Source organism: Ralstonia sp. Ralssp135, assembly GCF_047304345.1.
Taxonomy (GTDB): domain Bacteria; phylum Pseudomonadota; class Gammaproteobacteria; order Burkholderiales; family Burkholderiaceae; genus Ralstonia; species Ralstonia chuxiongensis.
Genome location: NZ_JBGLYZ010000011.1, coordinates 1 through 112,429, shown reverse-complemented (window position 1 = coordinate 112,429; position 112,429 = coordinate 1). Strand labels below are relative to the sequence as shown.

The following is a 112,429-nucleotide window of genomic DNA, read 5'->3' as shown; positions in this document are numbered from 1 at the left end:
GGGGGCCATTTCGACATCCTGTTGAAATTTTTGTGGGGAACATGGCAGGCGGCGCCAGCCTGACGCCCTTGACTAGCCAATATAGGCGGCGCGGGACAGATCGCCAGCACCCCGCCCCAAGCGCAAACCGTGCCAGCCCTTGCGCGCGAGCAAAGGACGACGGGCCGCGTTTGTCTATACTCGGCCCGTTCGCATGCTGCTTCCACCACGCTCATGACCTCCATTGCCGATATCCGCACCGATTACGCCCGCGCTTCGCTCGACATCGCCGACGTCGACACCAACCCCCTGCGCCAGTTCCGCCGCTGGTTCGACGAGGCCCTGAAGTCCGAGGTGGCTGAAGTCAACGCCATGACGCTCGCCACGGTGGACCCGCAGGGCCAGCCCTCCGCCCGCATCGTGCTGCTCAAGAACCTGGACGAACGCGGCTTCACCTTCTTCACCAACTACGCCAGCCACAAGGGCGAAGAACTGGCCGCCAACCCGCGCGCCGCGCTGCTGTTCCATTGGATTGGGCTGGAGCGGCAAGTGCGTGTCCAGGGCATCGTCGAAAAAGTGAGCGACGCCGAGAGCGACGCCTATTACCATTCGCGCCCGCTGGGCTCGCGGTTGGGGGCGTGGGCGTCGGAGCAGAGCAGCGAAGTGCCCGACCGCACCACGCTGGAGGCCCGCGAAGCCGAATATCGCGCACGCTTTGGCGACGCTCCGCCGCGCCCGCCGCACTGGGGCGGCTACCGTCTGCTGCCGGAGCAGCTGGAATTCTGGCAGGGCCGCCCATCACGCTTGCACGACCGGCTGGAGTACCGGAAACAGGCGGACGGCAGCTGGACGATCGTCCGCCTCGCCCCGTAGCCGGGCGAGCAGATGCGCAACACGTTATTGCGCATCGCGTCATACCGGCACGGCGCTTGCTGCGGATGATTGGCTCGGCACGCGCCCGCTAAGACCCGCACAGCACAATGGGAAAGTTTGTCGTAAGCTAATGTGATCCGTTCGGGCTGCAATCCGATGGCCGCCTCGAACACCTGCACATCAGGGAGGCGTCGACATGTTTTTCCAACAGGCGATTGACCGCAAACTCGAACAGTGGATCCGGGACATCCGCGAGTCTGCCGACCTTCCTTTACGCCTGCGGTTATGGAACGGTGACCAATACGAACTGGGCCGCTTCGAGCAGCCCCGCGTCACGCTCACCGTGCGCGAAGCGAGCGCTCTGCCGCTGCTGCTGTCCCCCACGCTCAACAACCTTGGCGAGGCGTACGTTCAGGAGAAGATCGATCTGGACGGCAAGCTGGCCGACATCATCAACGTGAGCTACAGCCTGGCTTCTGCGGCTGCGGTCAGCAGTGGAAACGCGCTGGCCCGCGTGGTGCGCCACTTCGCCCACACGAAGGAAGGCGACAAGGAAGCGATCCAGTATCACTACGACGTTTCCAACGATTTCTACAAGCTGTGGCTGGACCAGAACATGGTCTACTCCTGCGCCTACTTCGAAAATGGCGATGAAACGCTCGACGAGGCGCAGCTCAAGAAGATCGACCACATCCTCACCAAGATCCGCTTGCAGCCCGGGCAAACGCTGCTCGATATCGGCTGCGGCTGGGGCGCGCTGGTGCTGCGTGCCGCGCAGAAGTACGGCGCGCGCTGCCTGGGCGTGACGCTGTCGCAAAACCAGTACGAGCTTGCCACCGAACGCGTGCGGGCGGCCGGCTTGCAAGACCAGATCGAAATCCGCATCCAGGACTACCGCGACCTCACCGGCCAGTTTGATCGCATCACGAGCGTCGGCATGTTCGAGCACGTCGGCCGAAAGAACCTGCCCGGGTATTTCCGCCGCATACACGATCTGCTGGCCGACGGCGGCGTCGCCATGAACCACGGCATCACGTCTTCTGACACGGCCGGCGGCGAAAGCTCGTTGGGCGGCGGCGATTTCATCGATCGCTACGTCTTTCCGCAAGGTGAACTACCGCACATCTCGCTGGCGTTGAGCGCCGCGCAGGATGGCGGCCTGGAGGCGCTTGACGTTGAAAGCCTGCGCCGCCACTATGCGCGCACGCTCGAGCACTGGGCCGAGCGTTTCGAGACCAACGGCGAGACCATCCGCGCGATGGTGGGCGAGAAAAAATACCGTATCTGGCGCGTTTACCTGGCCGGCTGCGCGCACGCTTTCGACGCAGACGAAATCTCGATCTTCCAGACCGTGCTGCAGAAGGCCGGCAAGTCGGCGACGTCGATCCCGTGGTCGCGCCGCTATATTTACGCGTAACCATTTGACCGCCAGTTCCCCCATCGACGATCTGTTCGGCGCGCCGCCCGTACCCAGCGACAGCGCGGCCGCCGAACCAGACAAGTCCGCTCCGAAAACCAAACGTTCCCCCACCCGCCAGGGCGTTCTGCCAGCCGCGGTCGCACCCGAAGTGGCCGAACTCGCGCAACGCTTGCCGCGCGGCCTGCGCATTGGCACTTCGTCGTGGTCGTATCCGGGGTGGGACGGGCTGGTGTATGCGGGCGAATATTCCGAATCCATACTCGCGCGCAAGGGCCTGGCGGCTTACGCCCAGCACCCGCTGCTGCGCACGGTCAGCATCGATCGCGGTTTCTATTCGCCGATTCCGCTGGCGGACTACGTCGCCTATGCGGCCAGCGTGCCGGAAGATTTCCGCTTTGCAGTCAAGGCAACTTCCGCCGTATGCGATGCGTGGATTCGGGAATCGGACGGGCGCGGGCGCATGGCCAATCCCGCCTTCCTGAATGCTGAATTTGCGATTCGCGATTTTGTTGAGCCTGCCACCCGCGGGCTCGGGACGCGATGCGGGCCGCTGGTGTTTCAGCTTTCGCCGCTGGGCGCGCTGGCCGAAGATGCCACTGGCTTTGTAGAGCGGCTCGAGGCTTTCCTGACCGCCCTGCCGCCGCTCGATCCGCAACTCAATCCCGATGCCGTCTACGCGGTGGAATTGCGCGACGCCACGCTGCTCACGCCACGCTTGATCAAGATGCTGCGCGCCGCTGGCGTGCGTTATTGCGTCGGCCTGCATGAGCGGATGCCAGCGGTGGACCGGCAAGCCGCCGCCGTCGCGTTGCTGGATGAGGGCGCGGGCGGCCCGCTGGTGGTGCGCTGGAACCTGAATAGCCGCTATCGCTACGCGCAAGCCGAAGCGGCGTACAAACCGTTCAACAAGCTCGTCGATGAAGACCCGTTCTCGCGCGAGACGTTGGCCGACATGGCGGTTGCCGCGCTGGCGGCCGGGCGCAAGGTGACGATCCTGGTCAGCAACAAGGCGGAAGGATCGTCCCCGTTGTCGTGTATCAAACTGGCCGAGGCCATTGCCGCGCGCCTACCGGTGGACGCAGCTTAGCCTCGGCGCCATCTCCTAACCCTGCAAGCGGTGCGCAAACTGCTTGCGGAATTTCGCCACCTTGGGCGAGATCACGAACGCGCAGTAGCCTTGCGCCGGGTGGTCGCGGAAGTAGTTCTGGTGCTCGTCTTCCGCGCGCCAGAAGGTCACCTTGCCGTCAGCGGCATCCACCAGTTCCGTCACGATGGGCGCTTCAAAAATATCGCTGGCGCCGAGTTCGGCAATGACCGTGCGCGCCGTCGCCAATTGCTCGGGCGTTTGCGCAAAGATGGCTGAACGGTATTGCGGGCCGACATCGTTGCCCTGGCGATCCACGGTGGTTGGGTCATGAATGGCGAAGAAAATGTCGAGAATCTCGCGATACGGAATCACAGCCGGGTCGAACTTTACGGCTACCACTTCCGCATGGCCGGTGTTGCCGTTGCATACGGCACGGTAACTCGGGCGATCGACATGGCCGCCGGCGTAGCCGGACACCACGCTGTGCACGCCTTGCACTTGCTGGAACACGGCCTCCAGGCACCAAAAGCAGCCGCCGCCCAGAACGGCGGTCTCAAGGGCGCGTTGTTCAGTCATTCGAATTCTCCTGCGGTTGATTAGGCTGCCATTAGTCGGCCGAAGCCCCTCATCCTGACACAGGCACCGTCATGTGATCGCAGGACCACGCAAAGCCCTACCCTGACGCGGCCTATCGGGCGTCCGTTACAATTGAGTATTACTTTCGGTAGTTTTCATGGACCAACACGGAGCCATTCCCATGGATGCGCGCGCCCCGGAATCTTCCGCGCGCGAGGCGTCGTCACATCGACGCCCACATGGCCGCGCCACCCCGCCCGATTTTGACGCCGCGCACTTCCGGCGAGCGCTCTCTCAGTTTGCTACTGGGGTGACGGTGGTTACCACGCGCTCGGAAGGCCGACCGGGCACGCCGGCGTTCGTAGGCGTAACGGCCAGCTCGTTCAATTCGGTGTCGCTGGATCCACCGCTGGTGCTGTGGAGCCTGGGCACGCAGGCCAATTCGTTTCCGCTATTCCACGCCGGCTCGCACTACGTCATCAATATCCTGGCGGCCGAGCAGTTGGACCTGTGCAAGCGCTTCGCCACGCTCAAAGGCGACCGCTTTGCCAACATCGACTATCGCCTGAGCCCAACTGGCCTGCCGATCCTCGCGCAATCGCTGGCGTGGTTCGAGTGCCATAACCGCAGCCGATATGACGAGGGCGACCACGTCATCTTCGTGGGTGAAGTCGAGCGCTGCGGCGTGATCGACGCGGATGGCGCACCGCTGGTGTTCCATCGCGGCGCGTTCTCGTCGCTCACGCGCATCGGCGACTGACAAGCCGGTAACGTCACGTGGAAGTGGCTGCCTTCTGCGGCGCTTCCGCCTCGATGCCCCAATCCCCGAATTCATACCAATCGTCGCCGAGCAACTCGGCCGGGTGCTGCGTGCGGCCCGAGCCGTTGCCGCAGCCCAGGGCGTCGGTGGAGCAATACTTGTCGCAGCCCCAGCAGATGCGCTCAGGGTGCACAGGATGCAGCGGAAACTTCTTGGCCATGGCCCGCTCCGGTCGACAACACAGGGGCCACTATCTGCGCATGCTTGCAGTAGGGGATTGATTCTCGTCAGAAACTCCTGCGCTAGCGTCTACTTTGCCTTCCCTCGCTTGCTCGCCGCCCCGCCCTCCAGCGGGCGCACGCCACGCGCTTCCATCAGCAGCGCAAGGCCGCCATCGCGGTCCTTGATGGTACGCAGGACGATATTGGAGCGGATGTCCATCACGCCGGGCGTCTTGTACAGCCGCTCGATGATGAACTCCGAGTAGTGCTGCAGGTTTGGCGCCTGCACGCGCAGGATGTAGTTGCAATCCCCGGTGATGATGTAAGCGGCCACGATCTCGGGCCAACTCTGCACCGCAGCCATGAACGTCTCGTGCCAGCCCGTCACGTCCTGACGCATCGACACCTGCACGATGGCTTCGAGTTCCAGCCCGAGTGCCGCGCGCCCCAGCTGCGCCCGATAGCCGGTGATGGCACCACCCTCTTCCAGCATCCGCACACGCCGCAGGCAAGCGGACGGCGACAGCGCCACGCGCTCGGCCAAGTCTTGGTTACTGATGCGGCCGTCTTCCTGCAATACCTGCAGAATGCGCAGATCGGTGGTATCGAGTTGCATCTGTCGTCGTTCTTTGCGTGATTTCTTGTATATGTTGAATTTTATGCGAATTCAACGAGATAGCACGCACAATTATGCACACCCATTGCGCGTGGTTTTCCCTATCATTTCGGCACGGATTCAACGAATTTTCCGCCCTGGAGCCGCCTTGGAACGCACTTTGTGGGACATCAGCCCCGCCCTATCGCCCGCCACGCCCACTTGGCCCGGCGACACGCCGTTTTCGCAGGAAATTGCGTGGAAGTTGGAAGGCGACTGCCCAGTCAACGTCGGGCGCATCACGCTCTCGCCGCACACGGGCGCGCATGCCGACGCGCCGCTGCACTACCGCGCCGACGGTGCTGCCATCGGGCACGTGCCGCTGGACGCTTACCTTGGGCCGTGCCGCGTCATTCACTGCGTGGGCATGGCGCGCGTCGAGCCGGAACACATACGTGAAGCGCTGACCGACACGCCGCCGCGCGTGCTGCTGCGCACGTATGCACACATGCCGCAGAACGCGTGGGACGACAACTTTGCCGCCGTTGCGCCCGAAACCATCGCGCTTCTCGCTGCTCACGGTGTCAAGCTCATCGGCGTCGACACCGCCTCGCTCGACCCGCAAACCTCCAAGACCATGGACGCGCACCACGCCGTCGGCAAACACGGCCTCGCCATCCTCGAAGGACTGGTGCTCGACGACGTGCCTGCCGGCGATTACGAACTGATCGCCCTGCCCCTTAAGTTCGCCACCCTCGATGCAAGCCCGGTGCGCGCTGTGCTGCGCAGCCTGCCCTGATCGATACGACGACAGAACCCCAACCGATTTTTCGCCCCCGCACTCACATGACAATCACCCGCAACTCCTGCCTCGAACGCGACGCGGCCGATCCGATCGGCTCGCTGCGCGACGCCTTTGCGCTGCCCGACGGCGTGATTTATCTGGACGGCAACTCGCTCGGCGCACGCCCGAAAGCTGCCCTCGCCCGCGCGCAGGAAGTCGTCGCCAGCGAATGGGGCGACGGCCTGATCCGCAGCTGGAACCAAGCCGGCTGGTTTGAACTGCCGCGCCGCCTCGGCAACAAACTGGCGCCGCTGATCGGTGCGCGCGAAGACGAAGTCGTCGTCACAGACACCACGTCGATCAACCTGTTCAAGGTGCTTGCCGCAGCGATTCGCGTGCAGCGCGAAGACGCGCCAGACCGCAAGATCATCGTTTCGGAAACGCACAACTTCCCGACAGACCTGTACATCGCGGAAGGACTGGCCGATATGCTGCGCGACGGCTACAAGCTGCGACTGATCGATTCGCCGGAGGAACTTGAAGGCGCGCTGGGTGATGACGTCGCCGTCACCATGCTCACGCACGTCAACTACAAGAGCGGGCACATGTATGACATGGCGGCCGTCTCTGCGCTGGCGCACAAGCACGGCGCCCTGGCCATCTGGGATCTCGCGCATTCGGCCGGCGCTGTGCCCGTGGACCTGCACGCAGGCGGCGCCGATTACGCCATCGGCTGCACCTACAAATACCTGAACGGTGGCCCCGGCTCGCCCGCCTTCGTGTGGGTGGCACCGGCACTGCGCGAGCGCTTCTGGCAGCCGCTGTCGGGCTGGTGGGGCCATGCACGGCCCTTCGCGATGGAGTCGCGCTACACAGCCGACGCCGGCATCGGCCGATTCCTGTGTGGCACGCAGCCGATCACGTCGATGGCGATGGTGGAATGCGGGCTCGACATCTTCGCGCAGACGTCGATGACCACGCTGCGGGCCAAATCGCTCGCGCTCACCGACCTTTTCATCACGCTGGTGGAAACGCGCTGCGCAGGCTTCCCGCTCACGCTCGTCACGCCGCGTGAGCACGCCATCCGCGGCAGTCACGTCAGCTACGAACACCCCAACGGCTATGCCGTGGTGCAGGCACTGATCGAGCGAGGCGTGATCGGCGACTACCGCGAGCCGCGCATCATGCGTTTCGGTTTCACGCCGCTGTACACGAGCTTTGCCGATGTGTGGGATGCCGTGGAGGTGCTGCGCGATGTGCTGGAGACCGGCGCATGGCAATCGGCCCAATTCAACGAACGTACGCTGGTGACCTGAGATGTCGAACCCGAATCAACCCGCAGCATCTGGCTGCCCCATGCATGCCGCCCAGAACGAAGGCTGGCACGACGCACAGCTCGATTTCTCGAAATCGATGAGCTATGGCGACTACCTCGCGCTCGACCAGATCCTGAACGCACAACACCCGCGCTCGCCCGATCACAACGAGATGCTCTTCATCGTCCAGCATCAGACCACCGAGCTGTGGATGAAGCTGATGCTGCACGAGCTGCGTGCCGCACGGGATTGCGTGCGCAATGACAACCTGCCGCCCGCATTCAAGATGCTGGCGCGCGTCTCGCGCATCATGGATCAGCTGGTGCAGGCGTGGAACGTGCTCGCCACGATGACGCCACCGGAGTACTCGGCCATGCGCCCGCACCTGGGGCAATCGTCGGGCTTCCAGTCGTATCAGTACCGCGAGATCGAGTTCATTCTCGGCAACAAGAACGCGGCGATGCTCAAGCCACACGCGCACCGCACCGAGCATTACGAACAGGTCAAAGCTGCATTGGAAACGCCGTCGCTGTATGACGAGGCCGTGCGTTACATGGCGCGCCACGGCTTTGCATTCGACGCGGATTGCGTCGAGCGCGATTGGTCGCGCCCGGTCACTTACAACGCTTCGGTGGAAGCAGCGTGGCTGGAGGTCTATCGAGACCCGACGCACCATTGGGAGCTGTACGAACTGGCCGAGAAGTTCGTCGATCTGGAAGACGCGTTCCGGCAATGGCGCTTCCGGCACGTGACGACGGTGGAGCGCGTGATTGGCTTCAAGCGCGGCACGGGCGGCACCGAGGGTGTCGGCTACCTGCGGAAGATGCTGGATGTCGTGTTGTTTCCGGAGCTTTGGAAGCTGCGCACCGACCTTTGATCGACGCGGCTCAGGCTGGCTCGACCACTTGGCCGAGCCTTGCCGCGAACTCTTTCAGCGCAGGGGCTAGCTCATCGCGAATGCGCTCTGCGTCGGCGGCCGTGTAAGGCGCGCTGCAGCTCACCACGTAGGGCTCACGCTGGCTCGGCGCGAAGAACGCCACCGCACACGCGTGGATGGCTGGATGCCAGTCGCGCAAGGATACGGCGTAACCATTGCGTATGCCGGCTTTCACTGCGTCATCTGCGGCGGCACCTTCTGCCGCCCACTGCGCCGGCTGCTGCGTGCGCAGTGCTTCGTACAAGCGCTCACGCCGCGCTGCAGGCAACGAAGCCAGATACGCCCGTCCCATCGAACTCGACAGCAGCGACAGCCGCGAACCCACGCCCAGCCCGGACGACCCGCTCATCGAGGGGCTGTCGTGACGGATCGTTTCCAGATACACCATGTCCAGCCGATCGCGCTTGCCTAGCGAGATCGATACGCCAAAGCGCTGCGCAAATGCGCTCATGTGCGGCCGCGCGAGCTGGATCACGTCGCTCGAGGCCAGATAGGCGAACCCGAGCGCGAGCACACCGGCGTCGAGTCCGTATTTGCCGAGGGCCTCGTCGTAACGCAGGTAGCCGAGCGAGACCAACGTGCCGGCCAGTCGGCTGACCGTGGCTTTGGGAAAGCCCGTGCGCCGCACGAATTCCTGGTTGCCGAGCAGCGTGTCGCCCGGGCGAAATGCGCGCAGCAGCTCCAGCCCGCGCGCCAGTGCCGTGACGAAATTCGGGTCGCTCGACTCGGCGGGCGCCGTATCGAATTCGGGGTCAGGGAGACGGGTTGTGCTCATGGCAAAAAAGCCCTGGAAATTGTCGATGCTTGCGCTATGATAGCTCTAAATTTCGAAACTGTGTTCCGCATATCGGAACAACAAAGACTCGGAGACTACCGCTGTGACTGCTCGCAATGCCTTCAATTGGGCCGACCCGCTGCTGCTCGACCAACAACTGACTGACGACGAGCGCATGGTGCGCGACGCCGCCGCGTCGTACTGCCAAGACAAGCTGATGCCGCGCGTGCTGGAGTCGTTCCGGCATGAGAAAACCGACGCATCGATCTTTCGTGAGATGGGCGAGCTGGGCCTGCTGGGCCCCACGATTCCCGAGCAGTACGGCGGCCCCGGCCTGAACTACGTCAGCTACGGCCTGATCGCGCGGGAAGTTGAACGTGTGGATTCGGGCTATCGCTCGATGATGAGCGTGCAGTCGTCGCTGGTGATGGTGCCGATCTATGAATTCGGCAGCGAAGCGCAAAAGCAGAAGTACCTGCCCAAGCTGGCAACCGGCGAGTGGATCGGCTGCTTTGGCCTGACCGAGCCGAACCACGGTTCCGACCCGGCCTCGATGATCACGCGCGCCAAGAAGGTCGACGGCGGCTACTCGCTGTCGGGCGCCAAGATGTGGATCACCAATTCGCCCATCGCCGATGTCTTTGTCGTGTGGGGCAAGCTGCCGAATGACAACGGCGAGGACGAAATCCGCGGCTTCATCCTCGAGAAAGGATGGAAGGGTCTGACGGCACCTGCCATCCATGGCAAGGTCGGCTTGCGTACGTCGATCACCGGTGAAATCGTGCTGGACGAAGTGTTCGTGCCGGAAGAAAACCTGATGCCGGGCGTGCGCGGCCTCAAGGGCCCGTTCACGTGCCTGAACTCGGCGCGCTACGGCATCGCGTGGGGCGCCCTGGGCGCTGCAGAAGCTTGCTGGCACATCGCGCGCCAGTACGTGCTGGATCGCAAGCAGTTCGGCCGCCCTCTCGCCGCCAACCAGCTTGTGCAGAAAAAGCTGGCCGACATGCAGACCGAAATCACGCTCGGCCTGCAAGGCTGCCTGCGTCTGGGCCGCATGAAGGACGAAGGCACGGCGGCGGTGGAAATCACGTCGATCATGAAGCGTAACTCGTGCGGCAAGTCGCTCGATATCGCCCGCGTGGCGCGCGACATGCTGGGCGGCAACGGTATCTCCGATGAGTTTGGCGTAATCCGCCACGTGGTGAATCTGGAAGTGGTGAATACGTACGAAGGCACGCACGATATCCACGCGCTGATCCTGGGCCGCGCACAGACCGGCATCCAGGCCTTCTTCTGATTGCGCTTTGTTTTTCCGGCGAGTTGGGGCACACTCGTGCACCACTCGCCACACCCGCTGCCGCACCTCTCGCCCGTCCTGGGCACTGTTGTTCTCCTTCCCTCGCGATATACCAATTTGCAAATGACCGGGATACGCCACGCCGCATGAATCGGCGGTAGCGCGCGTCTATGCTTCGGTCCAAGTGTCGGCGGATTGTTGGGCCGCACGCCCCTCACACCGATAGAACGAGCGCGCGATCCACACGCAGATTGCAGCGCCACGCGACAAAACCAATCGCGAGACAACGGTCTGGAGAATGCCGGCGCGCGTACGCAGGCACCCGTACCGATATCAAAACCAGAACAGGGCACCTTACGCGGACGACCAAGATCGGCCGGCGCGGAGTCCTGCCAGGAGACAAACCCACCATGGCTGAACAGTCCATTCCGTCGTCGACGGAACTTGGCGCCGCTGGCATCGCCGATGCGCGTGCCATTGATCGCTACTTCCAGATTTCTGCACGCGGCAGCACGCAAAAGCGCGAGGTCGTGGCTGGCATCACCACCTTCATGGCAATGGTCTACGCCGTGTTTGTCGTGCCCGGCATGCTGGGCAAGGCCGGCTTTGATACCAGCGCAGTCTTCGTCGCAGTGTGTCTGACCACCGCCTTCGGTTCGCTGCTGATGGGTCTATGGGCCAAGTTGCCGATCGCCATCGGCTGCGCAATTTCGCTGACCGCGTTCATGGCCTTTGGCCTGGTGCTTGGGCAAAAGCTGACGCCAGAAGTCGCGCTGGGCGCCGTGTTCCTCATGGGTGTGGCCTTCACCGCCATCTCGGCTACGGGCGTGCGCTCCTGGATCCTGCGCAATCTGCCTTCGGGCGTGGCGCATGGCACAGGCATCGGCATCGGCCTGTTCCTGCTGCTGATCGCCTCCAACGACGTCGGTCTGGTGGTCAAAAACGCGGGCGAGGGCCTGCCTGTTGCGCTGGGCCACGTGACCGCCTTCCCGGTCATGATGTCGGTGCTGGGTCTGGCCGCCATCTTCGGCATGGAGCGTCGTCGCGTGCCGGGTGGCATCCTGATCGTGATCGTCGCCATCTCGATCCTGGGCCTGATCTTTGACCCCGCCGTGAAGTTTACCGGCGTGTTCGCCGTGCCTTCACTCGCCGCCGCAGGTCATGCCTCGCTGATCGGTGCAATGGATATCCGCGGTGCGCTCACCGCCGCCGTGCTGCCGAGCGTGCTGGCGCTGGTGATGACCGCCGTGTTCGATGCCACCGGCACGATCCGCGCCGTGGCAGGCCAAGCCGGTCTGCTCAACGACAAGGGCCACATCATCAACGGTGGCCGCGCGCTGACGGCCGATTCGATCAGCTCGATCTTCTCGGCATTCTTCGGTGGTGCTCCGGCAGCGGCTTACATCGAGTCGACGGTTGGCGTGGCGGCAGGCGGCAAGACGGGCCTGACGGCTGTCGTGGTCGGCGTGATGTTCCTGGCGGTGATGTTCTTTTCGCCGCTGGCTGGCCTGGTGCCGTCGTACGCTACGGCCCCGGCGCTGATGTATGTCGGCCTGCTGATGCTCTCCAGCGTGAGCAAGCTGCACATGGACGACATGGTTGACGCGCTGTCTGGCCTGGTCTGTGCCGTGTTCATCGTGCTGACCTGCAACATCGTCACCGGCATCATGCTCGGCTTCAGCACGCTGGTGATCGGCCGCCTGGTGGCCGGCGAATGGCGCAAGCTGAACATCGGCACCGTGGCGATTGCCGGCGCGCTGGTGGCCTTCTACGCAGGCGGCTGGGCGATCTGATCGCACACTGAACCGTCTTCACAAAAGACAAACCGGCCAGACCCGAAAGGGCTGGCCGGTTTTGTTTTGCCTAGGAACCGGTTCAGGATCCAACGCAAAAAACGCCCGGCACAGGGCCGGGCGGCAATCACACTACCAAGGAGACGGTCACTTGTTGGGCTGCGGCGTCAGGCGCAGATACGGCCGCACCGCCTTGTAGCCCTTCGGGAATTTCTGCTTGAGGACTTCCTCGTCCTTCAACGACGGCACGATGACCACGTCGTCGCCGTCTTGCCAGTTGCCCGGCGTGGCCACGCTGTGGCTGTCGGTCAACTGCAGCGAGTCGATCACGCGCAGCACTTCATTGAAATTGCGCCCCGTCGAGGCCGGATACGTAATCGTCAGGCGGATCTTCTTGTTCGGATCGATCACGAACAGCGAACGCACGGTAAAGGTCTCGCTCGCATTCGGATGGATCATGTCGTACAGCTGCGAGACCTTGCGATCGGGGTCAGCAATGATCGGAAAGTTGACGCTGGTGTTCTGTGTCTCGTTGATGTCGTTGATCCAGCCCTTATGCGACTCGACCGAATCGACCGACAGCGCAATGGCCTTGACATTGCGCTTGGCAAATTCATCCTTCAGCTTGGCGGTCAGGCCCAGTTCGGTGGTGCAGACCGGCGTGTAATCGGCCGGGTGCGAAAAAAGCACGCCCCAGCTATTGCCCAGCCACTCATGAAACTTGATGCGGCCTTCACTGGAATCCTGCTCGAAATCAGGGGCGATATCGCCCAAACGTAGAGACATCGTGTCCTCCATACACAGATTGGGAACCACTATAGCCAGATTGCCATCCAACCAAAACGACTATAAATTCACAACAACATCACTTTTCGTCATTAGGCGCGGCATTTGCTGACAACAGGGTGGAAGGCGTGCGCACATTGCCGGACAATGACCGAAGCCTTGATCCATCGCAGTGCGCGCGACGCGAGCGCTTGAAGTTTCGCAGCGCTCACACATATGCTAGCGAATAAGCGCGCCAAGATATTGACGATTGAACTACCCCCGACACCGAGGACCCGACCATGACGAACACTTCCCCCAACCTGGCCGATTCCGTCAATAAGGAGAAACTGATGACCGACGTGAAGACTGTACTGTCCGACGCTGAAACCCTGCTCAAACAAGCTGCCTCCAGCAGCGGCGAAAAAGCCGCCGAACTGCGCGAACGCGGCATGGGCATGCTCCGCCAAGCCAAGGAAAAGGCGCAGGACCTGCAAGACGCGGTCGTCCACAAGAGCAAGGCTGCCGCACGCGCTACCGATGACTACGTCCACGATCATCCGTGGCAAGCCGTGGGCGTGGCGGCCGGCGTGGGCCTGCTGATCGGCCTGCTGCTCAACCGCAAGTAACCCGCAGCAGCCTTTCTGGCCGATGGCGCGCGCCCTGTGGATCGCGCCATCGGCCAGTTGCATTTTGGCGGCCCCATTCCGGGCATGGCGCGTGCTGCGTCCGCAGTGGCGCCATTGGCCTAGCACCCTCTCAACACCTCATGACCGACGACACCAGCCCAAAGCTGTTCGCTTCCTTAAAGAAACTGGCCGGCACGGTCGTCTCGATGCTGCAGACGCGGCTTGAGCTGGCCAGCGTTGAACTGGCTGAAGAAAAAGAACGGCTGCTCGGCACCGCTTTCCTAGGCATGCTGGCCGTGAGCCTGATCGGCCTGTCCATCATGACGCTGACGGCGCTGGTGGTCATCTTGTGCTGGGATACGTATCGCTGGCAGTCTCTTGCCGTGATGGCCGCGCTGTATGCGCTGGGCGCGGCGGCGTGCCTGTGGAAGGTACGCTCGCTCCTGCGTAACGCACCGCCACTGTTCGAGGCCACGCTGGCCGAACTCGACAAAGACCGGGAGATCCTGCGCCGATGACCGATCCGACCGAACACACGCCATCGCCCGGCCCGTCAATGAACGAACCCGCATCGAGTGCACGACATCATGTGCGGCCATCACGCCGCGGTGCCGAAACGCGCCTGCCGCTAAGCGTCCGCAAGGAATTGCTACTGACACGCGCTGCGCTGGAGCGCTACGACTACGCCCAGGCCCGCAACGATGTACATCGCGCCACCAGCCGTACCTTCAGCCTGGGCGGCCTTGGCGCGTTGCTACCCAACATCATCCGCCCGCTGGCGCGCCCCAATGGCCTGATGCGGGCGCTGGGCATTGCGCGTGAATATCCGCTGGTGGGCACCGCCCTGTCGCTCGCGTATGCAGGATTGCGCCGCACCTTCATCGGTCGGATCACGCGCAAGCTCGGCAAGGTGGGGATCGTGGCGGGAGCGGCTTGGTGGGGCTACAAGAAATGGCAGGATGCACAAGGCGAGCCGGTCAGTGCGCCAACGCCCGCGTCTAATGCCGATGCTAACGAGATCATCCCGGGCAGCACCTCCTGAAAGGGCTACCCGCCCGCCAAAAAAGGCCGGAGCAATCCGGCCTTTCTCGTTTGTGGCAGCGCAATATCAGTGCAGCGGAATCGGATGGCGCATGCGCTCCCAGCGCCGGGCCATGTTCTGGCGCAAACCAGCGAGCCCGTGCGGCTGCTCCGTTGCACCCACCGCGGCGGGAGCTGGTTGCACTGTCACGTCCGCGTCACGCCCGATGCGCCGCCGGCCGTGCCACATCAGCGCGCCGCTGGCGGTCCAGCCGATCACGAACAGCGTGTCACCAACATGTCGAAGGGAATCGGGCGACGTGCCCGCATGGAAGATGGCGCCCAGCATATCGGGAGGCAACTCCGCGCAGACCCACAGAAAAATGGCCGGCGCAGATGCAAAGACTCCCGGCTGCCACCATGGGTGGGCAACTTGCACTTTGTCGGTCTCCATGGCGCCCTCCGTCGCTTCTTCTAGTGATGCTTCGATCCTATGCCTCGCATGCCCAAATGGCGACCCGCTCGTCGCTGAATGGCATGTCGGATTCGTCCGACATCGGCCACCGGTCAGCGCATTCAGGCTGCTCCGTTTGGGCTAGGGGCCACTCCGCATGGCACGCGGATGGCGTAACCACGCGGCGACGGCACAGCGCCTGCGCAGGCGAGTTCAGGATTACGGCGGAGGAGCCCAGCCCCCGCTCATATGCATAATGCATAAAAGCGGCGCATTGATGCCGTACCGTACGCAACACACTCGCCCCACCATGCTGGCCGCCTCCCATCTCCAACGCCGCGATGCACGCACCGGTGTCACGCTGCTGCAACCTGCCACGCTTGCCGTGCAGGCCGGCGATCGCATTGCGCTGACCGGGCCCTCAGGTGCGGGCAAAAGCGTGCTGCTGCGCGCGCTGGCATTGCTCGATCCGCTCGATGGCGGGCAGGTGACATGGCATGGCCAAGTGATCGGACCGCGCGCGGTTCCGGCCTATCGTTGCCAGGTGGCGTACGTGCGTCAGCGCCCCGCGTTGCTCTCTGGCACAGTGGAAGACAACCTGCACATGCCATACGGCCTACATGCGCGGCGACATAGCACCGGATTCGATCGCGACGCCGCCATCGCCCTGCTTGCGGGCGCCGAGCGCGACGCCATCTTTCTAGACAAGAACGCCATCGATCTTTCCGGCGGTGAAGCGCAGATCGCAGCGCTGGTCCGCACGCTGCAGACAGGGCCGACCGTCCTGCTGCTTGACGAACCTACAGCCGCCCTTGACCCCGCCTCCGCACGCGCCGTTGAGGCGCTTTTGCAGCATTGGTTCGCTCAGGCGCCCGAGCGGCATGCGTGGATGTGGGTGACGCACGATCCGGCGCAGGCGGAACGCATCGGCGATCGGCATTGGCGCATGGTTGCCGGACAGCTCGACACGGAGCCCACGCGATGAACGAGCAGGACCTCTCGCTCTCCGCTTGGCAGGTCGGCATTGCGGCTGCGCTGATCCTCGTGAACGGCGCGCTATCCGTCGGGCTGGGGCTTGGGCTCGAGCGCCGCCTGGCTTGGGCGGCCTTGCGGACCGTCGCGCAGTTGCTGGCGGTGGGCCTCGTTCTCGAATGGGTATTCGCCCACGCGCATTGGCCGGTGGTGCTGGGCATCGTGGCCGCCATGACGCTGATTGCCGGGCATGCAACCGGCAGCCGGGGCGCACGCAGCTATGTGGGCCTGCGGCTGGACGGCACGTTGTCGGTCTTCGGCAGCACATGGCTGATCGGAGCGATCGGGCTGGTGGCCGTACTGCATGCGCGGCCGTGGTATGAGCCGCAATACGCCATCCCGATCATGGGGATGATCCTGGGGAACACGCTCACCGGCGTGGGCCTTGCGCTGGAGCGAATGACCGGCGAACTCACTGCCACGCGCGACCAAGTGGAGACAATTCTTGCGCTGGGTGGCACACGCTGGGAGGCCGCTCGCAATGCCGCACGCACGGCCGTGCGCGCCGGCATGACGCCGATCATCAATCAGATGACCGTCGTGGGCGTGGTGAGCCTGCCCGGCATGATGACGGGCCAGGTGCTGGCGGGGCAGTCGCCGCTGGAGGCCGTGCGCTACCAGATCGTCATCATGTTCCTGCTGGCGGCGTCTTCGGGGCTGGGGACCGTCGCGGCCGTCCTGCTGGCCTACCGCCGGCTATTCAGCCGCGAGCACCAATTGCTGACTGCACGCATCACGCAACGCGTCGGAGCGAAATAACATGCCGATCGCCCTATCCTGCGGCATCGTCCTGCTCAACGAAGACGGCGACGTTCTCCTCGCCCACGCCACAGAAACGCGCCACTGGGACATCCCCAAAGGCGCCCCCGACCCGGGCGAAAACGACCGCGACGCCGCCCTGCGCGAGACACGCGAGGAAACCGGCCTCGTGCTCGACAGCCACGCACTGATCGAACTGGGCCGCTTTCCCTATCGCCGTGACAAGGAGCTCCACTTGTTCGCCACGCGCCTGCGCCGCGCAGAAGTTGCACTCGACACACTGACGTGCACGTCGATGTTTAACAGCTATCACACCGGCCGGCTCATCCCCGAGATGGATGCATACCGCTGGACCACGGCGGACGAAGTACCGCAGTACGCGAGCCAATCGCTCACGCGGCTGTTTACGCAGACGTTGACGCTGGCGAGTATTGATGCCCGTCTGGCCGAGGCCGGGCTGTAGACGAACGGCGCCTAAACCGACACATCCCCTTCAATGGTCGTGCGATGCCGCGTGGGCCGATATTTGTCGGGGCTGCCTGGTGCGAAGTAGACGGCCTCGACTGTTCCGAAGGAAGCAATCCGCAACCGCATATCCAGCGCACGGACTATGCGTAGTGCGCGCGCATGCGCTCCAGGCACACGCGCACATCGCCCACGACGAGGCGGCAGCTGCAAGCAATCATGAGGTTGCGCGGCAGGCCGAAATCTTCCACGGCCCAGCCATCTGCATCGTTGCCGTTGGTGTTCGGCACCTGCCCCAAGAGTGGCTCGGCGGGCACGCTGTAGCACCACACGTCTTTGCCACGGGCAATGGCGTAGCCGATTTCAAAGCACGTGCCGGAATCGGGTTCGTAGCCGCGAAAATCCGCGACGTTGGCGAGCACGGCGTCGGCTGAATCGATCAGCGCGATGTTCTGGCGGTAGATTTCCGCGGCGGTCGCAGGGCCATTGGCCTGGGGTGCGATGGAGTTGTCGAGCGGATACAGGCCGATATAGCCGAACTCCTCACACAACGCCTTGAGTGTGTCGCCGTGTGCGACGGGCTCCGGTCGGAAAACGTCCGGCCCGGCAAGATACAGGCGCAACGTCATGACGCCTCCTCCACCGAATGCGCTGTCGACGCACGTTCGACCAGCGTACCCGGCAGCAACACGACTCGCGCATCCCCGCTCACGCCTTCGATGCGCTCATGCACGAATTCGACTGCCTTGTAACCGATGTCGTATGTCGGTTGCCGAATCGTGGTGATGCCGATCAACTCCGCCCACTCCGGATCATCGATCGACAGCAGCGCCGCCCGCTCCTGCCAAGCCGCGCCAAATTGCGTGCGCAGATGCCGCGCAACGACCAGCGCAACCGGCGCGTTGGCAACAAACAGCGCCAGTCGCTTTCCGCCCTGCCGGTGCGCCGCATCGATGCGTGCATCGATCTGTGCCAGCGCACGCTCGACTGACGCCGGATCGGTTGGGTCCAGCACCACGGTCGGCTCCGCTGGACGCCCTTGCGCTGCCATCGTCTCTCGGAAGGCGAGTTCGCGCTCACGCCGCGAACTGACCTGCTCAAACGGCTGCACGATGAACTGGATGGAATCGAAACCTTGATCCAGCAAATGCTGCACACCCAACCTGACGGCGTCGCGGTTATCGAGGCCCACCAAGTCGGCGTCGAACCCTTCGACCGTGCGATCCACCAGCACGGCAGGAATTCCGCCGCCCCGCAGCGGGCGCAACACGGCCTCTTCTGCACCGAGCGCATTGACGATCAATCCCTCGACCCGGTACGTCGTCAGCAACTGGACGAACCGGCGCTCCATCTCGACCTCGTTTGCGGCGTGGCAGATGAGCGGCATGTAGCCGAGCGCGTGGCAGGCCGCCTCCACGCCTTGCAGCACTTCGATCGTATAAGGATTGGTCAGATCAGCAACCAGCATGCCGAGCAGGCGGTTGCGGCCGCGCTTGAGACCGCGCGCCATCTGGTTGGGCCGGTAGTTCAACCGCTGGATGGCGGCTTCGATGCGCTGTCGCAAGTCTTCGGAAAGGACTTGTGTCTCGCCATTCAGATAGCGGGACACGCTGGTCTTGCCGGTTCCCGCTTCGCGGGCCACGTCGGTGATGGTCGCAGGGCGCGAGGAAGAGGATGGGAGATCAGTCACGGTGCGCTTCAGAACAGTCCGTCGGCGCGAGGGGCCGGAGCCAGGGTGCGAGGATCATAGCGCAATCCCGGCATTCGACTCATGAAGCGCGGGCGGGCTCCAGCACCTGCGGATTGACCAGGTTCTCACGCAACGTGGCGGCCAGCGCCTTGACCAGGTTGTCGGCGGCGCAGCGGGCCATGGCGTGTCGCGTCTCGTGCGTTGCGGAGCCGATATGGGGCAACGCAACCACGTTTTTCATCACCGGCAGTGGCGAGTCGGCGGGCAGCGGCTCGTGCTCGAACACGTCCAACCCCGCGCTTCGGATGGTGCCGTTGCGCAATGCATGGATGAGCGCTGCCTCGTCAACGACGGGCCCACGCGACGCATTGATCAGGATCGCGCTGCGCTTCATCTTCGCCAACTCCTCCGCGCCGATCAGGTGCTGCGTTTCAGGCGTCAGCGGCACCTGCAGGCAAATAAAATCGGCTTCGGCCAGCAACGTGTCGAGCGTCACGCGGCGCGCGCCGTACTGCGCTTCGGCCTCGGGATGTGGATGCCGGTTCGTGTACAGCACACGCATCCGGAAACCCAGCGCTGCGCGGCGAGCCACTGCCGCACCAATGCGGCCCAGTCCGACGATGCCGATCGTCTTGCTGTGAACGTCCGTGCCATAGAGCTCGGGGCCGATGCTGCGCTGCCAGTTGCCTGCCCGGACCCACTCAGCAAGCTCCACGACGCGACGCGCCGACGCGAGAATCAGCGAGAACACGGTATCGGCGGTCGACTCGGTCAACACATCCGGTGTGTGCGCCAGCGCAATGCCACGACGCGTGAGATCAGGCACGTCGAAATTGTCATAGCCCACAGAGATCGTGGACCACGCCTTGAGCCGGGGCGCGCGGTCGAGCATCTGCGGCGTGATCTTCAGGCTTGCACCGATCGCGCCCTCGGCGTGGGCAAGCGCCTCGGTCAACGCCGCAGCGCCGTCGACCTGCACGAGTTCGACATGCTCGCGCAACTGGGCCGCGACATCGTCAGGCAACGGCTTGTAGGCAACGACAAGAGGTTTCATCAGTTCATTTTCCAGGCACGGGGTGGGCAAGCGCGGAAACATCACGCGGTTGCGGCTTGACGCGGAGCGTGAAGATCACGGCTGCCAAAAGCGCGGCGCTCATGAATGCGTACGACGCAAGCGGCGAGCCGGTGGCACCGTTCAGGTAGCCCACGAAGTACGAGCCAACAAACGAACCGAGGGCACCCATGCTGTTGATCAGCGCCATCGCGCCACCCGCGACGTTCTTCGGCAGCAGCTCCGGCACGATGGCGAAAAACGGGCCATACGGCGCATACATCGCCGCACCGGCAATGACGAGCAACGCGTACGACATCCAGAAATGCGTTGACCCAAGTCCATACGATGCGGCAAACGCCGCAGCGCCCACTAGCAGGAACGGCCAAACGAAACCGCGCCGCGAACCGACCTTGTCAGACGCCCACGACGCCACGAGCATCGCGATGGTGGCAGCCAGATACGGCAGCGCCGACAGCCAGCCCGTTTCGACCATGCTGAGCGACGAGCCGTTCTTCACGATGGATGGCAGCCACAGCACGAAGCCGTAGACGCCGATGCTCCAGCAGAAATACTGCGCGCACAGCTTGATGACGACAGGCGAGCGGAAAGCCTCGCCATAGTTGCGCATCGGCTTGATGGCCGCCTGCTCCGCCGCCAATGCCTGTTCCAGGTCGCGCTTTTCCTGTGCGCTCAGCCACGATGCCTGCGCGGGCTTGTCCTGCACCAGGCACCACCAGCACACGGCCCAGATGATGGCGGGCACGCCCTCGGCGATGAACATATGGCGCCAGCCGAACTCGCGCACGAGGTAGCCCGACACCACCGACATCCAGAGCACGGTCACGGGATTGCCGAGAATCAGGAACGTGTTCGCGCGCGATCGTTCCTGCTTGGTAAACCAGTTGCTGATGTAGATGAGCATCGCGGGCATGACGGCCGCCTCAACCACGCCCAGCACGAACCGGATCGCCAGCAGCGAGGGAATGTCACTCACGACGCCCGTGAGCGCCGCGCACATCCCCCACAACACCAGGCTGATGAAGACGAGCTTCTTCACGCTGCGGCGTTCTGCGTAGATCGCGCCCGGAATCTGGAAGAAGAAATAGCCGAGGAAGAACAGCGCGCCAATCAACGACGACAGCCCCTGGCTGATCCCCAGATCGTGATTGATGCCGGCCGCCGCCGCGAAGCCATAGTTCGCGCGATCGAGGTAGGCCAGGCTGTAGGTGATAAAGACGATCGGCATGATCATCCACCAGCGCCGCGCAGCGAGTTGCGTTGCCATGGTCGTGTCTCCTTTGATGGTTTGCGTCGCCCGCGAGGTGCGGCAGTCGAAGCGCTGCGTTACACGCTGGAAATGGGTTCCGGCTCGCACACAATGCGGGCCGCTTGTTCAAGCACATCAAGCTCGGCGCGGGTCGGAAGGCCTTCGGAATCCCCGATCACCTGGATCGCCAGCGCGCCGATACGGTTGCCGCGCGCAACGGCCAATTCGGGTGACTGCCCTTCGAGCAGAGCGCTGACAACGCCCACCGCAAAGCCGTCGCCCGCGCCCACCGTGTCGACCACGCGCTCCACGCGCACGCCGTCGGCGATGCCTTCTGCACCGTCGGCGGTCTGGTAGTACGCGCCGGCAGCACCCAGCTTGATGGCAACGCCACGGGCACCTTGATCGAGATAGAAGCGGGCGATATCGGCCGGGCTGTCATAGCCGGTCAGTTTCTGCCCCTCGGCCAAGCCAGGCAGCACCCAATCGGAAAGCGCCGCCAGCGCGTTCAGCGTGCGCGCCATCTCGGCAGCGGACGGCCACAGCGTGGGTCGCAGATTCGGATCGAACGAGATCGAGCCACCCGCCGCGCGCATTTCCCTCGCGAAGTGAAACGCAAGTTCACACGACGATGCAGAAATCGCGGGGGCCACACCCGTGAGATGCAGATGGCGAGCGCCGAGCACATAGTCGGCCACATAGTCGGCGCAGGAGAGCCGGCTGGCGGCCGACCCCTTGCGGAAGTACTCAACACGCGGGTCGCTGCCGTCGTCAGCCCGCGACTTCAGCTGGAAGCCGGTCGGATATTGTCGATCTACCGTCACGCACGAGGCATCGATCCGTTCGCGCGCCAGCGTCTCCAACACATATTCGCCAAACGAATCCTGCCCTACCCGGCTCACATAGCCGACGCGAAAACCGAGGCGGCTCAAGCCAACGGCCACGTTCAGATCGGCACCCGCAATCCGCTTGGTGAACTGCGTGGCCTGCGCGAGCGGCCCAGGCGCCGTCGCCACGAACATCGCCATGGCTTCGCCGTAGGTGATGACATCCAACATCTGTGACATGCGTAAGCTCCTTTGATGTTGAGTCACAGTCAGGCGGCCTTGAGCCACGTGACATGCCGATGCGCATCGACAGCGAGATCGACCGCGTCGAACGGAAATTCGATGCCGCGCGGAACATCGCCCGGCAATGCCGCCAGCACAGCGGCGAACCGCGCATCGTTGCCCGCGGGTGCCACCGCAAAACGACGTGCACCCTCGCCCGCGACGCTTTTGCAATGGATGTATTCAACGTACGGAGCCAAGGCCCGTGCGCACGCCAGCGGCGCTTCGCCCGACCATTCCCAGTTGCCGACGTCGAACGTCATGCCCAGCATGTCGGCCACACCCGCGCTTTCCAATGCGTCGAACAAACCTCGGAACTGCGCGAGCGAGCCACCCACCGTCTGCTGACCGTTCTCAACCAGCACCCGTGGGCGCCAGCCTTGCAGCAATTGGGCCAGCGCCTCTGCCGACGCATCATCGGCAAACCCGCCAAGCTGGAACTTCACGATGCGCGCGCCCAAGGCTTGCGCTTCGACCAGCGCGCCGCGGATAGCGACAGCGTCCAGAGCACCGTCGTCCGTGTACAGCGTGGCCGGCGTCGAATAGACCGCCCAGAGATCATGCGCGGCAATCAGCCGGCCCAAGGCAGCGAGAAGCGTTGTCGATACCGCGCCATCGAGCCCCGCCGGCAACAGTTCACGCCGCACCTCGAAGCCGGCGGCACCGACCGACGCGGCCACGGGAACATAGGCGTGATGTCCCTGATCCAGCACCTGGGCGGCGCCGAACGCGCTCGCCACGATCACGATATCTGCCATTTGTGCGCTTTTCTCCGTATGGAACCGGTTCCATTAGAGGATATGGTGGTTGTTGGTAGCTATCAGCGCTATAGAGGAAATCCCTAGCGGCGCCGGCAGAATGCGACGCGCCGGGCATGTGACCGGCGACGATCTGGGGATGACGCTATGGGAAAGGCGCAGCGTGCTATCGATGTCGAAGCTGCAGCCACGCAGAGCGCGAGGAGATGAAGTTGTCCGGAAGGACAGCCAAACAAAAAGGGCCGACAGTTGCCTGTCAGCCCTTCGAATTTTGGTGGGTCCTGCGGGATTCGAACCCGCGACCAATAGATTAAAAGTCTACTGCTCTACCGACTGAGCTAAAGACCCCAAAGACCGCGATTATAGGAAGGTATCGGCGATTCTGTCAACGCCCGTCAGATCAAGCCAGACGCTCCATCCGCCACATCTGGTAGCGGAACGCCAGCACCGCGCCGATCACAATACCGGCCAGCGCGATGAACGAGCCGATTGCCAGTGTCGACACGCCCGACAGCCCCTGCCCGATCGTGCAACCCAGCGCCGTGACGCCACCAATGCCCATCAGGATGCCGCCAATGATGTGGTTGCCCGTGTCCTCGGCATTGGCAAAACCTTCCCAGCGGAACGAACGCGTGGCCAGTGCCACCGCCGCCGAGCCCGCAATCACGCCCAGCACGCTCACGATGCCGACCGTCAGCACCTTCGACGTATCGCTGAAGAACATCAGCCACTCCAGCGTGTACGACACCGGCGCCACGAAGCTCAGCGCTTCCATGCGGCCGCTGTTGGTCGCCACAAACGCTTCCTGCAGCGTGTTCGGATCTTCCTGCACGTAGCCCAGATGCCCCGAGACGTACCACATGCCGACGATGATGAGCCCGACGCCGATGCCTCCGAGCAGGTTGTCACCCGTGCGGAAATCGCGCGCGAGCAGCGTCCACAGCGACAGCGCCCCGCCAATCACCAGCGCCAGCACCAGGCGCAGCATGCGCGCATCGGCGGAGAACGCGTGGCTCAGCACGCTCGGCAGATCCTGCGATGTCGGCAACGTAATGGCCACGCTGTCCACCGTCGCCACACGCACCACGCCAAACACGCCCTTGAGCGTCATGTACGCCGCCAGCCCCAGAAACACAAACACGACGACCGACTTCAGATTGCCGCCGCCAATGCGCACCAGCGTCTTGCTGCCGCAGCCCGAGCCCAGCACCATGCCGAAACCGAAAAGCAGACCGCCCACTAGCGACGACAGCCACAGCAGCTTGCTCGCCGTGTAGATCGTCTTGCTTGTATCGATCAGGCCAAGCCAACTCAGGCAGCCCGTGCCGATCATGGCCACGCCGATGGCCAGCGCCCACATGCGCAACCGGTTCCAGTCGCCGATGTTGACGACGTCGGACACCGCACCCATCGTGCAGAAGTGCGTGCGCTGGAGGATCGCGCCAAACACGAACGTAAGCGCAAACGTGGCCCACAGCACCGTGTGAGACAACGCGTTGAGGTCGATATCGGGCATGGCGCGTCAGATGTAGCGGGTGGGGTCGGGCACGCCGGCGGCTTCAAACCCGGCCTTGCGGATCCGGCACGAATCGCACACGCCGCACGCGCGGCCGTCGTCGTCGGCCTGGTAGCACGACACAGTCAGGCCGTAGTCCACGCCCAGCCGCACGCCGGCCTGGATGATCTCTGCCTTGGTCATGTTGATGATGGGTGCGTTCACGCGGATGCGCTCGCCTTCCACGCCGGCCTTCGTCGCCAGGTTGGCCAGCGTTTCATAGGCGGCAACGTATTCGGGACGGCAATCCGGATAGCCGGAGTAGTCCACCGCATTCGCGCCAAAGAATAGATCACGTGCGCCAACCGCCTCGGCCCAGCCAAGCGCCAGCGACAGCATGATCGTGTTGCGCGCCGGCACGTACGTGATTGGGATGCCCGATTGCGCACCGTCGGTCGGCACGTCAAGCGCATCGTCCGTCAATGCGGAACCACCGAACTTGCGCAAGTCCAGATCGACGATTTCATGGCGCACTGCGCCCAGCGTCGCCGCCACTTTCTTGGCTGCTTCCAGCTCAGACGAATGGCGCTGGCCATAGCGCATCGACAGCGCGTAAGTCTCAAAGCCATCGGCATTGGCCATGGCGAGCACGGTGGCAGAGTCCAGCCCGCCGGAGAGCAGGACGATGGCGCGTTTTTTCATGGGCGAAGCCTTGCAAAGCAAATCGGGAAGGCCCGCATTTTAGCGTGCCGCCGCCCTGCCCGCGCCCGGCCCGACATATTCCCGCCATTCGGTGCCCCCCATGAAAAACGCCCGCCGGTGCAGCCACGGGCGGGCGTTTGTTCAGATGCTGGGCGGCTTGCCGATCAGCGCATCGTCTTCAGACGGCTTTGCGCGGTCTTGGCCTGCTCGGTACCGGGATACTGCGAGACCACCGATTCCAGCGTCTTGCGTGCAGCGGCCTTCTGGCCCGACTCGCCCTGGTTGGTCGCCACCTGCAGCAGCGCATCGGGCGCCTTCGGATGCTGCGGGTTGCTGCGCGCCATGTTCTCCAGCACGTAGCTCGAGCCCTTGTAGTCGCGCTGCGCATAGAGCGCATTGCCCAGCCAGAACTGCGCCAGCGGCAGATACGGGCTTTGTGGATACTTCTTCACGAACGCCGAGAACTGGTTGCCCGCGCCCTTGAAGTCGCCGCCCTGGAACGCCTTGAGCGCAGCGTCGTATTCCGGCTTCTCGTTCGGCTGGACCATGCCTTCGCGGCCGTCCACCGTCGCTTGCTGCGGCTCGAACTTCTTCAGGCGCGCGTCCAGATCAGAGTAGTAATCCTTCTGCTGCTTGGTCAGCGTATCGACGCTGTTCTGCAGCACTTCGTTCTGCCCGCGCAAGCGCGCCACTTCCGATTTAAGCGTTTCAATCTGATTTTGCGCGTCGATCAGGTTCTTACTGTTCTGATCGATGCGCTGGGCCGCCGTCGACTGGAAGTTGTTGAACTTGTCGCGCATGTCGATGATGGCGCGGCGCGCCTCATCGTCGTCAAACACCCCCGCTGCCGCCGGGCCGGCCATGGTGAGGGCGCCACCCGCGACGAGCGTCGCCATCAGGATGGCCCGACGCACGGCCCCATAAGCGCGCTGTTTCATCATCGTATTCATGTGATTGCCAACGTAAGAACGCCGGCCGCAACCTCGCAGCCGGCGCGTTCCACTTCAAACCGTACCGATTAATAGACGATATCGGCGCGGCGGTTCTGTGCCCACGAATCTTCATCGTGGCCGGTCGCTTGCGGCTTTTCCTTACCCAGGCTAACGGCTTCCATCTGGCTGTCAGGCACGCCCATCGACGACAGGGCGCGACGCACGGCCTCGGCACGCTTCTGACCCAGTGCGAGGTTGTATTCGCTGGTGCCGCGCTCGTCGGTGTTGCCCTGGATCAGGACCTTACGCTGGTTGTGCGACTGGAGGTAACGCGAGTGCTGACCCAGCAGGCCTTGGTACTCCGGCTTGACCGAGTAGCTGTCGAAATCGAAGTAGATGCTGCGCTTGGCCAGCGGGCTGTTCGGGTCGGTCAGTTCGTCACGGCCCACGTCCACCGGGGTCACCGTGCGGGCATCAGCGCCAGTGCCGGCAGCACCGCCCGTACCGTTCTTGGCGGTGTCATCGAGCTTCACGCCCGAGCTGCAAGCGCCCAGGGCCAGCAGCGCGGCAATGGCTGCGAGTTTGATCATGGTTTGGGACTTCGACATGTCCGATTTCTCCTAGTGGAACAGCTTCGTTATTGCATGAAAGGACCCCACGCCGGCTCACGAACTTCGCCGGCCTGGAGGGAAAGAACCTGACGCGTACGGCCATCGGTCGACACGGCGGCCAACACCGATTTGCCGCCAACGCGCGTGGAATACAGGATGAACTTGCCGTTGGCCGCAAAGCTCGGCGATTCATCGTGCGATGTATCCGTCAGCGCATTCACATCGCCGTTGGACAAGTCCTGCGTGTACAGGCGGAACGCGCCGCCCACGCGTGAGATGTACGCCAGCAGCTTGCCGTCCGGCGACACACGCGGGCTCGTGTTGTAATTGCCCTTGAACGTCACGCGTTGCGCACCGCCCGACTCTTCGCCATCAACCGACATGCGATAGATCTGCGGCGCACCGCCACGGTCGCTGGTGAAATAGATATAGCGGCCATCCGGCGAGAACGACGGCTCCGTATCGATCGCGCTGCTGCGGCTCAGGCGGCGCAGGCCCGAGCCATCGGCGTTGACCATGTAGACCTGCGTATTGCCATCGCGCGAGAGCGACACCGCCACGTGGCGGCCGTCCGGCGACCAGGCCGGCGCCGAGTTGTTGCCCTTTTGGTTCGAGATGACCGTGCGGCGGCCCGCCACCAGGTCATGCACGTACACCACCGGCTTCTTGCTCTCGAACGACACATACGCGACCTTGGTGCCGTCCGGCGACCACGACGGCGAGATGATCGGCTCATTGCTCGTCAATGCGATCTGCGGGTTGGCACCGTCCGAGTCGGAAATCTGCAGCTGGAAGCGGCGGCCAACCTTGGACACGTACGACAGACGCGTCGCAAAAATGCCGCGCTCGCCAATCAACTTCTGATAGATGTAATCGGCAATTTCGTGTGCGGCCAAGCGCAGTTGGCCAGGGCCGCGCGTAAGCGACAGACCGCCCAGGCTTTCGCCCTTGGCGGTGTCGTACAGGCGGAAGCGGATTTCGTAGCGATCGCCGTTGCGGGTCACGGTGCCGCCCACAAATGCTGCTGCGCCCTTGGTTTTCCAGGCACCAAGGTCAGGTGCCGGGCTTTCCGGCACCACCGCACCGGCAACATCGACGTTCGAGAATCGGCCGCTGCGCACCAGGTCTGCCCGGACGATGGCCGAGAGGTTTTGCGGGGCTTGTGCCTCACCCTGGAAGTTGGCGATCGCGATCGGGTACTGGCTGGCGCCCACGCCCGAGATCTCCACGTTGAGCTGGGCATGGGCCACGCCGGCGCTTGCCGCAGTCAGCAGCAGTGCCTGCGCTGCGCGTCGGAACATCGGGATCCACATCGTTCGCATCATGTTCATCTTCCCTACTATCAAATCCGGAATCTGAGTACCGTCGGCCGGCGCCGCCTGCGCGCGCACCGACCCGTTATTCCTTCGGCCGGAACGTCAGGATGACGCTCGACGGCGCTTTGCCATTGGTATCGCGTGGCAACGGGTCAGAGCGCTCAACCGCGCGCATGACAGCCTCGTCATAGGCGCCGTTGCCGCTCGATTTCGTCAGCCGCTTGGACAAGATCGAACCATCCGGCGCCATCTGCACCGACACGACCGCCGACGGGTTGCCATTGACCGCCGAAGGATCGAACAGGATGTTTGGCTTAACCTTGGCTCGCACACGCTCGGCATACCCTGCCGATGCTGTACCGCCCGTGCCCTGAGCATTGCCGACACCACCACCGGAGCCCGCCACCGTGCCCGTCGCACCCGCACCCGCCATTGCGCGCAGCCGATCCAGCTGCGCCTGGCGTTGCGCATTGGCGCGCGATTCATTCGCCTTACGCTCGGCATCGGCCTTGGCCTTGGCTTCTGCGGCAGCCTTGGCTTTCAATTCCTTCTGCTTCGCTTCGGCTTCCGCCTTGGCTTTTGCTTCCGCCTGGGCTTGCAGTTGCGCATTCTTGCGAGCCTGCGCCGCGTCCGCGGCAGCCTTCTCGGCCGCCTTTTCCTTGGCCTGCTGTTCGGCCAGAGCCTTGCGCTGGAGTTCCGCCTGACGGGCTTGTTGCTCTTCCTTCAGACGGGCCTGACGCTGCGCTTCGGCACGGTCTTCCGCGGCGCGGCGGGCGAGCTCGGCCTCACGGGCGGCTGCAGCCTCCTGCTCGCGCTTGCGCTTCTGCTGCTCCAGCGCGATATCGGCTTCCTCTTCCACCTTGGCCGGCGGCGCCTTGATCACCGGTTCCGGCTTGACTTCTGGCACGGGCGCGGCCTGCTGTACGGCTTGCTGAACCGCCGCCTCGTCCCACAGCTCCGCCTCTTCGCCGCGCGGGGTGCTGCTCTGCCACTGCACACCAAAGTACAGAAAGATGATCAGCAGAACGTGTGTCAGGACCGCCAGCCCGAACGCGCGCAGCGTACCGCGCTCGCGCACAGGCTCATAACGATGCAACGACGTCGTAGTCATGACGTTCAGGTTGCCCCGCCTTGGTTCGTCAACGCTGGGTTCATCAAGGTGCTCATGACGATTTCACCATCAGGCCGACGCGCTTCACGCCATCGGCCTTGAGCACGCTCATCACGGTCAGCACGCGGTCGTATTGGACGGACTTGTCGGCGGCAATCACGACGGGCTGGTCGGGGTTTTCGTCAGTGCGCTGCTTCACAAATGCGCGCAGCTCGTTGTTGTTGGCGAGCTTCTGCTCGATTGCTCCCGAACCTGTTTTGACGCGAGCAAAGATCGTGCCGTCACCCTTGATGGTCACGACGATGGGCGGCTGGGTCTGTTGCGGCGTGGCGTTGGCCACGGAGGGCAAATTGACCACCCCCGGGTTCACCACGGGCGCCGCCACCATGAAGATGACCAGCAGCACCAACATCACGTCGATGTACGGAACGACGTTGATGTCGGCCTTGGCCCGTCGGGCGCGGCGCGTTCGCTGGATGGTAGCCATGAGCGCGGCTCCTTAGCGCGTCTGGCGCTGGAGGATGTTCGAGAACTCTTCCATGAAGCTCTCGAAGCGGTTGGCCAGGCGGTCCATCTCGGTGGCGTAGCGGTTGTAGGCAATCACCGCCGGAATGGCCGCAAACAGGCCGATGGCCGTGGCGACCAGCGCTTCGGCAATACCGGGCGCCACCGCCGACAGCGTCGCCTGCTGCACGTTGGACAGGCCGCGGAAGGCGTTCATGATCCCCCAGACGGTACCGAACAGGCCGATGTACGGGCTGACAGAGCCGACGGATGCCAGGAACGGCAGGTGCGATTCGAGCGAGTCCATCTCACGCTGGTAGGCCGCGCGCATGGCACGGCGGGAAGCATCGAGAATGGCGCTCGGATCGCCGCCGCCGCGCTGCAACTCGCGCGCCTTGAGGTATTCGCGCATGCCGGCTTCAAAGATGCGCTCCAGCGCCCCGGTGGTGTGGCGGTTGTTGGCGGCGCTCTGATACAGCGCCTGCAGGTCGCCGCCGGCCCAGAAATCGCGCTCGAACGATTCGGTCTGGCTGCGCGCGGCGCGCAGGGCAAAGGCTTTGCGGAAGATGTACGTCCAGGAGAACAGCGACATCACCAGCAGCAGGCCCATGACGAATTGGACCAGGAGGCTGGCGTGCAGCACCAGCGAGACGATCGACAGATCTTGTGTGACCTCGACGGGATTCATGCGGCGGCTTTGATGGTTGCGAGTACGGGAGCGGGAATCGGGGTCGGCCGGAAAGTGAGCCGGTCGACACATCCAACACGAATCGTGCCTGATGCGAGCAAAATGTCGCCGCGCCAGCCTTCCTGGGCGAATTGGACCGACGCGGGGCCGACCCGTTCCATACGCGAACGGATCTGCAGCAGGTCATCCAGGCGTGCTGGCGCGCGGTAGTCCACGGCGGTGCTACGCACCACGAAAATGGCCCCGGTCGTGTCGGCCAGCGCCTGCTGGTCGACCCCAAGCGCGCGCAGCCACTCAGTGCGGGCGCGCTCGAAAAATTTCAAATAGTTGGCGTAAAACACCACGCCACCTGCGTCGGTATCTTCCCAATACACGCGCAGGTTCCAGTCAAAAGAAGCCATCGGGTAATTTTACCAAGACGCAAGTGACGGCCAGCCATCCACCGACCGGCCGAGGGCTTGCGCTGGGATTCAGGCCATGCCTCGCGTCACGCTGGTGGCCAAGAATGACTGGCAAACGGGCATCAGCTCCATCGCGTTGACATTGAAGTGCGCGGGAAGCGCCGCCATCCAGTAGACGGCCTCGGCGATGTCATCGGCCGTCAGGGCTTCCGTGCCTTCGTAGACCTTCTCCACGCGGGCATCGTCGCCCTTGAAACGCACGTTGGAAAACTCTGTGCCGGAGCAAAGACCTGGCTCGACGTTCGAGACGCGTACGCGTGTGCCGGTCAGGTCCGCGCGCAAGTTCAGCGAAAACTGGCGCACGAACGCCTTGGTCGCGCCATACACGTTGCCGCCCGGATACGGGTACGTCCCGGCGATGGAGCCGATATTGATGATATGACCGCGGTTGCGCTCGACCATGGCCGGAAGCAACGCACGCGTCATATGAACCAGCCCGGAGCAGTTGGTGCCGATCATACGGTCCCAATCAGACAGATCAGCGCGCTGGGCGGGTTCGAGGCCCAGGGCCAGGCCAGCGTTGTTGACCAGCACGTCGACTTCGCGCCAGCCCTCAGGCAGCGTGCCCGGCAACGCCGCAACGGCATCGGCGTCCAGCACGTCCAGCACGAATGGCAGCACGGCGTCGCCCAATTCAGCCTTGAGCACGTCGAGGCGGTCCTGGCGACGGCCTGCCGCGATTACACGATGGCCTTCTCGCACGAAACGCCGCGCGATGGCCGCGCCGAACCCGGCGGTTGCGCCGGTCACGAATACGATCATGGAAGTGTCTCCGGACCTTAAGAAAGCGAAAGATCAGAGTTTACCTGAAGCCTTGATCCGCATTGCACTGCAATGTGCGTGTCTGCACGCTCGCTTCTTGCGGCGGCCATGGGGCTGTCGTACACTCGCGGGCAACCATTCCACCTTGCGCGACTGGCGAATCCTGAAGCTGCTTCAGCAGCTTCGACATGTGGGCAGCGACCACGAGGAAGCGCAAGGTTTCTGGCGTCATGCACAACGGCGCCTGCCGCTCGCCTGGGCAGCGAATGGGAAGCACAGGGTGACTTGGACACCCGCTGCAATCGGCCAACACCGGGCGCAGTTGTTCAAGCCGCGCGCATGTTTCCCCACGCCTCGCCCGATCTCCGCCATTTCCGTTTTGTTTCAGACCAGACACTCGCCATGTTCGAACGCAGCCGCTATACGATCGACCAGATCGATCCCGAAATCTTTGCCGCCATCCAGAAGGAAAATCAGCGTCAGGAAGACCACATCGAGCTGATTGCCTCCGAGAACTACACCTCGCCGGCCGTGATGGCAGCGCAGGGGTCGCAACTGACCAACAAGTACGCTGAAGGCTACCCCGGCAAGCGTTACTACGGCGGTTGCGAATATGTGGACGTGGTGGAACAGCTCGCCATCGACCGCGTGAAGCAGCTGTTTGGTGCCGAAGCCGCCAACGTGCAGCCGAACTCGGGCTCGCAGGCCAACCAGGGCGTGTTCTTCGCCGTGCTCAAGCCGGGCGACACGATCATGGGCATGAGCCTGGCCGAAGGCGGCCATCTGACGCACGGCATGGCGCTCAACATGAGCGGCAAGTGGTTCAACGTTGTGAGCTACGGCCTCAACGCGCAGGAAGACATCGACTACGAAGCGCTCGAGGCCCTGGCGCAAGAGAAAAAGCCGAAGCTGATCATTGCCGGCGCGTCCGCATTTGCGCTGCGCATCGATTTCGAGCGCATCGGCAAGATCGCCAAGTCGATCGGCGCGTACTTCATGGTGGACATGGCGCACTACGCCGGCTTGATCGCCGCAGGCGTGTACCCCAACCCCGTGCCGCACGCTGATTTTGTGACGACGACCACGCACAAGAGCCTGCGCGGCCCGCGCGGCGGCGTGATCCTGATGAAGGCTGAACACGAAAAGGCCATCAACTCGGCGATCTTCCCAGGTATCCAGGGCGGCCCGCTGATGCACGTGATCGCCGGCAAGGCCGTGGCGTTCAAGGAAGCCCTGTCGCCGGAGTTCAAGGCTTATCAGCAACAGGTCGTGAAAAACGCTGCCGCCATGGCCGAAACGCTGATGGCCCGTGGCCTGCGCATCGTGTCGGGCCGCACCGAAAGCCATGTGATGCTGGTCGATCTGCGCGCCAAGAAGATCACCGGCAAGGAAGCCGAAAAGGTGCTGGGTGATGCACACATCACCGTCAACAAGAACGCGATTCCGAACGACCCGGAGAAGCCGTTTGTGACGTCGGGTGTGCGCCTGGGTTCGCCGGCAATGACCACGCGTGGCTTCAAGGAAGCCGAGGCCGTGACGGTCGCGCACCTGATCGCCGATGTGCTGGACAACCCGCACGACGAAGCAAACATCGCCGCCGTGCGCGCCAAGGTGGCTGAGCTGACCAAGCGGTTCCCGGTCTACGCCTAAGGCATCCGCCGATGGCCGGATCTTCCGGCCACGTAGTACCCTGCCGCGATGCGCCCGCCCGGGCCATCGCGGCGTTGTTCTTTTAGCGCAGTGCGTTCTTTGAGGTTGCCGAGGAGACCACCGGCATGAAATGCCCCTTTTGCGGCCACGCGGCCACCCAGGTGATTGATACCCGCATGTCGGAGGAAGGCGATACCGTGCGCCGCCGCCGTCGCTGCGAATCCTGCGACCGCCGCTTCACGACCTACGAACGCATCGAGCTGTTCTTCCCCGCCGTCGTCAAAAAGAACGGCAGCCGCGTCGACTACGACCGCAACAAGGTCAAAGACTCCATGCGCTTGGCGCTGCGCAAGCGCCCCGTTTCCGCTGAAGCCATCGACGAAGCCATCGCCCGCATCGAAGAAAAACTGCTCAGCCACGGCGAGAAGGAAATCGGCAGCGACCGCGTGGGCGAGCTCGTGATGCGCGAACTCAAGCGGCTGGACAAGATCGGGTACATCCGGTTTGCGTCGGTGTATCGGAGTTTTGAGGATGTGTCGGAATTTCGCGACATGCTCGACGAATTCCGCCAATAGACGCTGTTTTCCCCCGCTGCTCCGGCTAGCGTTCCGACCAAAATTTCGGTTAAATCCGCTGTCAAAGCAAAGAAGTAGCACTTTGTCACAATCTTGGCGTACCATGCCCGGATAAGTGACGAAAGAAGCATTAAAAAAATAGTTGGTCGGAACAATTCGCGGGAGTCACCATGCGCCACGCTTTGCCGGGGAAAGCGCTTGGCTTCACCATGCTCGAAGCATTGATCGCCGTGCTGATTTTGGCCGTCGGCGTGCTGAGTGTCGCCAATCTTTTAATCAAGTCGTATCGGTTCACGCAGCAGGGGGCGTATGACACGCTGGCCCTGCAATTGGCGTCGAATATGGCCGATCGGATGCGGGCCAATTCGGGCACGTTGAGCACAGCCAGTTCGCCGTACTTCATCGATACCCAAAGCGCCAGTGGAACGCCGGCCATCAACTTTTATGCACAGAGTTGCGCTACCGGTGCGGCCAACTGTGGATGCACTTCTGGCAGCGCCGTATGCGCCGCCGCTGCCGCACAATTCGACATCATCGAATGGGCCAGCGCCGTTAAGAGCGCTTTGCCGGGCGGACGCGCAGTCGTTTGCCGTGACACGGTGACCTACTCCACCACCGGCGGCTTCAGCGGATGGAACTGCGACAAGGCAGCCACATCGCCGGTTGTCATTAAGATGGGCTGGGTCTCTCGCTTCACCAACAAGGACCTGTCAGCCAGCGCCGCGGCAGCCAACGCAGCAGATGCGGCCAGCTCAGTGGCACCCAATCCGCAGATGGTCGTCGTTGTGGATACGGGAGGCCAGTGATGCGTCGTTCCCCTTATCGCTCAGCCGTTCGCGCACGCGGCTTCTCGCTGATCGAGTTGATGGTCGCGCTGGTGATCTCGTTGCTGGTGCTGGTTGCGACCGTGTCGTTCTATCTGATGACGCGCTCGACCTACACGACCATCGACGACAGCTCGAACCTGGAAGAACGTGGACAGTTCGCCCTCGGCGTCATCACGCGAGCCCTGCGGCAAACAGCGTTTTCGCCGCCGAACACCTCGGGCGGCGGCATGATCCAGCTTGCTCAAAGCGACCCGCCCATGATCAGCGGTGTGGATGGTTGCAACAGCCCCGGTGACGTTGAATCGCTTTCGCAGACGGTGAGCGCCTCATGCACCACCACAATGGTCGACACCGCCAACGACGCCCTGGAAGTCCGATTCTTCGGTTCAGGCACCGCCGCGGCCCCGACCGTGCCAGATAACTCGATGGTTGACTGCTCCGGCCAAGGGGTCGCATCCCCTACAAGCATCGATCTGGCGGCCAGCCAGCGGGGGCTGTCCATATTCTTCATCCAGACGGACAACACCGGTTCGTACCTTGCCTGCAAGTTCCGGCAACGCGACAGCACAGGCGCCGCAACGGCCACGTTCGCCACCCAGCAACTGGTGCCAGGTGTGGAATCGCTGCAGTTCCTGTATGGCGTGTCGGTAGATGGTGATGCCGTGCCCGATGTGTTCAAACGCGCCACCGACATGTCGACCACCGACTGGCAGAACGTCTACGCCGTCAAGGTAGCGTTGGTAGTGCGTGCCGACAACGCCAGTGCAGATGTTGGCTCCGGCGCGCAGAAGTTCACCTTGTTCGGCAACCAGTACACATATGGCGACGGCACGTACCAAGCCACCGCAAACACGCAAATGGCACGTCGGCTCTTCACGGCCACGGTGCAAACGCGCAACTACATGACCTGCTTCTCGGGGGATCCATCATGCTGATGATCTCCGCGCCCGTCCGAAAGCGCGCGACCGGCTTTGCGTTGATCACCGCATTGGTGATGTTGCTCGTCATCACTCTCTTGGCGATCGGTGGCGCTCGACTGGCCATCGACTCCAAGCGAATGAGCCGAAACCAGCGCGACACCGATATCGCCTTCCAAGCGGCCGAGGCGGCCTTGCGTGACGCCGAATACGACATCCAGAACGCATCGGCCAGCAACGGTACTGCCACCAACACGCGATCGGCGATCTTCGATCCGACCAAAACGACTGGCTTTCCTGGCAGTGGCTGCAATACCGGTGGCCCTGGCACAACCACGCCCTATCAAGGTCTGTGCCAACCGGCTCCGGACGGCACCGCTGGCATCTGGAACACGGTGAGCTGGAGCACCTCCGGCACGCCTCAGACAGTGGGATTTGGTGACTTCACCGGCCGAACCTTCCCCACGGGTACGGGTCTGCTGCCGGCGCAAAAGCCTCGGTACATCATCGAGATCCTGCCCGACAGAACAATCGGCGGGAATGTGCAAGGACCGGCCTCTTTCCTCTACCGCATCACAGCGGTCGGCTGGGGCCCCAATCTTGGGGCACAGGTCATGCTGCAGTCGATCTATCGCAAGACCGACACACCAGGCTGACCAGCACTGGACGACACGACAAACATGGCAAAAAAACAAAGCCTTTTCGGGGGGCTGAACACCATGAAAATCATCCGGGGCCTGCTGGCCGTTTTTGCAATGGGCTGGGTTTCGGTCATGGGCGCGGCCAACAGCGTGCCGACCGTGGCGATCTCCACTGTCCCGCTGTATGGGCGCAGCCAGAACGTTCATCCGAACCTGATGCTCTCGCTGTCGGTGGAATTTCCGACCACGGGCGCAGCGTATCGCGGCTCCTACGACAAGACTCAGACCTATCTAGGTTATTTCAACGCCACGAAGTGCTACAACTACGATACGGCCAACGGCTACTTCGTGATCTCCGGTGCGGCCAACTCGTCGTTCGAGTGTTCGGGCAATTTCTCGGGCAACTTCATGAACTGGGCCGCCTCATCGGCCATCGACGAGTTCCGCATGGCGTTGACAGGCGGTGATCGCGTCATCGATACGCCGACGCAGACCGTGCTACAACGTGCCGTGCTGCGCTCGGACTTCTTCCGCAGCGGCTCGTACTTTCCGGTCAAAAGTATCAAGGGCTCGGGCAACGTGAGCGCGCCGAACAAGGTCACGCCGTTCGGCTATTCGACGCTGTACATCGTCTCGTGTGGCAACCACATTTTCTTTGCGGATCAGGACTACAGCAGCACGAGTTGCAGCAACCCAGGAGGCTACGGTGACCAGTATGACCGCAAGGGTAACCTCACAGAGCGCCGCTCATTCCGCGCTCAAGTACAAGTCTGCGATAGCAACGAAGGCTCAACACGTACCGATCTCTGCCTGAATTACAACGGCAACTACAAGCCCGTCGGCCAGATGCAACTCAATGCCGATCGCATGCGTTTTGCTGCCTTCGGCTATCTGAACGACAGCACCAACGATACAACGCTGGATCAGAACGAACGCTACGGCGGCGTGTTGCGCGCGCCAATGAAGTACGTCGGATCAACCGCTGTCGACACCAGTCTGAATGCGATTACCAATCCGGCTCCAGAGTTCGACCCCGTAACAGGTATCTTCGCGGCCAACCCACTCAATGCTGCCGAAGGCACCAGTGGCGTCATCAATTACCTGAACAAGTTCGGCCGCACCAGCGCTCAGCTCTCTGGTCAGCCGATGGGCTATCTGGGCGGCCCAACCGACAACCCGACTGGCAACTACAAGACGTATGACCCCGTGAGCGAAATGTTCTACGAGAGCATCCGCTATTTACAGTTCAAGCAAGGCCCCACGCCAGAAGCCGTCGCTGGTCTGCCCAACTCGACGTATTCGGATAACTTTCCGGTCTACCGCACGTGGGACACCGACCCTATGCTGAGCGGTTGCCAACGCAACTACGCATTCCTGATCGGAGATATCAACACCCACGAGGATCACTACATCCCCGGCAACCAAGTTTCCAACCAGGGAGACCCCGTCCGTGCGGTTAGTTCCTACGACAACTTTGACGTTCGTGCCTGGACTAACAAAGTTGGCGCACTGGAAACCAATACGCCGGCCGCAGGCAATAGCAACCCACTCAGTTCGTCGTATACCAGCCTCGGTGACATCAATCATGCGACGTCGCATTGGGCCTCGTATTACCTCGCAGGCGTCGCCTATTGGGCGCATACCTACGGCTTCCGCCCCGATATGCCGACGGCCCGTGTGACGACGTTCGTGATCGACGTAAACGAGAACGGTAACGGCACGGTGGGAGCAACGCAACGCCAGAGCCAGTTCTTTCTCGCAGCCAAGTACGGCGGCTTCCAGGACAACAACAACGACGGCAATCCGTTCAAGACTTTTGGGCCAGACGGCATCACCGTCGTCAACAACAACACCGAATGGGAAGCGGCTCCGACTGGCTCGAACATTCCGTACAACTGGTTCCTGGGCGGCCAGCCCGCCACGATGATCGCGGCAATCAAGAACATCTTCGCACAGATCGTCTCGTACGCCGGCACGCTGTCGGGCGTGGCCCTGTCGAGTGCGCGCATCACCGGCGGTTCCGCAAACAACACCTATGTGTACGCCCCTGGCTTCGACCAAAAGTGGAACGGCCGCCTTGCGGCATATCAACTCACGCTGAACGGCACCAACGTGCAGGTCAACTCGCAAGCGACGTGGGAAGCCGGTGCTTTGCTAACGACAGCGTACGGCGGCGCATCGGGTACCAAATACACCGGCCGCTCGGTATTCACCACGAACTCGGACACAGGAAAGGGTGTGGCCTTCGCGTGGGCGAATATCTCGCCAAGCCAGCAAACGTTGCTCAATACGAGTCCTAGCAACGGTTCCAACGATGGCAATGGGCAAAATCGGCTGAACTACCTGCTGGGGGACCAAAGCAAGGAAAACAGTTCGATCAACTCCGGCGGCATCTTCCGCGCGCGCAACAGCATCCTCGGCGACATCATTGGTTCTGCGCCGACCTATGTGAGCGACCCGTCAGGCGCCATTACGGATACGGGGTACACGACGTTCACCGGCACGTACAACGGACGTACTCCCATGATCTACGTGGGTGCCAACGATGGCATGGTGCACGGATTCAACGCGAACACCGGAGCGGAAGTCTTTGGCTACGTGCCGAACGCAGTCTTCTCGGGTCTGAATCAGTTGACGTCCACCGCTTACGCCCACCGCCTGTTCGTAGATGCCACACCGGTCGCAGCCGAAGCGCAAGTCAACGGCAACTGGCGGACAGTTCTGACTGGCGGTTTCGGTGGCGGAGCTCAAGGCGTGTACGCCCTCGACGTGACCGATCCCACTGGGTCCAAAGGTGGCTTGTTCACCGGTTCCAACGTGCTGTGGGAGTTCACCGACAAGGACGACGCCGACATGGGCAACGTGATGGGCACCCCGCTCATCGTCAAGCTACAGACTGGCACAGACAGCAGTAAGGCACCGATCTACAAATGGTTCGTGATGGTAGGCAACGGCCTAAATTCCAACGCCGTCGATGGCAACTACAACGCCAACGCGCCTGCGGCACTGTTCCTGCTGTCGCTGGACAAGCCTGCCGGCACCCCGTGGCAGCGCAACACGAACTACTTCAAGATCGTCACGCCGATCCCGGGTGGCACGCCACCCTACACGACGGCGAATGGCCTCTCGACACCAGCCATCGTGCCGGCCGTCAATGGCCGCGCCATGGCCGCCTACGCAGGCGATCTGCAAGGCAACCTGTGGAAGTTCGTGCTGTCCGGCGACAGCACTACGTGGAACGAAACTTCTCTCGCGCTACCCAGCTACGGCAGCGGCTCGACAAAGAAACCCCTGTTTGCCGCAACCGACAACTACAGTACGCCCGGCCGGAACCAGCCAATCACCATGGCACCGCAGATCGTCTATGCGCCGGGCGGCTACATGATCCTGTTCGGCACTGGCAAGTACTACGAAACGTCCGATACCGGAACGCCGACGCAGTACAACAGTTTCTACGGCATCTATGACGACGGTGGTAGCACCAACTACATCACAGACCGCAGCAAACTCAACAAGCTGACGGCGACCGCATCGTCGGATGGCAAGTCATACAGCATTGCCTACGCAACAGGTGCCGCCGGGGTGGGATACGCCAGCCCCCGCAAGCCTGGCTGGGTGCTCGATTTCCCTGACAGCACGGAAAAACAGGTCACAGCGGCGGTAGCTTCCGACGGGGTCGTCTACTTCAACTCGCTCACCGGCGGCGATGCGTGCGGTAACAATGGCAGCAGCCGCAGCTATGCACTGAACGTGTTGACCGGCATGCCGCTGGGCGGTACGACCACGGGCTATCAGTCGTCCACTGGCCTGCTCGGTGCGCCGTCGCTGATCGTCATCTCCATCGCCAACGCTTCGCGCGACTCGGTGGGTGGCACGGTCGAAACCAAGACGAAGATCGTGCTCTCACCGGGCACGCAGGGTCTGACCGTGGGCAACTCGAATGGCTCTGGTGGATCGGGCGGTTCGGTCACCCAGATTACGCAGCGACGAGGCCGTGCCGGCTGGCGCGAAGTCCGCAACTTCACGCTGAACTAATGGAAGGCGCCAACATGCAGCTCCAACGCTCCGCCCTTTCTCGCCAGCGAGGCTTCACGCTCGTCGAACTGATGATCGTGGTAGCGATCGTCGGCATCCTGGCCATCATTGGATACCCCAGCTATAACCAGTTCGTTCAGAAGGGGCGCCGAGCGGAGGCGAAGGCGGCGCTCCTGTCCACCATGCAATTGTTTGAGCGCCATTTCGCGCAGGTCAACAGCTATGCGCCAGCAGCGGGCGGTGGGACTGCGTGGACCGGATTCAATACATACTCCGGTGATTCGCCCAGCAGCAGCAACTACACGATTGGAGCAGCCCTGTGCACCGGTAACCCAGTCGGCGGGCAAGCGGATCAGTGCGTTGAGTTGACGGCCATTCCTGTGGCGGGCAAGGCCGACACAACGTGCGGCTCGCTGGTCTATCGGAGCACTGGCGAAAAGGGCAATCTGCTTCCCGGCGCCTCGTCTCCCACCATTCCCCCCACAACCGGGTGCTGGTGAAACTATGCGTGGCGTTCTCATATATCGTTCGAACGGCCTGGGCTCTCGTGGCTTCACGCTGCTGGAACTCTTGGCCACCATCACGGTGGCTGCCGTCATCCTCATGCTGGCAGCGCCCAGCCTGAATGACTTCATGCGCAAACAGCGCGTCATCACCTCTGTCGACTCAATCACTTCGGCAATCGGTCAGGCGCGCTCCATCGCTATCGCTACCAACAGCTACGTCACCATCGCGCCTGTTGACCCCACCACCGGGTGGCAGACCGGCGTACGTATCTTTTCTGAAGGCCAGAATCCGAATGGCACGTACAACCCCAACGCCGACAAGCTGCTTGGTCAGTACGATGCAATGCCGGCAAGCATGAAGGTGGTTTTCAAGAGCACCGCCAACATTTCGGGTTCAAGCGCCAGCCAGACCTCGTTGACTTACTCACCTGTCGGCTATACCGTCACTACCGGCAAAGTGGCCCAAGTCAACGCATCCTTTGTCGTCTCATTTTGGGATGGCAAACCGCCTTCTCGTGCTGTCATCATCAATGCACTCGGCCGCGCCCGAACCTGCGATCCCGCGGTTGATAGCACCTGCATTCCCACGGCAACACAGTAGCGATCGCCACCAAACGTAACAGTCAAACACCCGCATATCTCCTAAGGTAGGTCGGTTCTTGTGGCGCCCAACGCGCCTTTGCCGACTCATGCCTAAGTACCGTCGTCACCTCCCCCGCACCCCGCTGCGCCAGCACGGCGCCATCCTGATCGAATCGCTCATCGCCCTGGCTATTCTGTCGCTGGGCGCGGCAGCCATGTTCCGCGCATTTGATAACCTGCGCGCCCTCAGTCACGCTGCGAATCAACTTGGCGTAGACACACGCGCTCAACTCGAGCAAACGGAAATTCGCTGAGATGGCCCGACCGCTAGCCCCGCCTGCGCGCGGGGTATCGCTCGTCGAACTGTTGGTTGGCATGACCATCGCATTGATGGTGTTGGGCATCGCGCTGCAATTGACCCTCATCGCGCGAGCCCGCTACCAGCGGATAGCCGACGAAGCCCTGATCCAGGATCGTGGCATGGAGGCTCTTGAATTCATCGGCAAGGTGATACGTCAGGCAGGTTGGATCACCGATACGCCGATCGCGTCGTCGGTACGGCGCTGGCCAAGCTCGAATGCCGTTTCATCGCTGCTCGGCAAAGACAACTGCGGACGGCCACATATGATTCCAGCTTTCAACTGTGACCGCCGTGGTGAGGGTGCAAGCGATGCACTATTGGTGCGCTTTTCCGGCCGAGGTATAGCTGGTGACGGCGCCATGCGCGACTGCCTCGGCTACAGCGTACCGGAGCGCCAAGCAACACCAGGCGACCCGCGTTTGGGCGGTCTCATGCTCTACGTCAACTACAGCGATGCCGCAAAGGCGCCGCAACTCGTGTGTCGTGCTTTCCAACGAAACACCGACACCCCCACCGATGGCTCGGCTGACGCCGTCGTCCGCGGTGTCGAGACCCTCCAGTTGCTCTACACAGTTGCCCCGACCGAAACGTCGACCGCCACCATTAAGTCTGCGCGTTTCATGCACGATGACGATTGGTATCGCGTGCGGCTCGTCCATGTCGCAGTCGTTGTGCAGGGAGATCGCTATGCTGCCAAGCCACCCAGCACGGACACGATCTCCCTGTTCCCCGGACTAGCCGCAGAGCCAGATGCTCTCGCCGAAGACCTCCACTTCCGACCGGCAGACCTGCGTCGCAACCGCGCCCATTTCGGGGCCACGTTTGCGGTGCGTAACCCACTGCGCTGCGAGGTCGACGCGTGCTGAACCCGCGCGTCAACAGAAGCGGCTTCTCAATGATTGCCGTCACTGGCGCAGTGATCATCATGGGGCTACTTATGATGGGCGCCCTGCATCTGGTCCTGGACCACAACCGTCGCGCCGCGCTGTCTGCCGACCACGCGCTCGCGATGCACGAAGCGGAAAGGGCATTGACGGCAGCTGAATGTGAGATCGCGATCGCCACAGACACACCCCACCGTGAAGGCTGCCATACCGAACCGGCCGCCGCACGCATTGCTGCACTCAATCCCGTCTCCTTGGCCGGCTTTGTTCCACAACAATGCGGAAAGGAGACGGCGAATCGCGGCCTCTGCTGGCCACAAGAGGGACAGTCCGCTGAGACTCTTTCGGGACTACTGTTCGACGAACGCAATGCGATACCGCTTCCTCCCCCTAGAGACAGTTGGCGTCAACCGGCACATCGTGCCCGCTATGTCATAGAACCGATCAGCGACGCCGTGCCGGGTCAATGGATCCACGCCAATGCGTCCCGCGCACCTGTGCTCTTCCGCATTACAGCAGTAGGTTTCGGAGCCGACGAAGCCGTCAATGTGAGGCTGCAAACCATCTTTCGCCCCCAGGGGACAGAGCTTTGATGCGCAGGCCCATCACCGTCGTGCTGATGGCTATTCTGGGAGTTTCAATGCCTGCAGCACCTAAGGATCACCCAGCGTGGCATTTGCCGACACACATCATCGTCGCGCGGGGCGCCGACGCATGGAGCGGTCGTCTGAGGGCCCTCCACTTTCTACCTACGCTGGGTACGGTCGATGCCCCTGCTCCAACAGACCTTTGGGAGGCAGGCGAACTGCTCAATGCAATGTCTGTGGATGCGCGCCAGCTCTGGACGTTCCGCAATCGTGACTCTGTACAACACACGCCGGTAAGCTTGCAATGGGAAGCCCTATCTGACACGCAGCAAGCCTTGATCAACACAGAAGACGAATTGGGACCGGCGCGGATCGATTACCTCCGTGGCATCCGACGATACGAACAGGGCGAGTCAGCCATGCGGCCGCGAACAGGACTGCTTGGTGCCATGCGAGACGCACGCGTGCAACTGCTTGGGCCGCCCGACTTTGTGCTCGACGCGCGCCACCTCAGTTTCCGACAGCAACATGCGCGACGGCCGTGGATGGTCTACATCGGTGCCAACGACGGCATGCTGCACGGATTTGATGCCCTCACCGGTGTGGAGCGCTTCGCCGTTATATCGGACGCCGTGCTGGCGCTCGCTGCAAGGAACGCTTCGCCGGGACGGCCGGTGCCACAACCGGTCTGCGCACACCCATTCGCGGCCGATGCATGGACTGGCACGCAATGGCATTCGATACTCGCATGCACCAACGGTGCGATGGCGCCGGGCCTGTTCCTCGTCGACGTCACCGATCCGACCTCTTACGCCCCGCCACCCATGCTGGCGTACGACGGTAGCGACGGCGAGGGTATTGGCGAAATGGAAGGGCCTGTCCCCGTGGTCGCCGTACCTAACGGAGACGATTCCGGACCACGCTGGTTTGCCATCAGCGGCAACGGCAAGGGAAAAAGCAACGCCAACGCAGCAAGCAAGCTGCTGTTGCTGGCGCTCGATCAGCAACGTACAGCCGCCTGGCAGCCGAACCGCACAGCCTATGCGATCAAGGTACCGGCGGACGCCAGTCGTGGCGGCCTGGGCGCGCCCGCGGTAGCCATTGGGGCGCAGGGCACAGCCAGTGTGGCTTATGCCGCCGACGCTCAGGGCCAAATCTGGCGCTTCGATCTAACTGGCTCTCCGCCATGGCTGAACGCGCTCGGCAACAACCAGACAGACCGCAGCCTCCCGCTTTTCACGGCCACGTCGCGCTCCGGTTCGATACAGCGCATCCTCGCGCCGATTTTGCTTGCCGCGACGGCCGGTGGTCCGCGACTTGTCTTCACCGCCGTTGATAACGAGGGCAATGCCACCCTATATGGGGTGGCAGACAGCGGTTCACGTCGCCTTTCGCGCGACAGTTTGGCGGGCCTTGGCGTGACGGACCTGGCTGCCGGCGCCATCATCGAACCCAATGTCCAAGGTTCGCCGAATGGTTGGCGCATCGACCTGCCCGGCGGTCAGGTCCCTGACGACCTCATCACCGCTGGCTCGCATAGCCTGCTGCTTACCACGCGCGATACCAAGGGACGTGACCGCGCTTATCTGCTCGATGCACTGACGGGACTGCCGCCTCGCGAGGACGGTCGTACCGGCCACGTACTCGCTAGCGCGCCGCTCGTCACCGTACAAACCCAAGCGCCGAGCACTGCCCCCAGTGGCAAGCCCACCCAAACAACGAATACAACGCTGTGGCACCTTGAAGGCGGCCGCATTCGACAAATTGAAACACGTAGCTATACGCGTCAGCTCGGCCGGTTAAATTGGCGGGAAATGACTGAGACGGGCGCGCGCTAATGCGGCGGCCACATGGATTCACGCTACTCGAGCTCATGGTCGTGCTTCTAATTGCCGGTGTGCTCGCGCTCGCAGCGTTGTCGGCTTGGACTACGTACTGGGAGCGCACGCGTCGTGCAGCAGCCGTTACCGAGTTGGTCGCCGCCCTATCGGAACTGGAGGTGCGCCATGCGCGCGCTGGAAAGTATGACGGTTTGCCGATCTCCGGCCCGATACCGCATGTCGATGGGTACCGCATCCGCAGCCAGCCGTGCTCCGGCCTCGGCATGGAATTGCCGCCAACCCAATGCGTCGAGGTCATCGCAATCCCTGAGCGCGAGGACATTGGCTGCGGCATGCTTGTCTTGCGGAGCACCGGACAGCGTTGGCCTGCAGAATCGGCATGTTGGCCATAAACGGCTCGAAACGACGAGTGGAACAAGCCGGCGTCACGCTCGCCGAATTGACCATCGTGATCGCAATCGTGGGGATACTTGTCACAGCAGCGGTGCCCCCCATCGTTGATCATTGGCAGCGCGAGACGGTCATCCTGCTAGCCGATCGCTTGGCCAGTGCGCTGTCCTTGGCCCAGAAGACGGCGCAGCATCGGCGGGCTCGAACACTGCTTGCCCCGCGCGACGCCTCTCGTGGTTGGGCCAGCGGCTGGCGGCTGCTCGAGTTTCCCCAAGGGGCCCGCGCTGATTCTCTATCGGATGGAAGAACATTGTTGTCCGAGCCCTTGCCGACGGCGCCCATCGTGCAACTCAATTCCAACCGGCCGGCCGACGCGCTTTCCTACGAGCCTATGGGATACTCACGGATATTCGGCGCCACGGTAACAATTTCCAGCGGCCGGCATAGACGTAACGTGGTCATCAGTGCCGCTGGCCGCGCCCGCGTCTGCACGCCAAATTCGAACGGCGACTGTTAGTTAGACCAACCATCCCCATAATCCATTTTTCATTCTGGCTTCAAACCCATGTTCTCCGACTTCGACCACGCCATGATGCAGCGCGCCCTGGCGCTGGCCGAGAAGGGCTTGTTCACCACGACGCCCAACCCGCGCGTCGGATGCGTGATCGTGCGTGACGACACCGTCATCGGCGAAGGCCATACGCAACCCGCCGGCCAGGACCACGCTGAAATCCAGGCGATCAAGGATGCCCAGTCGCGCGGCCAGGACGTGCGCGGGGCCACCGCATATGTGACGCTGGAGCCCTGCAGCCACTTTGGCCGCACCCCACCCTGCGCAGATCGACTGGTCGAAGCCGGCATCGCGCGCGTGGTCGCAGCCATGGAAGACCCCAACCCCGCCGTCTCCGGACGTGGCTTGCAGAAGCTGCGCGATGCCGGCGTGGACGTGCGTTGTGGACTGCTGGAGGGGGAGGCGCGTGAGCTGAACATAGGCTTCGTTTCACGCATGACGCGCGGCACGCCGTGGGTACGCGTGAAGGTCGGCGCATCGTTGGACGGCCGCACCGCGCTGGACAATGGCATCAGCCAGTGGATTACCGAAACCGAAGCGCGCAACGATGGCCACCGCTGGCGCGCACGCGCCTGCGCCATCCTCACCGGCATCGGCACGGTGCGCGAAGACAATCCCCGGCTGACCGTGCGCGCCGTCAATACGCCACGCCAGCCGCGCCGCGTGCTGATCGACTCGGCGCTGGACGTGCCGCTCGACGCCCACATCCTCACCACGGATGGCCACCACGAGCCAACGCTCATTTTTGCCGCCCAACCCGAAGCCGGCCGCATGCGTGCATTGAGCGAGCGCGGCGCGGAGGTCATCCTCCTGCCCAACGCTGATGGAAAGGTCGACCTGGCCGCAGTCCTGCGCGAACTGGGCCGCCGCGAAATCAACGAGCTGCACGTCGAGGCCGGCTTCAAGCTCAACGGCTCGCTGCTGCGCGAAGGGCTGGTTGACGAGATCCTCGTCTACCTGGCGCCCAAGGTGCTTGGCTCGGGCCAGGGCATGTTCAATATGGGACCGCTGCAAACGCTGGAAGGCGCGGCCGAATTCTTCTTTCACGACATCTCGCGCATCGGGGGCGACCTCCGCATCCTCGCGCGCCGCAACCCCACGGATTGATTGCTTATGTTCACCGGAATCGTCGCCGCAGTTGGCCGCATTGAAACCGTCTCGCCGCTTGGCGACAACGCCGATGCAGGCGTGCGCCTGTCCATCGACTCGGGCGGCCTGCCCCTCGCGGACGTCGCGTTGGGCGATTCGATCGCTATCCAGGGTGCGTGCATGACGGTTGTCGCTAAAACTGACAGCCGCTTCGACGTGGATGTGTCGCGCGAATCGCTGTCCAAGACGGTCGGGCTGGAACGCCCGGGCGAGGTGAATCTGGAGAAGGCCCTGCGCCTGGCCGACCACATCGGCGGGCACCTCGTATCCGGCCACGTGGACGGCCTGGGCACAGTCACGCATTTCGCGCCGGTCAACGAATCGCACGAGCTGCGTGTGCGGGCGCCGGCGGAGCTGGGCAAATATCTCGCCTACAAGGGCTCCGTGGTGGTCAACGGCGTGTCGCTCACGGTCAATACCGTCCGGGACGACGCCGACGGCTGCGAGTTCTCGATCAATCTGATCCCGCACACCGTGGCGGTCACCACGCTCAAGTACTTGAAGGCCGGCAGCCAGGTCAACCTGGAGATCGACCTGATCGCCCGCTACGTGGAACGCATGTTGACCCACGCCGCCATCGGCCTGCCCGTGGGCACCCAACCTCTGGCCGCTGTTTGAACCGCTGGCCCCACTGGCTTGGGGCCACCTTGACGTACAATAGCGGGCTTCCCATTTACGCAGTCGCACGGCCCCCGAAATTACGAGTTTGCGGGAGTTGGTCAGCGGCGCGCACCCCTGCTACGCCATGTCGATCGCCACAGTCGAAGAAATCATTGCCGAAATCCGCGCCGGCCGGATGGTCATCCTGGTCGACGAGGAAGACCGTGAGAACGAAGGCGACCTGATCCTGGCGAGCGATTTTGTCACGCCGGAAGCCATCAACTTCATGGTCACGCACGCGCGCGGCCTGGTGTGCCTGACGCTCACCGAAGAGCATTGCGACCAGCTCGACCTGCCGATGATGGCCAGCCGCAACGGTACGCAGTTCGGCACCAATTTCACCGTATCGATCGAAGCGGCTGAAGGCGTAACCACCGGTATTTCCGCTGCCGACCGCGCACGAACCATTCAGGTAGCCGCCGCCAAGAACGCCAAACCGTCTGACTTGGTGAATCCGGGCCACATCTTCCCGCTGCGAGCCCAAAAGGGCGGCGTGCTGATGCGCGCCGGCCACACCGAAGCCGGTTGCGACCTGACCGCGATGGCTGGCCTGACACCCGCCGCCGTAATCTGCGAGATCCTGAAGGACGACGGCACCATGGCGCGCTTGCCGGACCTCGTGGAATTCGCCAAGAAACACGGCCTGAAGATCGGCACGATTGCCGACATGATCCAATACCGCAGCCGCACCGAGAGCATCGTCGAGCGCGTCGGCGAGCGCACGATGGAGACGCAGTTCGGCACGTTCCACGCCGTCGCCTTCCGCGATCGGGCGGCCGGCCGCGCCCATCTGGCGCTGGTCAAGGGCACGCCGACGCCGGACACCGAAACGCTGGTGCGCGTGCATGAGCCTCTCTCGGTGCTCGACCTGCTCGAGTGCCAGCGCACGACGCACTCGTGGAGCGTGCCCGCCGCCCTGCGTGCCGTCCAGGCTGCCCCGACCGGCGTGGTCGTGCTGCTCAATTGCGGCGATTCGGCGGACCGGCTGTTCACCCAGTTCTCCGCGTTGGACGCGCCGCATGAGCGCCCGCGCACCAAACCCGATCCGCGCATTTACGGTATCGGCGCGCAAATCCTGAAGGAAGTGGGCGTCGGCAAGATGCGCGTGCTGGCCTCGCCGCTCAAGCTGCCGAGCATGGTCGGCTACGATCTGGAAGTGACGGCTTACCAGTCGATGGCGGATGCGCCTGACGTCACTTCCGCTTCGTCCGCCGCCACGCATTGATTTTTCCGCCGGCAGCCTGGACTGCCGCGCCGGCTTTCTTTTTTGACGTTGCCTGACTGGCAACCCCAACCGGAATACACCATGGACCACGGCTTCTACCCGACTAATCTCAACGGCGAAGGCCTGCGCATCGGCATCGTCCAGGCGCGTTTCAACGAGCCCGTGTGCGAAGCGCTGCGCGAAGCTTGCGTCGCCGAACTCGAACAACTCGGCGTGGCCGGCGAAGACGTGCTGCTGGTGACCGTGCCGGGCGCGCTGGAAGCGCCGCTGGCGCTGCAGAAGATGGCCGAATCGGGCCAGTTCGACGCGCTGATCGCGCTAGGCGCCGTCATCCGCGGCGAGACGTACCACTTCGAGCTGGTGTCCAATGAATCGGGCGCCGGCATCACGCGCGTGGGCCTCGACTTCAACATCGCCATCGCCAACGGCATCCTGACCACCGACACCGATGCACAGGCCCACGCCCGCACCCGTGAAAAGGGTCGCGACTGCGCCCGTACCGCCGTCGAAATGGCCAACCTGACCAACGACCTCGACGGTCTGCAGGATCACGGCCAGGACGACGACGGCGAGAATGAATAAGCGCTTCCTCGCGCAAAGGCTTTTCCCATGACGCAAGACAATTCCCAAGCCAAGACCAAGGCGCCCGCCAAGAGCGCGCGCCGCCGTGCGCGCGAACTGGCGCTGCAAGGTCTGTATCAATGGCTGCTCAATCGCAACGACCCCGGCGTGGTCGAGGCGCATCTGCAGGACGCGCAAGGCTTCAACAAGGCCGACCGCGCGCACTTCGACGCGCTGCTGCACGGTGCGATCCGCGAAGAAACCACGCTGACCGAGGCGTTCACACCGTACCTGGATCGCCCGGTTGCCGAGCTGTCGCCGGTCGAACGTGCCGCCCTGCTGGTTGGCGCGTACGAGCTGGTGCACTGCGTGGACATTCCGTACAAGGTCGTGATCAACGAGGCGGTTGAACTGACCAAGACCTTCGGTGGCGTGGAAGGCTACAAGTACGTCAACGGCGTGCTGGACAAGCTGGCCGCCCAGGTGCGCGCTGTCGAGGTCGCTGCCCGCCGGTAATTCGGCGTCTGCTCTTCGCTTTACTTTTTTGCTTCGCTTCACGATGGACGCCCACCGCCTGCAGACAGCCGCCCGGCTGGCCAATATCCGCGCCTTTCACGTGATGGAGCTGGCCAAGCAGGCCCGCGAGCTGGAACTGGCCGGACGCAGCATCATTCACATGGGCATCGGCGAGCCGGACTTCACCGCCGCCGAGCCCGTCGTGCAAGCCGCCGCCGACGCCATGCGGCGTGGCGTCACGCAGTACACCGGCGCCTTGGGCATTCGCCCACTGCGCCAAGCCATCGCCCGCTACTACCAGACCACTTACGGCCTCGACATTGCCCCCGAACGCATCATCGTCACGGCGGGTGCGTCTGCAGCGCTGCTGCTGGCGTGTGCAGTGTTGGTGGAGGTTGGCGGCGAAGTCCTGATGCCCGATCCAAGCTATCCGTGCAACCGTCACTTCGTGGCTGCCTTCAATGGCGAGGCGAAGCTGGTGCCGTCGGGGCCGGAAGAACGCTTCCAATTGACGGCCGCGCAGGTCGAAACTCACTGGGGGGAACGCACGCAGGGCGTGTTGCTGGCCTCTCCGTCCAACCCGACCGGCACGTCGATCCTGCCGGAGGAGCTGCAGCGCATCGTGCAGACGGTACGCGCCCGCGGCGGGTTTTCGATCGTCGACGAGATCTACCAAGGCCTGTCGTACGACCAGGCGCCGGTTTCGGCACTGTCGTTCGGCGACGATGTCGTCACGATCAACAGCTTTTCCAAGTATTTCAACATGACCGGCTGGCGACTCGGCTGGCTGGTGGCGCCCGCCGAACTGGTGCCCGAGTTCGAGAAAGTCGCGCAAAATCTGTTCATCTGCGCGTCAGCGGTGGCGCAGTACGCGGCGCTCGCGTGCTTTGAGCCGGAAGCGCTGGCGATCTACGAACAGCGCAAGACTGAATTCCGTCGCCGCCGGGATTTCATCGTGCCGGCGCTGGAGTCGCTTGGCTTCAAGGTACCGGTCAAGCCGGACGGAGCGTTCTATGTCTACGCCGACTGCCGCGACGTGAACCACCCGCATGCCGCCGATGCCGATGCACTCACCCAATCGATGCTGCATGACGCCGGCGTGGTGCTGGTGCCGGGTCTGGATTTTGGTCCGCACACGGCCCAGCACTACATCAGACTGTCGTACGCAACATCGATGGCACATCTGGAAGAAGCCGTCGCGAGGTTGGGCAGGCTTTTCAGCCGGTAAAGCGCTCTCCGCGCCTCGCTCAAGCAAAAAAAGGCCGTCCAGAAGGACGGCCTTTCTTATATAGAGCAGCGAAACAAGTTGATCAGGCCTGGCCTTGGGACTTGTCGTCCAGCCGTGCCTCTTCCTGCTGACCCGCTGCCGGTTGCTTGTCAGCCGGCTTGGCGGCTTGCGTCTTGGCATCGGCCTGCGTCACGGGCGTTGCCGTCGCGACCGGCTTTGCCGATTCGCGCTCCGACGCCGCCGTCATCGGCGAACGGTGGCCAGTTGCCACCATGCGCAGGCGCGAACGCTCTTGCAGCACCTTGCCGCCGTAGCCGCCGTCGCCTTGTGTGACCGCACCGACATACAGTTTCAGGCCACCTTCGATCGAACCCGCGCGCGCGATGCAATCCTTCAGCACGAGCGCACCGACCTTTATGTTGGCGTACGGGTTGAGCGCGGCACCGACGCCGCCCATCACCTCGTACTTGTCCTGGTGGACCTTGGTCATGACCTGCATCAGGCCCTGCGCACCCATACCGCTTTCGGCGAACGGGTTAAAGCTGGACTCGATGGCCATCACGCCCAGGATGAGCAGCGGATCCAGGCCGACTTCCTTGCCGGTCTGATAGGCCGCCTTCACCAACTGGCCGGTGGCTGTGGCCGCCACGCGGTACTTGCGGGCAATGTATTCCGCCACGGCAGCCTGCTCTCGCGGGGTGCCGGCGGTTGCCGACTCACGTGCGTCGCGGACGACTTGCGTGTTCGGAATCTGCGCAGCCAACTCGGCCACAGACGGCACCTTCGAGAGCGCGTCCCAACCGGCAGCCGCGACCGTGCCGCCCTGGGCCGTAGCAGGCGCGACAGCCTGAACGGCCCCGGTACCGGCGGACGGCGCAGTCGGCGCAAAGGCAACCGGCTGCACGCCAGCCGCAACCGCGGGTGACGGATTGGCCGAGGCGACACTTGTGTCGACACCCGGTGTGAAATGCAGCACGCGTTGAGCGACCGCGGCACGCCACTCGCTATTAAGCGAGAGTGCGACTGCAGCAACCACAGCCAGCACGCCGATGCTATTGAGCACGACATGCCCGCTGCGGAACACCAGCAGCACGCCAGGATGCAACTCATTGCGGGACGCGGCGGCGCCCCCTGCGTTCAACTCCATGCGCAGCTTACGAGGCAGCGCAACTTGACCTGCACGCGCGAGGCGGCGGCCAACCGGGGCTACGAGCCGGCGTTGCAGCGCCGATCCGATCCCGGAAGAATGAAGGGTTTTCCAACCGTTCATACTTACCTCCGTCCGCTGCGCAGATCCGGTAGACGCCTTTCTTTTGCATGGCGCCGTGCGTTTCGGGTCGCAACGGTTTTTAGTAAGGATGCCGCGCTGTTGCAGTCAGCCGGCATCTGTTGGGGGCACTCCCCTAGTGCCCAGAGAAATGCGGGCCGTGTCCTTGGGGAGGCCACGTCCCGCAGCGATGCTGATGTGTTCTGGTGTCGCCCCTCATACGTCGAAGAGTTGGGCGAAGGCATTAGCCGAAAACATGTTGCGTTGCAACAATTACCAGATCGGATTGGATTGTAGGAAGCGCGTTATTCCAAGTCAATCATAAAGAAGTAAGTTTTCATATCCAAAAGTTATGAAACAACCCGCGTTGTTGGGACTGGCTGACCTGCGATGCGTTCTGTCATCAAGGGGTCGTGCGGTTTTGGCCGTACAATCGCGGCCACCCCGCCTACACCAAAAAAATGTCGCCTGGACGACCGTTCGGGGGCCAGCCCCTCCGCGCGATAGGCGATCCACCTTACCTTTGGTTACAAAATCTCCATGCAATACAGGGACTTACGTGACTTTCTCGCCCAGCTCGAACGCCTGGGCGAACTGCGCCGCGTGCGCCAGCCGGTGTCGCCACGCCTGGAAATGACCGAAGTCTGTGACCGCCTGCTGCGTGCCGAAGGCCCGGCGGTGGTCTTCGAGCAGCCGGTGGACGGCGCACAGAAGTACGACATGCCGGTGCTCGCAAACCTGTTCGGCACCACGCGCCGTGTGGCGCTGGGCATGGGTGCAGAGTCACTCGATGAACTGCGTGACGTGGGGCGCTTGCTCTCGGCGTTGAAAGAACCCGAACCGCCGCGCGGTCTGCGTGAAGCCGGCAAGCTGTGGACAATGGCCAAGGCCGTGTGGGACATCGCGCCCCGCAAGGTGTCGTCGCCAGCATGCCAGGAGATTGTGTGGGAAGGGAATGACGTCGACCTCGCGCGCATTCCTGTACAGACATGCTGGCCAAGCGATGCGGCGCCGCTCGTCACGTGGGGGTTGGTGATTACGCGCGGGCCGCACAAGAAGCGGCAGAACCTTGGCATCTACCGGCAGCAGGTCATCAGTCGCAACCAAGTCATCATGCGTTGGCTGGCGCACCGGGGCGGCGCGCTGGACTTCCGCGAACACGCCATCGCCAATCCGGGCCAGCCGTTTCCGATTGCGGTGGCACTGGGCGCGGACCCGGCCACTATTCTTGGCGCGGTGACGCCGGTGCCGGATACGTTATCTGAATACCAGTTTGCCGGCCTGCTGCGTGGCAGCCGGACCGAGCTTGCGACGTGCCTGACACCTTCGCTCGCGCAAGCACAATTGCAAGTGCCTGCCGGCGCCGAAATCATCCTCGAAGGCCACATCCAGCCCGACCCGACTCACCCGAGCGGCTATCAGCACGCACTCGAAGGCCCCTTCGGCGATCACACCGGCTATTACAACGAGCAGGACTGGTTTCCGGTGTTCACGGTCGAGCGCATTACGATGCGCCGCGACCCGATCTATCACTCTACGTATACAGGCAAGCCGCCCGATGAGCCGGCCGTGCTTGGCGTGGCGCTCAATGAAGTGTTCGTGCCGCTGCTGCAAAAGCAGTTTCCGGAGATTGCCGATTTCTATCTGCCGCCCGAGGGCTGCAGCTACCGCATGGCGCTGGTTAGCATGAAGAAGCAATACGCCGGCCACGCCAAACGCGTGATGTTTGGCGTGTGGAGCTTCCTGCGGCAGTTCATGTACACGAAGTTCATCGTGGTGGTAGACGACGATGTGAATCTGCGCGACTGGAAGGAAGTGATCTGGGCAATCACCACCCGCGTGGATCCGGCGCGCGATACGGTCATGGTCGAAAACACGCCGATTGACTACCTCGACTTCGCATCCCCTGTGTCGGGCCTGGGCTCCAAGATGGGCATCGATGCCACCAACAAATGGCCGGGCGAAACCACTCGCGAATGGGGCCAGCCCATCGTCATGGATGCCGCCGTCAAGACCAAGGTCGACACCATGTGGGACACGCTCTTCCAATAACCACAAGGCCTGGCGGCTCAGTCTGCGAGCGAACGATCGTTCGGTTATTCTTAGCGAGTTAAGCGACTGCTGCATCTAAAAGGCGGGCCCTTTTTGTCGACTGGGTCCGCCTTCCTTATGGAGAACGCCATGGCCGAAGCACTCGACTCATCCCGCACCGCCGCCAATGCGCTGGATCGCATCAAAGACCGCACCCTCGTCAAAACGCAGTCCTATGTGGACGGCGCCTGGGTTGGCGCCACCGACGGCGCGACCTTCCCCGTCCACGACCCTGCCACCAACGCACACCTGACCGACGTCGCCAACCTCGGGCATGCAGAAACGCTGCGCGCGATCGACGCGGCCAATGCGGCGTGGCCTGCGTGGCGCGAGCTGACCGGCAAGGAGCGCGCAGCGCTGATGCGCCGCTGGTTCGACCTGCTGATCGCCAATGCCGACGACCTCGCCGCGCTCATGACGGCGGAACAAGGCAAGCCGCTGGCTGAAGCCAAGGGCGAGATCGTCTATGGCGCATCGTTCATCGAGTGGTTTGCCGAAGAGGCCAAGCGCGTCTCCGGCGACGTGATGGCCAGCACCTGGCGCGACAAGCGCATGGTCGTGCTCAAGCAACCGGTGGGCGTGTGCGCGTCCATCACGCCGTGGAACTTCCCGCTGGCGATGATCACCCGCAAAGTCGCACCAGCCATGGCGGCAGGTTGCACCATCGTCATCAAGCCGGCCGAACAGACGCCGCTTTCCGCGCTGGCGATGGCCGAACTGGCACACCGCGCGGGCATTCCCAAGGGTGTGGTCAACGTGGTGACGGGCGATGCGGACCGGTCGATCGCCATCGGTAAGGCCCTGTGCGAATCGCCGATCGTGCGGCATCTGTCGTTCACGGGCTCGACGCCGGTGGGCCGCATCCTGATGCAGCAGTGCTCGCCGACGGTGAAGAAGGTCGCGCTGGAGCTGGGCGGCCATGCGCCGTTTATCGTGTTCGACGACGCCGACATCGATGCTGCCGTGGAAGGCGCTGTGCAGTCGAAATACCGCAACGCGGGCCAGACCTGCGTGTGTACGAACCGCTTCTACGTGCATGCCTCGGTGTACGACGCATTTGTCGAAAAGCTCTCGGCCAAGGTGCGCGGCATCAAGGTCGGCAACGGCTTCGAGTCGGGCGTGGTGCAAGGCCCGCTGATCGACGACCAAGCCGTGGAGAAAGTGCAGCGCCACATTGACGACGCGACGCAGAAAGGCGCGCGCCTGACCGCCGGCGGCAAGTTGATGCAGGGCTTCGGCTCGCAGCGTTTTGTCGAGCCCACGGTGCTGGCCGACGCCACGCCCGATATGCTCATCGCGCGCGAAGAAACTTTCGGCCCGGTCTCCGCCATCTTCAAGTTCCAGGACGAAGCGGAAGTCGTGCGCCTGGCCAACGACACCGAATTCGGCTTGGCCTCGTACTTCTTCAGCCGCGACATCGGCCGCATCTGGCGCGTGGCCGAGCAGCTTGAGTACGGCATGGTCGGCATCAACACGGGGCTCATCTCGAATGAGGTGGCGCCGTTTGGCGGCATCAAGCAATCGGGCCTGGGCCGTGAAGGTTCGGTCTACGGCATCGACGAATATCTCGAACTCAAGTATCTGTGCATGGGCGGCATCTGAACCGTCATTCCCTATCGGCCGACCTGCCACATCGATAGAGCGGGCGGCCTTTACCCTTGCCTGGCCGGCGGAGGAGACACATGAGCACCATCCAGGAGGGCGCCCTGCTATGGACGCCGTCTGCTGATTTCATCGCGCGTTCGCGCCTGACCCACTACCTCGATTGGCTCGCACGCGAACGCGGCCTGCGCTTCTCAGCCACCACGCCAGAGGGCTACGCCCAACTCTGGGAGTGGTCTACCACCGAACTGGAAGCATTCTGGACGTCCGTCTGGGATTACCTCGACCTGCGCGCCTCGACACCGTTCACGCGGATGCTCGGCGAGCGCACCATGCCTGGCGCGCAGTGGCTGGTTGGCGCAAAGCTCAATTACGTCGATCAGGTCATGCGCCATGCGGAAGAAGGCGGCAGCCCTGACCGCACGGCCATCCGCTATGCCAGCGAGACCAAACCGCTGGCCGACCTGTCATGGCGCGAACTGCGCCAACGTGTTGCCTCGCTGGCGGATGCGCTGCGCAAGATGGGCGTGGTGCCGGGCGACCGCGTCGCCGCGTATCTGTCGAACACGCCGGACGCGATCGTGGCGTTTCTCGCCACAGCCAGCGTCGGGGCAATCTGGTCCGTCTGCGCGCCCGACATGGGGCAAGTGGCCGTAACCGACCGTTTCCGCCAGATCGAGCCGAAGGTGCTGATCGCGGTGGACGGCTACCACTATGGCGGCCGCGCGTTCGACCGCACCGACGTGGTCGCAGAGATGGTCGCCGCGTTGCCAACCGTCGAACACCTCGTCCTCGTGCCGCAACTGCTCGGCGATATCAACCGCGCGCGCTTCCCGGCGGCCCGCGACTGGCGCGACCTGACGGCCAACGACGTGCCGCTGGTCATCACACCGGTCGCTGCCGATCACCCGCTGTGGATTCTGTATTCGTCCGGCACCACCGGCATGCCCAAGCCTATCGTGCATGGCCACGGCGGCTTGCTGCTGGTGCAGACGATGATGGGCGCGTTGCATCTCGACCTTGGCCCCGACGACGTTTATCACTGGTACAGCAGCACCGGCTGGGTCATGTGGAATTCGCAGGCGAGCGGCCTGCTCGGCGGCGTCACGCTCGCCATTTACGACGGCAATCCCGGCACGCCCGATCTCAATACGCTGTGGCGCTTCGCGCAGGATGCGGGCGTGACGTTCTTCGGCGCCGGGGCGGCATTCTTCGCCAATTGCCTGAAGGCCGGCATCGAGCCCGGGCGCGATTTCGACTTGTCGAAACTGCGTGCGGTCGGCTCAACAGGCTCGCCGCTCTCGGCCGAGGCGTATGACTGGATCTACCGCCACGTGAAGGCCGACGTCTGGCTCAATCCGATTTCCGGCGGCACCGACTTCGCCGGCTGCTTCGTGGGCGGCGTCGCCACGCTGCCCGTCTATGCGGGCGAGATGCAATGCCGCAACCTCGGCTCGCGTGTGGAAGCTCTGGACGAAGCTGGTCAACCGCTGATCGACGCGGTGGGCGAACTGGTCTGCACGGCACCCATCCCGTCGATGCCGCTATTCTTCTGGGGCGACACCGACGGCAGCCGCTACCGCGACAGCTACTTCGATATGTACCCGGGCCAGTGGCGCCACGGCGACTGGATCAGGATCACCCCGCGCGGCGGCGCCGTCATTTACGGCCGGTCCGACGCCACCATCAACCGCCACGGCATCCGCATGGGCACGGCGGAGCTGTACCGCGTGGTGGAAGACCTGCCCGAAGTGCTCGACAGCCTTGTCGTCGACCTGGAATTTCTCGGCCGGGAATCGTTCATGCCGCTGTTCGTCGTGCTGCGCGAGGGCGCGACGCTCGACGACACGCTGCGCAGCACGATCAATGCGCGCATCAAGGCAGGGCTATCGGCCCGGCATGTGCCCAACGTGGTCGTACAGGCGCCCGGCGTGCCGCGCACGCTCTCGGGCAAGAAAATGGAAGTGCCGATCAAAAAGCTGCTGCTGGGTGCAACGCTCGAGCGCGTTGCCAACCCTGATGCGATGGCGAATCCAGACGTTCTGGCGTGGTATGCGAGCTACGCCCAGTCGTTGGCTCAGCACAGCGGCACCTCCGGCGAACCCGCACCAGCACTCGAATCGTGGCGGAGCTAGACCAATCGTTGGCCCCTCATTTCACGATCTCCGCCAATCGAACGATGGCACGGCCCGGATGTGATGACTAACGTACAGCTTGCACCGGCACATCAAGATGCCGGGCGAGCCGCTTAACGGGGAGTCACCATGCTTGCAACGACGAACGTCCTGGTCAAAACGGAGGACGGCCGTGAAGCCTTGGCCGAGCGCCGCCACGATATGCAGATGCGCCAGCGCCATCTGCTCATCCTCATCGACGGTGCCCGCACGGTCGGGCAACTGCATCAACTGCTGAGCGACTGGCCGGACCTAGACGAACTGCTGGTGGGGCTGCAACGAGCCGGCATGGTCGACGTGCTGCCCGGGATCTCGCCTGGAAACGCGCCGGCTGCTGAATCGTTCGACCCCATCGTCCACTTCAACCGGCCGCTGCTCGACGATGAAACCGACGGTGCACCTGCCGCCCTGTCGCTCATCTACGACGAACTGCCGCCGTTGACGGGCATGACGCTCGGCCTACAAGCGGTGGCAGCCCCCCTCGACGAGCCCGCCGCCAATGACGCCAGCAAGCCGCCTGCGGCGACAGTCCAGGCTTTTTCTGCGCCACAGGCTGCCGTTCCGCCGGAGTTGGCCGACGTGTTGCCCAATGTGGTCAAGGTCGAGTTGATGCGTTTGGCTGTGCAGCACTTCGGTTCGGCTGCGGGAGCCGCCATGCCGCTTCTGCGTACTTGCAAGGAAGATCCGCAATCGCTGTGCGACGTGGTTGCTGCGTGCGCCAAGGCTGCGGCCCCAATGGCGGGCGAACACGCCGCTGCGAAGTTCGTGGATGCGGCCATGCAGGCGATGGCGCTGCGGCGCTAGGCAACGGCACGGATAACACAGCGTGCGGCATTCCCACGCGTCCGTGCCTGACAGCAGGAAGAAGCGGGGCGACGGCCTTTATAGCTCGTTCGCCGGCTGCCGTCGGCCCAGCAAATCGGCGAGCGGGTTGCCTGAGTTCAAGGCAAAGTCATCGGGGTCGTTCAGACCAGCGTACAGGCCATATCCGACGCCACCGCAACGAGCGCGCCCGCAACCCGGTCGATCTGTTCCGGTGCGAGTCCCGCAATATTGATCCGACCGCCCTGGGTGCCATAGATGGCGTGATCTGCGCGCAAACGCTCCATGGCATCGGCATCCAACGGCAGCATGGAAAACATGCCTTTGTGCCGCGACAGATTCTGTAGCGAAACGGGAGCACCCAGACTGGCCAGTGCGTCATCCAGACGGCGCCGGTTGCCCACGATGCGCTGACGCATGTGCTCCAACTCATTACGCCAGGACGCCGTCAATGCGACATCGCCAAGGATGGCGGCCACGATGGCCGCGCCGTGGTCCGGCGGCATCGAGTAGTTGCTGCGTGTGATGCGCTCCAGCACGCCGCCAACCGGCTGCAGAGCCGCCCTGTTCTTGCCAATCACCATCGCCGCGCCGGTGCGCTCGCAGTACAGACCCATGCTCTTCGAGCAGCTTGCCGCCACCAGCACCGTATCAAGCGCATCGACGAGCAACCGCAGGCCCGCGGTGTCCTGCTCCAGACCATCGGCGAGACCCAGATAGGCCATGTCGACCAGCGGGATCAAGCCCTGCTTCGCGCAGCGCTCCGCCACGGTTTGCCAGACCCCGACGCCCATGTCGATGCCGGTCGGGTTGTGGCAGCAACCATGCAGCAAAACGATATCGCCAGCACGCGCAGCCCACAGGTCCGCGAACATGGCATCCGCGTCGAGCACCCCGCCTTCGGCACGCCAGCGGTAGCGGTCTACTGCAAGCCCGGCCGCTCGCATGATGGGCACGTGGTTGACGTAGCCGGGGTCAGACACCCAGACGCGCGCACCCGGCGAAGCCACGGCGATCAAGTCAGCGAGCAATCTGAGCGCGCCGGTCCCACCCACGGTCTGCATCGTGTGCTGGCGGGCCGGGCGACCCGCGTCGTTGCCGAGCAGCAACGTCGCCAACCCGGCATTGAAGTCAGTGTTGCCGGCCAGCCCACGGTAAGCCTTGGAGGCACCAGCGGCGGCCAAGCGCTGCTCGGCGGCTTTCACTGCGGCCATGACCGGCGTCTGCCCGGCGTCATCGCGGTAGACACCCACCACAAGATCAACCTTGTCGGGCCGAGGGTCCGCGCGAAAAGCAGCGGTCAGCCCCCACAGCGGGTCCGGGGCAACGGTGGCGAGAGTTGCGAGCATGATGTGGTCTCCGGAAGAGCGATGCGATGGTCTACGCGCGGTTTGCGAGGATCACGCCAGCGGTGATCACGGCAATGCCGCATGCAACGGTCAGGGTCAACGATTCGCCGAGCAAAGGCACCGCCCCGAGACAGGCCAGCGCGGGCGCCAGCGAGCCAATGGCGGAACAGCGCGGCGTATCCAGATGACGAATCGCCAGCGCATAGGACAGGCTTGAAATCACGCCGACCCCCAAGCCCTGGGCAAGCAGGAAAGGCATAGCGTTGGCCACAGTGAAGTGCCCGATATGGCTGTCGACCATGCCCAGGCCCACCAGCAGCGCGGTCAGCAAGAAGGACGGCACGCTCAACAGCAATGCGCAACCGATGGCATCAAGCCCCGCCCGGCGCAGCCCCAACGTGTAGCTGCCCCAGAGCAGACTCGCCAGCAACAGCAATGCGGCGCCCGCGACAAACGTGCCGTGCGACACGTGCGATTGCGATACCAGCAAAAGCAGCACCCCTGCGAGGATGATCGCGATCGCCCGCCCACGTGCCGCAGCGATACGCTGGCGGTCGACCACATACGCGATCAGCGCCACCGACAACGGCGTCGTGCCCGCGATCAACGCAGCCACGTGCGCGGCCGATGTCACCTTGCCGCCAGCCGAAGCCATGAAGAAGAACGGCACGCCGCCGCCCATCAGGACCATCAGCGCGCTGAGCGGTTTCACCCGCCGCAGCATCGGCCAGCGGGCGGGCAGGAACGGCAACAGCAACAAGGTCGGCAGGCCGAATCGGATGAGCGCCACGTCGGCAGGCGCCAGCGGCGAAGCGCCAATCGCTCGGATCGACAGCGCGAACCCGGCCCAGATCAGCACCGTCAGCACCATCGCCGCATACCCGATCAGCGGGCTGGCCTGGAAGGTATTTCGCCCGGTCTGCGCGCCCACGCCCACCGTCAATGTCGAACCACGCATGCCGCCACCCTCGATTTCAGAATGGAGACAGAATGCCCCAGCACGAAAAGTAGTATCTTGCTATTTCCACTAATCCTGTGCGTTGCATTAGCAGAACCTGCCACTCTGGAAAAATCACATGGATAAGAAAGACAGGCAGATCATTGCCGCCCTTCAGAAAGAAGGCCGCTTGACCAACCAGGAGTTGTCGGAGCGGGTCAACCTGTCGCCCTCGCCCTGCCTTCGCCGGCTGCGGTTGCTGGAAGACGCGGGCATCATCCGCGGCTACACGGCCATCGTTGATGAAGAGGCGTACGGGCTACCGGTCACGGCATTCGTGCATATTCGTCTGCAGCAGCACTCGCGGGAGGTGGTCACAACGTTCGAGAACCGCATCCGCGCCATCGACGCGATCCTCGATTGCTATGTACTGACCGGCGAGGCGGATTACCTTCTGCGCGTGCTGGTGGAAAGCCTGCAGGACTACGAGCAGTTCGTGCGCGGGCAATTGCATGCCATTCCGGGCATTGCCGCCATCGACACGAGCTTTGCGTATGGCGTGGTCAAGCGCTCGACGGTGTTCCCGGCGTGGGATGAGAACAAGAGGAGTACGGCTCGGCGGCGTGAAAAACCATCGGGACGGTAATGCCACCGACAAAGAATCGGACGCTGGCCGTTGATTTCATCGGCGCAGCGCACGTCGTTGTTGCCTCCGACTTCAGGTGACCCACCTCGGGAAAGGCGTGTACGTCACTTCAAATTCGCCGACCCCGTTGCTCTCACTTGCCCAACCCCTGTAACCCCGCATAAAATGACGGGCTACGCGGGCGTCGTATAATGGTAATACCCTAGCTTCCCAAGCTAGAGCCGTGGGTTCGATTCCCATCGCCCGCTCCACCGAATAGTCTGAAGCCGCCCTCGGCGGCTTTTTTGTTGCCTGCTCGCCCCTCATTCCACCGACGGGCAACCGGCACGGGATCTCCATGCAGCCCAACGAACAACCGGGCACCGGCCCCGACGACATCACGCCGGAATCGCAAGACACCAATACCGCAGAAGGCGCCGAAACCGGCGCGGAAACTGGCCATCCACGCCGCATCCGCTCCTTCGTGCGCCGCGCCGGCCGCACCTCGACCGGCCAGCAGCGCGCCATCGATGAACTCGGCCCACGCTTCCAGTTGCCCTACACCGCCGAGCCGCTCGACTGGGAAGCCGCCTTCGGCCGCACCGGCGCCAAGCGCATCTTCGAGATCGGCTTCGGCATGGGCGAGACCACCGCGCACATCGCGCAATTGCGCCCGGACGACGATTTCCTCGGTGTGGAAGTGCATGAGCCGGGCGTTGGCGCTCTGCTCAAGCTGATCGGCGAACGCGAAATCGGCAACATCCGCATCGTTTCGCACGATGCGGTGGAGGTGCTGGCGCAGATGATTCCGGAAGGCACGCTCGATGGCATCCACGTGTTCTTCCCGGACCCGTGGCACAAGAAGCGCCACAACAAGCGACGCCTGATCCAAAGCCCCTTCGTGGCGCGTCTGGCGGCCCACCTGAAGCCCGGCGGGTATCTGCATTGCGCGACTGACTGGGAGGAATACGCCCACCAGATGCTAGAGGTGTTGTCCGCCGAACCGACGCTGGAAAACACCGCCGACGGCTTTGCGCCGCGCCCCGACTACCGCCCTGTCACCAAGTTCGAAAAGCGCGGCCTGCGCCTCGGGCACGGCGTGTGGGATGTGGTCTTCCGCAAGCGGGCCTAACTACGTCCGCGCACGCTGGCACCCGTCAGCGTGCGCCGAAATGCGTATCGCCGAAGAGGTTTTTGGCGTGGCGCGGGAAAGCGCGCCAGTACTGCGGCGGGGCCTTGACCGTCGCGCCCAGTTCAGCGGCAGCAGCCCAGGCCCAGTGCGGGTTGTAGAGGAAGGCCCGGCCGACGGCAACCAAGTCCGCACGCCCTTGCGCAACGATGGCCTCCGCCTCGTGTGCTTCGTTGATGAGCCCCACGGCGATGGTGGGGATGCCCGCATCGTGGCGGATCTTCTCGGCAAACGGCACCTGATAGCCTGTCGAGAGCGGAATCTGCTGCAGCGGCGACACACCGCCTGACGACGCATCGATCCAATCGCAGCCACGAGCACGCAGCGCCTGCGCAAATACCACCGAATCTTCCGGCGTCCAACCGCCCTCCACCCAATCGGTGGCAGACACGCGCACGCCCACCGGGATGTTGTCCGGCACCACGGCGCGCACCGCATCAAAAATCTCCAGCGGATAACGCATGCGGTTTTCACGCGAACCGCCATAGGCATCGGTGCGCTGATTGGCAATCGGCGACAGGAATTCGTGCAGCAGGTAGCCGTGTGCGGCGTGCAGTTCGATGGCCGATAGGCCAAGCCGCACAGCGCGGCGTGCAGTCTCGACGAACTGATCGCGCACGCGGGCGAGGTCTGCATCGGTCATTTCGCGCGGCGCGCGCTCTTCGGGGCGCTGCGGCAACGCGGACGGACCCATCGTTTCCCAGCCGCCGGCATCGAGCGCCAACAATGCACCGCCTTCCCAGGGGCGAGCGCTTGAAGCCTTGCGGCCCGCGTGCGCGATCTGCATGCCGATCGGCACCAGGGCGTTCTGGCGAATGGCAGCCAGCGTGCGCTCAAGCGCAGCTTCGGTCGCGTCGTCCCACAAACCCAGGCAGCCATTGGTGATGCGCCCTTCCGGCGACACCGCAGTCGCTTCGATCATCAGCAACCCGGCACCCGAAAGCGACAGGCTGCCCAGATGTGTGTGATGCCACGCCGTGGCTTGGCCGTTGTCGGCCGAGTACTGGCACATCGGCGAAATGACGATGCGGTTCTCAAGCGTGAGACCGCGCAAGGAGAAAGGCTGGAAGAGAGCACTCATGATCGGGAGATTCGGCAGTCAGCGGCTGACGGAAGAAACCGCCAGTGTGTCCGAATCCGCCCGATCGTGCAGACGGTGCGAAAGCCTCGCACCGAGGAAGGGAAATGCTCGCCGGTGGCTTAGGCTTGCCAGGCGATGAGGTGCGTATAAGCCGTCACCAGAACGATGACCCCGAAGATGATCCGGTACCAAGCAAAGCCGCGGAAATCATGTGTGGCAATGAACTTCAGCAGCCAGCGCACACAGAAGAACGCCGAGATGAATGCGGCCACAAAACCGACCGCGAAGATGGACAGATCATCGGCCGACAGCAGCGCGCGCGATTTGTACAGCTCGTACACCGTCGCGCCAAAAATCACGGGAATCGCCAGGAAGAACGAGAACTCCGTCGCCACCTTGCGCGACAGCCCGAACAGCAGACCGCCGATGATGGTCGAGCCCGAACGCGACGTGCCCGGAATCAGCGCGAAGCACTGCGCGAAGCCCACCTTGATGGCATCGGAGATGCGCAGGTCATCCAGCGTTTCAATGCGTGGCGCGCCAGCCTTGGCGGCTTCGAGCAGTGCATTGGCGCGCGGGTCGTGCGTCTCGCCGCGATGACGTTCGCGCCATTCGGCCCACAGAATCACGAAGCCCCCGAGGATGAACGCCGACGCCACCACGATCGGGTTGAACAGATGCGCCTTGATCGCCTTGCCGAAGATCAGCGCAAGCGTGATCGCAGGAATCGTCGCCACGATCACGTTGATCGCAAACCGCTGCTGGCGCGGGTCATTCGGCAGCCCCTTGATCACGTCGATGATCTTGTGACGGAACTCCCAGCACACCGCCAGGATGGCGCCGAACTGGATCACGATCTCAAAGATCTTGCCCTTCTCGTCATTGAAGTCGAGCAGTTGGCCAGCGAGGATCAGATGGCCGGTGCTGGAAATGGGGAGGAACTCGGTCAGGCCTTCGACGATGCCGAGAATCAGCGCTTTGATGGCGAGTGCGATATCCATGCAGTAAGCAAAGAGGGAAAAGAAAATGAAGCGCTGGGCGCGCAGCAGGACTCAGGGCCGCTTGGCCTGAACGTGCACGCCTTCGGGCAAAACCGTGATTGTACCGGGCTCTACGGCAATGCCAGCCACTTTCAGCTGTTCGGGCTTGAACGTGTAGACGGCGTAGTCGCTGAGCAGTTGGCCGGCAATCAACGAACCGATCGAACTGATCTGCGGGCCGATGCCGCCGGGCACGTTCTGCAAATCGAAGCGATCGACGCTGGGCTGATCCAGGCGAATCGAATGCGTGGGCGAGTCGTAATGCATGCCGCTGGAGACGGCCAGCGGCCCCGTCAGCGGCTGGCGGAACAGACCGCTCTGCACCACAGCGTCCGCCTGGATGGCGATGCGATTGCGCGCGGGGTCAAGCGACACCTGCGGGTTGGACAACGTCACGTCAAAGAAGCCGAGAAAGCGCCGCTGGAACGGAAACTTGCGCGCCAGGGCATCTTGCATCTGGCCGCGGGAAAAGGTGTAGCCGTCGCCGGTCCAGCCAGTCGGCATGCAAGCCACAAGCGTGACGGCAATGGCGGCTGCAACAGCGGCCGCACCCGCCCACCAGCGGACGCGGTTGGAGCGGGCAGCAGGTTTCGTGGAATCGGTCATGACAAATCAGTGCGCTGCGGTAGCGATTTCAAGTCGGGTCAAAAAGTGCATGGCGTGCGTGGCCGAGCCGCCGCACATGTCGGGCTCTGGCTGCAGGCTGCCGCACACCGCCGGACGTTCCGGCTGGCCGAAGATACGACAACCGTTGGCCTCATCCAGTTGCGCGCAGCGCACGCCGGCCGGCTTGCCGTTCGGCATGCCAGGAATGGGGCTGGAGATGGAAGGCGCGATGCAGCACGCGCCGCAGTGAGGTCGACAGTCCATGCTGTCCGAGTCAACGAAATCGGGGCGGAAACCGCTATTGTGCACCAGCACAATCGAGGCCCAGTCTGATTGACAATGCCGATGCCGCTTGACCCACCCTTGCGGCATGCGTACATTAATGACCGGAAAGTAAGTTATCTATGAGTCAGTGACCGTGCGCACTGACTGACGCCCTATGGCCGTGACTGATCAAGATTCCGAGTCTTCCTCCAAACGCTGGACCCGCCGCAAAGAGGCCCGCCCCCAAGAACTGGTCGCCGCCGCGCTGAACCTGTTCGTGGCGCGCGGCTATGCGGCCACGCGCCTGGAAGACGTGGCGTCTGCCGCCGGCGTATCCAAGGGCACGGTCTACCTGTATTTCGCCAACAAGGAAGAGCTGTTCAAGGCAGTCGTGCAGGAAAACCTGGTGCCCGCGCTGGCTGAAGGCGAAGCCCTGATCGACAGCTTTGACGGCACCAGCGAAGCGCTGCTGCACGAGATTCTGATGGGCTGGTGGGAACTGATCGGCGAATCGCCGGCGTCGGGCCTAACCAAGCTGCTGATGGCTGAATCGGGCAACTTTCCCGACTTGGCGCAGTACTACCACGAAGAAGTCATCGAGCGCTGCGACCGCCTGTTCGCGCGCATCCTCGAACGCGGCATGGCCCGCGGTGAATTCCGCGACGTCAACATCGACCTCACCACGCTGACCATGGTCGCGCCGATGATCTTCCTCATGATGTGGAAGCACTCATTCGGCCCGTGCTCGCACCGGGAGCTGGAACCCAAGGCGTTCATCGCCCATGTGGTGTCGCTGCTGCTGCACGGTGTGCTGCGCAATCCAGTGACAGGCGCAGTGATTCCGCCGCCGCCCGCCCTCACCGCGCAACCGTGGCGCACATTGCCGGAGGGTCCTGGCACCCCCGATGAAGGCGCCGCGTCATGACAATGTCTGCCGGATTGTCCTCCGGACTTGCTAAAATGCCGGGTTTGTCGTCAAACCCTCATTTGCATCACTCGCTCCGCGTGGAAGGCATGCCCATGGACATCGAAAAATCCCGGTTCAACATGATCGAGCAGCAAATCCGTCCTTGGGACGTGCTCGATACCGACGTTCTCGACCTGCTCAGCGTCGTCAAGCGCGAACACTACGTGCCGGAGGCCTACCGCGCGTTGGCCTTCGTCGACATGGAAATCCCGCTGGCCGGCGGCCAGAACATGCTGGCTCCGCGCGTGGAAGCCCGCGTCCTGCAAGAACTGGCTGTGCGCAAGCATGAAGACGTGCTGGAAGTGGGTGCAGGCTCCGGCTACATGGCCGCCCTGCTGGCCCATCGCGGCCGCCAGGTCACCACGCTCGACATCGTGCCGGAGCTCGTCTCCTTTGCCCGCGACAATCTCTCGCGCAATAGCGTAACCAACGTCGACGTAATCGAAGCCAGCGGCGCACAAGGCTGGGGCGATGGCCTCTATGACGTCATCTGCGTATCGGGCTCGGTGCCTGCCGTGCCGGAAGCGCTGCTCAAGCAGCTCAAGGTGGGTGGTCGCCTGTCGATCTTCGTGGGCGGCGCGCCGGTCATGGAAGCACAGCTGATCACGCGCATCTCCAACACCGAATATCAGACGCGCAACCTGTTCGAGACCTACGTGACGCCGCTGGTGGGCGTTCCCGCACCGTCGCTCTTCCGCTTCTGATCCACCTCGGCTCCCCAATCATCATGCAACAGCTCGCTCCCACCGCCCTCGCTCAATGGCTCGCCGACGCATCGCGCGCGAAGCCCGTCCTGCTCGACGTGCGCTGGATGGAGGAGTTGGAAATCTGTGCCATTCCCGGCATTACGCACATTCCGATGGACCAGATCCCGGCGCGTGCCAGCGAGCTGAATGCTGACCAAGACATCGTCTGCATCTGCCACCACGGCGGACGCAGCGCGCAGGTTGCGCAGTATCTGATCACGCAGGGTGGCTTTGATGCCGCGCGTGTCTACAACCTGCAAGGCGGCGTCCATGCCTGGGCTAACCAGGTGGACCCGCAGATGGCGACGTACTGATTGGGGAAGCCGCCGCCGGGCAAAAACCTGTTCACCACCGACGGACCCTGAACAGGCCCTGACGCGCCCGCGCTGCCTTCCGAACGTTTTCCTCGCTCGGGGGCTTTATGACTGTTGCTCGCAGTAGCCGTACGCGGATGGCCGCGCGCGGTTCGCTTGTTGTGCTGTGCTGTTCGATGATGCCGATGTTCGCGTGGGCGCAGTCCCAACCGAACACGCCGGCTGCGACAGATCTCCTTTCTGCCTACCGCGCCGCGCTAGCCAACGATCCGCAATTCGCATCGGCCCGTGCGCAGTCGCTCGCGCAACGCGAAAAGCTCACGCAAGGCCGCGCCGGTTTGCTGCCGCAGATTGGCGGCGCCTGGAGTTCCACGCGCATCATCTTCGATCAAACCGCTCCGGCCGAATTCAACAAGACGTTCTCGTCGACAGGCTGGACGCTGTCGCTGTCGCAGCCGCTTTTCCGCTGGGACCGCTGGGAAACCTACAAGCAAGGCGAAATTGCCGCGCAGGCCGCCGAGGCCTCGCTGGCGCAAGCGCAGCTCGATCTCATTACGCGTACGGCGCAGGCCTACTTTGACGTGCTCAACGCGCAGGACACGTTGCAGCTCGCCACCGCGCAGCGCGATGCGATCCAGCAGCAGTACGAACAAGCGCGACGCAACTTCGATGTCGGCAACGCCAACATCACCGACGCAAACGACGCACAGGCCCGCCGCGATGCCATCGACGCCAGCGTCATCGCCGCACGCAGCGACTTTGAGATCAAGCAATCGGCGCTCAAGCAGATCATCGGGGAGCCCGTTGGCACGCTGGCCGGCGTGCGTCCGGGCGTCACGATCCCCCAGCCTGAACCGGCTTCAGCAGAGCCTTGGGTGGACCAAGCGCGCAGCAGCAACCTGCAAGTCGCGCTGGCGCAGTACAACCTGCAAAGCGCAGAGCGCGATGTGAAGAAGGCGACCGCAGGCCATCTGCCCTCGGTCGATCTGGTGGCGCAGACCGGCCACACCAATGCCAGCGGTAACCAATACCTGCCCTCGCTGCCAGGCGGTGCGCGCTTTGACAGTTCACAGATTGGCGTGCAGGTGTCGATTCCGATCTTTGCGGGCGGTGCGATCCAGTCACGCGTGCGTGAAAACATTGCGTTGGAAACCAAGGCCGCAAACGACCTCGAATTTGCCCGCCGCTCTGCCGAGCAGGGCGCACGGCAAGCGTACATCGGCGTAATCGCAGGGCTGGCGCAGGTCAAAGCGTTGGAAGCGGCCGAGTTGTCGGCGCGCACAGCGTACGACTCCAACCAGCTCGCCTACGGGGTGGGCGTGCGCATCGGCACCGACGTGCTGAATTCGCAGGCGCAGCTCTTTCAGGCGCGGCGCGATCTGGCACGCGCGCGTTACGACACCATCGTCAACGGGCTACGGCTGAAATCTGCCGCCGGCTCGTTGAGTGAGGCAGACGTGATCCAGGTGAACACGCTGCTCACGGCCAACGGTTCGAGCGATATCACCGCATTGCCACCGGCAAGCGCCAAACCCGAGCTGGCGAAACGTGCCGGCAAATCGGCCAAACGCTGATTAGTGTGTCTGGCCGCGCGGCGGCAGCGGCCGCTCGGCAAACTGCAGCAACGCGCCGCTCGTGGTCTTCCAGATGACTTGGCGGCCCTGCTTGCCGTTGGCCGAGGGCTGCATACCGACGGTCGCCAGGGGCGATTTGAGCGCCTCCAGGAACGCGGTCTCCAGTTCCATACGCGCCGGGTCGCACGCCATGCGCGTCGACACCAGGTTGCCGAAGCGCATGCCCGAAGCGAGCTTCTCGTACGGCCCCGAGAACCGATTGCAGCCCGAGTAGCCGGACACCACACCGTTGGCCGCCTCCAGGCCACCACTGAATTCGATTGAGATCGGTTGCGCCGCCGGGTCGGCGTCGTCGCCCTCGGCGGAAGGCAATTCCTTGGGCGCGGCGCCCGACTCTTGCCAACGCACGAGCACGAAACGCGAGCGGCCTTCGCCCTGCGCTTGCGCGAGCGTCGCCTGGCCCGGATTGGGCGCTGCGCTAGCGGGTGTTTGTTTGGTTTGAGCGGCCGGCGCTGACGCGGCTACGGGAGCCGCCGCAGCGGGCGCGGATGAAGGCGTTGGCGTCATGCAGCCGGCACCGATGATGGTGGCGGCGGTTACTGCGGCCAACGCCATGGCGGTCAGCACCACGCGGCGCGGCGTTTGCAGCAGGCTCGGCTTGGGACGATTCGGTTGAGACATGAGCGGGTCGTAAACGATGATGGAATGCAAACCACATGAAGAGCCGTTAGTCTGCGCGGCTCGCCATGAGTTCGCACTTTTCGTGCCGAACGTGCCTTACGTTACAGCGTCGGCAACACCAAAGACGCCACCGCCTCCACCGTCCGGGCCGTCGCACCGCCGTGCGTGGCGGCGAAGGCCAGCGCGGCGCGTGACGCGGCTTCGCGCGCATCAGCATCCGACAGCCAAGCGTCGATCACATGTATCACCGCAGCAGCGTCTTCCACCTGCTTGCAGGCACCCGCGGCCACTGCATCGCGTGTCGCCTGGGCAAAGTTGAATGTGTGCGGACCGATGACCACGGGCGTGCCGACTGCGCAGGCCTCGATCAAATTCTGCCCGCCAAGCGGAAGCAAGCTGCCCCCGATAAACGCCACTTCCCCGGCCGCGTAATACAACGCCATCTCGCCCATTGAGTCCCCGAGCAGGACGTCTGCATCTGCAAGTGCATTGGCGTCCGCAACGCCAGCCGCAGACACCGACAGTGCGCTGCGACGCACGACGCGCAAACCTGCACGTTCGGCCGCCTGGGCGACTTCATCAAAACGCTGGGGATGACGCGGCACGAGAATCAGCAAGGCATGCCGGCGCCCCACATGCTGCGCGCGGTGCGCTTGCCAAGCGTCTACCAGCAACGCCTCTTCGCCCTCACGCGTGCTGGCCGCCACCCATGCCGATCGGCCACGTAGCGCATCCTGCAGCACGCGGCCGGCCATGATCTGGTCCACATGCGGCGTGATGTCGAACTTCAGATTGCCGGTGACGCGCACGCGCGGCACGCCGAGCGAGCGGTAGCGATCAGCATCGTCAGGCGTCTGCGCCAGCACTGCGGCCAGTTGCGCGTACGTCTGGCGCGCTGCATCGCCAAGGCGTGCGGTACGCCGGTGGCTGCGGGCAGACAGGCGTCCGTTGACGAGCACCATCGGCACGCCAGCCGAATAGGCGCGCTCAATCAGCACCGGCCAAATCTCGGTCTCCATCAGCAAACCAAGGCGCGGCTGGAAATGACGCAGAAACCGATCGACAGCACTCGGCAAGTCGTACGGCAGGTAGGCCTGGATGACACGGCCGTTACGTTGCGCCGCAAATTCGGCACCAGTGCGGCGGCCCGTGGGCGTCATATGAGTCAGCAGGACCGCGTGGTGCGGAAAGCGCGCGAGCAGCGCGTCGATGAGCGGCTGCGCGGCGCGCGTCTCACCAACGGATACGGCATGCACCCACAGCAACGGACGATCCGGATTCGGGCGTGGCGGATAGAAGCCAAGCCGCTCGCCCACGTGCTGGCGATAACCGGGCTCCTTGCGGCCCCGCCACCACAGGCGCAGCAGCGCGAACGGCAGCGCGATGCGCCACAACCAGCGATACAGAATACGCAGCATCAGAGCACACCCAGCGCACGCAGCGCATCAAGCGCTTGCGCGCTGGTGGGATGGGCCTCGGCGCTGCCGAGGTCGTGCACATTGGGCGTCCAATAACCGCCCGTGCGCCAGGACGTGGTGAAGTTGTAGAGCGCTACGGTCGGCTTGCACAGCGCGGCGGCAATGTGCACAAGACCGGTGTCCACACCCACCACCGCAGTCGCCTGATCGAGAAACGCCGTCACATCCGGCAGCGACATGCGCGGCGGAATCACCACGCGCCCCACCATGCCCGGCGCCGCAGCGACGATGGCTTCGCGGATGGATTCACTCGTGCGCCGCTCGGACTCGCTACCCCACGGCAGCGCGATGGCGTAGTCACGCGCAAGCAACTCACGTGCGACATCAACCCACGCCGTCTGCGGCCACCCCTTGTCGGCACGCGAAGTCGCATGCACCAGCGCCACGTACGGACGTGGCAGCTTGAACGGCAAGTCGGCCGGCGGCTGCAAACCGAAATCGATGGTATCGGGCAGCGCGTAACCGAGTGCCTCCGCCACCATGCGGCGCGAGCGCTCAACCACGTGCACGCGCGGCTCCATCTCAACCTTGCGTTGATAGAAGAGCTTGGCGAGCGGTTCGTAACCGGCACCGTCCGTGCGATTGCCAAGTCCGGCAACAAACCCGTTCGGCGCCAATTTGGCCTGCGCGGCAATCAGCGCGGTCTTGATGAGCCCCTGCGTGTCGAGCACCGCGTCATACGACTTGGCACGCAACGCGCGACGGAACGCCGCCATCTCGGTCCACGTTTTCCCGGAACCAGGCGACTTGCGCCAACGCCGCAGCGCAAACGGAATCACACCCTGCACGCCCCGCACGATGCGGACGATCCCTGCGAAGCCTTCTTCAATTACCCAGTCGATCTCGGCATCCGGATAGGCCCTCAGAATATCGGCCACGACCGGCGTGCAATGCACCACATCGCCAAGCGACGATACCTTGACGATCAGCACACGCATGCCGTCACCCTTTCCCCCAACTTCATGAGTGTGAACCGTGCGATCAGAACGGCAGTTGCGCGTCCGGCTTCTCGGCCAGGATCACGCGGCGGAATTCGCCCTGGATGCGCGCCATCGCGGCATCGTTGTCGGCCTCGAAACGCATCACCACCACCGGCGTGGTGTTGGACGGGCGCGCCAAGCCAAAGCCATCTTCGTATTCCACGCGCACGCCATCGATGCGATTGACTTCCTTCGCGCCTGCAAACGTGGCGTTGGCCTTTATCTTGTCGAGCAGCTCAAAAGACTCACCCTCTGCACACTTCAGTTGCAGCTCAGGCGTGCAGTGCGAATTCGGCAGCGCGTTGAGCGTGGCGCTCGGATCCGCCAAGCGCGAGACGATCTCCAGCAGGCGCGCGCCCGTGTAAAGCCCATCGTCAAAGCCGTACCAGCGGTCCTTGAAGAAGATGTGGCCGCTCATCTCGCCGGCCAGCGGTGCGCCCGTTTCCTTCAGCTTGGCCTTGACCAGCGAATGGCCGGTCTTCCACATCGTCGCCTTGCCGCCGTGCTCACGAATAAACGGCGCCAGCTTGCCCGTGCACTTCACATCGAAGATGATCTCACCGCCTGGATTGCGCGACAGCACTTCCTGCGCGAACAGCATCAACTGGCGGTCGGGGAAGATCACCTGACCGTCCTTGGTGACCACGCCCAGGCGGTCGCCATCGCCATCGAACGCGAGGCCGAGTTCGCAGTCGGTCGTTTGCAGCGTGCGCACGAGGTCCTGCAGGTTCTCGACGTGGGCCGGGTCCGGATGGTGGTTCGGGAAATGGCCATCCACCTCGCAGAACAGCTCCGTCACCTCGCAACCCATCGCGCGGAACAGCTCTGGCGCAAAAGCACCTGCCACGCCGTTACCACAGTCCACCGCAATCTTCATCGGGCGGCTCAGCTTGACGTCCGAGACGATTCGGTCGATGTACTGTTGGCGGATATCCACTTGAACGTAGTCGCCTGCGCCCTCAGTGAAATCACTCTGCTCGATGCGCGTGCGCAGCGCTTGGATTTGGTCGCCATAGATGGCCTGGCCTGCTAGCACCATCTTGAAGCCGTTGTAGTCCGGCGGGTTGTGGCTGCCCGTGACCATCACGCCCGACGTGGCGCGACGGCCAGCCAGCTCAATGTTCGTGCCGAAGTAGACCATCGGCGTGGCGACAAGACCCAGATCGATCACATCGACGCCGCTCGCGCGCAGGCCGTCAGCCAGCGCTGCCAGCAGCTCAGGGCCGGACAGGCGACCGTCGCGGCCGATGACGACGGCGGATTCGCCCTTGGCGCGCGCTGCGGAGCCGAAGGCACGGCCGATCAGGCGTGCGATGTCAGCATCGACGGTTTTTCCGACGATGCCGCGGATGTCGTAGGCTTTGAAGATGGTGGTGGCGAGGGTGGGCATGAAGAATGGTGGCATGCGCTAAGCGGAAGATGAGTGACATTGTAAATGCTTGACATCTCTACCCCAGCACATGGCCTCGCATTTTTGTGTCCGGTGCGATTGTGGAGAGCAGTCATGCAAGTATGCAAGCTTTGGGACGGGGCTCGTAATGTCGAGGAGAGCGCTCTGAAAGGCAGGCTACAATCACGAGTCGAAGTCACTCGAAGTACCACTTATGCCCACTGCGAACGCGGACACGTCACTTTCCATGTCGGATCTAATACGCCTTCTTATCAACTCGTTCAAAACGCTTCTCATCGTAGGCATGGTCGGCGCGGGTGCTGGGCTCTTGGCGACTTGGATCATTCATCCGCGCTGGACCGCCACGATGGCAATCCAGATCGGACAAGTGGCCATTCCTGCGCCGGGAGACGGTACCTCTGCGCCTCAACCTATCGAAAATCAGTTGACCGCAACCGAACGCTACAACTTGCCAAGCTCCCGCCTTCAGGTGCTCGGCGAACTCGGACTCCCTGCTCCAGATTCCGGCAACAGGGACGCCAACCTTATCTTTAATTCATTGAAAGCCACGGCCGGCCGTAGCCAGAGCGTGATCAATGTCCAGGTTTCGGCCTATTCACGGGAGGGGGCTTCAGCGGCATTAGATGCTGCACTGAAAACCTTCTTAGCAACCCATCGCAAGTTGTTCGAGCAAGCAATCAATGTGATGCAAAGCAATCTGGCGAACGTGCAGGCAAAGCTCGCCGCCGCGCAGCACGACTACGACCGGATAGACCGGGTGTTGAAAGCAGCTACCTCATCCGAGAACGGTGGAGGCGGTAGTGCGCGCGACGTTCTCGCTTCCAATACCGCTGCGCTGCTCAACGCGCAGATTCTTACGCTGCGACAGCAAGTGACCGCCTATCAAGATGCCCTAGGTCCCTTGCGAAGCTATCCAACAGCAGCGATGGGGCCAGCGTATGTTCCTGCTGAGTCAAGCACCCCAGGTGTTGCGATTTTTGTTGTCGCTGGCGCTGTTTTGGGCTTGATCATTGGGGCAGGACTGATCCTGTTAAAAGAGAACGCCCCAAACCCCACAGTCCTAAATTAGACACCGCAGCTGCCGCTAAAAACGGCCATCATGAGCCGGAACGCTGTTCATTTACCGGAACTTGAAAATACTCATCGACCAAAGTATTAGCCGATATGGCGGGCTCGGTATTGCCGAGAAATAGCTTTGAATCGACTTCCTGAAATGGAAGATGGATGTGTTCGAGATACCCAAGACCATACTCCAGGCAGAAGCACGGTTGGTTAGGGTACATAATGGAACAAGGAATGGGGATGAAGGGGCACGTGAACGAACCGTGGCAATACTCCGTACAGGAAGGGGTACCCTTAGCTGCCAGGGCAGCTGACCTGGGAAGTGTTCTTCAAATCCAGAGGGAGAGGAAGCACCGACCTGACTACGCACTATCCCTGGATCGACGAGAAAGCTGGCGTAACGTCAATCCTGATCAAGCCTGGTCGTGGACCAGAGCACGCACCAGCAGTCGCCACACTGTTGATCAAGGAAGAGACTCTGGCCGACAACAAAAAACTCGGCTTGGTGGGGTTTGTTTGTGTTAACGAAGCATTACGGGGCAACGGGGTGGGCCATGATCTCGTCTCCACCGCAATCGAAGTGGGCAAGGACAAGTCTTTCGACATGCTGGTACTCTGGACAAACAAGCCCGACGTATACGTAAAGCACGGGTTTGCAGTAGACAGCGAGGACTGGTACGGCAACGTCTGGAAACGTGCGGAACATCGTACGGGGCATCCGTTTTGCCATGATCTGTCCGGGCTCAGAATCGATGACATCTCCCCTCTTGGCATTCCCGCTTTTGCTAAGCGCGTTCTTTTGTTCAGCAATGACACTGCTTCAATTACCGTGCTGCAAACAAATCAGGGCTACACACTGGCAGCGTGGAGTGGCAATTAGGACGCTGTATTTCAGATTATCGAGCAAATTCTGCCTGACAACTGGAATCTGAATGCACCCGCGAACTCGGACATTTACACCAATCTGGAAAGCCACGGGGTCGGCTTTGAGTTCGCCGTGGGCTCCCAGAGAATGATCAACAGGCTGGCGAGCAAGGATAAGCTTTGCCTGCCGTATATCCCATTGCTCAAACGCATCTAAGGGATGCTACGCTTGGCACTCACGCCTTGAGTTGACACTTTATGCACCCCTGCCAGACAGTCGGGCGAAGACTTGATCTTTCAGCCATTGTAGGTATGCGGCGACGCCGCCATCTCCCTCTTCTGGAGCCCAAGGCGCATACTCCTTCGCGATGGTCGGCTCAAACGGCCCTTCCTTCACTTCGAAGAGAATAGCGGTATCGGAGAGTGCCACGACCGTGTGCCAAGTTTCCGGGCTGAGTTCAATCCCAACGGTTACGCGAGCATCGCCTGCCCAATGAGCCTCCGTCGCAAATCGGACGACGTCTGCGATCCTCCCATCGTCCGCGAATGTAATTGCAGCGAACTCTCCTCGCACTGCGACCAAGCTCTCATTGCGAGGATCCAGCGTATGTCGATGCGGCCGGATGTAGCTGTCGGCACAGATTGCGTTGAACAACCGCTGAATTTTTTCCGAGTAGCTGGCGTGAACGTTCCGATGTTGCCGTCGCCTTGCCGATGCCTTGGCATTGACGCCAAGCTCATCCAATTCATCAACTGAGAATACACCCTTCATTTTATGATGCCCGCGAAGAATCAACGTTAAGCACCCCGACTTGCCGAGCATCGTGAAATAAGAAAGTCAGCGTTGTCAGCTATCGAGCCTGATAGTTGCAAATATCCTGTATCGATCACGGCAAGCAGGCCCCATAGAACCGACATGTGAATACGGCGCGCCTTCCCAAATTTCCCGGGACTATTAAGGTGGTGCGCCGTTACCCTTGAGCGCGCTCACTTAGGAATCGGAAGCGCCAGTAGTCGGCAGCGGTAAATAATTTCAATAGACTGCCAATATGCCAGATCAGATAGCGTAATTTGCGGTGGCTCGTGCGCTGGGCATCATGAACCACGACGGCGTCCTGCACCCACGTCACATGCCGCGAAGCCAAATGCATTTTCAAACAAATGTCAATGTCTTCACAGTAGAGATGGTACTTTTCATCGAATCCTCCGACCACACGATAGCTATCGATATCGAACATAAGGCACATGCCGGCCAACCAATCGACCGTTTGCTCACCCACCATCGGAGAATAGTCAGGCTCGAAGCGGCGATGCCACCAGCGCGCAAGCAAACGGAGTGGCCCCGGCACTCTCCGAGCGCTGTCCTCTATATCGCCGTGCTCCGAGACTACACGCGGTCCTGCAACCCCTGGCAAGCGGGTTAGGCAAGCGACTAGTGGAGACAAGCTGTCGACGCCAAGCCGGACATCTGGGTTAAGGACACAAAAGAACTTCGTTCTACAATGCTTAAAAGCAGCGTTGTGATTCTCGGCGAACCCTTGTGGTGCCGAGTTTGCGATCCACTCCAATTCAAACCCAGGAGCAGATGCTGCGGCTGGCTGCTCCTCTGGCAAATTAAGCGTTACGATCACTTGCATCGGCACCACCGCTGCCGCCAGCCTGAGTTGATCGAGAAGAGGTGCCAGCAAATCAGCCTGGCCATGACTTACAACGGAAATGGTGATCGCCAACGTTTTCACTTCGCTATATATGCGGGAATAGAATTAAAAAAAGGAAAAACTCTGGAACCTTTGCTTCACTGCCCTCCAGCATGTCTACCTGCAAAGCAGGGAACGCTGATTCTGCATAGTTAGGCCGTTGCACGCGAGAGGACACGAGGAACGACGACCGCATTAAACGCTCCTCGAGTCGTCACCGATGCACGCGCAATGAGTTAGCCAACCATATCAACAAAAGCACTACCAGACTCCGCGGCCGTCTTTTCCAGTAGGATGTCAAAAAGCTGATTCCAATTCTCCGCAAATGGATCCGCCGGGCGCCCGGCAATACATTCGTCGAACTGGAGCCGCCCTTGCGAGAGTTGATACATTTGTTGTGCCAACGCATTACTGTCAGTGACATCGAAGAACGATGCGCCGTCGTACACCCCCACAGATTCGTGCGCGTAAGGTAGATCGGCCGCCAGAATCGCCAGTCCGTAGCGCTTTGCTTCGGTCAACGGCAGACCCCATGTCTCGGCCTTGGAGGCGAACACAAGACAATCCGACGATTCGTAGGCATTGGCCATCTCTGTAGCAGACAATCGCCCTGCGAATATGACACCGCGTAGCCCCCCGTATTTCCGGTGGAGCATTTGCGCATAGCGATTTTCGGTACCGTCAATCGTAAGAACCAGCTCACCTCGCCAGCCCTCCATTGTCTCCAGTATCCGCCATGCTTCCAACACCAGTTCAATATTCTTGAACGGACGTGGTAAAGCCGGATAAATATACCGCGTCGCCCGCTGCTTCTTGCAAACGCCAGCAAGCACATCGGGAGTTGGGTATGCCACGATGACAGCGCCATCACCGTAATATTCATTAAGCTTTTTGCGCAGCGAAACCTGTTGCGCAATCATATAGCGATTGCTTTTGACGTTTATCGCGCAAGCGTAGCGATAGAACAGCGAGAACAGCAGAAGCTTCGGCTCGTAGTACACATCCTTCATGCTCATACGATAAAACGCCGCCGCATTATGGAAGTATGTTGCCTGAGGTACCCCACCGATGCGTGGGGTCACATCGTGGATTGATAGCCAAAAATCGGGGGCGAGATCCTGAGCAATTTTTCGGCAATCAAAGAATTCGAATTTCAAGCGCGAAAACCAGCTTCGCTTAATCTCCTTAAACGCTAAAAACTTCGTCCGCTGAGATTTAAACAATGCCTCGTCGTGGACAATGGCGACGATATCCCAATTATCCGAAAGGCACTGTTCCGCTGCGGCAAGACACTCGCGAAAAACAGTAAGCGTCCCTCCTTCCGTCAAATTGACGCCTGAGATCACTAGCTTCTTTCTGATGCTCACGTGTTGACCCTCTTTAACCCTATCACTGCAGCCGAAATCGCGGCGAACAAGATAAAGAAGCCGGGGGTGAAATAACCGGCGCCGCGAACAAACATTTCGACGGACACACCGACGACCCCGGCCTGCAGAAACGTGCGCCAATGCGGCGTTTCGCCTTCAGAAGCCCGCATGTCGCACATGCATTTCGCTGCAAATAGGACATACAGTGCCAAAATAATGATGCCAATATAGCCCAGTTCACCAACGATTTTTGCTGCCGCCGTTCCGCCGTCCAACAGGTTCTGGTCCCCGAGACCTTGCGCCTGCAGCTTGGCGAGAACATCACCACCGATATACGTGACACCGAATTGTTGGAATCCGAGCCCCCAGCCACGCGAAATATCGATGGCTTGAAGCGCATACTCCCAACCACGCAGTAGGACGAGAACAGACAGATTGTCTGTACTCCGGTCAATCACTAGCCGATCGCGAAAATATTCGATCGCCGGTTCTGATTGCCCGAGTATCACGGCTACCATAGCGACAAAAACGCCCAGCATCAGCAACGCTTTTAATCTGAGGCGAATCAGCGGAAGCACGGCAAGAATCACCACTACCAGCATGGTCAGATTCTGAATCAATAAGCCCCACAAGAAGAAGCTCGCCAGAACTAGTTCGCAGCGCCGCACCCGTCGAGCGGTCGCATAGAGCAGAAGCGGCGCTGATGCCATAGCAAGGTGCGACGGCTCCGAAAAAACGCCGCAGGCCTTAAACGAGGCGTGTGTGACCACAATGACCCCAGACAAGCCCAACGCAGCGTTGACCGCCAGAAACCAAAGGCCCCACGTCACCAACCGATCTACTGAACGATCGTTGCAAGTAGACAAGCGCGCCGCGAAAATTCCGGATGCTCCCCAGATCAAGAGTAGCAATGCCAGACTCCCGAATAGACGTTGCGTATCCTGTTCATCTCCGTATGCTGATGCGATCAAGCTCTGTGCGGTTAGCACGAGTACGAAGCCCGTCGTCACGAGAATCCATCGCGCCAAACGTCGCCGAGACATCTGTGTACCGAAGTACAACTCAATCACGCCGTGAGAAATCAGAATCACAGCAGTCAGCGCAATCCCTAACGCCATCGAAGTTGCGCCGAATATCGTCATGACGGCACTCGGAAGCACTACCACTAGACACAATATCAGCAGCGTTAGTCGACTAGCATCGTGCAGACCCGACGGCACGGCGCCCGCTCCAGGCCTACTCATGGCTTCGGCGGCTGCCACATGGGCACGGCCTTACTGAGGGCGTCATACGCGGCGCCCACTGTCTCCAGTCCCCCAATCTCCGTAGGCGGCGTACCGAAGCGGAACCACACGCGGCGAAATTGCAGCAGCACCTCTGCATAGGCTCCGCGCAGTGCGCCGAGTCCGAACCTAAGATACCCGTTCTGTGAAATCCACAGCTTCGCGCTCTGCTTGATCGCATCACGACGGGCCGGATATTGGAAGTACAGCTTGGCGTACAGTCGAGGGTAATTGACAGGGCAACCGACGAGCTCCCTATCGCTCAATGCGCGCTGTAACGAGTACGTCCAAACGTTCTCCGGAGAGTAAAATTCCGGTACACGATCTTCCCAGATCAATCCAGGACCGAAACGCTTAATATGGTCGCGGGCGCGCAAATCATCTTGGTCTTGACGAGCGGCCCCTTCACCTGCCGTACTTTGCGCCGACGCTCCCGGGATGACAAACGGATAGTCGATACGCACAGCTTGACGCGCCTCCGCGCTCAACATGACCGCACTGTAGATGTCCGGACTCACGCCGCCAAACAGGTGCCCGTTCTTTTCGATGACTCGATCAACGACTCGACGGCTAATCAGCCCGTGATAGGCGCGGGGCATATTGCGCAACCCCCCTCCCGGCCGATTGGCAGCAGACACGATGGTGCTCATTGCATCCAAATTTTCCACTCGGCCAGAGCTTGGCGAAATAAAAAGCTTGCCTGCATAGCCATCCGCAAAGTACTTGGAACGCACGCCCGGCCAAAAGTAATTCGCAATAAATCGATCCGTGTAGGAGACGATCGCATCGATATCGTTGACCTTCGCCCACGCCGCAATTTCCTCCACGCACGGCCCCACGCAATCATCATCGCCGATAAACATCAGGTATTCGCCGCTGGCCATGGCAAGCGCACGCTCGAAGTTATCGACCACACTGATCTTGGTCGCGTCGTGAGCATAGGTCAGCCGCGAGTTCATTTGCAGAGGTGCCAGTGCTGCTTCGCTCAGAGGCTGATCGCTATTGTCACGAACGATCACCTCGGCTTGCGTAACTCGCAACAACGTCTCGATGACAGAAGCCAGATAGTGCTGCCGATTGCTGCTCGGAATGACAATCGAAAGAAGCGGGCGCATATAAGACCTCACTCCTTCATAAGTTCATCTAGACGACCGACTTGGCGCAAGTTCTCACACACTTCTGGCAGCGTCAGCAGCAACTTGATGATTTCGTCGACAGACAGCCGCTCCGTATTGTGCGACGTGTAGTCATCCACCACGTTGGCGCTCGGCGAACCTTCCGAAATGAAGAGCTCATAGTTCAGGTCGCGGTTGTCCGCCGGTACACGATAGTACCGGCCTGCATCCTCTGCCTTTGCCATCTCTTCACGTGAGACCAGCGTTTCGTACAGCTTCTCGCCGTGACGAGTACCAATCACTTCTGTCGGAACTGTCGTACCAAACATCTTGTTAAGCGCGACAGCGAGGTCACCAATGGTGCTAGCGGGTGCCTTCTGAACAAAGATGTCTCCCTGATTTCCGCGCTGGAATGCATGGAGAACCAGATCGACAGAGTCCTCCAACGACATCAGGAAGCGCGTCATGTTCGGATCCGTGACGCGCATCGGCTGGCCAGCGCGAATCTTCTCCATGAACAGAGGAATCACTGAACCACGCGACGCCATGACGTTGCCATAGCGCGTCGCACACAAAACGGGACCGCCCTCCCTCACCGTACGCGCCTTGGCAACCAGGACCTTTTCCGCCATTGCCTTGGAAATGCCCATAGCGTTGATCGGATACACCGCCTTGTCGGTGCTCAACAGCACTACACGCTGCACGCTATTGGCGATCGCAGCGTTCAGCACGTTCTCAGTCCCAAGTACGTTGGTACGCATGGCTTCCATTGGGAAGAATTCGCACGACGGTACTTGTTTCAATGCGGCGGCGTGGAAGACGAAATCGACACCTACCATCGCTTGCGCAATGGAGTCGTAGTTGCGCACGTCGCCGATGCAGAAGCGGACTTTCGGGCTGCGCAAAGCGATGCGCATATCTTCCTGCTTCTTTTCATCCCGACTGAAAATGACGATTTCCTTCACATCGCTTTTCAGGAAACGGTTCAAAACGGTGTTCCCGAACGATCCGGTCCCCCCCGTGATCATCAAGACTTTGTCTTTAAGCATGGTAGTAACGACTTTTCAAAAATAATTGTTAGACCGCGTGCATCAACGCGTACACGGCAATCACTGCCCCGCCTCCGACTAAAACCCAGAGCGCAGTCCACACCGCGTTGCGTTCGACATATCGTGTTCTGTCCCCTCGCGCAAGCACTAGGCATCTAGTCCATGAAACCAGCGTCGACACGGAGTGGTAGCACGCATACACCCAGCACACGCCAATCATGCTGCTGCGAGAGGCGGCGGCCAGCGCGAGACCCAAAGTAATGACCGTCATAACGGTCGAAGCAACGGCCTGGAATCGGAAGTCCTGATGGGCGACCAATAGCACGTAAGGCACATATCCCAATGCGCCGATTGCGATACCCGGCAACAGGATGCCGGCATATTCAATGACCTGAGGTGCTCCCGTGCCGTGGAGCAGCCAAAGTTGGACAAGCGGGCCTCGAAACAGCCACAGGATCCCTGTCGGCAAAATGGTGGCCAACACGACGATCGTTGCGTAGCGCTGAAGCACTTGTCCCGCACGTACGTCGTCCCGCTCATGGATAGCATTGACGAGCCGTGGCTGAAAGAACTGCATTACCGGCCCGGCAAGCGTCGAAATCGGTGTAAGGCACAACACCATCGCCAAGTAATATGGTCCCAATTCCGCCGGTGACATGAACGTCGAGACGATGGGCTTATCGAGTTGCATGACCGCCGCCCCTGCCAGGCCAAATAGCATCAAGGGCTTGCCGCGAAGAAACAGCCTCCGGCAGCCTTCGAGCGTGACGCGGCCGACCACACCGTCAATTGAGAGGACTTTGTTGCAATGCACCCAGCTCACCAGATACTGCGCAAGCGCCAGCACGCACTGCGAAATCAGAAATACGTCTAACGAGACCCCAATAATCTTCATTGCCGCTAGCGTTCCCACCCCTCGCACCAACACACCGGCCAATTGAATGATGCCGGTGTCCAGATAGCGGCGCTTCGCCAGGAGTGCTGACGTTGCGACGTTCTGTTGCGTAAGGGCCCATAGCAACACCGCGGTCAGAAGCATCTGCGGTAACGTAAGGGAGACGCGCATCAGCGAAGCTACGCTAATCAGCACCACGCCTAATGCCGCATAGGCGACGTTCAGTACTGTTTCCGCCGAGCGCCAGATATCAACCGACGCCTGTCGTGAGCTGTCGTCTGCGGCGATGTCGCGCCCGACGATGGTCGACATACCAAAGTCGAGAATCAGCAATAGCGCCTGCAAGGAAAAAATGACCGCCACGACGCCGAACTGCTCTGGCCCTAGCAATCGGTTGAACTGGGGCAGGATCAGAACGCCGACGATCACTGCACCAGCCTTGCTCGCATACAGCATGGCTATATCTATCAGGCTGCGCCCGAGATTCCCAGCGCCGTCAGCGCCAGCCTGCTTCCCTGCGACCATCGACCGCACGCGTTTCATCGAGGCGACCATACGGACTGAAGGCAGCAACCCAACGCAGCAATGCTTTGCGCATCGAGCCAGGGCCCACAAGGCAACACGATGACCTCGGATTGAAACCGATCTGTCCCTGGCAACGGCCGCGACGTTGCAACGAAGCCCGAGTAGACATCGTTGCGCTGATGGAGGACCGATGCCTGCACTCCTAGAGACTTCAGCATGGCGAGTTTCTCATCCCGCTCGTGGCTCAGCACTGCAAATCCCCACCAGCCTGATTGACTGTCACTCACGCACCGTACGGCCCGAACGCCAGATAGTGAATCGATAATCGATTTCAGGTACGCGGCATTTTCGCGGAGTCGCGCCTTGCGCAGATCCCAGCCTTCCAAATGGGCTAGACCAACGGCCGCGTTCAAATTGCTCATTGCGGACGACCAACCGATCTCGGGAACGTCTGCGGCGGGATCGATTTCACCGCGCACATCACGAAAGCCGGCCAGATCGATGCCGAAGCGCCGCAGTCGCCGCGCACGCCGCGCTGTGGCCTCATCAGGACAGAACAGCATGCCGCCATCAAGAGCGTTGACCTGACGGTTCGGATAGAAGGAATAGACCGCGAAATCCCCGAATGACCCCACTGGTCGTCCGTCAATTTCGGCACCAAGTGCAGCGTTGCAATCCTCGATAAGCACCAAACCTCGTGCCCGACAGAATTGGGTGATTTCCTGCATCGCGGCTGGGTAGCCCGCTACATGATAAACCGTGACAGCCTTTGTCCTTGCGGTGACAGCCCGCGCTAGATCATCACAGGATATCCCCGCCGTTTCCGGGTCGATGTCGACCCAGACTGGCGTTGCACCAACTCGCTTAATCGCCGAATTGGATGACAGACAGGAGTACGCCAGGGTCGCGACTTCGTCCCCATCTCCGACGCCAGCCAAATGCAGCGCGAGCACCAATGCGCTCGTCATGTTGTCAGTCGCCACCGCAAATTTGCGGACGACCATCTCTGCAAACGCCGCTTCGAACTGCGCGACAAGCGGCCCGCTAGCAATCTGGCCAGTCGATAGCACACCCAACGCCGCCGCATCCATCGCAGCCGTGGGACGAGCATCAAAGAGACGAAAGACTTCTGTTGACGACATGCTTAACCCTTAGCGAGGGCATCCACGATTCTTTCTCTATCTTCATCGCTCACCCACCAGCCACAAGGGATGTGCACCAGCTTGCGATAGAACTCATCGAGGCCCGGCATCGGACGGCGGTATGGTGCGAAGACGGAATGATAGTGATTAGGACGATGCAACTTCGACGCCATCACGCCGATGCTGGCGAGGCGACGCTCAACATCGTCGGAGTCTTCTGCAAGTAGCGTGTAGAGCCAGTAGGTTGGCTCAGCACCATCGGGAATAGCGGCGGGCGCGATGCCCGGCACCGATGCAAACCGTTCGTCGTAAAACCGGCCGTTGGATATATGCCGATTCAACAACGTGTCGATGCCCTGCAGCTGCAGTTGCCCCAGTAGGCCAGCGACATTGTGCATATTGTATTTGTACCCTGGGCGGACAATGTCCACCTCGGTACGAGGCACACCTTTGGTCAGGCCAAACCAACGAAGCCGCTTAGCATCCGGAATCTGAGCCTGGTTTTTGAGCGTCAGCGCGCCTCCATCGATCGTCGTCATATGCTTGATCGCCTGGAACGAAAAAATGGCGGAGTCGCCAAATGCGCCCACAGAACGCCCGTTGAAGCGGGCGCCGAGCGCATGCGCACAATCTTCAATCAAGACAACGCCATGGCGGTCGGCAACTTGGCGCAACTCTCCAAGTTCCACTGGGTAACCCGCGTAATGCACAGCGCAAATGGCCTTGGTACGTTCGGTGAGGAGCGATTCCACGGAAGCAGGATCGATGTTGCCGGTTCGCGGATTGACGTCGGCAAACACAGGAACGGCACCGGTTTGCAGAATCGTTGTGTTCGTCGGCTCAGCGGTCATCGACGTTGTAATGATTTCGGTGCCGACGCCAGCGCCTGCAAGCTCAAACGCGATGTGTAATGCACCTGTTCCGCTACTCGTTGCGAGGGTGCTAGGCAGCCCGAAAAGCTCGCTAAATGCCGCTTCGAAGCGATATACGTGCTCACCTTCCGCGATCATCCCACCGTACAGCACCGACTCCAGCGCTGGCATCAAAACATCCCGGGGCGGCATTGCTACTTTTACCAACGGAATCATGGGAGGTTGTTTATCCATAGTCGAAAACTTCAAATAATTTGCCAACGATTCGTCAGTTTCTATAAAAAAGCCAATCTCGTTCCCGAAATTCATTCAGCTCACAAAGACAACTCGTATCGCATACCGTGGCATCCGGCACCGGTCGATAATTCAAACAAGAGACAAACTTCCCTATTTCTTTATTATCATCCACCGCGGAGATCGGAACCGCACAATCTTCCAATACAATCTAACGTATAGAACTATAAATAGCCCAACAAATACCAACAAAACAACTCTATTATTCCAAAATAGCGTCGCAGGCAAAACTGCGAGGAGACTCAGAAACCAAAGATAAGGTGAAGTCATGGAATTTCTTCGCAAAATATGCCGTTCCTCCTTACTACCCACAGCCCACCTCATCAGACGCTGATAAATTAACGTGTGAAGATGCACACCATCTGGATAGCCGGCAGGCACTCCCTTCAATACACGCCGTCGATACATCGAAAATAACGTTTCAAATATCGGGTAAATCAACATTAAGACCGGATACCACGCCGATACATGAGGATTCCGCAGCACGAGCAGTATTCCGCACTCAGCAAGCATGAATCCAATGAAGTAAGCACCGCCATCACCTAGAAAAATGTGGCCCGCCGGAAAATTCCATATAAAAAACCCCAGAATCGCACCGATCATGGCAAACGACACAGTAACAATTAGTGGATCACCCACTTGAAAAGCCACGTACGCAAGCGACACAAACATCATCATTGCGACCATCGAAGCGAGCCCATTAAATCCATCGATGATGTTAATTGCATTGGCTACACCCGCAACCGCCAAGACAGTAATAAACCCCGAAATCAATGGGATGGCGAGTGCTATATCCAGAAAATGCACATCAATGCGCACAATTCGCGCATCAAGCAAGTACGCTGCGAGAATGGCCGAGATCATCGTTGCGAGCAACCTCTCTCTAGGGCTCACACGTTTGGTCAAATCCTCAACGAAACCGGCCATGAACGCAGGGGCTGCGCTACCAAGCAGCAACGCAAGCGGCACACCAACTACTTTGGATTCGCGAAACAACACTACAATACCGACGCATACTAGCGCCAGAACGATACCAAGACCACCAACCCGCGGAACAGGTCGGGCATGAAACTTCTGCACCCCTTTCAGATCCCAATCCGCGGTGATATGAGCATGCATGCTCGAATAACGTATCACCATCACCGTAGTGAGGAACGAGAGCGCAAAAGCAATTGAAAATGTCTGCATAGGAAAGGAGCGTTACACCATTGCCAAAACTGCATCACGGCAAAATTCAATGTGCAGCGACGTAGCTTTTGAGTAGCTTACCCGACGAAACCGTTCGACTAGATAGTAGCTAATCAAACAGATCTGCCTCGGCAAGACTTTTCCCAGCCACATCTTTCGCGGCAAGTATTGGCTGCCCTTCAATCGGCCACTCAATGCCAACGTGAGGATCATTCCAAATCAAACTCCGCTCGTGCTCTGGACTCCAGTAGTCCGTCACTTTATACACAAATTCCGCCGTTTCCGAGGTAACCACAAAACCATGCGCAAACCCCTCAGGCACCCAAAGCTGCCTCTTATTTCCCGAAGATAGGGAAACACCGACCCATTTTCCGAAATTCGGGGAACTGCGACGCATGTCGACTGCTACGTCGAATACATCTCCTGCTATAACACGGACTAATTTCCCCTGTGAATTCTGGATCTGATAATGAAGGCCACGCACCACGTTCCTCACGGAGCGCGAATGGTTATCTTGAACAAAATTACGCTTCAGCCCGGTTGCTTGCTCGAATTCCTTGGAATTGAAGCTTTCATAGAAAAAACCACGGCTATCGCCGAACACCTGCGGCTCAAAAATGAGCACTTCGGGCAGTGCAGTAGGGATGATCTTAAAACTCACTTCACGGGCTCCGAAATAATTTGGCGCAGATACGCACCATAGCCATTCTTAGCCAGGGGCTTCGCCAGTGCCTCTAATTGTTCTGCATCAATCCACTTGCTTCGATAGGCAATCTCTTCCGGACAAGCCACCATCAAGCCCTGTCGATTCTGCAGCGTTGCGATGAAGCTGGCTGCCTCCAAGAGAGAGTCATGGGTGCCAGTATCAAGCCACGCGTATCCGCGTCCCATGATTTCGACTTCAAGCTGCCCCTGTGCCAGATACTGTTTGTTGACATCGGTAATCTCGAGTTCACCGCGGCCCGACGGTTTGATCTCCGCAGCAATGTCGCAAACTTGGTTATCGTAGAAGTACAATCCAGTCACCGCATAATGAGAGCGCGGCTTTTCCGGCTTTTCTTCAAGAGACAGCGCCCGAAATTGCTTATCGAATTCCACCACCCCATAACGCTCAGGATCGTGAACGTGATACGCAAAAACCGTCGCGCCCTGCGTTTGTGCAGCAGAACGGGCCAGTTGGCTGACTAAATCGTGTCCGTGAAAAATATTGTCACCCAGAATCAGTGTGGATGGATCGTTACCGACAAAATTCCGACCGATAACAAACGCCTGCGCCAAACCATCAGGCGATGGCTGAACAGCATACTGAAGATTGAGCCCCCACTTGCTGCCGTCGCCGAGCATTTCTGCAAAACGCGGCGTGTCGTCATGCGTTGAAATAATCAAAATATCCCGTATCCCCGCCAGCATCAGCGTGGATAGCGGATAGTAGATCATTGGCTTGTCGTAGACCGGTAACAACTGCTTGGATACCGAGCGAGTAATCGGATACAGCCGCGTGCCAGACCCACCGGCCAGAATAATGCCTTTACGCATAATGAGAAGACTCAGATAATCTGATCGAGCAGGAAATGAATACCCTGACGCCAATCAGGAAGGTGAAGGCTGAACGTCTCGCGCAACTTGCTTGTATCAAGCCGAGAATTGGTTGGCCTCGGCGCCGGCAATGGATATTCCGTTGCGGGAATGGCGGTAATCGCCGCTGGATCGACCTTGAACGCCACACCACGCGCGGCTGCATAGCGCAATAGCTCGGTTGCGTAACCGTGCCAAGTCGTCTCCCCGCCCGCAGCTAAATGATATGTACCGCTCGGAAAAGCAGCACGATCAGCTGTCAACCACCAACGCGCGATGATCTGCGCCGTCACATCGGCAATCAGTGTAGCGGTAGTGGGCGCCCCAAACTGGTCGACAACCACGCGCAGGCTTTCTCGCTCCTGCCCCAGCTTCAGCATGGTCTTGGCGAAATTGCCTCCGTGCGCACCGGCCACCCAGCAGGTACGGAGCACCAGCGCGGATGCACCTGAGGCCGTGATTGCCTGTTCGCCCGCAAGCTTGCTCTTGCCGTAAACAGATTGTGGGTTCGTCTGATCGGTCTCCACATAGAGGCCGTCCTTAGTGCCATCAAAGACGTAGTCAGTGCTGTAGTGCACGAGTAGTCCGCCCAATGCGCGCGATTCTTCGGCCAGTACCCCCACCGCCGTGCTATTAACGGCAAAAGCGGTATCCGCGTCGCTTTCGGCCTTGTCCACCGCAGTGTAGGCTGCCGAATTGACGATCACATCTGGACGGTATTCGCGCACCATCTGTCGCAGCATGTCGGGCTGCGTCAGATCGCAGGCAGCACGATCGAGCGCAATAACCTCGCCCAACGGAGCGAAGCTGCGTCGAAGCTCGAAGCCAACCTGACCGTTGCTTCCCGTAACTAGGAACTTCGGAACGGCCTTCGACTTACGCAGCATATTGCTTCGCCACCCAGTTCCGATACTCGCCAGACATCACGTCGTGTACCCACGCCTGGTTATCGAGGTACCACTGCACCGTCTTGCGCAACCCAGTCTCAAACGTTTCGGCAGGCTTCCAGCCCAGTTCGCGCTCCAGCTTGCGAGCGTCGATCGCGTAGCGACGATCATGGCCGGGGCGGTCCTTCACGAAAGTAATTTGATCCCGGTACGAGCCACTTGCCTTCGGCTCGAGCTGATCGAGCAGATCGCACAACGTGTGCACGACCTCAAGATTGGTCATCTCGTTCCAGCCGCCCACGTTGTAGGTCTCCCCTAAACGGCCGCGCGCAAGCACTTCGCGAATGGCGGCGCAATGGTCGCCAACGTAAAGCCAGTCCCGCACGTTCTGCCCATCACCGTAGACCGGGAGCGACTTCCCGTCGAGCGCGTTCGCGATCATCAGAGGAATCAGCTTTTCCGGGAAATGATATGGCCCGTAGTTGTTCGAGCAATTGGTCGTCAGGACCGGCAAGTCGTACGTATGGTGGTAGGCGCGGACAAGGTGATCTGAGGCAGCCTTGGACGCTGAGTACGGGCTATTCGGCGCATATGGTGTAGTTTCCGAGAACTGCGGCTCGCTTGGGCCCAGCGAACCAAACACCTCGTCGGTCGAGACATGGAGGAATCGAAATGCCGCCTTGGCGTCTGCATCGAGCCCGCCCCAGTAAGCGCGGGCCGCTTCCAGCAGGGTGAACGTCCCAACGATGTTGGTCTGCACAAATTCGCCCGGACCATGGATCGAACGGTCCACGTGGCTTTCCGCGGCAAAGTGCACCACAGCGCGCGGCTTGTACTTGGCAAACAGGCCGTCCAGCGCAGTGCGGTCACAAATGTCTGTCTGGGAAAAAATGTGGCGCGGATCACCCTCAACCGGCGCAAGCGTTTTGCGATTGCCGGCATAGGTCAGCTTGTCGACGTTAACAACGCCATCGGCATGAGGATTTGCCAGCCAATTCAGAACAAAGTTGCCGCCGATGAAACCGGCACCGCCGGTGACGAGGATGTGAGACAAAACTCTGTGCTCCTTGTTGCGGGCCCAGCCACGCGCATTGCCGTTCCGCGCAATATCCTCATCGGAGGGCACGGAATATTACAGACGATTGGAAGTGCCGTATTCTATCCGACCCCAAGGTAAGCCCCGCCGATAGGCGTCATCTTTTTGTAGCATGCTGTAACACAATTGAAGTCTTCGGCCCCGGCGGTTCGCTGAACTCTGGCCTACCTCTAAAAACACAGTGTCTATTACTCCCCACGCCATCGGCGACCTCCAAGGCTGCTGCTCCCCTCTCCAGACCCTGCTGGCCGCCCTCCCCGCCAACGCCCCGCTCCGCTTCGTCGGTGACATCATCAACCGTGGCCCCGACTCTCTCGCCACACTGCGCCAGGTCATTTCCCTATGCGAAGCGGGACGCGCACGCACCGTCCTCGGCAACCATGACATCCACCTGCTGGCCGTGGCGGCAGGTGTGCGCAAACCCGGCAAGCGCGACACCATCGCCGAGATACTCTCTGCACCCGATAGCGACCAACTCATCACCTGGCTACGCCATCAGCCGCTGGCCATCTTCGAAAACAGCTTTCTGATGGTGCACGCCGGCGTCCTGCCCCAGTGGACAACGGGCGACGTACTAGAGCTGGCCGGCGCGGTGGAGCGCGAGCTGCGTAGCCCACATTGGAAAACCTTCCTGGCCGATGCGTTTGGCAACCATCCGGACAAGTGGAGTAACGATCTCGTCGGCATGGATCGGCTGCGGCTGACCATCAACGCCTTGACGCGCCTACGCTTCTGCACGCCTGATGGGACGATGGAGTTCGAGACGACTGACGCCGATGGTGCTCCGGATGGCCACATGCCGTGGTTCGACGTGCCGGGCCGCCGCACGCGCGGCACGCCCATCGTGTTCGGGCATTGGTCAACACGCGGGCTGGTGATGCGCGACGATGTGATGGGCCTGGATACAGGCTGCGTGTGGGGTGGCAAACTGACGGCGGCGAAGCTATCGCTGGCGCCAGCCGGGCGTGACGTGATCCAGGTGGATTGCGAGCAGGCGCAGGACCCGCTCGCGCACAAGAAGAAATAGCCGAGTAGCCTAGCCCGCGCGGTCGATCAGCGCGGCAACAGCGTCGTGACTATGTGCGGCCAGCCCACGGCGGTCCATCTCCGGAGCTACGGCGGGGCCCACGAACACTTCCACCACCAACGGTGGCCCGTTCAGCATGGCGTTGATCGTGTCCATCATCGACAGGTCGCCGATATACGCAGGAATGGTGGTCAATTCACCCGTCTTGGCAATGCGATAGCGCAGCGCCAGCGGGCGAATCGGTGCGCCAGCGCTAACAGGCGCCTGAAACAGATTGGCGTGGAACGGCAGCAGTTGCAGCCCGTCAGACGTCGTGCCCTCGGGAAACACGCAAATGACATCGCCGGAACGCATCGCATCAGCGATGACATGCATGATGCGATGCGCGTCGCGCTTGCGAGCGCGCTCGACGAACAGCACGCCGGTCTGCGCGCACAGCCAGCCAATGATTGGCCAGCTGCGAATCTCCGATTTGGCGACGAAGCGCGGCGGGTACCAGCTGTTGATCGCATAGATGTCGATCCACGAGACATGGTTGGACACCAGCATGGAGCCAGCCAGATCCTTGCCCGCGACCGGCTCGCCATGCACAACGAGCGAGACACGGAACAGCGCGAGCAACTTGCGCGACCAGCGCTGAATCAGCCTCTGCTTGGTCTCAAGCCTGACCCACCAGAACAGCAACGCGCACGTGATCAGACCTTCTGCCAGATGCACGAGCAATCGCAGCTTGCGCAGCACATGCTTGCGCTGCGGCGTGCTTCCCTCAGCGGGCACGCCTGCCATGTCCTGATCAATGCCCGTCATAGGCGAGATGGCCAGCAACCATCGTGGCACGCACGCGGCCGGCCAGCTCGAAGCCCAGATACGGCGAGTTCTTGCCCTGGCTCCGCAGAGCGCGCGGTTCAAGTTTCCAGGTCGCATCCGGATCGAACACGCACACATCGGCCATCGCCCCCACTTCCAGCGAGCCTGCATGCAGGCCCAGCACACGAGCCGGCTCGCTGGTGATGCGCGACAGCGCCTTCGACAGCTCGACCTTGTGTTCGGTGGCCCAGCGCAGCGTGAGCGGCAGCAGTGTTTCGAGGCCGGTCGCGCCGGGTGTCGCCTCAGCAAACGGCAGCAACTTCTCGTCGTCATCCACAGGCGTGTGGTCGGAACAGATCGCGTCGATGGTGCCATCGGCCAGCGCACGCACGATGCCGTCGCGGTCGCGCCCGGAGCGCAGCGGCGGCACAAAACGCATCTGCGAATTGAAGTAGCCGATATCGACGTCGGTCAGAGAGATATGGTGGACGTTCACGTCGCATGTGACCGGCAAACCTTCGGCTTTCGCACGGCGCACAAGCTCGATGCCTGCGGCCGATGACAAGCGGCACAGGTGCACACGGGCGCCCGTGCTGCGAATCAGCTCGAAGATGGTATGCAGGCGCACTGTCTCGGCTATGACAGGCACACCCGAGAGGCCCAGGCGTGAAGCCAGCGGGCCGCTTGCGGCCACGCCGCCCTTACCCAGATACGGGTCTTCGGGGCGCAGCCAGACTGTGAAGCCAAAGGTCTGCGCGTATTGCAGCGCACGCATCAGCACTTGCGTGTCGGCCATCGGCGCATCGGTCTGCGAGAAGCCAACGCAGCCCGACTCTGTCAATTCGGCCATCTCCGTCAGCACCGAGCCCTTCAAGCCGACAGTGAGCGCACCGAGCGGATACACATGTGCCTGGTTCAGGTTGCGCGCGCGAAACTTGAGCATCTCGACCAGGCCGGGTTCGTCCAGCACAGGATCGGTGTCCGGTGGGCACACCAGCGAGGTCACGCCGCCGGCCATGGCCGCGGCCATTTCCGATTCGAGCGTGGCCTTGTATTCGAAGCCCGGCTCGCGCAGGCGGGCGGACAGGTCAATCAGGCCCGGACAAACAACCAAGCCCGTCGCGTCGATGGTCTTGTTGGCATGGAAATCCGCCGGCGCGTGGCCGACACCGACCACCTTGCTCGCCGCGATGTACAGATCCTGTTGTGCGTCGATACCGTTGGCCGGGTCGATCAGGCGGCCGCCTTTGATATGCAGTTTCATCGTTTCAATATTTTTGAGATTGATGCAAAACGAAGCGAAGCGGTTCTGGCGGTTCGGCGCCGACGCAGACAGTACAAAAAGTACGGCAAGTCGACGCCGGGCCGGCAGAATCGTTTTTCATCGATCTCAGTCGTTGTTGCCAGCCACAATGCCCATGACCGCCATGCGCACGGCGATGCCGAACGTCACCTGATTCAGGATCACCGATTGCACGCCGTCTGCCACGGCGGAGTCGATCTCCACGCCGCGGTTCATCGGGCCGGGGTGCATGACGATGGCGTCCGGCTTGGCCAGCGCCAGGCGCTCCTGCGTGAGGCCGTAGGCCTTGAAGTATTCCTGTGCCGAGGGCAACAGCGCGCCACTCATGCGCTCGTTCTGCAGGCGCAGCATGATGACCACATCCACGCCCTTCAAGCCCTCTTCCGTGTTGTGGAAGACACGCACACCCATGTGCTCCAGGCCGCCCGGCAGCAGCGTACGCGGGCCAATGGCGCGCACTTCGGCGCAGCCCAGCGTCGTCAACGCATGGATGTCGGAACGCGCCACGCGCGAGTGCAGGATGTCGCCAACGATCGCCACCGTCAGGTTGGAGAAATCCTTCTTGTAGTGGCGGATGGTGTACATGTCGAGCAGCCCCTGCGTGGGGTGCGCATGGCGACCATCGCCCGCGTTGATGACGTGCACGTGCGGTGCGACGTGCTGGGCGATCAGGTACGGCGCACCGGAACTGGCGTGCCGGACGACAAACATGTCCGCCTGCATCGCAGACAGATTGTTGATCGTGTCGAGCAGCGACTCACCCTTGCTGGTAGACGACGCGTTGATGTTCAGATTGATCACGTCCGCCGAAAGCCGCTTGGCTGCGATCTCGAACGTGGTGCGCGTGCGCGTGGAGTTCTCGAAGAACAGGTTGAACACGCTCTTGCCGCGCAGCAGCGGCACCTTCTTCACCTCGCGGTCGGAATCCGATACGGAGACGAACTGCTGCGCGGTGTCCAGCACGTGCGTGAGGATGTCGCGCGACAGCCCCTCGATCGACAGCAGGTGCTTGAGCTCGCCGTTTTTCGTGAGCTGCGGGTTGGCGAAAGTCTTGGGCATGAGAAGCGAAGGGCGACGAGGTCAGTACAGGTCAGGTCAGGTCAAAGCGGGTGCGGTGCGGCGCGCGAACTCAAGCGCCCTTGGGCTCGCGCGTGAAGGTGAAGCGGGCCGAAGCGCCCTCGCCGGTTTCACTCAGCACGAGCGATTCGTTGGGCGGCAGCGTGATGCGTTCACCGATGTAATCAGGGGCAACGGGCAGTTGGCGCTCACCGCGATCGACCAGCACGGCCAGCTCAACCGCCGCCGGCCGGCCGTAGTCGAACAGCTCATTGATGGCCGCGCGGATGGTGCGGCCGCTGGCCAGCACGTCGTCCACCAGCAGGATGCGGCGCTCGTTCACGTCGAACGGCAACGTGGTCGGTTGCGCCTTGGCGTGTAGGCCCTTCTTGGCGTAATCGTCGCGGTGCATCGCAACGTTGACGACGCCGTATTCCGGCAGGCCAAGGTCATGCGCCAGCCGCTTGGCGATCCAGGCGCCGCCGCTGACAATGCCGGCCACCGACCAGATATGGCCGTCCGCCAGCCGCGTGCGCAGTTGTGCAACGAGGCTCTGGTACAGCGCCTCGGCATCGATCTGTTGCGATGTCATGCGTGTTCGTCGAAAAACTGTTGGAGGATGATGCGCGCGGCTTCTGCGTCGAGCACATCGTCGGAGGCACCGGCGTCCTGCGCGGCGATCGATGAATAACGCTCGTCCACCCAGGTAACCGGCAGGCCATAGCGGCCGTGCAATTGATTGCCGAAGCGCTTGGCGAGCTTGATCATCGGCTGCTCTTCCCCATCGGGGTGAACAGGCATGCCGACCACAAAGCCGACTGGCTGCCATTCGCCCACAAGCCGCGTGATCTGCGCGAAACGGAAATCGACCGAGCGATTGGGAATGGTTTCCAGCGCACGCGCCGAGCGCGTAATCGAGTTACCCAGCGCCACGCCGATGCGCTTTTCGCCGTAATCGAATGCCAGCAAGGTGCCCTCTGCGGGCACGGAAGTGGTGGCTGGACCCGTCGACGATGCGGGCTCAGGCATGCCCGGCCTCGCCCGACAGCATGGCGGGGTTGATGCCGAGCAGGTTCAGCGCCGCGGCAAACCGCTCTTCAGCAGGCACGTTGAAGATGATCTCGGGATCGGCGTGGACGGTCAGCCAGCCGTTGCGGCTGATTTCGTCTTCCAGTTGACCGGCGCTCCAGCCGGCATACCCGAGGGTCAGGATGAAGCGGTGTGGGCCGGCCCCCTGGGCGACGGCTTCCAGCACATCCTTGGAGGTGGTCATTTCCAGTCCGCCCGGCACGGCCAGCGACGACGAATACGCGCCCGTGGCGTCGTGCAGCACAAAGCCGCGCTCCGTCTGCACCGGGCCGCCGTAATACACGGATTGTTCTGCGAGGGGGTGGATTTCGAGCTTGAGATCGATCTTGTCGAACAACGTCGCCAAGTCGATGTCGATGGGGCGATTAATCACGAGCCCGAGCGCACCGCGCTCGTTGTGCTCGCACATGTACACGACCGTGCCCGAAAACGTGGAATCCGCCATGCCGGGCATAGCGATCAGGAACTGATTCGTGAGATTGATAAGTGCGTCAGGCGAGGCCATGGGGGGAGTTTACCAAAAGCCCCCGGCCGCCGCCCCTCTCATTTGGAGGAATCGGCCCTCGGCGCAAGGTTTTTTGGGTTGGCGCATTGTGACGCTTCAGGCACTCGCCCCAGAAACGTGCGGGGGCGTGGTGTTCAGCGCCTCCAGGTCTGCGGCTTCCAGCCAGCGCCACTCGCCCGGTGCCAGATCGCCCAGCGACAACCCACCGATGGCGCTGCGGTGCAATCCGTCCACATGGTTGCCGGCGGCGGCCACCATGCGTTTCACCTGATGGTATTTGCCCTGCGTGAGCGCCATGCGCAGGTGGTGCGTGTCCACGCGCTCCGCCCAGGCGGCGGCAACGTTTTCATTCTCGTCAGCCAGCAGCACGCCGGCGCACAACTGGGCGATCTGCGCATCGGTCACAGGCTCGGCGGTGGCGATCTCGTACACCTTGGGCACCTGGTGGCGCGGGCTGGTGATGGTGTGAACGAACTGGCCGTCGTCGGTGAGGAGCAGCAGGCCCGTGGTGTCCTGGTCGAGCCGCCCGACGCACTGGACGGCCCGCTCGCGCAGCGGCACCGGCAGCAGCGTGTACACGCTAGGATGGTGTTTCGGCTTTTGCGAGCACTCCACGCCGGCCGGCTTGTTGAGCATGAGATAGGCGCGGGCGTGGTATGCCCAGCGCTCGCCGTCGACATCCAGCACCAAGCCAGCGGTATCCACGAGCGCATCAGGGCTTTCCATCTCGACGCCGTTGATGAATACCAGCCCCGCGAGGACGAGGTCCTTGCAATAGCGGCGCGTGCCGAAGCCCTGGGATTGCAGGATGCGATACAGCGGAAGACGAGAAGAATCAGCCATGACAACAACGTGAACAAGACAAAAAGGGGCGATTTTTGCGATACGCTCGGCCGGTCTAAAGAGCAACCGATTCCATCCGATGCCCTCCACCGCCCCAAGCCGCCAGCCGTACAACATCGGAGCGCACTTCCAGCGTGGTCTGGTGTGGTTCCGGCGCGATCTTCGGCACTTCGACCACGCGGCGCTGCATTATGCCTTGCGCCACTGCCGCGAAGTCTATTGCGTGTTCGCATTCGACCGCGACATCCTCGATGCGCTGCTTGCGCGCGGGCTCAAGGCCGACCGCCGCATTGAGTTCATCCGCGCGTCCATTGAGGAACTGCGCAGCGCGTTGCGCGAGGCCGGCGGCGACCTGATCGTCGTGCATGATCACCCGCGCCGGGCGATTCCCGAGATCGCGCGCAAGCTCAACATCGAAGCCGTTTTCGCCAACCATGACGAAGAACCTTCCGCGCAGGCCCGCGATGAAGCCGTACGCAAAGTGCTGGCCCAGCAGCCGTGCGCCTGGTTCGACTTCAAGGATCAGGTGATCTTCGAGCGCGATGAAATCCTGAACGGACAAGGCAAACCGTACGGCGTTTTCACACCGTACAAGAACGCGTGGTTGGCAGCGCTGACGCCGTTCGACTTGCGGGCGTATCCGACAGAGCCGCACTTCGGTGCGCTGGCCAAGCCGCCGCAGGCGCTTGCACACGCCACACCTGCCCTGGAAGCGATGGGCTTTGCGCCCACCAATCTGTCGGAGATGGCCCTGCCCACCGGCATGTCGGGCGGCCAGGCTTTGCTCGACGAGTTTGAAGAGCGCATGGACGACTACCATGCGCGCCGCGACTTTCCCGCCGTGCGCGGACCCAGCTATCTTTCGACGCACCTGCGCTTCGGCACCGTGTCGATCCGCACGCTTGCAGCGCGTGCACATGCCGCCATGCTGCGAGGGAGCCGGGGCGCCGCGACGTGGCTGTCAGAACTGGTCTGGCGCGACTTCTATTTCATGATCCTGCATCACCGCCCGGACTTGGCCGACGGCGCCGCGTTCCATCCGGAATTCGACCGCATCCGCTGGGTGGACGGCGACACCGGCGATGCGCGCTTCGAAGCGTGGAAGGCCGCACGCACCGGTTACCCGCTCGTGGACGCAGCCATGCTGCAAATTTTCCAGAGCGGCTACATGCACAACCGCCTGCGCATGGTGGCGGCGAGCTTTCTCATCAAGGACCTTGGCATCGATTGGCGACGCGGCGAGCAATATTTTGCCGACGTGCTCAACGACTTCGACTTCGCGGCCAACAACGGCGGCTGGCAATGGGCCGCCTCCAGCGGGTGCGACGCACAACCTTGGTTCCGCATCTTCAACCCGGTCACGCAATCGGAGAAGTTTGATCCGCAAGGCCGCTTCATCCGCAAGTACCTGCCGCAGTTGGCGAACCTGCCCGACAAGTACATTCACGCGCCATGGACGGCGCCCGCCAATGTGCTGAAGGAAGCAGGCGTCGCGTTGGGCGAGACGTATCCCTTGCCCATCGTCGATCATGCCGCCGCGCGTGCAGCGACGCTCGACCGCTATGCCGTCACCAAGGCGCATCGCACATCAGGCGCCGAGGCGGCGGCACTCAGCAAAGCCGGTGGCGACGACTGAAAACCGCCGCACCAAAGACAACGGGCCGGTAGAACACCGGCCCGTTGTCTTTGGTGCGATGCGCGTCGTCAGCCTGCGTTGGCCGCCGGCGCCCGCTCGCCGATGAGGTTCCGCAGATGCCGGAGCAATTCCTCTTCGTTGTACGGCTTGCCCAGGTAGACGTTCACGCCGATCTCCGCAGCGTAGCGGCGGTGTTTGTCTGCCGTACGCGAGGTGATCATGATGATCGGCGTGGCGCCGATGCGTTCGTCCGCACGTACGTTGCGCGTAAGGTCGAAGCCGTCCATGTGCGGCATTTCGATGTCGACGAGCATCGCGTCGGGCGTGACTTCCTGCAGCTGGCGCAGCGCGTCCACACCGTCGCGTGCGAGCACGGCCTGGTAACCGGAGCGCGTGAGCAGACGCTGCGTGACCTTGCGCACCGTGAGCGAATCGTCGACAACCATGACGATTGGCTGTGTGGCCAAGCCCGGCACGGCGTCGGTGCTGCCGTCGCGGTGCAGCTCAGCCACGGCGCCCGTCGCTTCCTGGTCGGACAGGCCACGCGCGGCGGCTTCGCGCTCGAAGCGCTGCGTGAGCACCACGGGGTTGTAGATCAGCACGATCTCGCCGTCGCCCAGCGTGGTCGCACCAGCAATGCCTTCCAGACGTGCAAGGTGCGGGCCGATGTGCTTGACCACCACTTCGCGGTTGCCGATCACTTCGTCGACATGCACGGCGGCGCGCTCGGCACCGTTGCGCACCACCACGGCCGGCGAGTACTTGCGCCCGCCCGTGACGGACTTCGCTTCTTCAAGCAGCACGCCAAAGTAATGGAACGGCACGGGGCCGGTCGGCAATTGCAGTGCAGCTGCGTTGTACGCCTCGGCCAGCGCCTGCGGGCGCAGTTGCTGCACGTGGTCGATCATGCCCGACGGAATTGCGTACACGCGCTCGCTCACACGCACCAGCAGCACCTGCGTAATGGCAGTGGTCAGCGGCAGGTGGATGGTGAAACGCGTGCCGACTTCCGGCGTCGTCTGCAGCGAGATCCGGCCGCCCAGGGCGACGGTTTCAGCACGCACCACATCCATGCCCACGCCACGGCCGGCCAGCTCGGACACTTGGTCGGCAGTAGAGAAGCCCGGCGTGAAGATCATCTCGGTGAGGCGCGCGTCGCTGGCCTCCTCATCCGGCGCCAGAAGCTGGCGCTCCAGTGCGCGGGCGCGAATGCGGTCGAGGTTCAGCCCGGCGCCGTCGTCCACGAAATGCAGCACGACTTCGTTGCCTTCCTGCTGCACTTCAAGCGTGAGCTCGCCGGCCGGATTCTTGCCCTTGGCGCGGCGCTCGTCGGCGGATTCAATGCCGTGTGCGACGGCATTGCGGATCATGTGTTCGAGCGGGCCGCCCATGCGGTCCAGCACGCTGCGATCCAGTTCCACCGTACCGCCCTTGATGAACAGACGGACTTCCTTGCCGGTTTCCGACGCGGCCTGGCGGGCCACGCGATACAGACGATCGGCCACGGTATCGAACTGCACCATGCGCGCGCGCATCAGGCTGCGCTGCAGGCCGCGCGTGAGGCGTGCCTGCGTTTCCAGATCGAGCGACGCCTGATCGAAACCACGGAACAAGTTCTGCTGCACCGTCGCCACGTCATTGACGGACTCAGCCATCATCCGCGTGAGCTCCTGCAAGCGCGTAAATCGGTCGAACTCCAGCGGGTCGAACGATTCGTCGTGTGCAGCCGCATCGGCAATGCGCGACTCCATCTGCGTTTCGGCCTGGATTTCGATCTCGCGCACCTGCGAGCGCAAGCGCGCCACGTTGTCGTTCAGTTCCGACAGATAGGTCTTGAGTGCATCGACTTCCGACTCAAGACGCGCCCGGGCGGCACCGACTTCACCCGCATCGTTGATGAGCGAATCAAGCGCGCGCGCCTGCACGCGCACCATCGCGCGCTGACGTTCGGCGACTTCCAGGGCCTCAGCTTCGGGGCTGCGCGCGCCGGTCAGATCGACGTTCGTCGATACCGCAACAGCTGGCAGCATCGATGCGCCCGACGATGCCTGCGCGTCGGCTGCCGTCTGCTGCGCATCGGCAGCATCGGCAAGGCCGGCATCGAGCGGCAGCAGATTGCCCGCGCCCAGCGCATCGACGTGCGCCTGAATGCGGTCAAACCAGACGTAGAGCTTGCGGAACAGCGCGTCGTCCACGCGGTTCTGGCGCAGGCCGCCTTCAATGGCACTTTCCATTTCGTGCGCGGCCTGACCCAGCGTCATGGCACCGGCCATGCGCGCACTACCCTTGACGGTGTGCAGGTTACGCAGCAGCAGGCCGGCGGCATTGCGGTCCTGCGGCGCGGCTTCCCACGCACGCAGGTGCTGGCCCAACTCGGGCAGCGCGACGTGCGCTTCCTCCAGGAAGATTTCCAGCAGCGCAGGGTCGAGCGCGTCGGACGGTGCCTGGCGGACCAGCTCACCCACGGCAGGCTCGGCAACCGGCGACTCGTGCACGGGCACCAGCGACGGCACGAACGTCGGCGTGTTCTCCGCCGGTTCAAACCCGGGCTCGCCGGCCAGGCCAGCGGTGTCGTTCTCGGCCTGTTCGGCTTCGATAAAGGCCGCGGGCGCCGGCTCCAGCGGCAGGCGCGGACGCACGAGCAGACGCTCGCACAGTTCGTCGAGGCTGCGGCGCATCGCCTCGTCAGCTTCCGGCCAGAGGCTGGCGGCGAATTGATGCAGCATGCCGCGCATGCGCTCGATGGATTGATCGAGCAGGCGGAAGTCGCCCGGATGCATCGCCACCGGGCGGCTGTTCAGGTTCAGCAGCACCTGCTCAAGCGCGCCCGCCAACTGGCGCACGGGCTCCAGTTCGACCACGGCGGAACTGCCTTGCAGCGTGTGCGCGGCGCGCAGGGCCAGCTCGCTCGGCGGCGTGCGGCCTTCGTGGCGCCACTCCGAGAAATCCACGCCCAGGCGGCGGATCAGGTCATCGGCTTCCTGCAGGTAGACGTTGTACAACGCCACGCTGATGCGGACCGGACCAATCTCCTTCACACCATCGTCGTGCGGTACCTCCTCCGGCTCGCCAGTCTGCGCGAACGGGAATGGGATCACCTTGGCGTCGGCGTCAGCGGCAACCGGTTCAGCGGCAGTTTCCTGATGGGCCTCTTCGACGTGCTCTGCAACCGGCTCGACCGCCTCATGCTCGACCACCGGCGCGGTGGCCTCGGGCATCGGCGCCTCGACTTCGGGCAGCGCGGGCTCGTCATCCCATGTGAGCGCGACGGCTTCTTCGGCTTCTGCAACGGGCGCTTCCGGTGCAGCCAACTCCATCGGCTGCACCGCGTCGGTGTCGTGCAATGCGGGTTCCGCAGCCGGTGCGTCAGGTGTTTGCGGCTCAACGTGTTCGGGAGCGGCCTGCGCTTCGGGCACGGCCTCCAGCCACACGAACGGACCGCCATGGCGCACACGCTCTGCGGCCGCGACCAGCGGTTCGATGGCGTGATCGGCTTGCGGCGATTGCGCAATCGCGGCGGCCCACGTCGACAGCTCAGACTCGGCGCGCGTCAGCAGCGCGACCAGGTCATGCGTCGGCACACGGCTTTCGGCCAGCCAGACGTTCATCACCTGCTCGATGGCCCAGGCCGCTTCACCATAGCGCGTGAGGCCAACCATGCGGCCCGAGCCCTTGAGCGTGTGGAACGCGCGGCGCAGTTGCGTAAGCAAGTCCAGGTCGGGGCCGGCAGCCAGGCCTCCCGTGCCCATATCGGCAGCGGCCTGCAGGCCATGCAGATCGGCACGCACGCCGGCCAGCACTTCTTCAGCCTCAGACAGGAAGATGTCGAGCAGTTCGGCATCGATGGATTGGGTATCCCGCACAGCAGCGGGCGCAGGTGCAGCGGCTGCGGCAGGCGCGGCAGCCGGTGCCGCCAATGCAGCCTGCATGCGCTCAAGCGCGCCGACACTGCCGACCTGCCATGCATCGAACTGGGCCAGCGCCTCTTCCAGGCGACGGCGGCGAGCCGGATCGTCGTCGATGGCGGCGGCGTCGCGTGCTTCCTGCAGCGCGGTACGCAACTCCGCAGCCAGCGGGTCGGTTGGGTCGACCGGCTGCTTGGCCAGCAGGCGCTCGAGCAGCGATTGCAGCGGCGATGCGGCATCGGCATTGGCCACGCCTGCGCCGGCAAGCGTTCCGGATTGCGGCTCGCGCCGGGCCAGCATGCCGGATTCGGTATCGAAGGCGAACTCGCGCCATGCGGTTTCGCGCTCGGTCGGCGTCAGCTGGCCTTCGATGACGATCTCGTCGACCTGGCCGCCAGTCAGTTCTGTGCCGGCAGACAGCGCGTCAAGCAGGGCCTGCAGGCCGCTGACATTGGCGGCCAGCGCAGCCAGATAGCGTTCGCGATCGGCAGTGGCGCCCTCGCCCGCCGCTTGCAGCGCGTTGATGGTCGATTGCGCGGCTTCGGTGGCCTGGACGGCCTCATAGGCGTCGAGTGCGGCAAAGGTGCTCTGCATCTCGCCGAACAGGCGTGCAGCCTCTTGCAGGCCGCCGCTTTCTGCGCCTTCGCGCTCGAACGCGTCGAGGTGCGTTTCGGCAGAGGCCAACTGCGTTTGCAGCGTGCGAACCTGCTCGGTGCGCGCGCGGCGTTGTGCGGCTTCTTCGGCCAGCAGCGTGAGCCATGCGGGTGCCGGCACGGCGTGACCGTCTTGTGTGGCGCGGGTGCGTTCGGCCAGTTCGCTGCAGCGGGCAGCAAACCACGCGCTGCGCAAGTCGCCGGATTCGCCATGCACGGCCCACGGGCGTGCCAGCATGCGCGAGAGGAATTGCAGCGTGGGTGCAACGTCCTGCCCGGCAGCTTCGGTCAGTCGGTTCGACAGATCAGACAGGGCCGGCTGCCCCAACGCGTCGGCATGCAGCGCAAGCGTCTGCAGTGCAGCGTCGAGTTCGTCCGCAGCGGGTGCCGGTTGTTGACTGAGCGCTTCGAGCGAACGGCCAACGCGTTGCAGCGTGTCGCTGGTGTCCGTCGGCAGCAGCGCGTAATACTGGCGCGTGTGCAGAGCACCTGCCGGTGCGTGCGTGGGCGGAATCGCAAAGGCATCAACACACGCCACGATGTCCGGGCCGAGCGTGTCGTCGCCCACCGGTGTTGCGGGCGCGTTGCTGTAGGCCATGCCGGCCAGCAGGTAAAGTGCGTCGGTCAGCAGGCCTTGCGGCAGGTGGACGTTGTTGTGCGAGTACTGGCGCAGCAGCAGGTTGACGCGTGCCGCCAAGCGCTTGGCGGTCATGTCGGCCGGCACCAGGCCGGCACGCAAGGCGCCAAAGGTCAGGGCAAGCACCAGCCAGAGATCACGCTGCAGATCGTCTCCGGTGCGGCGCGGCTCGCGCTCGAGCGCGCGAATGCCATGCAGCAACTCTTCCAGCGGAGCGTAGGCTGCAGCGGCGGCGGACGGATCCACCTGCGCACCATCGGCGTTGGATGCCGGTGCCCGCAGCGCCGTCAGCAACGCGAGTTCGAACTTGCGGCGCAGGCGTGCCAGCCCCGGCAAATCGCGCGAGGGCAGCAGCAGCGCCGGCAGGTGGCGCAGTTCATCGGCCCACAGGTCAGCCGGGTGGATACGCTCTTCGCCCAGACGGGCGAGCACGGCTTGATACGGTTGGAACAGGCGCAGCGGCTCTTCGGCCATGCCGGCCATCAGGTCGGCCACGTATTCCTGGAGGGCCTGCACGGCGCGCGAGAACACGTCCAACGTCTGCGCGTCGGCGGCTACGGTGCCGGCATCAACGGCTTCGAGCAGGCGCTTGGCGGCCTGGCAATACACGTCGACACCACGCAGGCCGACGATCAGCAGCGCGCCGGCAGCCTGGTGCAGATACTGGCCAGCCAGACGCAACGAGGTCGTATCGCGCGCACCGATGACTTCCGGATTGGCGATGACCTCGGCCGCGTATTCGCCGAACTCGCGCACTGCATCGTCCAGCGCAGCGCGCATGTTGGGCGCGACCCACGCCAGCGCGGAGAGGTCACGCGCGGGCACGGCAGCTTTCGGACGAACCGCAGGGGCCCCGATCGCCTCAAGCGAGACAGGATGGGACTGGGCAGGCTCGGCGGCAGATTGATGACGCATGTGTGCTTCCAAAAAGCAGGTGGCGGTTGCCGCGATTGCCCCGGGGTGGCCCCTTCGGCGCTCCCGCCCGAAATCCAGTGGTGACGAGATCAGGCGATGCGGAACCGCGCCACCGAGTCACGCAGTTCTTCAGCAAGCTGCGTGAGCTGGCGCACCGACTGTGCGGTCTGGCGCGTACCCGTCGACGTCTGTTCCGTGATGTGCAGGATCTGTTCGATGTTCTGCGCAACGTCCGAAGCCAGCGTCGCTTCGTGCGACGTCGTCTGCGAAATGCTCTCAATCAGTTCGGCAAGCTGGCGCGACACCCGGCCGATCTCCACCAGTGCGGCACCGGCGTTATCGGACAGCTTCGCCCCTTCCACCACGCCCGCCGTGCTGCGCTCCATTGCGTGCACCGCGTCTTGCGTGTCGGTCTGAATCGTGCGGATCAGCGCACCGATCTGCTTGGCTGCCTCGGCCGAACGTTCTGCCAGGCGCTGCACTTCCTCTGCCACCACCGAGAAGCCGCGACCGGCTTCACCAGCCGACGCTGCTTGGATGGCAGCGTTCAGTGCCAGCACGTTGGTCTGCTCGGTAATGTCCGAGATCAGCTCAACGATTTCACCAATCTCCTGCGACGATTCGCCCAGGCGCTTGATCCGCTTCGAGGTTTCCTGAATCTGGTCACGGATGTCGTTCATGCCCGTGATGGCGTTCTGCACGGCCTGCTGACCTTGCTCTGCAGCAGCCAGCGAGGCGCGCGCAACGTTGGCCGATTCAGCTGCGCCGCGCGAGACCTGCGTGATGCGGTCTGCCATCTCCACCACCGACTGGCCGGTCTGGCGAATCTGGCGCGATTGTTCTTCCGATGCGGCCACCAGGCTTTCCGACGTGGTCTGCACCGCCGACGATGCCTGCGTCACTTGCTCGGCCGTCTGCTGCACCCGACCGACCAGCTCGCGCAGTTCTTCCACGGTGTAGTTCACCGAGTCGGCAATGGCGCCGGTAATGTCTTCCGACACGGTGGCCTGCTTGGTCAAGTCACCGTCTGCAATGTCCTGCAGTTCGTTCATCAGACGCAGAATTGCGGCCTGGGTGGAATCGTTGTTGCGCTTTTCCACCATCCGGCGCTCTTCAGCTTCGCGCTGGCGGGCTTCTGCTTCCATCGTACGCACGCGCGAATCGCGCAGGTACAGGGCGGCCAGGCCGGCCAGGCAGACCACGGTCAGGATGGCCGACAGCACCACCGCACCGAGCGTCACCGGACGGCTACGCACGCTGCCGGCATAGGCCGACTGCAGGTCCGACAGGTCGGCACGCAGCTTTTCGTTGTCGTTGAAGATCTGCTGCTGGGCGCGCTTTGCGGCAATCAGGCCCGGCAGGTTTTCAAGAATGATCTGCGTGGTCTTCTGCACGTTGTCGAAGCGGGTCGACAGCTCTTGCAGATAGCCCTTCGTCTCGGCATCGGTGGCGGCCGACAGGCGCAGCGCTTCCGAGCCGTTGAGCAGGCCGTTCAGGGTTTCGCGGAAGGTGTTCGTGTCCTTACCGAGCAGGAACGCCGTTTCCGGGTTCACGCCTTCGCCGGCCAGGAACTCGTTCATGTTCTTACCCAGACGCTGCGTCAACATCACCAACTGCGACGAGGCGGCCACTTCACGGGCCGGCGCGTTGGTCTGCAGCTTCATCGACGAGATCTGCTCGGCTTCTTCCAGCAGTTCGGGGTTCGACGCGTTGAACACGTTCAGCGTCTTACCCACCGCCACCAGCGTCTTTTCCTGCGCCAAGATGGCCTGGGCACTCTTGTCGCTGCGCTTCCACTCTTCGATCGACTTGTCGAGCAGCGCTTCGGCCTCGCCACCCGAGGCGCGCACGCCGCGCTCGGAGCTGCCGTTCTTCAACGCCTCGAGGTTCTCCTGCAGGCGTGCGCGGCTCTCCTTGAGCTGGGCGAACGCGTTGGTGTTACCCAGCAGCGCCACCGGCACTGCCTTGGCCAGACGCTGCGAGTGCATCAGCGTGTCACCGGCAATTTCAATCTGCACCGAACCGTTGTTGGCCTGGCGGTTGTCCAGGTACACCGAGATCAGCAGGGCCAGCAGACCGACCACCAGGCCGATCGTGAAGACGCGCTGCTGCGCGGCAAACGGCACGCGCTCCATCCAGCCGACCACGGCATCCATGGGCGAGCGGCCCAGTTGCGTGGGCGGGCCAGCGGGATTGTCGTCATCCGTATGGGGCGCATTGTCCAACTGCGCCAACTGCGCGGAAGCCGCCGACGCGCCCTCCACTGCAACCTCCGGCGCCCCTGCCTCTGCGGCACGGCGACCTGCGTTGAACCACTTGAACCCCATAGGACCCTCTTTTCTTGTCAATGCTGCCGTCTCGTTCTGCGAGATCAGCCGCATGGATTTCCCGTCCGCGTCCGCGCCTTGTTCAACCCGGCTTGGTACGCACCTTCGGCGGTGCCCGTCGAATACCTCTGGCGCGCCCTGTTGCGCGCGCCACGCACCGCCTCTTGCCCCTGCGCACCCCGCTCCCGTTGCGGCGTGCTCAATCTTTCTTGTTTGGTCTACGGCTCTACGGCCTGATTGCCCAATTGCTTTATGTGCGGCTGCGGCCGACCTGCAGGAACGCCGGATCGGCTAGAAGCTGCCGCACATCCAGTTCGCGCCACTGCGTGCCCTGCGCGTCGCGCCAGGCGCGGCCCAACCAGGGACGGCCCTCTTCCACGGAGGCTTCCGCGGGCTGCAGATCGCTCAGGCTGCGCAGCCCCGCCACGCGTGGCACAACGATTGCGCACGCCCGCTGCGGGTCCTTGGACAGCACCACGATCTTGGCGCCGCTGCCGCTGCCCGTCGGCGCTTCACCGCAGAACAGGCCGAAATCGATCACGCCCAGAAGGTTGCCGCGCGCGTTCACGAGACCGAGGTACCACGGCTGCGTGAGCGGCACGCGTGCGGGCGGCTGGTAGTCCAGCACCTCGCCGGTTTCGGTCAGCGATAGAAGCCAGTGGTGCTCGCCGATCTGCACGCCCAGAAAGCCTTCCGTCGATGACTTGGCGCGCGCCTCTTGGAGGCGGCGGGCCAGCATCGCCTGGTATTCATGCAGGCGCTGGCGGGAGGTCAGGTTGGTGCGCTGTTCGTTCACGTCTGGCTCATGTCCTGTGCTGTACGCCATGTCAGGCGTTGCGCGCGGTTGGATAACGATTGGCCAACTGCCGCAGGTTTACTGCGCCAGCTTGGCGATCTTCTCGAGCAACTCTTCGGCCTTGACCGGCTTGACGATGTAGTCCGATGCGCCCTGGCGCATGCCCCACACACGGTCGGTCTCCAGACCCTTGGTCGTGCACATGATCACGGGGATACCCTGGAAGCGCTCGTCCTTCTTGATTGCGCGGGTCGCCTGGTAGCCGTTCTGGCCCGGCATCACCACGTCCATCAGGATCAGGTCGAAGGTTTCCGCTTCGAGCTTGGTCATGGCCTGCTCGCTATCGGCAGCGACCGTCACCTTGAAACCGTTCTTGCCGAGGATCTCCGACAGATGCAGCGCTTCGGTCGGAGAATCGTCGACCACCAACACTTTCTTGATTGCCATACAAACAGTCCTTCGTTAAGAGAGATGCCATCACTGCGCGGCAGCTGGCGCCACCGGCAAATGCGTCTGGACCGCCTCCAGCAGCGCTTCCTTCGAGAACGGCTTGGCAAGGTGGTCCACCGCCCCGACCGACTTGCCTCGCGCACGGTCGAAAATTCCGTCGCGCGAAGACAGCATGATCACAGGCGTGGCATGAAACTTTGGGCTTTTCTTGATCAGCGAGCAGGTCTGGTAGCCGTCGAGATTCGGCATCAGGATGTCGCAGAACACGAGATCGGGCTTCAGGTCACCCACCTTGGCCAGTGCGTCGAAGCCGTCTTCGGCCAGCATGACCTGGCACCCGGCCTGGGTGAGGAAAATCTGCGCGGTACGGCGGATGGTGCTGGAATCGTCGATTACCAGCACCTTGCAGCCTGTCAGGGAATGCGCCAGCGGAGAGTTCGCCAGCGGTTGAGAGTCAGCCAGTTGTTCCACCCGCGCGGATTGCATCATGTTCTCGCAGTGCGCGACCACGGGTCGCCACGACATTCTGACCGGATGGATCGCGGCAAATCGCCCCGCAGCGTACCCTCCAAACGGAAAGGGCCCACGCTGGCGACGACTTCAAAACTACGCCCCCCGGCCCGCTTATGAAGTGTGAAGCTCAGAATTTGACGAAGTGTGACAAGTCACCTATTCGCCGTCAATGGCGCCGGCCGTCCGCCGAGCGCTTGTGGCATGGAAGCGACGAGCCTATTTCATCGAACCGTCACTTCCTGATACTTGGCTGTCAGCAAGAGGGCAAACGCTCACTTGCTGACGGGAGACAGGTCAGATCCGGATCAGATCTGCACCATTTCAAAGTCTTCCTTGCGCGCGCCGCACTCCGGGCACGTCCAGTTGATGGGCACGTCTTCCCACTTCGTGCCGGGCGCAATGCCGTCGTCCGGGGCGCCTTGTTCTTCGTCGTAGATCCAGCCGCAAATCAGGCACATCCACGTCTTGTATTCAATCTGTTGTTCCATAGGGCAAAGCTTCGGTGGGTTCCGTCTATTAAAATGGCAGGCCAGATGGTACCGAATCGCGCCCGGGTGCGCCAGAACACGCGCCGGGCAGACACGGTGTTTGACTGTATCCAACCCGGATCTGCGGCAAACCACCACATAATCACCTCGAACAGCCTTTAAACCGTGCCGTAGCGCCGCTCTGCTCGGCGCTACGCTCTCTTCCAAAACCCTCCATGTCGACTTCCTCCCGCAGCGCTGCCCTGTTTGAACGTGCCCAGAAGACCATTCCCGGTGGGGTGAACTCGCCGGTACGCGCCTTCCGCTCGGTGGGCGGCACGCCGCGCTTCATTGCCAAGGCAGCCGGCCCGTACCTGTGGGACGCCGACGGCACCCGCTATATCGACTACGTGGGCTCCTGGGGTCCGATGATCGTTGGCCACGCTCACCCAGATGTCGTCCGCGCCGTGCAGGAAGTGGCGGCCGACAGCTTCTCGTTCGGCGCACCAACCGAGGCTGAAGTCGTCATGGCCGAGGAAATCTGCAAGCTCGTGCCGTCGATCGAGCAGGTGCGGCTGGTGTCGTCAGGCACCGAGGCAACCATGAGCGCGCTGCGCCTGGCGCGCGGCTTTACCGGGCGCGACCTGATCATCAAGTTTGAAGGCTGCTACCACGGTCATGCCGACAGCCTGCTGGTGAAGGCCGGCTCGGGCCTGCTGACGTTTGCCGATACGACGCAGAACGCGCCCTCTTCGGCGGGCGTGCCGGAAGACGTGGTCAAGCACACGATGGTGCTGCCGTACAACGACGTCACCGCGCTGCGCGAGGCATTTGCCCGCCACGGCAGGGAAATCGCCGCCGTGATCGTCGAGCCGGTGGCTGGGAACATGAACCTCGTGCGTGGCAGCAACGAATTCCACCAGGCCATGCGCGCGCTGTGTACCGAGCACGGGGCCGTGCTGATCTTTGACGAGGTGATGACGGGCTTCCGCGTGGCGCTCGGCTGCGCGCAGGCGCTGTACGGCATCAAACCGGATCTGACGTGCCTGGGCAAGGTGATTGGCGGCGGCATGCCAGCCGCGGCGTTTGGTGGCCGCCGGGACATCATGGGGTTCCTGGCACCGCTGGGCAGCGTCTACCAGGCGGGAACGTTGTCGGGCAATCCGCTGGCCGTGGCGGCTGGGCTGACCACGCTGCGGCTGATTGCTGCGGATGGCTTCCATGACCGGCTGGCGACGCAGACACGCAAGCTGGTAGACGGGCTGGCGGAAATCGCTCGTGAGGTTGGTGTGCCGTTTGCCGCCGACAGCGTGGGCGGCATGTTTGGCATCTACTTCCGCGAGGGCGTGCCGACGAGCTTTGCTGAAGTGACCAAGAGCGATGTTGGGCGCTTCAATGCGTTCTTCCACGCGATGCTGGATCAGGGTGTTTATCTGGCGCCGTCTGCGTTTGAGGCCGGATTTGTGTCTTCCACGCATGATGACGCGATTTTGGACGCTACGTTTGAGGCGGCTCGGAAAGCGTTTAAGGCTGTTTGAGTTTTTGTTTTCTTGGGATGAGTCTTGGTGGTGCATCCCTTGTTTCATCCCCTGCCGGGGCTGACTCACTTTCTTTGTCTTGCCAAAGAAAAGTAGGTCGTGCCCGGCAGGGTACGAAAAGGGGATGGACCACCAACAAAAAACTCAAAC

At 62.3% G+C, this 112,429-nt stretch carries 111 protein-coding genes, 2 tRNA genes and 1 riboswitch (1 of these 114 cut by a window edge); of the genes, 51 read left to right on the top strand and 62 right to left on the bottom strand.

All coding sequences use genetic code 11. The features are described 5' to 3' along the window. On the bottom strand, window positions 1-9 hold the 5' end (the start) of the coding sequence (locus tag ACCD03_RS10760) for a sugar dehydrogenase complex small subunit (protein WP_045204559.1). Its footprint begins 477 nt before the window's first position; the window shows 9 of its 486 coding nt (coding positions 1-9); its start codon is at window positions 7-9; its stop codon lies off the left edge, out of view. 204 nt (window positions 10-213) lie between these two features. Here ACCD03_RS10760 and pdxH point away from each other — a divergent pair, with 204 nt between their 5' ends. The 3 genes from pdxH (at window position 214) to ACCD03_RS10745 (ending at window position 3,359) form a co-directional block, all read left to right on the top strand. After that, complete coding sequence (pdxH, locus tag ACCD03_RS10755) at window positions 214-852, top strand: pyridoxamine 5'-phosphate oxidase (RefSeq protein WP_045204560.1); 639 nt, start codon at window positions 214-216, stop codon at window positions 850-852. 196 nt (window positions 853-1,048) lie between these two features. Beyond that, entirely contained in the window at window positions 1,049-2,269 is a 1,221-nt protein-coding gene (locus ACCD03_RS10750) for an SAM-dependent methyltransferase (protein WP_253536614.1), read from the top strand. 4 nt (window positions 2,270-2,273) lie between these two features. Next, entirely contained in the window at window positions 2,274-3,359 is a 1,086-nt protein-coding gene (locus ACCD03_RS10745; RefSeq protein ID WP_253536613.1) for a DUF72 domain-containing protein, read from the top strand. Between the two features lie 15 nt (window positions 3,360-3,374). Here the strand turns inward: ACCD03_RS10745 and msrA are convergent, their stop codons facing one another. Further along, the gene (gene msrA / locus ACCD03_RS10740; RefSeq protein WP_325652667.1) at window positions 3,375-3,935 is read right to left on the bottom strand and encodes a peptide-methionine (S)-S-oxide reductase MsrA; all 561 of its coding nucleotides are present in this window, start codon (window positions 3,933-3,935) and stop codon (window positions 3,375-3,377) included. Window positions 3,936-4,116: 181 nt separating this feature from the next. On the opposite strand from msrA, the gene ACCD03_RS10735 reads away from it, so the two are divergent. Next, window positions 4,117-4,695 (top strand): flavin reductase family protein, encoded by a 579-nt coding sequence (locus tag ACCD03_RS10735; protein WP_253537475.1) that lies wholly within the window; start codon window positions 4,117-4,119, stop codon window positions 4,693-4,695. 13 nt (window positions 4,696-4,708) lie between these two features. Here the strand turns inward: ACCD03_RS10735 and ACCD03_RS10730 are convergent, their stop codons facing one another. Together ACCD03_RS10730 and ACCD03_RS10725 are read right to left on the bottom strand one after the other, a co-directional pair. Then, entirely contained in the window at window positions 4,709-4,915 is a 207-nt protein-coding gene (locus ACCD03_RS10730) for a DUF3079 domain-containing protein (RefSeq protein WP_024976333.1), read from the bottom strand. A gap of 89 nt (window positions 4,916-5,004) precedes the next feature. Next, a complete protein-coding gene (locus tag ACCD03_RS10725) occupies window positions 5,005-5,532 on the bottom strand; it encodes an Lrp/AsnC family transcriptional regulator (RefSeq protein WP_024976334.1) in 528 nt (175 codons plus the stop codon). 148 nt (window positions 5,533-5,680) lie between these two features. On the opposite strand from ACCD03_RS10725, the gene kynB reads away from it, so the two are divergent. From kynB to kynA, 3 genes are read left to right on the top strand one after another with little or no spacing between them, the layout of a single operon-like run. Further along, a complete protein-coding gene (gene kynB, locus ACCD03_RS10720) occupies window positions 5,681-6,310 on the top strand; it encodes an arylformamidase (RefSeq protein ID WP_253536611.1) in 630 nt (209 codons plus the stop codon). 47 nt (window positions 6,311-6,357) lie between these two features. Then, entirely contained in the window at window positions 6,358-7,611 is a 1,254-nt protein-coding gene (gene kynU, locus ACCD03_RS10715; protein WP_413411508.1) for a kynureninase, read from the top strand. 40 nt (window positions 7,612-7,651) lie between these two features. Further along, window positions 7,652-8,488, top strand: a complete 837-nt coding sequence (gene kynA / locus ACCD03_RS10710; RefSeq protein WP_394373628.1) for a tryptophan 2,3-dioxygenase — start codon at window positions 7,652-7,654, stop codon at window positions 8,486-8,488. A 10-nt stretch (window positions 8,489-8,498) separates the two neighbouring features. On the opposite strand, the gene ACCD03_RS10705 is transcribed toward kynA, so the two are convergent. Next, window positions 8,499-9,323 (bottom strand): IclR family transcriptional regulator, encoded by an 825-nt coding sequence (locus ACCD03_RS10705; RefSeq protein WP_413411507.1) that lies wholly within the window; start codon window positions 9,321-9,323, stop codon window positions 8,499-8,501. 103 nt (window positions 9,324-9,426) lie between these two features. On the opposite strand from ACCD03_RS10705, the gene ACCD03_RS10700 reads away from it, so the two are divergent. Then, window positions 9,427-10,620, top strand: a complete 1,194-nt coding sequence (locus ACCD03_RS10700; protein WP_045204570.1) for an acyl-CoA dehydrogenase — start codon at window positions 9,427-9,429, stop codon at window positions 10,618-10,620. Window positions 10,621-11,030: 410 nt separating this feature from the next. Next, complete coding sequence (locus ACCD03_RS10695) at window positions 11,031-12,413, top strand: NCS2 family permease (RefSeq protein WP_413411506.1); 1,383 nt, start codon at window positions 11,031-11,033, stop codon at window positions 12,411-12,413. A 147-nt stretch (window positions 12,414-12,560) separates the two neighbouring features. Here the strand turns inward: ACCD03_RS10695 and ACCD03_RS10690 are convergent, their stop codons facing one another. Then, on the bottom strand, window positions 12,561-13,199 hold the full coding sequence (locus ACCD03_RS10690) for a peroxiredoxin (RefSeq protein WP_024976341.1): 639 nt from the start codon (window positions 13,197-13,199) through the stop codon (window positions 12,561-12,563). 281 nt (window positions 13,200-13,480) lie between these two features. Here ACCD03_RS10690 and ACCD03_RS10685 point away from each other — a divergent pair, with 281 nt between their 5' ends. The 3 genes from ACCD03_RS10685 to ACCD03_RS10675 all read left to right on the top strand — a co-directional run bounded on the left by ACCD03_RS10685 (window position 13,481) and on the right by ACCD03_RS10675 (window position 14,849). Then, window positions 13,481-13,807, top strand: a complete 327-nt coding sequence (locus tag ACCD03_RS10685; protein WP_009238780.1) for a DUF883 family protein — start codon at window positions 13,481-13,483, stop codon at window positions 13,805-13,807. Window positions 13,808-13,947: 140 nt separating this feature from the next. Further along, a complete protein-coding gene (locus ACCD03_RS10680) occupies window positions 13,948-14,325 on the top strand; it encodes a phage holin family protein (RefSeq protein WP_024976342.1) in 378 nt (125 codons plus the stop codon). Further along, window positions 14,322-14,849 (top strand): DUF3318 domain-containing protein, encoded by a 528-nt coding sequence (locus ACCD03_RS10675; protein WP_045204571.1) that lies wholly within the window; start codon window positions 14,322-14,324, stop codon window positions 14,847-14,849. Before ACCD03_RS10680 ends, ACCD03_RS10675 begins: the two co-directional genes overlap by 4 nt. Before the next feature lie 66 nt (window positions 14,850-14,915). Here ACCD03_RS10675 and ACCD03_RS10670 read toward each other — a convergent pair whose 3' ends face one another. Further along, the gene (locus ACCD03_RS10670) at window positions 14,916-15,281 is read right to left on the bottom strand and encodes a hypothetical protein (protein ID WP_045204572.1); all 366 of its coding nucleotides are present in this window, start codon (window positions 15,279-15,281) and stop codon (window positions 14,916-14,918) included. A gap of 310 nt (window positions 15,282-15,591) precedes the next feature. Between ACCD03_RS10670 and ACCD03_RS10665 the strand changes: the two genes are divergently transcribed. Genes ACCD03_RS10665 through ACCD03_RS10655 form a run of 3 tightly spaced genes read left to right on the top strand, consistent with a single transcriptional unit; the run spans window position 15,592 to window position 17,535 of the window. Beyond that, window positions 15,592-16,266 carry an ATP-binding cassette domain-containing protein gene (locus ACCD03_RS10665; RefSeq protein WP_413411511.1) on the top strand — a complete coding sequence of 225 codons (675 nt, stop codon included), beginning with the start codon at window positions 15,592-15,594 and terminating at the stop codon, window positions 16,264-16,266. Continuing rightward, window positions 16,263-17,072, top strand: a complete 810-nt coding sequence (locus tag ACCD03_RS10660; protein WP_413411505.1) for an ABC transporter permease — start codon at window positions 16,263-16,265, stop codon at window positions 17,070-17,072. Before ACCD03_RS10665 ends, ACCD03_RS10660 begins: the two co-directional genes overlap by 4 nt. A 1-nt stretch (window position 17,073) precedes the next feature. Continuing rightward, window positions 17,074-17,535, top strand: a complete 462-nt coding sequence (locus ACCD03_RS10655; protein ID WP_413411504.1) for an NUDIX domain-containing protein — start codon at window positions 17,074-17,076, stop codon at window positions 17,533-17,535. Between the two features lie 145 nt (window positions 17,536-17,680). Here ACCD03_RS10655 and ACCD03_RS10650 read toward each other — a convergent pair whose 3' ends face one another. The 17 genes from ACCD03_RS10650 to ACCD03_RS10570 form a co-directional block, all read right to left on the bottom strand. Then, window positions 17,681-18,166 (bottom strand): nucleoside 2-deoxyribosyltransferase, encoded by a 486-nt coding sequence (locus ACCD03_RS10650; protein ID WP_413411503.1) that lies wholly within the window; start codon window positions 18,164-18,166, stop codon window positions 17,681-17,683. Further along, window positions 18,163-19,227, bottom strand: coding sequence for a LacI family DNA-binding transcriptional regulator (locus tag ACCD03_RS10645; protein ID WP_413411502.1), 1,065 nt, complete (start codon window positions 19,225-19,227; stop codon window positions 18,163-18,165). Before ACCD03_RS10645 ends, ACCD03_RS10650 begins: the two co-directional genes overlap by 4 nt. A gap of 79 nt (window positions 19,228-19,306) precedes the next feature. Continuing rightward, window positions 19,307-20,281 carry an NAD(P)-dependent oxidoreductase gene (locus ACCD03_RS10640; RefSeq protein ID WP_413411501.1) on the bottom strand — a complete coding sequence of 325 codons (975 nt, stop codon included), beginning with the start codon at window positions 20,279-20,281 and terminating at the stop codon, window positions 19,307-19,309. A 4-nt stretch (window positions 20,282-20,285) separates the two neighbouring features. After that, window positions 20,286-21,566 (bottom strand): MFS transporter, encoded by a 1,281-nt coding sequence (locus ACCD03_RS10635; RefSeq protein ID WP_413411500.1) that lies wholly within the window; start codon window positions 21,564-21,566, stop codon window positions 20,286-20,288. 59 nt (window positions 21,567-21,625) lie between these two features. Further along, window positions 21,626-22,615: a sugar kinase gene (locus ACCD03_RS10630; RefSeq protein WP_413411499.1), complete on the bottom strand. Its 990-nt coding sequence runs from the start codon at window positions 22,613-22,615 to the stop codon at window positions 21,626-21,628. A gap of 29 nt (window positions 22,616-22,644) precedes the next feature. Then, window positions 22,645-23,415 (bottom strand): sugar phosphate isomerase/epimerase family protein, encoded by a 771-nt coding sequence (locus tag ACCD03_RS10625; RefSeq protein ID WP_413411498.1) that lies wholly within the window; start codon window positions 23,413-23,415, stop codon window positions 22,645-22,647. 272 nt (window positions 23,416-23,687) lie between these two features. Then, a tRNA-Lys gene (locus tag ACCD03_RS10620) sits at window positions 23,688-23,763 on the bottom strand. Window positions 23,764-23,815: 52 nt separating this feature from the next. Beyond that, a complete protein-coding gene (locus tag ACCD03_RS10615; RefSeq protein WP_413411497.1) occupies window positions 23,816-24,931 on the bottom strand; it encodes a YeeE/YedE family protein in 1,116 nt (371 codons plus the stop codon). A gap of 6 nt (window positions 24,932-24,937) precedes the next feature. Further along, window positions 24,938-25,612: a 7-cyano-7-deazaguanine synthase QueC gene (queC, locus tag ACCD03_RS10610; protein WP_413411496.1), complete on the bottom strand. Its 675-nt coding sequence runs from the start codon at window positions 25,610-25,612 to the stop codon at window positions 24,938-24,940. A gap of 164 nt (window positions 25,613-25,776) precedes the next feature. Further along, on the bottom strand, window positions 25,777-26,562 hold the full coding sequence (gene ybgF, locus ACCD03_RS10605) for a tol-pal system protein YbgF (protein ID WP_413411494.1): 786 nt from the start codon (window positions 26,560-26,562) through the stop codon (window positions 25,777-25,779). 68 nt (window positions 26,563-26,630) lie between these two features. Continuing rightward, complete coding sequence (gene pal, locus ACCD03_RS10600) at window positions 26,631-27,152, bottom strand: peptidoglycan-associated lipoprotein Pal (RefSeq protein WP_009238838.1); 522 nt, start codon at window positions 27,150-27,152, stop codon at window positions 26,631-26,633. Between the two features lie 29 nt (window positions 27,153-27,181). Continuing rightward, entirely contained in the window at window positions 27,182-28,486 is a 1,305-nt protein-coding gene (tolB, locus tag ACCD03_RS10595; RefSeq protein WP_024976357.1) for a Tol-Pal system beta propeller repeat protein TolB, read from the bottom strand. 67 nt (window positions 28,487-28,553) lie between these two features. Beyond that, a complete protein-coding gene (tolA, locus tag ACCD03_RS10590; RefSeq protein ID WP_260802873.1) occupies window positions 28,554-29,582 on the bottom strand; it encodes a cell envelope integrity protein TolA in 1,029 nt (342 codons plus the stop codon). A 52-nt stretch (window positions 29,583-29,634) separates the two neighbouring features. After that, on the bottom strand, window positions 29,635-30,069 hold the full coding sequence (tolR, locus tag ACCD03_RS10585) for a protein TolR (protein ID WP_413411493.1): 435 nt from the start codon (window positions 30,067-30,069) through the stop codon (window positions 29,635-29,637). Between the two features lie 12 nt (window positions 30,070-30,081). Then, window positions 30,082-30,774 (bottom strand): protein TolQ, encoded by a 693-nt coding sequence (tolQ, locus tag ACCD03_RS10580; protein WP_004629517.1) that lies wholly within the window; start codon window positions 30,772-30,774, stop codon window positions 30,082-30,084. Continuing rightward, window positions 30,771-31,175 (bottom strand): tol-pal system-associated acyl-CoA thioesterase, encoded by a 405-nt coding sequence (gene ybgC / locus ACCD03_RS10575; protein ID WP_253536597.1) that lies wholly within the window; start codon window positions 31,173-31,175, stop codon window positions 30,771-30,773. The genes tolQ and ybgC overlap by 4 nt, the downstream gene beginning before the upstream one ends. 69 nt (window positions 31,176-31,244) lie before the next feature. Further along, window positions 31,245-31,997: an SDR family NAD(P)-dependent oxidoreductase gene (locus tag ACCD03_RS10570; protein WP_413411491.1), complete on the bottom strand. Its 753-nt coding sequence runs from the start codon at window positions 31,995-31,997 to the stop codon at window positions 31,245-31,247. A gap of 139 nt (window positions 31,998-32,136) precedes the next feature. Beyond that, window positions 32,137-32,265, top strand: a riboswitch (ZMP/ZTP riboswitch). 134 nt (window positions 32,266-32,399) lie between these two features. On the opposite strand from ACCD03_RS10570, the gene glyA reads away from it, so the two are divergent. The 20 genes from glyA to ACCD03_RS10470 all read left to right on the top strand — a co-directional run bounded on the left by glyA (window position 32,400) and on the right by ACCD03_RS10470 (window position 51,703). Continuing rightward, the gene (gene glyA / locus ACCD03_RS10565) at window positions 32,400-33,647 is read left to right on the top strand and encodes a serine hydroxymethyltransferase (protein WP_253536596.1); all 1,248 of its coding nucleotides are present in this window, start codon (window positions 32,400-32,402) and stop codon (window positions 33,645-33,647) included. Window positions 33,648-33,772: 125 nt separating this feature from the next. After that, window positions 33,773-34,222 (top strand): transcriptional regulator NrdR, encoded by a 450-nt coding sequence (nrdR, locus tag ACCD03_RS10560; RefSeq protein WP_027677963.1) that lies wholly within the window; start codon window positions 33,773-33,775, stop codon window positions 34,220-34,222. Between the two features lie 170 nt (window positions 34,223-34,392). Continuing rightward, window positions 34,393-35,028 carry a type IV pilus modification protein PilV gene (pilV, locus tag ACCD03_RS10555; protein ID WP_325652632.1) on the top strand — a complete coding sequence of 212 codons (636 nt, stop codon included), beginning with the start codon at window positions 34,393-34,395 and terminating at the stop codon, window positions 35,026-35,028. Beyond that, window positions 35,028-35,984 carry a PilW family protein gene (locus tag ACCD03_RS10550; RefSeq protein ID WP_325652630.1) on the top strand — a complete coding sequence of 319 codons (957 nt, stop codon included), beginning with the start codon at window positions 35,028-35,030 and terminating at the stop codon, window positions 35,982-35,984. The genes pilV and ACCD03_RS10550 overlap by 1 nt, the downstream gene beginning before the upstream one ends. Then, window positions 35,978-36,622: a pilus assembly protein gene (locus ACCD03_RS10545; RefSeq protein WP_316673855.1), complete on the top strand. Its 645-nt coding sequence runs from the start codon at window positions 35,978-35,980 to the stop codon at window positions 36,620-36,622. Before ACCD03_RS10550 ends, ACCD03_RS10545 begins: the two co-directional genes overlap by 7 nt. 63 nt (window positions 36,623-36,685) lie before the next feature. Next, a complete protein-coding gene (locus tag ACCD03_RS10540; protein WP_413411490.1) occupies window positions 36,686-40,642 on the top strand; it encodes a pilus assembly protein in 3,957 nt (1,318 codons plus the stop codon). Window positions 40,643-40,656: 14 nt separating this feature from the next. Continuing rightward, on the top strand, window positions 40,657-41,142 hold the full coding sequence (locus tag ACCD03_RS10535) for a type IV pilin protein (protein ID WP_413411489.1): 486 nt from the start codon (window positions 40,657-40,659) through the stop codon (window positions 41,140-41,142). Window positions 41,143-41,146: 4 nt separating this feature from the next. Beyond that, window positions 41,147-41,749 (top strand): Tfp pilus assembly protein FimT/FimU, encoded by a 603-nt coding sequence (locus tag ACCD03_RS10530; protein ID WP_325652623.1) that lies wholly within the window; start codon window positions 41,147-41,149, stop codon window positions 41,747-41,749. Window positions 41,750-41,837: 88 nt separating this feature from the next. Beyond that, window positions 41,838-42,044: a prepilin-type N-terminal cleavage/methylation domain-containing protein gene (locus tag ACCD03_RS10525; RefSeq protein ID WP_253536589.1), complete on the top strand. Its 207-nt coding sequence runs from the start codon at window positions 41,838-41,840 to the stop codon at window positions 42,042-42,044. A 1-nt stretch (window position 42,045) separates the two neighbouring features. Further along, complete coding sequence (locus ACCD03_RS10520) at window positions 42,046-42,957, top strand: PilW family protein (protein ID WP_413411488.1); 912 nt, start codon at window positions 42,046-42,048, stop codon at window positions 42,955-42,957. Between the two features lie 29 nt (window positions 42,958-42,986). Further along, the gene (locus tag ACCD03_RS10515) at window positions 42,987-43,568 is read left to right on the top strand and encodes a pilus assembly protein PilZ (RefSeq protein ID WP_413411487.1); all 582 of its coding nucleotides are present in this window, start codon (window positions 42,987-42,989) and stop codon (window positions 43,566-43,568) included. Beyond that, window positions 43,568-45,400, top strand: a complete 1,833-nt coding sequence (locus ACCD03_RS10510) for a pilus assembly protein (protein ID WP_413411486.1) — start codon at window positions 43,568-43,570, stop codon at window positions 45,398-45,400. Before ACCD03_RS10515 ends, ACCD03_RS10510 begins: the two co-directional genes overlap by 1 nt. Next, window positions 45,400-45,795 (top strand): type IV pilin protein, encoded by a 396-nt coding sequence (locus ACCD03_RS10505; protein ID WP_413411485.1) that lies wholly within the window; start codon window positions 45,400-45,402, stop codon window positions 45,793-45,795. Before ACCD03_RS10510 ends, ACCD03_RS10505 begins: the two co-directional genes overlap by 1 nt. Continuing rightward, a complete protein-coding gene (locus tag ACCD03_RS10500) occupies window positions 45,783-46,310 on the top strand; it encodes a GspH/FimT family pseudopilin (protein WP_325652613.1) in 528 nt (175 codons plus the stop codon). Before ACCD03_RS10505 ends, ACCD03_RS10500 begins: the two co-directional genes overlap by 13 nt. A gap of 48 nt (window positions 46,311-46,358) precedes the next feature. Further along, the gene (gene ribD / locus ACCD03_RS10495) at window positions 46,359-47,471 is read left to right on the top strand and encodes a bifunctional diaminohydroxyphosphoribosylaminopyrimidine deaminase/5-amino-6-(5-phosphoribosylamino)uracil reductase RibD (RefSeq protein WP_413411484.1); all 1,113 of its coding nucleotides are present in this window, start codon (window positions 46,359-46,361) and stop codon (window positions 47,469-47,471) included. A gap of 6 nt (window positions 47,472-47,477) precedes the next feature. Beyond that, on the top strand, window positions 47,478-48,131 hold the full coding sequence (locus tag ACCD03_RS10490) for a riboflavin synthase (RefSeq protein ID WP_413411483.1): 654 nt from the start codon (window positions 47,478-47,480) through the stop codon (window positions 48,129-48,131). A 127-nt stretch (window positions 48,132-48,258) separates the two neighbouring features. Continuing rightward, on the top strand, window positions 48,259-49,398 hold the full coding sequence (ribBA, locus tag ACCD03_RS10485; RefSeq protein ID WP_045204605.1) for a bifunctional 3,4-dihydroxy-2-butanone-4-phosphate synthase/GTP cyclohydrolase II: 1,140 nt from the start codon (window positions 48,259-48,261) through the stop codon (window positions 49,396-49,398). Between the two features lie 81 nt (window positions 49,399-49,479). Further along, the gene (gene ribH, locus ACCD03_RS10480; protein ID WP_024976377.1) at window positions 49,480-49,980 is read left to right on the top strand and encodes a 6,7-dimethyl-8-ribityllumazine synthase; all 501 of its coding nucleotides are present in this window, start codon (window positions 49,480-49,482) and stop codon (window positions 49,978-49,980) included. A 27-nt stretch (window positions 49,981-50,007) separates the two neighbouring features. Next, on the top strand, window positions 50,008-50,475 hold the full coding sequence (nusB, locus tag ACCD03_RS10475; RefSeq protein ID WP_012761449.1) for a transcription antitermination factor NusB: 468 nt from the start codon (window positions 50,008-50,010) through the stop codon (window positions 50,473-50,475). A gap of 43 nt (window positions 50,476-50,518) precedes the next feature. Further along, a complete protein-coding gene (locus ACCD03_RS10470; protein ID WP_325652607.1) occupies window positions 50,519-51,703 on the top strand; it encodes a pyridoxal phosphate-dependent aminotransferase in 1,185 nt (394 codons plus the stop codon). An 82-nt stretch (window positions 51,704-51,785) separates the two neighbouring features. On the opposite strand, the gene ACCD03_RS10465 is transcribed toward ACCD03_RS10470, so the two are convergent. Continuing rightward, window positions 51,786-52,973 (bottom strand): lytic transglycosylase domain-containing protein, encoded by a 1,188-nt coding sequence (locus tag ACCD03_RS10465; protein WP_045204607.1) that lies wholly within the window; start codon window positions 52,971-52,973, stop codon window positions 51,786-51,788. Between the two features lie 537 nt (window positions 52,974-53,510). On the opposite strand from ACCD03_RS10465, the gene ubiD reads away from it, so the two are divergent. The 4 genes from ubiD to ACCD03_RS10445 all read left to right on the top strand — a co-directional run bounded on the left by ubiD (window position 53,511) and on the right by ACCD03_RS10445 (window position 59,641). Then, complete coding sequence (gene ubiD, locus ACCD03_RS10460) at window positions 53,511-55,022, top strand: 4-hydroxy-3-polyprenylbenzoate decarboxylase (RefSeq protein WP_413411481.1); 1,512 nt, start codon at window positions 53,511-53,513, stop codon at window positions 55,020-55,022. Between the two features lie 129 nt (window positions 55,023-55,151). After that, window positions 55,152-56,663, top strand: a complete 1,512-nt coding sequence (locus tag ACCD03_RS10455; RefSeq protein ID WP_325652602.1) for an NAD-dependent succinate-semialdehyde dehydrogenase — start codon at window positions 55,152-55,154, stop codon at window positions 56,661-56,663. An 80-nt stretch (window positions 56,664-56,743) separates the two neighbouring features. Beyond that, entirely contained in the window at window positions 56,744-58,798 is a 2,055-nt protein-coding gene (locus tag ACCD03_RS10450) for an acetoacetate--CoA ligase (protein WP_325652600.1), read from the top strand. Window positions 58,799-58,927: 129 nt separating this feature from the next. Continuing rightward, complete coding sequence (locus tag ACCD03_RS10445; protein ID WP_325652598.1) at window positions 58,928-59,641, top strand: hypothetical protein; 714 nt, start codon at window positions 58,928-58,930, stop codon at window positions 59,639-59,641. Between the two features lie 161 nt (window positions 59,642-59,802). Here ACCD03_RS10445 and ACCD03_RS10440 read toward each other — a convergent pair whose 3' ends face one another. Both ACCD03_RS10440 and ACCD03_RS10435 read right to left on the bottom strand, forming a co-directional pair. Beyond that, entirely contained in the window at window positions 59,803-61,008 is a 1,206-nt protein-coding gene (locus tag ACCD03_RS10440; RefSeq protein WP_325652596.1) for an amino acid aminotransferase, read from the bottom strand. A gap of 31 nt (window positions 61,009-61,039) precedes the next feature. Further along, a complete protein-coding gene (locus ACCD03_RS10435) occupies window positions 61,040-61,966 on the bottom strand; it encodes a DMT family transporter (RefSeq protein ID WP_325652594.1) in 927 nt (308 codons plus the stop codon). Window positions 61,967-62,084: 118 nt separating this feature from the next. Between ACCD03_RS10435 and ACCD03_RS10430 the strand changes: the two genes are divergently transcribed. From ACCD03_RS10430 to trmB, 3 genes are all read left to right on the top strand, one after another. Then, window positions 62,085-62,591, top strand: coding sequence for an Lrp/AsnC family transcriptional regulator (locus ACCD03_RS10430; RefSeq protein WP_325652592.1), 507 nt, complete (start codon window positions 62,085-62,087; stop codon window positions 62,589-62,591). Between the two features lie 177 nt (window positions 62,592-62,768). After that, window positions 62,769-62,842 (top strand) — tRNA-Gly (locus ACCD03_RS10425). Between the two features lie 86 nt (window positions 62,843-62,928). After that, window positions 62,929-63,702 (top strand): tRNA (guanosine(46)-N7)-methyltransferase TrmB, encoded by a 774-nt coding sequence (trmB, locus tag ACCD03_RS10420; protein WP_325652590.1) that lies wholly within the window; start codon window positions 62,929-62,931, stop codon window positions 63,700-63,702. 25 nt (window positions 63,703-63,727) lie between these two features. On the opposite strand, the gene ACCD03_RS10415 is transcribed toward trmB, so the two are convergent. The 4 genes from ACCD03_RS10415 to ACCD03_RS10400 all read right to left on the bottom strand — a co-directional run bounded on the left by ACCD03_RS10415 (window position 63,728) and on the right by ACCD03_RS10400 (window position 66,750). Then, on the bottom strand, window positions 63,728-64,840 hold the full coding sequence (locus ACCD03_RS10415) for an NADH:flavin oxidoreductase/NADH oxidase (protein WP_325652587.1): 1,113 nt from the start codon (window positions 64,838-64,840) through the stop codon (window positions 63,728-63,730). Window positions 64,841-64,959: 119 nt separating this feature from the next. Beyond that, window positions 64,960-65,841 (bottom strand): undecaprenyl-diphosphate phosphatase, encoded by an 882-nt coding sequence (locus ACCD03_RS10410; RefSeq protein WP_004629568.1) that lies wholly within the window; start codon window positions 65,839-65,841, stop codon window positions 64,960-64,962. A gap of 51 nt (window positions 65,842-65,892) precedes the next feature. Further along, complete coding sequence (locus ACCD03_RS10405) at window positions 65,893-66,486, bottom strand: DUF1439 domain-containing protein (RefSeq protein ID WP_045204616.1); 594 nt, start codon at window positions 66,484-66,486, stop codon at window positions 65,893-65,895. 6 nt (window positions 66,487-66,492) lie between these two features. Beyond that, window positions 66,493-66,750 carry a YkgJ family cysteine cluster protein gene (locus tag ACCD03_RS10400; RefSeq protein ID WP_082076075.1) on the bottom strand — a complete coding sequence of 86 codons (258 nt, stop codon included), beginning with the start codon at window positions 66,748-66,750 and terminating at the stop codon, window positions 66,493-66,495. Between the two features lie 175 nt (window positions 66,751-66,925). Between ACCD03_RS10400 and ACCD03_RS10395 the strand changes: the two genes are divergently transcribed. The 4 genes from ACCD03_RS10395 (at window position 66,926) to ACCD03_RS10380 (ending at window position 70,351) form a co-directional block, all read left to right on the top strand. After that, entirely contained in the window at window positions 66,926-67,675 is a 750-nt protein-coding gene (locus tag ACCD03_RS10395; RefSeq protein ID WP_325652584.1) for a TetR/AcrR family transcriptional regulator, read from the top strand. A gap of 95 nt (window positions 67,676-67,770) precedes the next feature. Further along, window positions 67,771-68,421 carry a protein-L-isoaspartate O-methyltransferase family protein gene (locus ACCD03_RS10390; RefSeq protein ID WP_253536572.1) on the top strand — a complete coding sequence of 217 codons (651 nt, stop codon included), beginning with the start codon at window positions 67,771-67,773 and terminating at the stop codon, window positions 68,419-68,421. Between the two features lie 23 nt (window positions 68,422-68,444). Further along, window positions 68,445-68,777: a rhodanese-like domain-containing protein gene (locus ACCD03_RS10385; protein WP_253536571.1), complete on the top strand. Its 333-nt coding sequence runs from the start codon at window positions 68,445-68,447 to the stop codon at window positions 68,775-68,777. A 137-nt stretch (window positions 68,778-68,914) separates the two neighbouring features. Then, window positions 68,915-70,351: a TolC family outer membrane protein gene (locus tag ACCD03_RS10380; RefSeq protein WP_045204620.1), complete on the top strand. Its 1,437-nt coding sequence runs from the start codon at window positions 68,915-68,917 to the stop codon at window positions 70,349-70,351. Here the strand turns inward: ACCD03_RS10380 and ACCD03_RS10375 are convergent, their stop codons facing one another. The 4 genes from ACCD03_RS10375 to ACCD03_RS10360 form a co-directional block, all read right to left on the bottom strand. Continuing rightward, window positions 70,352-71,032 (bottom strand): META domain-containing protein, encoded by a 681-nt coding sequence (locus ACCD03_RS10375; RefSeq protein WP_325652577.1) that lies wholly within the window; start codon window positions 71,030-71,032, stop codon window positions 70,352-70,354. A 101-nt stretch (window positions 71,033-71,133) separates the two neighbouring features. Further along, window positions 71,134-72,450: a lipid IV(A) 3-deoxy-D-manno-octulosonic acid transferase gene (gene waaA, locus ACCD03_RS10370; protein WP_325652575.1), complete on the bottom strand. Its 1,317-nt coding sequence runs from the start codon at window positions 72,448-72,450 to the stop codon at window positions 71,134-71,136. Continuing rightward, complete coding sequence (gene waaC / locus ACCD03_RS10365) at window positions 72,450-73,448, bottom strand: lipopolysaccharide heptosyltransferase I (RefSeq protein ID WP_325652573.1); 999 nt, start codon at window positions 73,446-73,448, stop codon at window positions 72,450-72,452. The genes waaA and waaC overlap by 1 nt, the downstream gene beginning before the upstream one ends. Before the next feature lie 43 nt (window positions 73,449-73,491). Beyond that, window positions 73,492-74,880: a phosphomannomutase/phosphoglucomutase gene (locus ACCD03_RS10360; protein ID WP_325652571.1), complete on the bottom strand. Its 1,389-nt coding sequence runs from the start codon at window positions 74,878-74,880 to the stop codon at window positions 73,492-73,494. Between the two features lie 367 nt (window positions 74,881-75,247). Here ACCD03_RS10360 and ACCD03_RS10355 point away from each other — a divergent pair, with 367 nt between their 5' ends. Together ACCD03_RS10355 and ACCD03_RS10350 are read left to right on the top strand one after the other, a co-directional pair. Then, window positions 75,248-75,970 carry a hypothetical protein gene (locus ACCD03_RS10355; RefSeq protein ID WP_413411480.1) on the top strand — a complete coding sequence of 241 codons (723 nt, stop codon included), beginning with the start codon at window positions 75,248-75,250 and terminating at the stop codon, window positions 75,968-75,970. A gap of 315 nt (window positions 75,971-76,285) precedes the next feature. Continuing rightward, entirely contained in the window at window positions 76,286-76,843 is a 558-nt protein-coding gene (locus ACCD03_RS10350; RefSeq protein ID WP_325652567.1) for a GNAT family N-acetyltransferase, read from the top strand. A gap of 240 nt (window positions 76,844-77,083) precedes the next feature. Here ACCD03_RS10350 and ACCD03_RS10345 read toward each other — a convergent pair whose 3' ends face one another. From ACCD03_RS10345 to rfbB, 14 genes are all read right to left on the bottom strand, one after another. Beyond that, entirely contained in the window at window positions 77,084-77,650 is a 567-nt protein-coding gene (locus ACCD03_RS10345) for a WbuC family cupin fold metalloprotein (protein ID WP_325652565.1), read from the bottom strand. Between the two features lie 148 nt (window positions 77,651-77,798). After that, window positions 77,799-78,557, bottom strand: coding sequence for a glycosyltransferase family 2 protein (locus tag ACCD03_RS10340; RefSeq protein WP_413411478.1), 759 nt, complete (start codon window positions 78,555-78,557; stop codon window positions 77,799-77,801). 203 nt (window positions 78,558-78,760) lie between these two features. Beyond that, the gene (locus ACCD03_RS10335; RefSeq protein WP_325652561.1) at window positions 78,761-79,891 is read right to left on the bottom strand and encodes a glycosyltransferase; all 1,131 of its coding nucleotides are present in this window, start codon (window positions 79,889-79,891) and stop codon (window positions 78,761-78,763) included. Continuing rightward, a complete protein-coding gene (locus ACCD03_RS10330) occupies window positions 79,888-81,033 on the bottom strand; it encodes a hypothetical protein (protein WP_413411477.1) in 1,146 nt (381 codons plus the stop codon). Before ACCD03_RS10330 ends, ACCD03_RS10335 begins: the two co-directional genes overlap by 4 nt. 98 nt (window positions 81,034-81,131) lie before the next feature. Beyond that, complete coding sequence (locus tag ACCD03_RS10325) at window positions 81,132-82,289, bottom strand: glycosyltransferase (RefSeq protein ID WP_325652557.1); 1,158 nt, start codon at window positions 82,287-82,289, stop codon at window positions 81,132-81,134. Window positions 82,290-82,297: 8 nt separating this feature from the next. Continuing rightward, window positions 82,298-83,338 (bottom strand): polysaccharide biosynthesis protein, encoded by a 1,041-nt coding sequence (locus ACCD03_RS10320; protein ID WP_325652555.1) that lies wholly within the window; start codon window positions 83,336-83,338, stop codon window positions 82,298-82,300. A 28-nt stretch (window positions 83,339-83,366) separates the two neighbouring features. Beyond that, a complete protein-coding gene (locus ACCD03_RS10315; protein ID WP_325652553.1) occupies window positions 83,367-84,788 on the bottom strand; it encodes a lipopolysaccharide biosynthesis protein in 1,422 nt (473 codons plus the stop codon). Beyond that, on the bottom strand, window positions 84,773-85,900 hold the full coding sequence (locus ACCD03_RS10310) for a DegT/DnrJ/EryC1/StrS family aminotransferase (protein WP_325652551.1): 1,128 nt from the start codon (window positions 85,898-85,900) through the stop codon (window positions 84,773-84,775). Before ACCD03_RS10310 ends, ACCD03_RS10315 begins: the two co-directional genes overlap by 16 nt. 2 nt (window positions 85,901-85,902) lie before the next feature. After that, on the bottom strand, window positions 85,903-87,081 hold the full coding sequence (locus ACCD03_RS10305; RefSeq protein ID WP_325652549.1) for a DegT/DnrJ/EryC1/StrS family aminotransferase: 1,179 nt from the start codon (window positions 87,079-87,081) through the stop codon (window positions 85,903-85,905). 78 nt (window positions 87,082-87,159) lie between these two features. Further along, on the bottom strand, window positions 87,160-88,254 hold the full coding sequence (locus tag ACCD03_RS10300) for a glycosyltransferase (RefSeq protein ID WP_325652547.1): 1,095 nt from the start codon (window positions 88,252-88,254) through the stop codon (window positions 87,160-87,162). 109 nt (window positions 88,255-88,363) lie between these two features. Continuing rightward, window positions 88,364-88,915, bottom strand: a complete 552-nt coding sequence (rfbC, locus tag ACCD03_RS10295) for a dTDP-4-dehydrorhamnose 3,5-epimerase (RefSeq protein WP_325652545.1) — start codon at window positions 88,913-88,915, stop codon at window positions 88,364-88,366. Continuing rightward, entirely contained in the window at window positions 88,912-89,790 is an 879-nt protein-coding gene (gene rfbA / locus ACCD03_RS10290; protein WP_325652543.1) for a glucose-1-phosphate thymidylyltransferase RfbA, read from the bottom strand. The genes rfbC and rfbA overlap by 4 nt, the downstream gene beginning before the upstream one ends. Window positions 89,791-89,801: 11 nt before the next feature. Next, window positions 89,802-90,716 carry a dTDP-4-dehydrorhamnose reductase gene (rfbD, locus tag ACCD03_RS10285; RefSeq protein WP_325652542.1) on the bottom strand — a complete coding sequence of 305 codons (915 nt, stop codon included), beginning with the start codon at window positions 90,714-90,716 and terminating at the stop codon, window positions 89,802-89,804. Beyond that, complete coding sequence (gene rfbB / locus ACCD03_RS10280; protein ID WP_325652539.1) at window positions 90,706-91,770, bottom strand: dTDP-glucose 4,6-dehydratase; 1,065 nt, start codon at window positions 91,768-91,770, stop codon at window positions 90,706-90,708. The genes rfbD and rfbB overlap by 11 nt, the downstream gene beginning before the upstream one ends. Window positions 91,771-91,993: 223 nt before the next feature. Here rfbB and ACCD03_RS10275 point away from each other — a divergent pair, with 223 nt between their 5' ends. Then, window positions 91,994-92,839 carry a symmetrical bis(5'-nucleosyl)-tetraphosphatase gene (locus ACCD03_RS10275; protein ID WP_325652537.1) on the top strand — a complete coding sequence of 282 codons (846 nt, stop codon included), beginning with the start codon at window positions 91,994-91,996 and terminating at the stop codon, window positions 92,837-92,839. A gap of 9 nt (window positions 92,840-92,848) precedes the next feature. Here ACCD03_RS10275 and ACCD03_RS10270 read toward each other — a convergent pair whose 3' ends face one another. The 7 genes from ACCD03_RS10270 to ACCD03_RS10240 all read right to left on the bottom strand — a co-directional run bounded on the left by ACCD03_RS10270 (window position 92,849) and on the right by ACCD03_RS10240 (window position 98,442). After that, a complete protein-coding gene (locus tag ACCD03_RS10270; RefSeq protein WP_325652536.1) occupies window positions 92,849-93,646 on the bottom strand; it encodes a lysophospholipid acyltransferase family protein in 798 nt (265 codons plus the stop codon). Continuing rightward, window positions 93,633-94,910 (bottom strand): dihydroorotase, encoded by a 1,278-nt coding sequence (locus tag ACCD03_RS10265; protein ID WP_045204641.1) that lies wholly within the window; start codon window positions 94,908-94,910, stop codon window positions 93,633-93,635. The genes ACCD03_RS10270 and ACCD03_RS10265 overlap by 14 nt, the downstream gene beginning before the upstream one ends. Window positions 94,911-95,036: 126 nt before the next feature. Beyond that, window positions 95,037-96,008 (bottom strand): aspartate carbamoyltransferase catalytic subunit, encoded by a 972-nt coding sequence (locus tag ACCD03_RS10260; RefSeq protein ID WP_413411476.1) that lies wholly within the window; start codon window positions 96,006-96,008, stop codon window positions 95,037-95,039. A gap of 70 nt (window positions 96,009-96,078) precedes the next feature. Next, window positions 96,079-96,597: a bifunctional pyr operon transcriptional regulator/uracil phosphoribosyltransferase PyrR gene (gene pyrR / locus ACCD03_RS10255; protein ID WP_413411475.1), complete on the bottom strand. Its 519-nt coding sequence runs from the start codon at window positions 96,595-96,597 to the stop codon at window positions 96,079-96,081. Further along, the gene (ruvX, locus tag ACCD03_RS10250; RefSeq protein ID WP_045204643.1) at window positions 96,594-97,034 is read right to left on the bottom strand and encodes a Holliday junction resolvase RuvX; all 441 of its coding nucleotides are present in this window, start codon (window positions 97,032-97,034) and stop codon (window positions 96,594-96,596) included. Before ruvX ends, pyrR begins: the two co-directional genes overlap by 4 nt. After that, entirely contained in the window at window positions 97,027-97,599 is a 573-nt protein-coding gene (locus ACCD03_RS10245; protein WP_045204644.1) for a YqgE/AlgH family protein, read from the bottom strand. The genes ruvX and ACCD03_RS10245 overlap by 8 nt, the downstream gene beginning before the upstream one ends. 96 nt (window positions 97,600-97,695) lie before the next feature. Continuing rightward, on the bottom strand, window positions 97,696-98,442 hold the full coding sequence (locus tag ACCD03_RS10240; protein WP_325652530.1) for a pseudouridine synthase: 747 nt from the start codon (window positions 98,440-98,442) through the stop codon (window positions 97,696-97,698). 79 nt (window positions 98,443-98,521) lie between these two features. On the opposite strand from ACCD03_RS10240, the gene ACCD03_RS10235 reads away from it, so the two are divergent. Continuing rightward, the gene (locus tag ACCD03_RS10235; protein ID WP_413411474.1) at window positions 98,522-100,078 is read left to right on the top strand and encodes a cryptochrome/photolyase family protein; all 1,557 of its coding nucleotides are present in this window, start codon (window positions 98,522-98,524) and stop codon (window positions 100,076-100,078) included. A 68-nt stretch (window positions 100,079-100,146) separates the two neighbouring features. On the opposite strand, the gene ACCD03_RS10230 is transcribed toward ACCD03_RS10235, so the two are convergent. From ACCD03_RS10230 to ACCD03_RS10205, 6 genes are all read right to left on the bottom strand, one after another. Further along, window positions 100,147-106,188 (bottom strand): Hpt domain-containing protein, encoded by a 6,042-nt coding sequence (locus ACCD03_RS10230; protein ID WP_325652526.1) that lies wholly within the window; start codon window positions 106,186-106,188, stop codon window positions 100,147-100,149. A gap of 89 nt (window positions 106,189-106,277) precedes the next feature. Next, window positions 106,278-108,515: a methyl-accepting chemotaxis protein gene (locus ACCD03_RS10225; RefSeq protein ID WP_413411473.1), complete on the bottom strand. Its 2,238-nt coding sequence runs from the start codon at window positions 108,513-108,515 to the stop codon at window positions 106,278-106,280. A gap of 250 nt (window positions 108,516-108,765) precedes the next feature. After that, entirely contained in the window at window positions 108,766-109,311 is a 546-nt protein-coding gene (locus tag ACCD03_RS10220; protein WP_045204649.1) for a chemotaxis protein CheW, read from the bottom strand. A 78-nt stretch (window positions 109,312-109,389) separates the two neighbouring features. Then, window positions 109,390-109,758, bottom strand: a complete 369-nt coding sequence (locus ACCD03_RS10215) for a response regulator (protein WP_004629647.1) — start codon at window positions 109,756-109,758, stop codon at window positions 109,390-109,392. A gap of 30 nt (window positions 109,759-109,788) precedes the next feature. Continuing rightward, window positions 109,789-110,286: a response regulator gene (locus ACCD03_RS10210; protein WP_045204650.1), complete on the bottom strand. Its 498-nt coding sequence runs from the start codon at window positions 110,284-110,286 to the stop codon at window positions 109,789-109,791. Between the two features lie 293 nt (window positions 110,287-110,579). Further along, on the bottom strand, window positions 110,580-110,762 hold the full coding sequence (locus ACCD03_RS10205; RefSeq protein ID WP_003261842.1) for a rubredoxin: 183 nt from the start codon (window positions 110,760-110,762) through the stop codon (window positions 110,580-110,582). A gap of 215 nt (window positions 110,763-110,977) precedes the next feature. Between ACCD03_RS10205 and hemL the strand changes: the two genes are divergently transcribed. After that, window positions 110,978-112,279, top strand: coding sequence for a glutamate-1-semialdehyde 2,1-aminomutase (gene hemL, locus ACCD03_RS10200; protein WP_413411472.1), 1,302 nt, complete (start codon window positions 110,978-110,980; stop codon window positions 112,277-112,279). Window positions 112,280-112,429 lie beyond the last annotated feature (150 nt).

Excerpts from the sequence above, each read along its gene's own strand:
- ACCD03_RS10690 (WP_024976341.1), bottom strand. The coding sequence starts at position 13,199 with ATGTCTCTACGTTTGGGCGATATCGCCCCTGATTTCGAGCAGGATTCC.
- ACCD03_RS10405 (WP_045204616.1), bottom strand. The coding sequence starts at position 66,486 with ATGACCGATTCCACGAAACCTGCTGCCCGCTCCAACCGCGTCCGCTGG.
- ACCD03_RS10385 (WP_253536571.1), top strand. The coding sequence starts at position 68,445 with ATGCAACAGCTCGCTCCCACCGCCCTCGCTCAATGGCTCGCCGACGCA.
- ACCD03_RS10325 (WP_325652557.1), bottom strand. The coding sequence starts at position 82,289 with ATGCGCCCGCTTCTTTCGATTGTCATTCCGAGCAGCAATCGGCAGCAC.
- ACCD03_RS10225 (WP_413411473.1), bottom strand. The coding sequence starts at position 108,515 with ATGGGGTTCAAGTGGTTCAACGCAGGTCGCCGTGCCGCAGAGGCAGGG.
- rfbA (WP_325652543.1), bottom strand. The coding sequence starts at position 89,790 with ATGCGTAAAGGCATTATTCTGGCCGGTGGGTCTGGCACGCGGCTGTAT.
- ACCD03_RS10655 (WP_413411504.1), top strand. The coding sequence starts at position 17,074 with ATGCCGATCGCCCTATCCTGCGGCATCGTCCTGCTCAACGAAGACGGC.
- ACCD03_RS10695 (WP_413411506.1), top strand. The coding sequence starts at position 11,031 with ATGGCTGAACAGTCCATTCCGTCGTCGACGGAACTTGGCGCCGCTGGC.
- ACCD03_RS10455 (WP_325652602.1), top strand. The coding sequence starts at position 55,152 with ATGGCCGAAGCACTCGACTCATCCCGCACCGCCGCCAATGCGCTGGAT.
- ACCD03_RS10315 (WP_325652553.1), bottom strand. The coding sequence starts at position 84,788 with ATGGTCGCCTCGATGAAACGCGTGCGGTCGATGGTCGCAGGGAAGCAG.
- ACCD03_RS10205 (WP_003261842.1), bottom strand. The coding sequence starts at position 110,762 with ATGGAACAACAGATTGAATACAAGACGTGGATGTGCCTGATTTGCGGC.
- ybgC (WP_253536597.1), bottom strand. The coding sequence starts at position 31,175 with ATGGCTTCTTTTGACTGGAACCTGCGCGTGTATTGGGAAGATACCGAC.
- ACCD03_RS10705 (WP_413411507.1), bottom strand. The coding sequence starts at position 9,323 with ATGAGCACAACCCGTCTCCCTGACCCCGAATTCGATACGGCGCCCGCC.
- tolQ (WP_004629517.1), bottom strand. The coding sequence starts at position 30,774 with ATGAATCCCGTCGAGGTCACACAAGATCTGTCGATCGTCTCGCTGGTG.
- nrdR (WP_027677963.1), top strand. The coding sequence starts at position 33,773 with ATGAAATGCCCCTTTTGCGGCCACGCGGCCACCCAGGTGATTGATACC.
- tolA (WP_260802873.1), bottom strand. The coding sequence starts at position 29,582 with ATGACTACGACGTCGTTGCATCGTTATGAGCCTGTGCGCGAGCGCGGT.
- ACCD03_RS10390 (WP_253536572.1), top strand. The coding sequence starts at position 67,771 with ATGGACATCGAAAAATCCCGGTTCAACATGATCGAGCAGCAAATCCGT.
- msrA (WP_325652667.1), bottom strand. The coding sequence starts at position 3,935 with ATGACTGAACAACGCGCCCTTGAGACCGCCGTTCTGGGCGGCGGCTGC.
- ACCD03_RS10650 (WP_413411503.1), bottom strand. The coding sequence starts at position 18,166 with ATGACGTTGCGCCTGTATCTTGCCGGGCCGGACGTTTTCCGACCGGAG.
- ACCD03_RS10500 (WP_325652613.1), top strand. The coding sequence starts at position 45,783 with ATGTTGGCCATAAACGGCTCGAAACGACGAGTGGAACAAGCCGGCGTC.
- ACCD03_RS10305 (WP_325652549.1), bottom strand. The coding sequence starts at position 87,081 with ATGAATTTCGGGAACGAGATTGGCTTTTTTATAGAAACTGACGAATCG.
- ruvX (WP_045204643.1), bottom strand. The coding sequence starts at position 97,034 with ATGCCTGAGCCCGCATCGTCGACGGGTCCAGCCACCACTTCCGTGCCC.
- ACCD03_RS10360 (WP_325652571.1), bottom strand. The coding sequence starts at position 74,880 with ATGCCCACCCTCGCCACCACCATCTTCAAAGCCTACGACATCCGCGGC.
- ACCD03_RS10450 (WP_325652600.1), top strand. The coding sequence starts at position 56,744 with ATGAGCACCATCCAGGAGGGCGCCCTGCTATGGACGCCGTCTGCTGAT.
- ACCD03_RS10355 (WP_413411480.1), top strand. The coding sequence starts at position 75,248 with ATGGCAATCCAGATCGGACAAGTGGCCATTCCTGCGCCGGGAGACGGT.
- ACCD03_RS10670 (WP_045204572.1), bottom strand. The coding sequence starts at position 15,281 with ATGGAGACCGACAAAGTGCAAGTTGCCCACCCATGGTGGCAGCCGGGA.
- pal (WP_009238838.1), bottom strand. The coding sequence starts at position 27,152 with ATGTCGAAGTCCCAAACCATGATCAAACTCGCAGCCATTGCCGCGCTG.
- ACCD03_RS10230 (WP_325652526.1), bottom strand. The coding sequence starts at position 106,188 with ATGCGTCATCAATCTGCCGCCGAGCCTGCCCAGTCCCATCCTGTCTCG.
- ACCD03_RS10210 (WP_045204650.1), bottom strand. The coding sequence starts at position 110,286 with ATGTCGTGGCGACCCGTGGTCGCGCACTGCGAGAACATGATGCAATCC.
- waaC (WP_325652573.1), bottom strand. The coding sequence starts at position 73,448 with ATGCGTGTGCTGATCGTCAAGGTATCGTCGCTTGGCGATGTGGTGCAT.
- ACCD03_RS10625 (WP_413411498.1), bottom strand. The coding sequence starts at position 23,415 with ATGGCAGATATCGTGATCGTGGCGAGCGCGTTCGGCGCCGCCCAGGTG.
- ACCD03_RS10520 (WP_413411488.1), top strand. The coding sequence starts at position 42,046 with ATGGCCCGACCGCTAGCCCCGCCTGCGCGCGGGGTATCGCTCGTCGAA.
- ACCD03_RS10345 (WP_325652565.1), bottom strand. The coding sequence starts at position 77,650 with ATGCTCGGCAAGTCGGGGTGCTTAACGTTGATTCTTCGCGGGCATCAT.
- ACCD03_RS10330 (WP_413411477.1), bottom strand. The coding sequence starts at position 81,033 with ATGACGATATTCGGCGCAACTTCGATGGCGTTAGGGATTGCGCTGACT.
- ACCD03_RS10615 (WP_413411497.1), bottom strand. The coding sequence starts at position 24,931 with ATGCCCGATATCGACCTCAACGCGTTGTCTCACACGGTGCTGTGGGCC.
- ACCD03_RS10440 (WP_325652596.1), bottom strand. The coding sequence starts at position 61,008 with ATGCTCGCAACTCTCGCCACCGTTGCCCCGGACCCGCTGTGGGGGCTG.
- pdxH (WP_045204560.1), top strand. The coding sequence starts at position 214 with ATGACCTCCATTGCCGATATCCGCACCGATTACGCCCGCGCTTCGCTC.
- ACCD03_RS10430 (WP_325652592.1), top strand. The coding sequence starts at position 62,085 with ATGGATAAGAAAGACAGGCAGATCATTGCCGCCCTTCAGAAAGAAGGC.
- hemL (WP_413411472.1), top strand. The coding sequence starts at position 110,978 with ATGTCGACTTCCTCCCGCAGCGCTGCCCTGTTTGAACGTGCCCAGAAG.
- ACCD03_RS10395 (WP_325652584.1), top strand. The coding sequence starts at position 66,926 with ATGGCCGTGACTGATCAAGATTCCGAGTCTTCCTCCAAACGCTGGACC.
- pyrR (WP_413411475.1), bottom strand. The coding sequence starts at position 96,597 with ATGACATCGCAACAGATCGATGCCGAGGCGCTGTACCAGAGCCTCGTT.
- ACCD03_RS10640 (WP_413411501.1), bottom strand. The coding sequence starts at position 20,281 with ATGAAACCTCTTGTCGTTGCCTACAAGCCGTTGCCTGACGATGTCGCG.
- pilV (WP_325652632.1), top strand. The coding sequence starts at position 34,393 with ATGCGCCACGCTTTGCCGGGGAAAGCGCTTGGCTTCACCATGCTCGAA.
- ACCD03_RS10550 (WP_325652630.1), top strand. The coding sequence starts at position 35,028 with ATGCGTCGTTCCCCTTATCGCTCAGCCGTTCGCGCACGCGGCTTCTCG.
- ACCD03_RS10320 (WP_325652555.1), bottom strand. The coding sequence starts at position 83,338 with ATGCTTAAAGACAAAGTCTTGATGATCACGGGGGGGACCGGATCGTTC.
- ACCD03_RS10265 (WP_045204641.1), bottom strand. The coding sequence starts at position 94,910 with ATGAAACTGCATATCAAAGGCGGCCGCCTGATCGACCCGGCCAACGGT.
- ACCD03_RS10685 (WP_009238780.1), top strand. The coding sequence starts at position 13,481 with ATGACGAACACTTCCCCCAACCTGGCCGATTCCGTCAATAAGGAGAAA.
- ACCD03_RS10415 (WP_325652587.1), bottom strand. The coding sequence starts at position 64,840 with ATGAGTGCTCTCTTCCAGCCTTTCTCCTTGCGCGGTCTCACGCTTGAG.
- ACCD03_RS10215 (WP_004629647.1), bottom strand. The coding sequence starts at position 109,758 with ATGGCAATCAAGAAAGTGTTGGTGGTCGACGATTCTCCGACCGAAGCG.
- trmB (WP_325652590.1), top strand. The coding sequence starts at position 62,929 with ATGCAGCCCAACGAACAACCGGGCACCGGCCCCGACGACATCACGCCG.
- ribH (WP_024976377.1), top strand. The coding sequence starts at position 49,480 with ATGGACCACGGCTTCTACCCGACTAATCTCAACGGCGAAGGCCTGCGC.
- ACCD03_RS10735 (WP_253537475.1), top strand. The coding sequence starts at position 4,117 with ATGGATGCGCGCGCCCCGGAATCTTCCGCGCGCGAGGCGTCGTCACAT.
- kynA (WP_394373628.1), top strand. The coding sequence starts at position 7,652 with ATGCATGCCGCCCAGAACGAAGGCTGGCACGACGCACAGCTCGATTTC.
- queC (WP_413411496.1), bottom strand. The coding sequence starts at position 25,612 with ATGAAAAAACGCGCCATCGTCCTGCTCTCCGGCGGGCTGGACTCTGCC.
- ACCD03_RS10445 (WP_325652598.1), top strand. The coding sequence starts at position 58,928 with ATGCTTGCAACGACGAACGTCCTGGTCAAAACGGAGGACGGCCGTGAA.
- ACCD03_RS10435 (WP_325652594.1), bottom strand. The coding sequence starts at position 61,966 with ATGCGTGGTTCGACATTGACGGTGGGCGTGGGCGCGCAGACCGGGCGA.
- ribD (WP_413411484.1), top strand. The coding sequence starts at position 46,359 with ATGTTCTCCGACTTCGACCACGCCATGATGCAGCGCGCCCTGGCGCTG.
- ACCD03_RS10380 (WP_045204620.1), top strand. The coding sequence starts at position 68,915 with ATGGCCGCGCGCGGTTCGCTTGTTGTGCTGTGCTGTTCGATGATGCCG.
- ACCD03_RS10525 (WP_253536589.1), top strand. The coding sequence starts at position 41,838 with ATGCCTAAGTACCGTCGTCACCTCCCCCGCACCCCGCTGCGCCAGCAC.
- glyA (WP_253536596.1), top strand. The coding sequence starts at position 32,400 with ATGTTCGAACGCAGCCGCTATACGATCGACCAGATCGATCCCGAAATC.
- ACCD03_RS10465 (WP_045204607.1), bottom strand. The coding sequence starts at position 52,973 with ATGAACGGTTGGAAAACCCTTCATTCTTCCGGGATCGGATCGGCGCTG.
- waaA (WP_325652575.1), bottom strand. The coding sequence starts at position 72,450 with ATGCTGCGTATTCTGTATCGCTGGTTGTGGCGCATCGCGCTGCCGTTC.
- ACCD03_RS10515 (WP_413411487.1), top strand. The coding sequence starts at position 42,987 with ATGATTGCCGTCACTGGCGCAGTGATCATCATGGGGCTACTTATGATG.
- ACCD03_RS10410 (WP_004629568.1), bottom strand. The coding sequence starts at position 65,841 with ATGGATATCGCACTCGCCATCAAAGCGCTGATTCTCGGCATCGTCGAA.
- ACCD03_RS10570 (WP_413411491.1), bottom strand. The coding sequence starts at position 31,997 with ATGATCGTATTCGTGACCGGCGCAACCGCCGGGTTCGGCGCGGCCATC.
- ubiD (WP_413411481.1), top strand. The coding sequence starts at position 53,511 with ATGCAATACAGGGACTTACGTGACTTTCTCGCCCAGCTCGAACGCCTG.
- ACCD03_RS10660 (WP_413411505.1), top strand. The coding sequence starts at position 16,263 with ATGAACGAGCAGGACCTCTCGCTCTCCGCTTGGCAGGTCGGCATTGCG.
- tolB (WP_024976357.1), bottom strand. The coding sequence starts at position 28,486 with ATGAACATGATGCGAACGATGTGGATCCCGATGTTCCGACGCGCAGCG.
- ACCD03_RS10545 (WP_316673855.1), top strand. The coding sequence starts at position 35,978 with ATGCTGATGATCTCCGCGCCCGTCCGAAAGCGCGCGACCGGCTTTGCG.
- ACCD03_RS10235 (WP_413411474.1), top strand. The coding sequence starts at position 98,522 with ATGCCCTCCACCGCCCCAAGCCGCCAGCCGTACAACATCGGAGCGCAC.
- ACCD03_RS10750 (WP_253536614.1), top strand. The coding sequence starts at position 1,049 with ATGTTTTTCCAACAGGCGATTGACCGCAAACTCGAACAGTGGATCCGG.
- ACCD03_RS10630 (WP_413411499.1), bottom strand. The coding sequence starts at position 22,615 with ATGTCACAGATGTTGGATGTCATCACCTACGGCGAAGCCATGGCGATG.
- ACCD03_RS10535 (WP_413411489.1), top strand. The coding sequence starts at position 40,657 with ATGCAGCTCCAACGCTCCGCCCTTTCTCGCCAGCGAGGCTTCACGCTC.
- tolR (WP_413411493.1), bottom strand. The coding sequence starts at position 30,069 with ATGGCTACCATCCAGCGAACGCGCCGCGCCCGACGGGCCAAGGCCGAC.
- ACCD03_RS10260 (WP_413411476.1), bottom strand. The coding sequence starts at position 96,008 with ATGCCCAAGACTTTCGCCAACCCGCAGCTCACGAAAAACGGCGAGCTC.
- rfbD (WP_325652542.1), bottom strand. The coding sequence starts at position 90,716 with ATGCTGCGTAAGTCGAAGGCCGTTCCGAAGTTCCTAGTTACGGGAAGC.
- ACCD03_RS10490 (WP_413411483.1), top strand. The coding sequence starts at position 47,478 with ATGTTCACCGGAATCGTCGCCGCAGTTGGCCGCATTGAAACCGTCTCG.
- nusB (WP_012761449.1), top strand. The coding sequence starts at position 50,008 with ATGACGCAAGACAATTCCCAAGCCAAGACCAAGGCGCCCGCCAAGAGC.
- ACCD03_RS10675 (WP_045204571.1), top strand. The coding sequence starts at position 14,322 with ATGACCGATCCGACCGAACACACGCCATCGCCCGGCCCGTCAATGAAC.
- ribBA (WP_045204605.1), top strand. The coding sequence starts at position 48,259 with ATGTCGATCGCCACAGTCGAAGAAATCATTGCCGAAATCCGCGCCGGC.
- ACCD03_RS10470 (WP_325652607.1), top strand. The coding sequence starts at position 50,519 with ATGGACGCCCACCGCCTGCAGACAGCCGCCCGGCTGGCCAATATCCGC.
- ybgF (WP_413411494.1), bottom strand. The coding sequence starts at position 26,562 with ATGAATACGATGATGAAACAGCGCGCTTATGGGGCCGTGCGTCGGGCC.
- ACCD03_RS10300 (WP_325652547.1), bottom strand. The coding sequence starts at position 88,254 with ATGCAGACATTTTCAATTGCTTTTGCGCTCTCGTTCCTCACTACGGTG.
- ACCD03_RS10540 (WP_413411490.1), top strand. The coding sequence starts at position 36,686 with ATGAAAATCATCCGGGGCCTGCTGGCCGTTTTTGCAATGGGCTGGGTT.
- ACCD03_RS10665 (WP_413411511.1), top strand. The coding sequence starts at position 15,592 with ATGCTGGCCGCCTCCCATCTCCAACGCCGCGATGCACGCACCGGTGTC.
- ACCD03_RS10310 (WP_325652551.1), bottom strand. The coding sequence starts at position 85,900 with ATGTCGTCAACAGAAGTCTTTCGTCTCTTTGATGCTCGTCCCACGGCT.
- ACCD03_RS10270 (WP_325652536.1), bottom strand. The coding sequence starts at position 93,646 with ATGACGGGCATTGATCAGGACATGGCAGGCGTGCCCGCTGAGGGAAGC.
- ACCD03_RS10725 (WP_024976334.1), bottom strand. The coding sequence starts at position 5,532 with ATGCAACTCGATACCACCGATCTGCGCATTCTGCAGGTATTGCAGGAA.
- ACCD03_RS10245 (WP_045204644.1), bottom strand. The coding sequence starts at position 97,599 with ATGGCCTCGCCTGACGCACTTATCAATCTCACGAATCAGTTCCTGATC.
- ACCD03_RS10530 (WP_325652623.1), top strand. The coding sequence starts at position 41,147 with ATGCGTGGCGTTCTCATATATCGTTCGAACGGCCTGGGCTCTCGTGGC.
- ACCD03_RS10400 (WP_082076075.1), bottom strand. The coding sequence starts at position 66,750 with ATGGACTGTCGACCTCACTGCGGCGCGTGCTGCATCGCGCCTTCCATC.
- ACCD03_RS10510 (WP_413411486.1), top strand. The coding sequence starts at position 43,568 with ATGCGCAGGCCCATCACCGTCGTGCTGATGGCTATTCTGGGAGTTTCA.
- ACCD03_RS10505 (WP_413411485.1), top strand. The coding sequence starts at position 45,400 with ATGCGGCGGCCACATGGATTCACGCTACTCGAGCTCATGGTCGTGCTT.
- kynU (WP_413411508.1), top strand. The coding sequence starts at position 6,358 with ATGACAATCACCCGCAACTCCTGCCTCGAACGCGACGCGGCCGATCCG.
- ACCD03_RS10240 (WP_325652530.1), bottom strand. The coding sequence starts at position 98,442 with ATGGCTGATTCTTCTCGTCTTCCGCTGTATCGCATCCTGCAATCCCAG.
- ACCD03_RS10375 (WP_325652577.1), bottom strand. The coding sequence starts at position 71,032 with ATGTCTCAACCGAATCGTCCCAAGCCGAGCCTGCTGCAAACGCCGCGC.
- ACCD03_RS10680 (WP_024976342.1), top strand. The coding sequence starts at position 13,948 with ATGACCGACGACACCAGCCCAAAGCTGTTCGCTTCCTTAAAGAAACTG.
- ACCD03_RS10635 (WP_413411500.1), bottom strand. The coding sequence starts at position 21,566 with ATGGCAACGCAACTCGCTGCGCGGCGCTGGTGGATGATCATGCCGATC.
- ACCD03_RS10730 (WP_024976333.1), bottom strand. The coding sequence starts at position 4,915 with ATGGCCAAGAAGTTTCCGCTGCATCCTGTGCACCCTGAGCGCATCTGC.